Below are 91,402 nucleotides of genomic sequence, written 5' to 3'. Positions count from 1 at the left end.
TAAATGCGCTGCGTGTGGTTATGAGGCGAACGCCGATGTGAACGGCGCTCGCAATATTTTAGCGGCGGGACACGCCGTTTTAGCCTGTGGAGGCGTGGTGCAATCAGGCCGCCCGATGAAGCAGGAACCCGGTACTGCGCGAGCAGCTATCACCCAGTAATGGGAATCCCCCTCCTGTGACGCGAAGCGCTAAGGTGGGGGAGGATGTCAATCTCAACAACGTGCCCACCTGGCAGTGCCGCGAGCCGGCTGCCCTCTCCCACGTGCTGGCCAATCTGGAGGAGCTGGTGGTCAAGGAGGTCCATGGCGCCGGCGGCTACGGCATGCTTATCGGCCCCTGCGCCAGTCGCGAGGAGCTGGCCCGTTTTCGCGAGCTGCTCAAGGCGCGGCCGGACAACTACATCGCCCAGCCGACCCTCTCCCTCTCCACCTGCCCGACCTTCGTCGACGCCGGTATCGCCCCCCGCCACATCGATCTGCGCCCCTTCGTTCTCACGGGGCAGGAGCTGCGCCTGGTACCGGGCGGCCTGACCCGGGTCGCCCTCACCGAAGGCTCTCTGGTGGTCAACTCCTCCCAGGGCGGTGGCACCAAGGACACCTGGGTCATGGAGGGCAGCCCATGCTGAGCCGCACCGCAAGCGAACTTTACTGGATGTCCCGCCACCTGGAGCGGGCGGAGAACACGGCACGCATGCTGGACGTCACCCAGACCATGTCGCTGATGCCCTCCATCGACGCCGATCACAGCGAGCTGGTGGCGCCCCTCACCATCAGCGGCACTCACGAGCCCTTCCTGGCCCGCTACGGCCAGGTGAACATGGAGAACCTGCTGCAATTTTTCTGCTTCGACGAGGAGAACCCGAGCAGCATCTTCAGCTGTCTGCGCATGGCCAGGGATAACGCCCACGCCGTGCGGGGCAAGATCCCCGGTGAGGTGTGGGAGAGCATCAACGCCGCCTGGATAGAGATCCGCCGGCGCCGCCAGGCGGGGCTGTCCAGCGGCCAGGCCCAGGAGTTCTTCGACTGGATCAAGGAGCGCTCCCACCAGTTTCGCGGCGCCACCTATGGCACCATCATGCGCGGTGACGTGCTCTGGTTCCTGCGCCTTGGTACCTTCATCGAGCGGGCCGACAACACGGCACGCATCCTGACCGTGAAGTATCAGGTGATCCGGGAGGACGAGGACAGCGTACGCGAGTTCTACCGCTGGAACGCCCTGTTGCGGTCAGTGGGCGCTTACGAGGCCCACCAGACCCTCTACAAGACGCTCTCCCATGCCTCCATCGCCGAGCTGCTGATCCTGCGCAATGAAGTGCCGCGCTCCCTGCGGGCCTGCCTCGACGAGATGGAGCTGATCCTGGCCCAGATCGAGGGCAACGCCGGTCAGACGCCCCGGCGCCTGACCACCATACTCAACGCCCATCTGACCTATGGCGCCATCGACGATGTCTTTGCCCTCGGCATGCAGGCGTACCTGAGTGATTTCCTCAGCGACATCGGCGCCATCGGCCAGAGCATCCACGCCGCCTACCTGGAGGTATTATGAGACTCATCATCGATCACCAGACCCGCTACCACTATGCCGACGTGGTGCGCCGCAGTACCCAGTACCTGCGCCTGACCCCCCACAGCACGGCCCGCCAGCAGATCCTCTCCTGGGAGCTGGAGCTGCCGGGGGAGGCCACCTGCACCACGGACGGTTACGGCAACATACTGCACGTGCTGAGCCTGGAGTCCCCCCACGAGGGGATCCTGATCCGCGCCCACGGGGAGGTGGAGATCTGCGACGACGCCCCGGAAGATGAGGAGTCCTCCCTCATCTCTCCCTTGAGCTACCTGAGGCCCACCCCCCTCACCCGCCCGACCCCGGCCCTGCAGGATCTCGCGAAGGCCTGCCTGCCAGAGGCTCCGACCCTGGCCGACTTGCAGAGCCTGATGGCACGCATCATGGTGCTGATGCCCTATCAGCCCGGCAGCACGGATGCCACCTTCAGCGCCGACGAGGCACTTGCTTCGGGCAGCGGCGTCTCTCAGGACCACACCCATGTCTTCCTGACCTGCTGCCGCCACGCCGGCCTGCCGGCCCGGTACGTGAGCGGTTACCTCTACAGCCAGGACAACAGCCACGTGGCGATGCACGCCTGGGCCGAGGTGTGGATCGAGGAGCGCTGGCACACGTTCGACGTCACCAACCTCACCAGCTCCACCAGCGAGCACCTCAAGCTCGCAGTCGGCATGGATTATCTGGATGCCTGTCCGGTGCGCGGCGTGCGCTATGGCGGCGGGTGCGAACAGTTGCAGAGCCAGGCGCAGGTGACCCGCCTGGATGGACAGCAGCAATGAAGACCGGGAGAGTCCTGGCGGGAGCGCGGTCATGACCTATTGCGTCGCCATGTGCCTGCAAGACGGCATGGTGTTTGCGTCCGACTCGCGCACCAATGCGGGGGTGGATCACATCGCCACCTTCCGCAAATTGCACCTCTTCACCCGGGAGGACAGGGTGATCGTGCTGCAAAGCGCGGGCAATCTGGCCACCACCCAGAGCGTCATCAGCCTGCTGACGGAGGGGCAGGAGCTCCTTGCCCTCCCCAGCCTCTACGAGGCTGCCGCCCTCATCGGCCAGACCATACGCACCGTCATCAGCCGGGATGGGGGTCAGCAGCAGGGCCATATCAACTTCGGCTGCAACATCCTGCTGGGGGGACAGATCCGGGGGGAGCGCCACCGCCTGTTCCACATCTATCCGGAGGGCAACTTCATCGAGGCGAGCGCCGACACCCCCTACTTCCAGATTGGTGAGAGCAAGTACGGCAAACCCATCATCGATCGCATCATCCACCATGAGACGCCGCTTCAGACCGCCTTGCAATGCGCCCTCATCTCCATCGACTCGACCCTGCGCAGCAATCTGTCGGTGGGCTTGCCCCTGGATGCCCTGGTCTATCACGAGGGCAGCTTCTCGGCGACGAACCAGCACCGCATCACCGAACAGAACCCCCATTTCGTGGCGCTGCGAAAGGCCTGGGGCGAGGGGTTGCAACAGTTGTTCCAGGGCCTTCCCACCTTCCCCCTCTAGGCCGGGCGGGAGGCGCCAAGGCGCTTTCCCGCTCCTTTCTTTCCGGATATTCTGGCTGCCTTCCTTTTCGATGGAGTTTCCCATGCGCCGCTTCAACGTCATGCTCAACGGCAGCCGGTTGATGATGTTCCCCTTCTATGTCTGCATCCTTATCTGTGTCGCCCTCCTGATGGTGAAGTTCGCCATGCAGCTCTATGTGCTGTGCCGCGACATCATCGACATCCACTATCTGGATCTCATCACGGGGGTACTCACCCTGGTGGACTTCGTGCTGGTGGCCCAGATGCTGATCCTGGTGGCCATCTGCGGCTACGTGCAGTTCATCAAGACCCCGGAGCAGCGAGCGGCCCTCGGCGACAACTGGCTCAGCAAGATCAACTTCGCGTCCCTCAAGCTCATCGTCATCAACTCTCTGGTGACCATCGCCGGCATCGAGGTGCTCAAAGCCTTCCTCGACGACGGCACCGGCAACGAGATCGAGATGAAGTGGTCGGTCATCGTCTTCCTCGCCTTCTCCACCGCGGCACTTATCTATGCGGTGACCGAGCGGCTGGCGGAGCACAAATAGGGCCCGGCGCCATTCAGGGTCTATTCATCAAGAGCCGAATTGATAACTCTTTTCATTACCCTTACTGCATTGTAAACTTGCTCGCCCCGGGCTGAACCGCCCGGGAGCTGGAGCACCCATGACGAGTCTTTCCCTCTCACCACGACACTGCTGGCAGTGGCTGGCCTATCACCATCAGGCGGCCGAGGGTGCCCTTTATCTGATGTTTTTCTCCGGTCTGCTGCTGTGGGAACCCCTGACACCGACCTGGTCCCTGGCGCGCTGGAACCTGTTTTTGCACGTCGCCCTCTCGCTCACCCTGTTCCCCTTGCTGTTTGGCGCCTTCTGGCTCTCCCATCGCAGCCTGCTGCGCAAGAGCCGCAAGCCTTTTCTGCGCACCACGGGGCGCATCATCGAAGCCTTGCTGCTGGTCTGTCTGGCAAGCGGAGTGGTGCTGGTGCTGCACGGCACCCCGGGGGACAGCCTCGGCAACCTTGCCAGCTGGGCCCACTGGCTGAGCGCCCTCGCGTTGACGCCCCTGGTGCTGCGCCACGCTTGGCGCTGGACCATCTTGAAATGGCGCACCTGATCTTATGTTGAAGCTGTTGTTATCCCTGATGTTGGCCACCCTGTTGCTGGGGACCGCCTCGGCCCGGGAGATGGGCGCCGCCATGATTGCCTATGACGAGGGGAGCGCCCCGCGCCTCGTCACCGCCAACCAGAGTGCCGGCTCGATCACCCTGCTTGAGCGCGATAGCGGCAAGCGACTCAAGGAGGCACAACTAGGTGGCGATCTGCGCCAGCTGGCCCGCGCCGATGACGGCACCCTGCTGGTCACCGATTACAGCGGCGATCGCCTGCTGCTCTTGGATGATGAGCTCGAGCTGGAAAAGGCGATCTCCACCGGCCATAGGCCCTATGGCGTCATCTTCGATCCCAAGCGGCGCTGGTTCTGGGTCACGCTGTTCGAGGGAGGGCGCCTTCAGGCTTATGACAGGGCGGGCAACCTCCAGCTGGATGCAAAAACCGCCGAGACTCCCCGCGGGCTGGCATTGACCAACGACGATCGCCTGCTGCTCACCCACGCCATGACAGGCCAGCTCGCCATCTATGATCTCGCCAAACTTGAGAAGGGCGCTACCCTCCCCAAGCCCAAGCTCATCACCCTGGCGGAAACCCACAGCGATACCCCGAGCGACTCCCAGGGCTTGCCGCGCCTGCTGGACGGTATCGCCCTCTCCCCCGATGGCAGCGAAGCCTGGCTGCCCCACGTGCTCTGGAGTTTCGATCACCCCTTCCAGTTTCAGAGCACCGTCTTCCCGGCCGTCTCCATCATCGATCTCGATGAAGAGAAGGAGCGGGTCGATGAAAGAAAACAGCTCTTCTTGCAGATCAACCTGCCCAGCGTCGGCAACCGCAGCCAGATCGTCTCCAACCCGTTCGCGGCGCGCTTCGCCGCCGATGGCAAGCGGGTCTACCTGACCCTGGCGGGTTCAGAAGACTTGCTGGTGTTCGACCTGTCGCGCAGCGGCAAGCAGAACAGCAACCGCCACCGCCGCAAGAAGTTTCAGGGGGGCGCCAAGGCGACCCAGCTCTTGCGTCACCTGCCGGGCCAGAATCCGCGCGATCTGCTGATCGATGGCGACCACATCCTGGTCCACAACGTCATGGGGCAGGATCTCACCCGTCTCAATAGCGGCGGCAGCGGCCCGTTTGCCCGGGTCACCGTGGATGTGCCCCACTTCGCCAAACTGGTAGAGACCGATCCCCGCCCCGAAGCGCTTCAGCGCGGCGAGCGGTTGTTCAACCTGGGTAATACCGCCGCCAACAGCCGCTTCCCCATGGCGGGGGACAACTGGATGAGCTGCAACTCCTGCCATCTGGACGGGTTCAACTTCACCAACCGCTATCTGATGGCGGCCCATCGCCAGAAGAGCGGCGACAACGCCATCAACGGCCACGCCAACCTCGCCAACATGGTGGCGGGGGACTTTATCGGCGAATACCTGCGCATGACCCAGCAGACCCAGGGCGGCATGGGCCATGACACCCGTGATGGGGCCGAGCCGGTCGACCCCGCGAGGCCCCAGCCCGAGGTGCAGGCGATGATGGAGGATCTGCACGCTTTCGTGACCAGTGACGGCAACCTCCCCTATCTGGCCAACTGGCTGCGGCTCGATGCCCCGCGCAGGGATCCTGCCAAGGCGCCGACCACCCACCCGAAAGAGTGGCTCAACTCCGCCTCCTGCCAGAACTGCCACCAACAGGCGTTCCAGGACTGGAGCGAGAGCAACCACCGGCTGATGGGCAACTCTCACCCCTACTACAAGGTGGTGCAGGCGCTGGCCCGCGAAACCGAAGGGGAAGCCTTCGGCCAGTGGTGCCAGGGCTGCCACATGCCCCAGCAGGTGATGAACGGCCAGACTGATCTGCCCAAGGGCTCCCACATGTTCGAGCAGGGCGGCGCTTCGCTCATTGCCGCACACAAAGCAGGCGAGCCCGTGGTAGAGGAAGGCACCAGCTGCGTGCTCTGCCATCGCATCACCAAGCTCGAGGATGCAGGCGGCAACAGCGCCTTTACGGTCAATTTGAAAGACCGCGAGAGCTATGTGTTCGAGGATGCCGCCGGTGGCAGCCTCCAGCACTGGCTGGCAGAGCGGCAGATCAACGCCCGCCCCGCCATGCACAAGGCCTCCTACCAGAAGGATTTCTACCGGGACGCGGCCCTGTGCAAGTCGTGCCACAACGAGTTTGCCCCGGGCACCGGCGCCAATATCGTCAACACATGGGACGAGTGGGAAAGCTCCAGCTTCGCCAAAGCCGAAGATCCCGCCAAACGGCGCACCTGCATCGACTGCCATATGAACCCCGAGCCGGGCAATGGCGGCGCGCCGGTGGCGGGCCAGTCCACCGAAAACGGCACCGTGAAAGAGCGGCTCTATCGCCACAACTTTACCGGTGCCCAGCACCAGCTGGTGGGGCTGCGCAATCCCGCGCTCGAGCAGGAGAGCCTGGCGCTGCTGCGTTCAAGCGCCACCCTCTCTGCCCGCATTGAAAACCAGAGCGGCCAGCCTGCGCTGGTGGTGCGGGTCGCCAATACCGGCGCCGGCCACGCCCTGCCCACCGGGGTCGCCGATTTCCGCGAACTCTGGCTGGAGCTGACCGTCACCGACGCCAGCGGCAAGCTGCTGCTTGCCAGCGGCCAGCCGGTGGATGGCGCCGTCCCTGAAGATGCGCGGCTATTTAGAAAAGTGTTCGGCGATGCCGAGGGCAAGCCGGTGGGGCTCAAGTTCTGGCGCTACGCCAAGCTCTTGGAAGATACCCGCATTCCGGCCGATGGCTGGCGCGATGAAGCCTGGCCGCTGCCAGCGGATGCCCAGGGCCCCTTCAAGGCCGATATCAAACTCAATTTCCGCACTTACCCCAAGTGGGTCAATGATGCGGTGCGCGCCGCCGAGCCGAGCTTGCCGGAGCCACCCATAGTGCTACTCAATCGGCTGCAACTCACCCTGCAGCCCCTCCCCCTCACGCCCGCTACGGAGCCTCAAACCTGATGTTTGCAAGTTTTCTCATTACCCTGCGCGAGGGGCTGGAAGCCTTCCTGCTGGTCGGCATCTGCCTCTCCTACCTCGCCAAGCTGGGGGCGAGCCGCTACAACAAGTTCATCTATCTGGGGGTGGGCCTCGGTCTTGTCGCCTCCCTTGTCATCGCCTTCCTGTTCCAGGTGGTGGTGAGCCAGTTCGAGAGCGAGCGCTACAACCATTTGCTGATGGCGGGGATCCTGATCTTCGCCACCTTGGTGCTCACCTACATGGCGGTCTGGATGCAGAAGCAGGCCAAATCCCAGGTGGGGGCCATGACGGCGCGCATTGATGCCGCCATCGACGGCGGCAACCTGTTCGGTCTGGTGCTGCTCGCCTTCCTGGCGGTGATGCGCGAGGGCTTTGAAACCGTGCTGTTCTTCTCGGCCCTGGTTTACTCCGGGCAAGGGGTGGATCTGCACGAGGGGCTGATGGGGGCGCTGGGCGGCCTGCTGCTGTCGGTGGTGCTGGTGTGGGGGCTGCTGCGCTCCACCCGCAAGGTGGCGCTGGCCCCCTTCTTCCGCTGGACCGGTCTGCTCATCATCATCATCGCTGCCGGGCTGCTGTCGTCCGCCGTCAACATGCTGCAGGCGGCCGGGCTCATCACCTTCTGGACGACGCCTGTCTTCAACATCAGTCACATTCTCGACGATCAGGGGGTATTTGGTACCTTCCTGCGCGCCCTGTTTGGCTACAATGCCTCACCGGCTGGCCTGCAATTGCTGACCTGGGCCGGCTACCTCATCATCTTTGTCACCCTCTGGCATCGCAGCTATCGCCCCCAGGGGAGCGCCGCTCCGACCAGGGGCTGAGCCCGGGATAACACTCTGTTCGGGAGCCGCGCACAGGCGCGCTCCCCCAGCTATCACGCCGTTTCGGAACACTCATGAACGACAACAACAAGAAGCACATTGCGGTGCTGGGCGCCGGCCCTGCCGGTCTGATGGCCGCCTGGCGCCTGCGCCAGGCCGGTTTTGCGGTCACCCTGTTCGAACAGGAGCCGGTCGTGGGCGGCATGTGCGCCACCCAGACCTTCAAGGGGCGCGACGGGGAGTATCGCTTCGACTACGGCGGCCACCGCTTCATCACCAAGAACCCCGAGCTGCTCGCCTTTATCGACGAGCTGATGGGGGACGACCTGCTCCACGCCGAGCGCAAGAGCGTCATCCGCTTTGGCGGGCGCACCTACGACTACCCCCTGAACCTGCCCAATTTGCTCAAGACGGCGCCGCTGGCCCTGATGGCCGGTGCGGTGAAGGATCTGTTGCTGTTGCCCTTTGCCAAGAAACCCACCGATTTTGCCAAGGCGAGCTTTGCCGAGTGGATCCAGAGCCACTTCGGCCGTACCCTCTACCGCCAGTTCTTCGAGGGCTACACCGGCAAGTTGTGGGGCATCAACCCGGACCAGCTCTCCGCCGACTGGGCCGGCCAGCGCATCAGCCTGATCGATCTCAAAGACGTGGCACGCCGCCTGCTGCCAAGGCGCAACGGCAGCATGTCGGTGCGCACCTATGCCCGCAAATACCGCTATCCCAAGTACGGCTTCGGCCAGATCTTCACCACCTTGGGCGAGCGGTTGGTGGCCGAAGGGGTTGAGCTGAAAACCGGCGCCACCATCACCCGCCTCGAGCAGACCGATGGCCGCATCGAACGGGTGTATTGGTCACAAGATAATGTGGAGCAGAGCGAGCGATTTGATCAGGTGATCTCCACCCTGCCGCTGCCGCTCACCTGCCAGCACCTGGGCTTGCCGTGCGATCTCCACTACCGGTCGCTTCGCTTCGTCAATATGCCCCTCAAACAGGAGAACCTGTCGGACAACACCTGGCAGTACCTCTCCGACCCCCATATTCTGGCCACCCGTCTGCAGGAGCCCCGCCGCCGCAGCCCCTTTATGGCGCCCCAAGGCCAGACCTCGGTGATGCTGGAGATCCCCTGCAATCCGGGGGATGCCACCTGGCAGGCACCGCTCTCTGATCTGCGCGGCCGGGTCACCGCCGATCTCGACAGCCTCGGCGTCGATACCCAGAAGCTTGGCGATGAGACGTTCGAAGCGCGCAGTGAATACGCCTATCCGCTGATGGATCTGGGTTATCAGGCGCGCCGCAACGAAGCCATCAAAGCGCTGATGCCGATCACCAACCTCATCATGACCGGCCGTCAGGGGACATTCCGCTACATCTTCACCGACACCGCCATGGAGATGGGGATGATGGCCGCAGACATGGTGATCGACGGGGTGGACAGACGTCACGCCATCTTCAATCATCGCAACGAAAATACCGTGATCGAAACCCAGAGCGTGGCCTGAGTGCCGCGCCATGGGCATAACCTCTTGGCATAAGTAAGGAGAACAGGATGACCATCCGCCCGGGTTTACTTTCCCTCACCCTGCTGCTGACCCTGAGCGGTCAGGCGCAGGCTTACTCCTACGCCGCCGCCGGCAAGGAGCCGCTGATCGATGCCCGCGAGGCACTGCTGGGCGCCGCCACTGACGGCAAGGATGCCAGTGCCACCTTGAGCGAGATTGCCGAGGAGCTGACCTATCTGGAACAGCACCACCAGGTGGAGCTGCAAACACCGCTGGCCGCCGCCATCAAGGCCAAAGACGCTGCAACCACCGCCGCCCTGCTCAACCGGGCCTACAAGGCGGAGATCGAGCGCCGCCTCGAGGGGGCCAGCCAGAATCTTGGCGACTACCAGACCGCCAAGGTGCTGGTGGTCAAGAGCAAGCGCTTCTTGGATTTGATCCTCCCCTCCCTGAATGAAGGAGATCGCAAGGCCGCCGAACAGGCGCTGGCCAAGGTGCTGGATGCCATCGGCAACCCTGGGGTGTTCGGGGTGGGAGCCAAGCCCGCCGACGCCGCCGCTTTCACCGAGGCCGAAAAAGCGCTGATGGCCGTGCTGGCACCGCTTTGATGGCCACCAGCCCATCATTGCGCCAATTCGTTGTGACAAACGGTGGGTTTCGCTGCACTCTCCCCACCCTACGCACGGCCTGCCGATAGATGCACCCGGACGCCGGTTTGCCCCCTTCTCCCCTTGCGGGAGAAGGGCTGGGGATGAGGGGGAAGGCAACGTATCGGCGTTGGGCTTCCACCAGCTCAATCACCATGTGGCTGCTTGCCCTGCTGCAACTGGCCTGGCTTGGCTGGCTGCTGACCTTCCCGGTAGCACTCGATTCCGACGATGCCCTCAACTTTGCCCACGGGGTGGTGCGCTTCAGCGTGCTGGAGTTCTCCCCCCACTTTCCGGGCTACCCCGCCTTTATCGGGCTGGCACGGCTGATCAATCTGGCGGTGGACGATCCCGCCCGTGCCGTGCAGTGGGCAAGCCTCTTGGGTAGCAGTTTGCTGGCGCCGCTTGCCGCCTCCCTCGCGGTCAGATTGTGGCAGCGGCCCAGCCTGCTGGCGCCTGTCTGGCTGCTGGTATTGGCCCTGCCGCTCACCCCGACCCTGGCGCTCTCCGGCCTGTCCGACGGGCCTGCGCTCGCCGCCTGGCTGGCCGCGCTGCTGGCCTTGCTGCATCGCAAAGCGGCCCTGGCAGGTCTGCTGCTCGGCCTTATGCTGGCCCTGCGTCCCTCCTACTTCGTGCTGGCCCTGCTGCCCCTTTGGCTGGGGATGGCACAGAAGGGCGCGCGCGTCAGATTTGTGCTCCCCATCGCGCTGGTGGGGCTAGCCTGCCTGCTGTTTGTTTGGCAGGCCGATGGCTGGGCCTATTTTGCCGAGGGGCGCCGCTTTACCGACGGCCACTTTACCCTCTGGGGCAACACGGCGGCGGCCCACGGGGATCGACTGCTGAGCTGGGCGAATACCTTCAACGATCAGCTCACCCCGCTCTGGCCCCTGTTGATGGGGGCCTTGCTGATACTGCCACTCTGGCAACGGTCAAAGGATCACAATGCGACCCCCTCCGTGCTCTGGACGCTCTACTGGCTCGTTCTGCTGCTCTGGACCCTGTTTGGCCAGAATCCGGACAATCCCCGCCATCTGGCGCCCATCACCCTGCTCGGTATCGTGCTACTGGCAAGCTGGCTGCCACGCCGGGGCGAGCTGACAGCCATGCTGGGAGCCCTGTTGCTGCTGCTCTGCACCCTCACCCCACCGGTGGCACCAGCCATGACCCGGGCCGCCAGACTGGCAGAACAAACGTGCCCGACGCTGGTGACCCAGTGGGGAGTGAGGCTGCTTAGGGAAACCACAACCCTGCCCGTCACCGACGGCTGGTACCGGGGGGATGCCGCCCTTGCGCTCACCCAGGGGGCCTGCCGCCTCAGCCGCCGCCCCCTGGGGGCAGAGGCGCTACCAGGCCCTTATGACACCCTCTGGTTTGCCCCCCGCTTTCACGCCGAACCCGGCCTCTGGCTCGCCCTCCCCCGCTAAACCGGGCGCTTGCGAGGGCATCGCTCGACTCGTCTACACTCACAGCCGGGTCTGTCAGGAACCAGTGCAATGGAAAGAAACACGAGCGGAACCGGGGAGGGGATCCGGGTCGCGCTGGCCCTGTTGCTGGCCTGCGCCCTGCTGATGCTGCCGCTCTGGTGGCAGGGGGGCAGCCAGGGGCACGATCTGTTCCACCACCTGCTATCCGGCCACTACTTTGCCCGCCAGCTCTGGCAGGGGGAGCTCTATCCCCGCTGGCTGATGGCCATGAACGGCGGCTTCGGCAGCCCCACCTTCTTCTTCTATCCCCCGCTCCCCTACTACGTCAGCGCCCTCTTTGCCGGGCCCGGTGCCCACTCCCAGCAGGCCATCTACCCTTTGCTTGGCAGCGCCACCCTGGCCCTGCTGCTCTCCGGGGTGTTTGCCTATCTGTGGCTGCGTGCCACCACGCCCCCTGGCCGGGCCCTGGCCGGGCCCTGGCCGCCAGCCTGCTCTATCTGGCGCTGCCCTATCATGTCGCCATGGATCTCTATGCCCGCTTCGCCCTGGCGGAGTTCTGGGCCTTCGCCTGGGCTCCCCTTATCCTGCTGGGGCAGGATCTCGCCCACCGCGGACGACCTCAGGGGTTGCCCCTGCTGATCCTGGGGCTGGCGCTGCTGGCCTTCTCCCACCTCCCCAGCCTCTTGCTCATGATGGGGCTGGTCACCTTGCGCGCCTTCTGGTTCGCCAGACGCACCCGCACTCTGACGCCCTGCTGGCAAGCCCTCGGCGCCCAGGGTGTGGGGCTTTGCATGGCAGCCGCCCTGCTGCTGCCCGCCCTGGCGGATCAGGGGGCCATCTCCATGGAGCTGATGCGCGGCGGCATGTTCGACTACAGGCGCAACTTTCTCGACCGCCTGCCCAGCGCCTGGGAGGACTGGCGTTTTCGCGGTCACCTGGCGTGGCAGAGCATGCTGACCCTGGCCCTGCTGCTCATCGCCTGGGCCGCCGCCCGGGAGCCGCGCCACCCCGAGCTGCTGTGCTGGGGGGCGATCGGCGTCGTCGCCTTCCTGATGATGCTGCCCCCGAGCCAGCCTCTCTGGAGCCTGCTTCCCCCCTTGCAGCGGGTGCAGTTTCCCTGGCGGCTCAACCTGGTGCTCGCCCTTGCCACGGTCGCCGTGGTGGCGCTCGGCACCCAGCCCCATCGTCTCTGGCAGGGGCTCTGGTGGGGAGTATTTCTGCTGACCCTCCTCTCCACCCTGGCCTATGTGCGTCACGCCCCCCTCACCCAGGCCCCCGAACGGGAGGCCATGGCATTCGAGTTCGACAGCAAGCGCAGTGCCCGGGAATACAGGCCAAGGCAGGTGCCGGGGGGCATGTTCGCCCCGACCCTGCTCGCCTGGAAGGAGGAGTTCCAGCCGCCTGTCAGCGCCGAACCGCCAGGCGCGAGCTGGAGCCTGACCCGCTGGCAACCCCGCGCCCTGGCGCTGGAGGTCAAGGCCCGGGTGCCGACCCGGCTGGTCCTGCACCAATACCATTACCCCGGCTGGGAGGCCCGCCTCGACGGGCACCTGACGCTGACGGTGAGCGCCAATCGCCAGGGGTTGATGCAACTCTGGGTTCCGGCAGGCCACCACAGCCTCACCCTGACCCTGGCGGCACGCTGGCCGGAGCGCACCGGCAATGCCCTCTCCCTGCTCGGATGGCTTGCCTGGCTCTGGCTGCTCTGGCGCCACACCAGACAAAAGGGCATCGGGCAGGATGCACCTGATCGCGCCCGCCAAAACTGATAGACTCAACACCTGCCTCTTAACCCGGCCCAGCCCACGACTCGGATACCCTATGCCCCAAGCCAGCTCCCTCTCCCCCCGTTTCCTCTTCATCCTGCTCGGAGCCCTGGCGGGCCTGACTCCGCTCGCGGTGGACATGTATCTGCCCGCCATTCCCGCCATCGCCAGGGATCTGGCTACCAGCATCGACGGCGCCCAGCTCACCATCAGCGCCTTCCTGGGGGGCTTTGCCATCGGCCAGCTCTTTTACGGGCCGCTCGCCGACAGCTTCGGCAGAAAGCCGGTGATCCTGGCGGGCCTGACGATGTTTGCCGTGGCCTCCGTGGGCTGCGCCATGGCGGACTCCCTGCCTGAGCTCCTCGCCTGGCGCATGTTGCAGGCCGCAGGGGGCGCCGCGGGTTCCGTGGTGGTCAACGCCCTGCTGCGCGACCTGTTCGAGAAGGATGCGTTTTCCCGCGCCATGTCCTTCGTCATCCTGGTGATGACCCTCGCCCCCCTGGTGGCCCCCGTGGTGGGGGGGTACATCAGTGCTCACAGCGACTGGCGGGTCATCTTCTGGCTGCTGGTGGTCATCAGCCTGCTCATCTGCCTGGTGATGCAGTGGAAGATTGAGGAAACCCTCAAACCCGAGCACAAGCAGCCCCTGCGACTCGGGCAGGTGCTTCGCAACTACTGGGGAGTGCTCTCCCACCGTGGTGCCATGGGCTATGTGCTGTGCGGCGCCCTGTCGAGCTCCGGCATGTTCGCCTTCCTGAGCGCCTCCCCCTATGTCTACATCGAGTATTTCAAGGTGCCGACCGAGCACTATGGCTGGCTCTTTGGTCTCAACATCCTGCTGATGATGGTGGTCACCTTCGCCAACAGCCGGCTGGTGAAAGGGGTGGGTGCCGAACGCATGCTGCGATACGGCCTGACCGTGCTGCCGCTCGCCGGGGCCCTGCTCATCTACAACGCCTGGAGCCAGACTGGCGGCCTGTGGGGCATCGTCATCCCTGTCGTGCTCTTCGTCGGCCACATCAGCCTGGTGGGGGCCAACGCCATGACCGGCCTGATGGGCCACTTCCCCCAGTCCGCAGGCACCGCCTCGGCGCTGGCGGGCACCCTGCGCTTTGGCCTTGGGGCCCTGGTGGGGGTGCTGGTCAACCTCAATCCCCCCGAATCGCCGCTCCCCATGGCCATCGCCATCGCCGGTTGCGGCCTGGGGTCGGCCCTCAGTTACTGGCTGCTGAGCGGCAAGCGCGTCCCCTGATGCCCTGCAATGAAAAAGCCCTGTCCATGGACAGGGCTTTTTGCATAGGGGCGCAGGCCTCAGTCATCGGCCTGCAACCCGCTGCGCGCCAGGATCTCGCTCTCCAGCCCATCCAGGCTTAGCTGGTTCTTCTTGCGCCAGTAGGCCTCAATCCCCTCCCGGCCCTGCCGCTCGGACCAGTTGGCAAGATCCTCCCTGTCCCCCTGGTACTCATACAGAGGCACCGACATGCCGCACGACGTCTGGACCCGTTCAATGTCCAGCAGGAAGATCTGACGAGCCGCCACGCTTGGGGGGAACAGCGCCAGCAACGACGGCCACTGCGGATCAGTGCGGTGCAGCACCCGTGCCTGGCCATAGGCTCGCAGGATAAGCGGCGCCCCCTCGAAGGCGCAAAACATCACCGTCATGCGCGGCTGTTGCAGCACCTGGGCCGCGGACTCGTTGCCGCTGCCGGTCAGGTTGAGCCAGACCAGGGTGTGGGCATCGAGGACGCGCAGCGAATCCCCGCCCTTGGGGGAGAGATTGACCGATCCCTTCGCGGCCGCCGTGCCGACGAAGAAGATCTTCTGCCCCTCGATAAAGGTGACATGGCGCGGCAAAAGCGCCTCGAACAGTTGTCCCATCCTGCCTCTCCCTGGTGCCTGGAACCGGGTTGCCTAAAACAGGGCGCTGTTGAGCCACAGGTGCGCCCCTATGCCGACCATATAGCCAAGCAAAATGGCAGGCAACCACTTGAGGTGCCCGACGAAGGTATACATGCCCCTGGCCTGCCCCATCAGGGCCACCCCGGCGGCGGAGCCGACGGAGAGCAGACTGCCCCCCACCCCGGTGGTCAATGTCACCAGCAGCCACTGCCCCGTGCTCATCTGCGGCTCCATGGAGAGCACGGCGAACATCACCGGAATGTTGTCGATCAGGGCGGAGAGCAGGCCGATGGCGACGTTGGCCAGGGTCGGATCGCCACCGTCATAGAGGAAATGGGAGGCAAGCGCCAGATACCCCATAAACCCGAGGCCGCCGACGCACATCACCACCCCGTAGAAGAAGAGCAGGGTGTCCCACTCCGCCTTGGCAATCTTGTTGAACACATCGAACGGCACCACCGAGCCCAGACGCAGCAGCCTGGCCTCATCCCCGGTGCGCTCATACAGCGCCCGTGCCCGGGCCAGGGTGACGGGCTGGGTCTTTCGCAGATAGAAACTGAAAAATTGCAGGTAGCCCAGCCCCATCATCATGCCGAGCACGGGGGGCAGCCCCAGGAAGTGATGGCAGGCGACGGCGGTCACTATGGTGAGCACAAAGAGCAGCACGATGACAACAGCGCCGCGCCTTGGCACCACCATCTCGCCCGGCATGGCGGGCACCAGACGGGGCACCATCAGGCTCATCAGGGTGGCCGGCACCAGGAAGTTGAGCAGGGCGGGGATGAAGAGCAGCAAGAACTGCTGGAACGGCACCTTGCCCGCCTGCCACACCATCAGGGTGGTGATGTCGCCAAAGGGGCTGAAGGCGCCGCCCGCATTGGCTGCCACGACGATGTTGATGCAGGCCAGGTTGATGAAGCGGCGCTCCCCGTTGGCCACGTTGAGCACCACTGAGCACATCAGCAGCGCCGTGGTGAGGTTGTCCACCACGGGGGAGATGAAAAAGGCGAGAAAACCGGTGAGCCAGAAGAGCGTACGCAGGCTGAATCCCGCCTGCACCAGGCGTACCCGCAGCACGGCGAACAGCAGCCTGTCCTCCATGGCGTTCACATAGGTCATGGCCACCAGCAAGAAGAGCATCAGCTCGGCATACTCCAGCAGGTTGTGGCGAAAACCGGCCTGAACCAGCTCGCTGTGCCCCTGCCCCGTATAGACCAGGCCGATGGCTATCCAGATGATGCCGGCGGCCACCAGCACCGGCTTGGACTTTCGCAGCTTCAGGTACTCCTCGGCCATCACCAGGGCATAAGCCAGGGCGAAGGTGGCGAGGGCGAAGAGCCCGACCCCGCTGTGGGTCAGATCGAGGGGGACGTTGCCCGCAGCGGCGGGGACACTGAGCAGGGCCGCCCCGGGCACGAGGCGAAGGAGTCCAGACATGGCGGCATCTCCTGGCAGGCGTCTGGCATTGAGGCTAGCAGCGCAAAGGGAAGCCGCCCTCTTTGTCATCCTGATGAGCGGCCCGCCGCGGGCACTCAGGCAAACATGAGCGAGGCCCGTTGCCGGGCCCCGTCATCAGGAGGTCTTCTTGCCAAAACCCGATTGCTTGAGGGTGTAGCCTGCGCTGTTTTGCCAGGCATCCAGCCCGCTGCGGTTGTTGCCCGCCACCAGGCTCGCGGCCAGGCTCGGGCTGTTGAAGAGCTGATCGGCGGTAAAGATGAAGCCCCCTTCGGGGTGGGGAACGAGCACCCCCTTGCCCAGCAGCTCCTGGCGCAGCTCGATCACCGCCTCGCGCAGGGAGGCCGCATCCTCGCCGTTGGCGGTGGAGCCCGCCTGGACCATGAAGCCAGGGTTTTGCCGCTTGCCCACCGGATAACCATGGGCCTCTGCCCCCTTGCCGTTGAAGTGGTAGAGCTCGCGCTCCCCCGGCTTGTTGTCGGAGAGGGCCTTTTGCAGGGTCATCAGCTCGTTGTAGATATCGATGGGGACCACGGCAGCCTGCTTGACGCCCTTGCTGTCGACGATAAAACTGACTTGCTTGTGTAACATCCTTGCTCATCCTGTGACCCATGGAAGGCCCTATTCTAACCACCTCAGGCAAGCGGGATCCAGCGAGGATCCCCATCCCTTTTGCAGGCGCGATCACTAACTGGCATAGTGACGGACATTGTGAAAGCCATTGACCATCAAACGGTTATCCCATGCTTAGCCTGCGCAACCTCAGTAAACGCTTCGCCAACGGCGGCGAGACGCTCCCCCTGTTTGAGGGGCTGGATCTCGCCCTCACCCCGGGGGAAACCTGCCTGCTGCTGGGGCAAAGCGGCTGTGGCAAGTCCACCCTGCTCAACCTCATCGCCGGTCTCGTCGCCCCGGACGAGGGGGAGATCTGGCTGGAAGAGACCCGCCTCGACACCCTGCCGACAGACGAGCGGGCCCGCCTGCGTGGCCGCCATTTCGGCATCGTCTATCAGGATTTCAACCTGCTGCCGACCCTGACCGTGGCCGAGAACCTCGCCCTGCCCCTTCAGATAAACAACCTGCCCCAGGACGATGGGCGCCTCGATGCCCTGCTCGCGCGCCTTGGCATGAGCCACAAACGCCACGCCTGGCCGGAACAGCTCTCCGGCGGCCAGCGCCAGCGGGTGGCGCTGGCCCGCGCCCTCATTCATCAGCCCCGTTGGCTGCTCGCCGACGAACCCACCGGGAGCCTTGATGAACACAACGCCGAGCAGGTGATGGCCCTGATGATGGCGGCGGTGCGCGATACCGGCGCCGGTCTCTTGCTGGTGAGCCACAACCCGGGCTATGGCGACCTGGCGGATCGGGTGCTGCGCCTTGAAGGGGGGCAGCTGGTCGAGCTCAAGGGGCGCCGCCATGGCTGACGTTTGCCGGGGGGCCTGCTGATGTTGCCGCTCAAGGCGCTGCTGCGCCTCTATCGCGCTCACCCCTGGTTGCTCTTGATGAGCCTGGCCGGGCTCACCCTCGGGGTCACCCTGGTGGTGGCCATCGAGCTCTTGAACCACAGCGCCCGCACCAACTTCGTCGCCGCCCGCAGCCAGCTCGCCGGGGAGGCCAACTACCGCCTGGCCCCCCAGGGTGGCCTGGATGAGCAAGTCTACGTGAGGCTGGTGCGAAGCCAGCCGAACCTTGACGCCATGCCAGAGCTTCACGCCTGGCTCAAGGACGCCCAAGGGCGCAGCTTCCAGTTGCTGGGGATGGATCTCTTCAACCCCGGCCCCCTGCGCCGCCTCTTTGGCGATGCGCCAGACAGCCAACCCGATGTCTCGTTGAATCGCGCCGACAGTGTCTGGCTGGCGGCCCCCGAGGCAAGGCGCCTTGGCTGGCAACCGGGTCAGTCGCGAACCTTTGTGTTGGGGGGCGGTGAAGGGGCGCCGCCCCGCCCGCTGACCCTCACGTTGGCCGGCACCTTCGAGCCCGGCGCCGTGCCCATGGAGCGGCTGCTGGTGACCGACATCGGCCTCGCCCAGCCCCTGCTTGGCAAGGAAGACAGACTGGATCGCATCGTCTTCAAGCTCAGCGACGCAGAGGCCAATACCTTGCAAAGAGCCTTGCAGGCGGCCCTGCAATCCTATGCCCCCCATCAACCCCTCTGGCTTGAGCCCATCAGCCCGGCGCTCGATGCCAGCCAGCTCGGGGATGCGCTGGCCCTGAACCTCACCGCCCTCTCCCTGCTCGCCATGGCGGTGGGATTGTTTTTGGTGTTCAACGCCCAGCGCTTCGTGCAGAGCGTGCGCCGCCCCCAACTGGCCCAGCTCATCATCCTCGGGATGCCGCCGCGCCGGGTGCTGCGCTGGCTGACCCTGGAGATCCTGATCCTCGCCAGCATCGGCACCCTGCTCGGGCTGCTGCTGGGGAGCCTGCTGGCCCTCGCCCTGATGGGGCAGCTCACCCAGGCGCTGGCCGATCTTTATGGCCCCAACCCCATCGATCTGCTGCGCCTCTCACCCGCGAGCCTTGGCAAGGCGCTGGTGATTGGCCTTCTGGGGATGCTTGCCGCCAACCTGCCCGGCTGGTGGCAACTGCTGCGCCAATCCCCCCTTGCGCTGCGAGAGGGCAACAGCCGCCCACCGGCTCACCCCTGGCAACGTCGGGGGCTTGCCATCGCCATTCTGCTGCTGTGCGCCCTGTGTCTGTGGCAGCCCGCCACTGGCCTTGGCGGCGCCCTCTTCGTGGCCGGGGGCTGGCTGCTCGCCATGGCCCTCCTGCTGCCCGATGCCCTTCGCTCCTTGCTGGGGCGGCTGCGTGCACGCGGCCCCCTCACCGCCCGGCTCGGGGTGGCCGAAACCCTCTATCACCTGGATCGCACCGCCATCGCGGTGATGGCGCTGCAACTGGCCATCGCCGCGGCCATCGGCATCGGGGTCATGGTGTCGAGCTTTCGCTCGAGCGTGGAGATCTGGCTCGGCCAGCGCCTGGCCGCCGATCTCTACGTCACCGCCCCCAAGGGGGTGGCAGGCAGCAGGGGCGCCCTGGGCGAGCAGACCCTCAACACCATCCTCGCCGCGCCGGAGGTGAGCGCCGCCTCCCGCCGCGCCGTGCTCCCCGCCCGCTGGCAGGGGCAGCCCATCGAGTGGGCGCAGATGGACTTTATCCCCGAGCTCAAAGCCGCCTACCCCCTGCTGGCCGGGCGCTGGCCCGCCGCTCCCGACGAGGTGCTGGCGAGCGAACCGCTGACGGTACGCCTCGGGGTCAGGGTGGGCCAGCGCCTCGAGGTAACCAGCGAAGGGGGGCCGAGGGCTTTCACCGTCACCGGCGTCTATCAGGATTACGGCAGCGACAAGGGGCAGATACTGCACGCCTTCGAAGGGAGCAAGGTGCAATCCCTTGCCCTCTTCAGCCCGGATCCCGAGCACCTCGGCGACAGGCTCAGGAGCCAGTTTGGCGAGCAGGTGAACCTGTTGCCCGCCCCCGCCATCCACGCCGCCGCCCTCAGGGTGTTCGATCAGACCTTCGTGGTGACCGAGCTATTGAAGTTGCTGATCCTGGGGATCGCCTTCGTTGGCATAGGCTCGGCCTTTATGGTGCTGGGGCTGGCTCGGCGCGGCGAGTTGCAGACCCTGCAAAGCCTTGGCCTGAGCCCGCGCCACTGCCGCCGGCTGCTGATGTGGCAGGGGGCGGGCCTCGGGCTGCTCACGGCATTGTTGGCACTGCCGGTGGGCTATGGCCTTGCCTGGGTGCTGATTGAGATGGTCAACCCCCGCGCCTTTGGCTGGCGGCTGGCCTTCGAGGCCGCCCCCCTGCACGCCGTCACGGCGCTCCTGCTCGCCCCCGTCTGTGGCGCGCTCGCCTCCTGGTATGCCGCAAGGAGAGTGGTATGAAAGATTGGTTGGCGCACTGGCTCAGCCATGCCTTGACGTTCCCATTGACCAGATCTCTGTCACCGCCCCTGATTCAGCGCAGAGAAGCGCACAGAGCTGCCGCGAACCATCCCCTCTCCCTTCGGGAGAGGGCCAGGGTGAGGGGAATCTTGTCCTCTTGGCTTGCAGCCCTCTTGATCCCGCTTGTTGCCATAAGCGGCCATGCGCAGGCCAGCGATCTGGGGAGCATCCTGGGTGGCGGCAACGATCACTTCAAAAAGACCCTGCCGGGTCAGTCCATCAACCTGCCCGCAGATCACGCTGCCCACCCCGACTACCGCTCCGAGTGGTGGTATCTCACCGGCAACCTCAAAGACGAGCAGGGTCGCGGCTACGGCATGCAGTGGACCCTGTTTCGCCAAGGCATTGAGCTGGAGATCACATCGGACAACCCCTGGCTCACCCCTCAACTCTGGCTGGCCCAGTTCGCCATCACGGATGTGAGCAAAGGCAGCCACCAGCAGGACGAGCGCACCAGCCGCCAGGGGCCGGGGCTCGCCGGTGCCAGCGGCGGTGAGTATTGGCTGAAAGAGTGGGTGCTTACCTCTCAAGGAGAATCGCTCTTTCCCGCCACCCTCAAGGTGCAGAGCAAGGCGGGGGAGCTTGATGTGAAGGTGAGCGCCGCCAAGCCCGCGGTGCTGCAGGGCAAAGCGGGTTACAGCGAGAAGAGCCCGGGCAACGCCTCCTTCTACTACTCCTACCCCCGCCTGACCATCAGCGGCACCCTGACCCTGGATGGGGAGACCCGCAACGTCAGCGGTGAGGGGTGGTTTGATCACGAGTGGAGCAGCTCGGTATTGGCCGAGTGGCAATCGGGCTGGGACTGGTTTTCGCTCCAGTTTGACGATGGGCGCGAGCTGATGCTGTTTCGCCTACGCACCAAAGCGGGCCACACTGAGCCTGAGAACCGCTACGGCATCCTGATTGAGCGGGACGGCAGCAGCCGGGTGCTGGATCCTGAGCAGATCCGCCTCACCCCCGGCAAAACCTGGCGCGGCCCCAAGGGGCAAGCCTACCCTATCGAGTGGCAGCTGGAGGCCGCCGAGTTGAACCTGACGATCCGTGCCCGCCAAGCCAATCAGGCCATGACGGGACGCTTTGACTACTGGGAGGGGGCGGTGACGGTAGAGGGAGATGCCAAGGGCGTTGGCTATCTGGAGATGACGGGGTATTGAGCCTTGCCTTCTGTTTGTCCCTGGAGACAAACCACCCGCCATCAAACACCCCGGCCAGGCCGGGGTCACAACGCAGTGCTGGGGCGGGATATCAAGACGAGATCAGGGCTGCTTGTCGCCCACCATCATCAGGCCATGCTGTTCAGGGAAGCCCACCACCAGGGTCGTCTTGCGGGTGTCCGGCATCTCGAATGCTGCGACGTAGGCCGTTGCCCCCTCTTTGGCCTTGGCCAGACCCAGCATCCACTTGTTCTCAAGCGGGCTGAGATCGCTTGATGCCTTGAAGCTGCACTTGCCAAACCCGCTCAGGTTAAGCTTGCTGAGCCCCTTGCCAGACTCTGCACTGCCCTTGCCGGTCAGGGTACAACCCGCCTTGGGAAATTCGATCTCCAGGGTCAGGGAGCCGCCGTTGTTGGTGCTGCGGATCAGCCCCACCATGGCATCGCCAAAACCGGCGTCCTCTGCCACCCGCCAGCTGTCGCTGGTGATCGTCCGGGTGGCGAGCTTGCTCACGGCAAGGTGGCCGCTCCAGTCGCGATAAAGGGCGGTGCTCTGATCCGGATCCCGGAACTGGGTGCCGGTACGGCTGAAGTCAAAGGTCCAGCGCTTGACCTCCTTGCCAGCCAGATCGGTTACCGCTTTGTCTTGAAAACTGATGAGGTTGTGGTCGTTGCTCTGGGCATCGAGCCGCTTGCCCCGCACCGAAGTGCGCTCCAGCAGCACCGGATAGATACCATCCTTGTTCTCCTTCTGGGCCGCCAGCCCCATCCATTGCGAAGAGGTAATCGACTTGCCGTCGTTCTCGACCCAGACGCCCCAGCGCTGCTCGCCATCCCCCTTGGGATAGACCAGCGCCAATCCCTCCACTCCCTTGATCATCTTCAGCGGCCCCTGATCGCCATCGCGGCTGAGCAGGTTCGCCTCATAGACGCCGGCATCGGGCAACGGCAGCGGCGCGCGCTTGGCGATGCTGTTGGCCGCCTTCTCGCTGTCACAGGCGGACAGGGCGGCGGTGCAGGCGATGGCCAGCATGGCCTTGTGGTGCATTCTCATGACTCTTGTTCCTTGCAATTGCTTTGTTATGTGAGGTGCATTCAATCGCCGCTGAATTTACTGGAGGAAGGGTTCGCCGGTCGACGCAGGATCTGTAACCAGCTGTTACAAGGCATTGATGAGCAAGAGATAACACATGACTTGGTTGGCCGGGCGGAGCAGCAACAAGAAGAGAGGCCATCTCCCCTCCCCCCCGTTTCTCTCGACCTTTCCACGTCAAAATCTGACCGCCATCAAGATTTCATTCAAATCCCACGGATCGGCTGTGTTTTTACTCAACAGGTACGGTCGGCCTTTGATAGGCTACTACTCATCCGGCCCTCAGAGCCCAAAGGCAGTCAGGGAGTTACGATGGTTTCCCCCTATTCAACTTGGTTAAAAAGAGCACTCTGGGAGCTGAAACCCCGTGCGGTAGCCATGTTGTTTACGCAGAATGATCGTAATATTTTGAAATTATTGAAACCCATTGCTGTGTGATAAAGAAATGCTACACATATAGCGTGAATCAAAGCGCGTTGCATGGGGTCATAAAATACCTGTAATATGTTAAACACTTAAATAAATTACTATATTAAAATAAATATAGGAACTCGTAATGATGTAACAAGCACCTACATTTAAATTGTTGGTAATCTGGAGGGTTATGTAATGGAAAATAACATAGAAAAAGTAGAGGTTACTATTCGGTCTGATGGAAAACCTGTTCCATTACGCCAGTTCAGTGAATATTTTATTTTACTAAGAGCATGCTATGTACTTGCTTTGGATGAGGTTCAATTTGAGTTAGATCAAGATGATGGGGATGTGGCTGTCGCTGAAATGACCGTTGAATCTGTAACAGCAGCAATTACATATAGAGCCTCAACCATAACGCCTAGAGAACTCGAAATTTTGGCATCAGCTGAACTCCCTCCTCATGAGGAATTATACCTACAAAATATTGTTAGGAGAAATCCTTTTGATGTCGTTTTTTTAGGCATTGGTATTGCGTTAGCTGCGGCACTTATTGTATCTGGTGGCAAATTTGAGTTTGGCTTAACAAAACTAAAAATTGAAATCCCGCCTCTTGGTGAAGGTATCGAAAAGTTAAGAAAGGCATTTCGCAGAAAATAGAATATCAACATACAACTATGACTGACATACTCGATAAAGCATTTAACTATTCTCTCATTAAGTCTATTTGGTTGTGATATAAACAACAACTAAAAATAAATATAGGGTTCTCGATTTTCTTAGTAAGCTATTAAGAGCTTTTTATTTTAAATTAATTAAAGAGGATGTGGGATGGACTGCGCGGATAAGCTAGAGCTTCATTATTATTTTGCCGATGACAGCCACAATATAGATGCGGTCGTGCGTAATCGTTGTGAAGCAGAAATATTAGCTATTCTCATTGAAGCTGCAGACATATTGAATATTGACGTATCAGTTAACAGTGAGGCTTTTTCAGAGGGCGGGTTTCGAGAGTTTTGGCGACTACTTGGGACTCACGGAAACCAAATAACAATATTACTAGCAATAGTTTCAATAATATTATCTCGAGTACCTGTTAGCGATCCGGAGATCGAAGCATTAGAGAAAGAGATTAAGCAGCTTACAATAGAAGAGAAAAAACTAAATATTCAAAAATTAAAACTTGAGCTACAAGAAAAACCTGTAGAGAAAATTGATAAAACACTTGTTAGAAAGGCTGCGAGCTATGTAGACAAAAGCCTTAAGTTTGTTAAGCGCCGTTCAAATCTCTATTCCCACCTGAATGGATATCACAAAGTAAAAAAAGTAGGATTTAATGTTCTCAGTGAGGGTTTTGAACCTATTGATAACGAGCGCATAATTGAAAGGGTTGATTTCAAGAAATTTATTTTATCCTCAAATAAACTTAACTCTGAAATTGATGATTCAGCTATGATAGAAATTGTGTCGCCAGTCTTAAAAGAAGGGCGCTACAGATGGAAAGGTATATATGAAGAAAAAACTATTACTTTTGATATGTTAGATGCTCAATTTAAAGAGGATGTTCTCTTAGAAAAGGTAGCATTCAAGCATGGCTCGACTATTACTTGTGTTCTCCGTATAGGCAGGGAACTTGATGAAGTAGGTGATGTTAAAGTTACTGGGTATGCTGTATCCACCGTTCTGGAAATTTCTGATGGTGTAGATGTCAGTAAAACCCCCCAAGGGAATCGGTATCTACACACGAAAAAACTCCGAGATTCACAAGGAGACCTATTTGCTTGAACCTACTGTAGGCTAACTTTTCATAAAATATCGAACACCCCCATCTGACATTAAGGTCAAGGGGGGGGACCTATTAATATCAGCCCCCCAAAAAACACCCTCCGGCCTTATGCATGTGATTACGCTAATCCAATAGAGACTACACCACATAGTCCAACAGCATCATCATTTACTTATATCGAGCGGGTCATAATCTGGTCCCTTTCATGTTATTAAAAACATTGATATGGGCACTTTCCTTACCAGTATTGAAAACGGCAGGATATTTATCCTGCCGTTTTTGTTTCCCTATCTCGCCGCCTGATCAACCAGATAGAGGATGCTGTGATAGGGAATGCCGGCGTGCTGGCTGAGCCCCATTTCACAGGTGCGGCTGTTGCTGAATCCCTGACGGCAATCCCTGGGCACTTGAGCTGGCAGGCTGGCAAGCGCCGCGGCGTTGAGCTCCGGGGTCATCAACCCCTTGTCACCGGCAAAGCCGCAGCACTGGATATGCTCTGGGATTATCACCTCGCGAGCACAGGCGCGGGCCAGCGCCAGCATGGTCTCCCCCAGCCCCATGCGCCGGCTGCTGCAGGTGATATGGAGCATCACTGTCTCATCAATCGGTACAAGGTCGAGATGGGGCAGCAGGTGTTCCAGCACAAAGGCAGAGGGCTCGAACACCCGAAGGCCCTTGCCGAGCGCCCCCGAGAGCAGCCGCTGCACGCAGGGGCTGGTGTCGAGCAGCACGGGCCAGCGCCCCTGCTCGCTTGCCTGCCACAGGGCCTCGGCCAGCTCAGTACGCTTGGCTTCCGCTACCTCGCTCATCCCCTTGCTGTCATAGGGCATGCCGCAGCAGAGCCCCTCAACTCTCGCCGGCACGATGACTCGGCAGCCCGCTTTATTGAGAAGTGATTGCACCACGTCCGGCAGTGACGGGGCCTCCTCCTGCTGGCCGAACACCCGGCTGGCGCAGGACGACAGATAGACCGCGGCGCGATCCTCTCCAATGCCCTCATTGGATCCGCCATGGCTCCCCTCCCCTTGCGGCCACAGGTAGCGGCTCGGCCCCGGCAGGGTCGGCAGCCAGGCGGGTGTGCGCTGGCCGCTCAGATGGCGAACCCCGTTCACCAATCCTGCCAGCGCTTTCTCTCCCAACACCTTCCCGGCAATGGCTTTTAGGCCGAGGGCTCCGCGTGCCGTGCGGGTAACGCCGGCGAAGTGATCGGCGCTCCAGCGGGCGATGGGCACGAAGCGCTGATATTTGTCTGTGCGCAGCTTCTTGATGAGCGCTCCGGTGTTGATGCCGACCGGGCAGCGATCGGCGCAGAGCCCGGTGGCGGCGCAGGTATCGATGCCCTGATAGTCAAACAGCCGGGCCAGCTGGTTGGAGGGCTCATCGGCACGAGTGCGGCGGGCCAGTTCGCGATAGAGCACGATGCGCTGGCGCGGCGAGAGCGACAGGGTGCGCGAGGGGCAGACCGCCTCGCAAAAGCCGCACTCGATGCACGGATCGACGATGGCATCGCTCGCCGGCATGGGTTTGAGATGGGCCAGGTGGGCCTTGGGGTCGTCGTTGATGATGACGCCGGGATTGAGCAGGTTATCGGGGTCCAGCAGCGCCTTGATGCGGCGCATCAGCGCCATCCCCTCCGGCCCCCATTCCAGCTCTACATAGGGGGCCATGTTGCGGCCGGTGCCGTGCTCGGCCTTGAGGGACCCGCCAAAGCGCACCGCGACCAGCTCGGCCACCGCATCCATAAAGGCGCCGTAGCGGGCCACCTGGGCCGGATCATCAAAGCCCTGGGTAAAGACGAAGTGCAGATTCCCCTCCAGCGCGTGGCCGAAGATGATGGCTTCACCGTACTCGAAGCGATCAAACAGTTGCTGCAACCCCGCCACCCCTTCGGCCAGACGCTCGATGGGAAAGGCAACATCCTCGATGATGACGGTGGTGCCGGTGGTGCGCACCGCCCCCACCGCCGGGAAGAGCCCCTTGCGAATGGCCCAGAGCCCGGCGCTGTCGCTGGTAAAAGGCACAGAGGCGACCTGAACGAACTCGGCGGCCATGGCCGTCACCTGCTCGCAGCGATCCACCAGCTCTTCCTTCGATTCCCCATGCACCTCGACAAGCAGGGCGCAGGCAGCCAGATCCAGGGTCTTGATAAAGTCCGGCAGGCCGGGCTTGCCCGCCACCGAGCGAAGGGAGCGCCCATCCATCAGCTCCACCGCCGCCACCGGCGCAGTTTTCAGGCGCGAGGTGGCCAGACAGGCCTGCTCGGCGTCCCGAAACACCAGCAGGGCCGAGGCCTTGTGGGGGTATTCGGGCACGGTGTCGAGCACCACCTCGGCGATAAAGCCGAGGGTCCCCTCCGAGCCGATCATCAGGTGGGTGAGGATATCGACGGGGTCCTCATGGTCGAGCAGGGCATTGATGGCGTAGCCGGTGGTGTTCTTGAGCCGGTACTTGTGGCGAATTTTCGCGGCAAGCTCGGCGTTCGCCAGCACCTCGGCGCGCAGGGCGGCGAGCCCCGTGAGCAGATCCGGGCGCCTGGCCGCCAAGGCGGCGCGGCTCTGGGGATCGCCACTCTCCAGCACGGTGCCATCGGCCAGCAGCAACGTCATGGCGTGCAGGGTGTGGTAGCTGTTGTGGGCGGTGCCGCAGCACATGCCGCTCGCGTTGTTGGCGGCGATGCCACCCAGCTTGCAGGCGTTGATGGAGGCGGGGTCCGGCCCAATCTTGCGCCCCAGAGGCGCCAGATAGCGGTTGGCATCGGCGCCGATCACCCCGGGTTGCAGGGCAATGCGCGCCCCCTCGTCCAGAATGCGGTGGCCGCGCCAGCTGTCGGTCAGGGTGATGAGCACCGAATCGCTCAGGGCCTGGCCCGAGAGGCTGGTGCCGGCGGCGCGAAAGGTGCACGGCAGACCCAATTCGCGGCACACCGACAGCACGAAGCGCACTTCATCCAAAGAGTCGAGGCGCACGATGCGCTCTGGCACCAGGCGGTAGAAGCTGGCGTCCGTGCCGTGGGCCAATCGCAAGTCCGGGTCGCTCACCAGCCGCTCGGGCGGGATGCGCGAGAGCACGGCGGCGTCAAATTCATTCCAGCGCATCAGCAATCCTCCACCAGCACCACCAAGAGGCGGCTCGGGCCGTGGGCGCCGTAGGCCAGGGTCTGCTGGATGTCGGCGGTCTTGGAGGGGCCGGAGACCAGCAGCAGATTGGTGGGCATGGCCTGCTGCCAGCGCCCGGCCGCCACCAGCCCCGCCAGGTTGTCGGCGATGGTGGAAGCCGCCAGCAGGGCGATATGGCAGGGGGGCACCAGGGACAAGGTACGCGGCTCGCCGCCATCGGGCAGCAACACCAGGGTGCCGGTATCGGCGATGGCGCCCGCGCAGTGGGTGATGCCCGCCTGACAGACATCGAACAGATCGTCCTTCCAGCTCGCGAACTCGCCAGAGGGGGTCAACACAGATCGCCCGGCGCAGGCGGCCAGGGCGGCCGCCTGCCAGCGGCCACCCTGGCCACAGGCCAGATGCGTCACGCCCTCTTCATCCAGCCAGGCGCTCAGATCCCGGGCAAGGGTTGCTTCCTTGACGGTCAGGATCTCGGCGTGGCTGGCGCTGATCCCGGCAACAAAGCGCTCGCGCCGTGCCTGTTCATCCTCCCCGCGCCAGGGCTGCCAGCCATGGGGGGCGTGGGCCATGGGGGTGGCGGCGCCGCGCAGGCGGCTTAATATGGCCTCTTTGCTCGACATCTCAGGACTCCTTCTTCTTCTGGCGCAACAGGGCGTGCAGGCTCTGGGGGGCGGGTTTGGGAGCTTCGCGGCACTGGGTCCAGGGGCCCAGGTGTTTGGGCATCAAGCCCCGCAAGCGACCGGCCACACCGGTTGCGGCGTGGTAGAGGCGCGGGTGGGTGGCGGCGAAGGCAAAGCCCTGCATGGCGAGGGTCTCGAGCCGGCTCCTGGCCGCCCCCTGCCCCGCCAGCGGTTCGTGGCCGGGCTGTGCGTCGTGCTTGGCCTCCCGGCGCAGGCGCTGCAACATGTCGGGAATGGGGATGCGCACCGGGCACACCTCGCCGCAGGCACCGCACAGGCTCGAGGCCGTCACCAGATCCTGCGTGCTCTCCAACCCCAGCAGATGGGGGGAGATGATTTTGCCGATGGGGCCCGGGTAGATGGTGCCGTAGGCGTGGCCGCCGATGCGGGTGTAGACAGGGCAGTGGTTCATGCAGGCGCCGCAGCGGATGCACTGCAATGTCTTGCGCAGCTCCTCATCCCGGTAAGCCTGGCTGCGGCCGTTGTCGAGCAGCACCAGGTGCACCTCGTCCGGGCCGTCCAGCTCCCCTGCCCGGCGCGGGCCGCTGATGACGTTGAAGTAGGTGGTGATGGCCTGACCGGTGGCCGAGCGGGTCAGGGCACTGTAGAGGGGCGGCACGTCGGATAGGCACTCCACCACCTTCTCGATGCCGGTGATGGCCACGTGCACTTTCGGCACAGTAGTGCACATGCGCCCGTTGCCCTCGTTCTCCACCAGACACAGGCTGCCGGTCTCGGCCACCGCAAAGTTGACGCCGGAGAGCCCCATGCCGGCGCGGCGAAACTCTTCGCGCAGGGCCCGCCGCCCGGTCTGGATCAGGGCGTCCACGTCCGTGGTGGGGGTGAAGCCTTCCAGGTTGCTTGCGAAGGTGTCGCTCACCTCCTGCTTGTTCTTGTGGATGGCGGGCATGATGATGTGGGACGGGGTGTCGCCGTCGAGCTGGACGATAAACTCCCCCATGTCGCTCTCAAGGCAGCGGATGCCGTGGCGCGCCATCTCGTGGTTGAAGCCTACCTCCTCGCTCACCATGGACTTGCCCTTGACGATGGAGCTCACCCCGTGTTGCTGGGCGATGCGAAGGATGATGGCATTGGCCTCGGCCGGCGTCTGGGCCCAGTGCACCCGGATGCCGTTGCGCTCGCAGTTGGTTTCGAGCTGCACCAAAAGATCGGGCAGGCGCGAGAGGCAGCGCTGGCGAATCTGCTCCGCCGCATCGCGCACCGCCGCTTCTTCGGCAGGGTCGGCGAAGGCATCGCGGCGCTTGGCGCGCAGATAATCCATGGCGCCGCGAAAGTTCTGGCGCAGCACGGGGTCGGCCAGGGCCGCCTCGGCCTGGGGATGGAAGCGGCGTGGCGAATACTTGGCGTGATCACTCATGATTAGCCCCCTGTTTTTGCGCTTGTAAGCCCTGAGCCACCGGCTCGCTGTGGGCTAGCAGGAAGCTGGCCAGGTGCATGGCGGGCAGTGTCTTGCCCTGATAGGCCAGGGATCCCTTGATGTTCAAGAGACACCCCCAGTCCGCGCTCACCAGGGTGTCGGCGCCGCTGGCCAGCAGGTGGCGGGTCTTGTCCTCCACCATGGCCTGGCTGATGTGGGGATGGCGCACCGAGAAGGTGCCGCCAAAGCCGCAGCACTCGCTCTCGTAGGCCTGCTCGTGCAAGGTGACGCCCTCGAGCTGCCCCAGCAGGCTGCGGGCCGTGGTGTGCACCTGCATCTCGCGCCGGGCCGAGCAGGAGGTGTGCATGACGATACTCGCCCTCCCCACCCCCTGCCAGCGCACCCGGCAGATCCGGACCAGAAACTCGGTGAGCTCGAACACCCGCTCGCAAAACGCCGCCACCTCGGAGCTCTCGGGGAAGAGTCGGCGGTAGTGGTGATGCATCATGCCGCCGCAGGAGCCAGACAGCACCACCACAGGCCAGGGCTCGGGGAAGAGCGCCATCTGGCTTTGCGCCACCTGGCGCGCCTCCTCTTCATGGCCCGAGGTGTAGGCCGGCTGCCCGCAGCAGGTCTGTTTCTCGACAAAGTGCACCCTTATCCCCTCCCGCTCGAGCAGGGCGATGGCATCGAGCCCCGCCACCGGGTCGAACAGGTCCACCAGACAGGTGGCGTAGAGATAAACATCGGCCGGCTTGGCCGGATAGACCCGCATTACCTTCATCACTTGCTCTCCTTTACTTCAACTGCAGCAGTGCGTCCGAGACGTGGAAGCTGTACATGAGCGCCAACCCTATAAGGCCGGTGGCCAGCAGGTAGTAGAGGGTCGGCAGCGCCGTCTTGCGCAGCGTCGCCCCCTCGCGGCCCAAGAGGCCCACGGTGGCCGAGGCCGCCACCACGTTGTGGATGGCGATCATGTTGCCAGCCGCTGCGCCCACGGCTTGCAGCGCCAGCATGGCGGCGGTGGAGACCCCCAGGGTCTGGGCCACTTCAAACTGGAACTGGCTGAACATCATGTTCGATACCGTGTTGGAGCCGGCGATAAAGGCCCCCAGCGCGCCGATGGTGGCGCTGAGGGCCGGGAAGAACTCCCCCACCAGCCCGGCGGCAAAGTTGGCGGTGGTCACCGGCATGCTGGCGAGATCCGCCCCGTTGACGCCGGAGTTGATGAAGATGCGCACCATGGGCACGGTGAAGATCAGCACGAAGCCGGCGCCGATCAGGGTGCGGCTGGACTCCCCCAGTGCCCGCCCGAAGGGCGCCAGGGCACGGGCCTGAATGAGAGTGGCGAGCAGGGCGCAGAGCACCAGCAGGCCCCCCGGCAGGTAGAGCGGCTCAATCGACGCGCTCACGCCCTTCTCCCCCAAGAGGTCTGTGAAGGCGAGGCTCACCGACAAGAGGCTGGCCTTGAATGCCGGGCTCACCCGGCTCGCCACCAGCAGGAGCGCCAGCGCCACATAGGGGAGCCAGGCCAGCATGAGCGACATGGGGCGGCCGGCGGCCTCTTTGAGATCGAGCTTGAGGGAGCCCAGCCACTCGGCAGGCCACTCGTTCTCGGGGGCGAAATCCCAGGAGTTCTTGGGCACCAGAAAACCGGCTCGCGCCGCCGTCACCACCAGGGCCAGCCCCACCAGACCGCCGATGAGGGACGGGAACTCGGGGCCGAGCAGCATGCCGGTGAGGGCATAGGGGACGGTGAAGGCGAGCCCGGCGAAAATCGCGAAGGGCAGGATGGAGAGCCCCTCGGTCCAGCTGCGGTTGCGACCGAAGAAGCGGGTCAGCATCATCACCATCAGCACCGGCATCAGGGTGCCGACGGTGGCGTGAATGAGGGCCACGTTGGTGGTCACCTGTTGCAGGTAGATGTCCCAGCTGCTGCCACCGGCGCTCAGGGTCTGGCCGATGGCCTGGTTATCCAGCCCCTTGTTGATGCCCACCAGGATGGGGGTGCCCACCGCGCCGAACGACACCGGGGTGGACTGGATCATCATGCCGAGCAGCACGGCGGCGAGCGCCGGAAAGCCAATGGCCACCAGCAGGGGCGCGGCGATGGCGGCCGGGGTGCCAAAACCCGAGGCCCCTTCGATAAAGGCGCCGAAGCACCAGGCGATGATGATGGCCTGGATGCGCCTGTCCGGCGAGATGTTGGTAAAACCGCCGCGAATGGCGCTGATGGCACCGGTGTGTTTCAGGGTGTTGAGCATCAGGATGGCGCCGAACACGATCCAGAGCACGGTCACCGTGATCACCAGCCCCTGCAGGGTAGAGGCAAAGACCCGGGTCGGGCTCATCTGCCAGCCCCAGAGGGCGATGAACACGGTCAACAGGAAGGCGACGGGCATGGCGCGCTTGGCGGGCCAGTTGAGGCCGACCAGCAGCACGGCGGCCACCAGGATCGGCGAGAAGGCCACCAGGGCCAGCAGGGTGTCTGTCATCATTGCGTCCTTGTCCAGAGGGGTGCAGAGGCGCACCTTGTTGTTGTTTTGTTAAGCGGACGTGACCTTACCCTGTTCCTTTTTCGCGATATATGGAAATAATGAACAACATTCGTTCCAAAAGTTGATCAATATGGCCAGTACCGACGACCTCATCCTCTTCGCCCAGGTGGTGGAGGCCGGATCCTTCAGCAAGGTAGCTGAACAAAATTCCCTGACAAATTCAGTGGTTAGCAAGCGGATCGGGCGTCTTGAGGAGGAGCTCGGGGTCCAGCTCCTCTATCGCACCACCCGCCGGCTCACCCTGAGCGAGGCGGGCAAGGCGCTCTATCAAGGTGCCAAAAATGTGAAGGCCGCCGCACTGGACGCCTTCGACGCGGTGGCGGGATTTGGTGAAAAGGTGAGCGGTCATGTGCGGATGTCGGTGCCCACCATCTCGGGGGAGCTCTTGCTCGCCGATGCGGTGGCCGATTTTTGCCAGCAGCACCCGGGGCTCACGGTGGAGATGTCGCTCGACAACCGCTTCGTCAACCTGGTGGAAGAGGGGTTCGATCTGGTCATTCGCACCGGCTATCTGGATGACTCGAGCCTGATTGCCCGCCACATTCTCGACTCCCAGTGGGTGATCTGCGCCGCCCCCGCCTATGTGCGCCGCTTCGGGGCGCCGCGGGAGCCGTCGGATTTGCTCACCCACAACTGCCTGCGCTACGCCTACCAGAGCACGGGGGCCTCGGAGTGGGCTTTCAAGGGAGAAGAGGGAAACTATCTGGTGTCGGTGTCGGGGAGCTTTTCAACCGACAACGCCGGGGCCCTGCGCAAGGCGGCGCTGGGAGGACGCGGTATCGTCTATGTGCCGCGCTGTCTGGTCTATCACGACCTGATGCAGGGGGATCTGGTGGACTTGTTTCCCGACCGGGTGGGCAAGAAGCTCGGCATCTACGCCGTCTACCCCTTCACCCGCCAGCCGCCGCGCAAGATAAGGCTGCTCATCGAGCACATCCGCCAGCGCTATCTGGAAATTGGCCACTACTTCATCTGAGACCCTTGCCGGGCCTCAAAGGGCGGATGACGCCGCCTGACGGGAGAGAAACGCCAGGGACTGGCGGTTGAAGTGATCCGGCTGCTCCACGTTGCAGACGTGGCCGCACTTTTCGATGATTTCGAGGCAACTGTAAGGGTCGCGGGCTACCTGCTCGCGCACCGGTGCGAGGAACATGTGATCCTCCTCCCCCATCACGTAGAGGGTGGGAATGGGCAGGGCCCGCTCGCGAAAGTAGCGCATCAGGGGGTTCACCTCGGTGGCGAGACGGAACCAGCGCTTGAACTCCTTCTGGCACAGCTTTCTGGCCTCGCGCACGAAGAGGTTGCGGGACTCCTGATGGTGCTGGCGCGGCATGATGATGAAGGCGAACAGGCGGTAGAGCCACATGTAGGGCAGGAAGTGCTGGCCGAGGCGACCAAGCTGCACCAGCACCCGGGAGCGGATGTCGAGACGCAGGATGGCACCGCCGAGCACCATGCTCTTGACCCGCTCGGGGCGAAGCTCCGCCAAATGGCGAATGAGGATGGTGCCAAGGGAGATGCCGACAAAATGGGCGTGGGGGATGCGCAGGTGATCCAGCAGGCGCAGGATATCCTCGGTCACGGCCCGAAAGCTGTAGTGCCCCTTTACCACCTGCTGCAGCTGGTTGGACTGGCCGTGACCGCGAAGGTCCAGCAGCAGCACGTTGAAGTGCTCCCGGTAGGCCCGCAACTGCTTGAACCAGATGGAGGAGCTGCCGCCCGCACCGTGCACGAACACCACCCAATCCCGATCGGGACCCAGTTCAAAGGTCTTGTGGTACAACATCTCATGGGCTCCCGGGGTGATGGGGGGTATACTCGGCGCGCATATTAACAGAAGGCTCACCCCGGTGAACATGCTTCCACCATGATCGGACCAGCCTGGAGTCCCCATGACCCTCGTTCAATTGCGTGAATTTTTGCTCAGCCAGCCCGGCGCCACCGAGGACACCCCCTTCGGCCCGGAGATCCTGGTCTACCGCATCGCCGGCAAGATGTTTGCCCTGGTGGACTGGCAGGCGGAGCCCCTCTCCATCAACCTGAAGTGCGAACCCGAGCTCGCCCTGCTGCTGCGGGAGATCCACCCCGAGGTGAAACCGGGCTGGCACATGAACAAGCAGCACTGGAACACGGTGACCCTGAGTGAAGGCCTGTCTGACGATCTCTGGCAGGGCTGGATAGTCCACTCCTATGAGCGGGTGGTGGCGGGTCTGCCCAGGGCGAAGCGGCCCCAGGGCCCCCGCGCGACCATCAGGGAGGGTTGACCCATGCCGTCTCTTTCTTCTTCTCGCATCGTCCCCCTCGAGGAGGCGCACATACCAAGGCTGCTGGATCTGTTCGAGCAGTCGGTACGCCGCCTGGGGCCTGCACACTACAGCCCGGAGCAGGTGGAGCAGTGGGCCAGGGGGGCCCATCACCCGGGGCTTGCCAGCCAGTTGCGCGAGCACCATGGCTGGGTCATCGAGCAAGACGATGTGCCCCTTGGCTTTGCCACCCTGAGCGATGACGGTCATCTCAGCCTGCTCTACGTGAGCGCGGATCATCCGCGCCAGGGGCTCGGCACCCTGCTGCTGGAGCGGGTGCTGGCAGCCGCCAGCCAGATGGGGCTTGGCAGCCTCACCACGGAGGCGAGCGCCTTCAGCCTCGCCCTCTTCCTGCGTCACGGCTTCCTGCTGACCGGATTGGAGACGGTGGAGCGCGGCGGTGTCCAATTTATCCGCCATCGGCTCCACTTCCGCTTGCCATGACGGGTTCAGCCACTAAAATACGCACCATTTCCCCAAGGCAATGAAGAAAGGGCAGCCATCATGGTGGTAGAGAGCGACGGTTACATTGCGCTGATCGAGTATCTGGTAGAGAGTCTGGGTCTGTTCGAGAGCCAGCAACAAGGCGGCGGTGCCCAGACCATCGAGGATTTGGTGAGCAGCCGGGTGGCCGACAACCTGATGACCATCTGCGAGCAGAACCCCCAGCTCGACCCCAAGGTGCGCTTCCTGATCATGCAGGAGGCCGATGCCGTGGTCGCCGACCTGGAAGAGGTGCTCTCCGCCGTTTGGTTGTCCGCCCCCAGCGAAGCCCAGCAAGCCTTCCTCATCGAGTTCATCGACCTCATCAAGAACCTGTTCGACAGCACCATCGGCTGATCCCATCCCTGCCGTGACGGCAAGGGGACGAGATGCAATGAGGCGAGGAGTGAGGCGGGACGCCCAATGAAAAGGGCCGCCTCATCGGGCAGCCCTGCTTGCTAGCATTGTCAATTCATCGCGCTTGTCAGAGTAATGAATTTCGGGGCAAAAAATGTGTCTGGTCTTGGCAACCATCCGTGGTCGCTACCCTGTTGGTCAGCCAGGGTTCAGTTTAGTTCCCCACCTGACGCATTTTTTTCAATTATTTTTCATCACAATGACACGGGGGCCTGATGGCCCCCGTGGTATGCATTGATGCCTCAGCGATTCAGGCTGGGAGGCAGGCAGACACCGATGCCCCCCAGGCCGCAATACCCCTCGGGATTTTTCTCCAGATATTGCTGGTGATAATCCTCGGCATAGTAGAAGGGGGCCAGCGGCAGGATGCGGGTGGTGATGGTGCGCCCGTCACCGCTCGCCGTCATGGCCTGCTGGTAGGCGGCCAGGCTCTGCTGGGCAATCGCCTCCTGGGTGTCGTCCCCGACGAAGATGACGGAGCGATACTGGGTGCCGATGTCGCCACCCTGGCGCATCCCCTGGGCCGGATCATGGTGTTCCCAGAACAGCTTGACGAGATCCCCATAGCTGATGACCTTGGGATCGAACACCACCTGCACCGTCTCGGCGTGGCCGGTCAGGCCGCTGCACACCTCCTTGTAGGTGGGATTGGGGGTCAGCCCCCCCTGATACCCGGCGGCGGTGGAATAGACCCCGGGCTGCTGCCAGAACAGACGCTCCACACCCCAGAAACAGCCCATGCCGAACCAGGCAAGCTCCATCCCCTCGGGCCAGGGCCCCTGGGTCGGGTGGCCGTTTACTGCGTGCACCTGGCCAATCTCCAGCGCTTCCCGCCGTCCCGGCAGCGCCTCTGCCGGTGAAATAATCTGCTCCATATGCCCTGTCCTTGTATAAAACCCCGCGCAATGCGGCTGACGAAAAGGAACACCGAAGATATCAGGTTATTAGCCCGGATCAACCAGGGAGCGGCCCCCGGGGCTACCCTCCCGCCCTCGCCTGCGTCTCCCCCTCCCCGCCCGCACTGGTCAAAATGGCGACAAAAAAACATCAAGTCGATATTTAGTCTTGATTTGTGAATTTATTTTCATATATTGGGCAAATTGCTGCTTTTTTATGGAATGAAACACGTGCGTGAACGCGAACCCAGCCTGGTCCATGCCTTTCGGCAATCCACCCCCTATGTCAATGTGCACCGGGGTGCCACCTTCGTCCTGATGATCGGCGGGGAAGCCATTTGTCACCCCAATTTCGCCAACATCGTCAGCGACATCGCCCTGCTGCAGACCTTGGGGATCCGCCTGGTGCTGGTGTTTGGTTCGCGTCCGCAAAATGACGAGGCCCTGGCCCGCGCCGGCATTCAGGCCCAGTATCACAAGCGGATCCGGGTCACCGACGATGCCAGTTTCGCCATCATCAAGCAGGTGTGCGGCGGTCTGCAATACGACATCACCGCCCAGCTCTCCATGGGCCTCGCCAACACCCCCATGCAGGGGGCCCGCATCAGCGTGGTGAGCGGCAACTTCGTCACCGCCCAGCCGCTGGGTGTGGATGACGGCATCGACTTCTGCCACAGCGGCCGGGTGCGTCGCATCGATGTGGAGGGGATCACCCGCCAGCTGGATCAGCACGGCCTGGTGCTCATCTCCCCCATCGGCTGCTCGGTCACCGGCGAGAGCTTCAACCTGAGCTCGGAAGAGGTAGCCCGCCGGGTGGCGGTGGATCTCAAAGCCGACAAGCTCATCTGCTTCAGCAGCACCCAGGGGGTAATGGACAGGCACGGGGAGGCCATCTCCGAGCTCTTCCCCGAGCAGGCCGAAGAGCTGCTGGTGGCGCTGGAGCAGGCGGGGGAAGAGATGTCAGGCACCGCCCGCTACCTGCGCGCGGCCATCGCCTCCTGCCGGGGTGGCGTGCCCCGCTCCCACCTGGTGAGCTATCAGGACGACGGCGCCATGCTGCAGGAGCTGTTCAGCCGCGAGGGGCTGGGTACCCAGATCGTGCGCGAAAGCGCCGAGCGGGCCCGGGCCGCCACCATTGAAGACATCGGCGGCATCCTGGATCTCATCCGTCCGCTGGAGGAGGAAGGGATCCTGGTGCGCCGCTCCCGGGAGCAGCTGGAGATGGAGATAGACAAGTTCACCATCATCGAGCGGGACGGCCTCATCATCGGCTGCGCCGCCCTCTATTGCTTCATGGAAGAAGCCATGGCCGAGATGGCCTGCGTCGCCATCCACCCGGAGTATCGCAACTCCAACCGGGGAGACACCCTGATCGCCAAGGTGGCCGAGCGGGCCAAGCGGCTCGGCATCCGTCGCCTGTTCGTACTCACCACCCGCTCCATCCACTGGTTCCGGGAGCGGGGCTTCGATCCCCTGGAAGTCGAAGATCTGCCGGTGGAGCGCCAGCGCTTCTACAACTGGCAGCGTCGCTCCAAGGTTTTGTCCAAGACCATTTCGTAACTGATTGATCTTGTGCCTGGTTACCGTCAATTTTGTTCTTTTTTACGAACTCGATTGACAGTGCAATCCAGACCAAGGTATTTGTACATGCACGCCACCTGTCACAGGTGGCACCAGAAGAGGAGCGCTGCCCAGGCAGCCCAGGGGAGGACACCAGTGTCCGGTGAACTTGGGTCAGGGGGAGCAGCGCCGAGACGAGGCGAGTGACTGGACACCGCCACGTCGGCTGCGGGGGCTGAATCCCCCGGGTTGTCATCGGTAGTGGTCATCCCACACCGCGCCCCACTTGGGGCGGGTACGGGATGGGCTCTGCAGGTGGAGTGCTTCTGGCCGGGATCCTCGCGTTTTCCTGCCATTTTTTGCCTCCTCCTCTCTATTTGCCCGATGAAACCGGATTTTCACCTTGAGACAGGAGTATGCAATGAACCCGATCAATGTCGCCAAGTTTGGCGGAACCAGCGTCGCCAATGCCGCGGCCATGAACCACTGCGCCGACGTGGTGCTGGCCAATCCGGCGACCCGGGTGGTGGTGCTGAGCGCCAGCGCCGGCGTCACCAACCTGCTGGTGAGCCTGGCTCAGGGTGAACTGGACGAAGCCGGACAGGATGCCCAGCTTGCCAGGCTTGCCGACATCCAGCTGGCCATTCTGGCCGCCCTTGGCAACCCGAGCGACGTGAGCGCCCTCATCCATGCCCAGCTCGGCGACATTCGCACCATGGCCCGTCAGGCCAGTCAGCAAACCGACGCCGAACTCGCCGATCGCCTCATCGCCTGCGGCGAGCTGATGTCCACCCGTCTCTTTACCGAACTCCTGCACCAGCGCGGGGTCAAGGCCCAGTGGCAGGATGCGCGCCAACTGCTGCGCACCGACAGCCGCTTTGGCAAGGCCACCGTGGATCTCGCGGCGACCCGCGCCCTCTGCCAGCAGGCGGTGGGCCCGTTGCTGGGTGACAGCCTGGTCATCACCCAGGGCTTCATCGGTGCCGACGGCGATGGTCGCACCACCACCCTCGGCCGTGGCGGCTCCGACTACAGCGCGGCCCTCCTGGCCGAGGCACTGGACGCAGGCAGCATCGAGATCTGGACCGACGTGCCCGGCATCTACACCACGGATCCCCGCCTGGTTACCCGCGCCCGCCCCATCCCCGAAATCAGCTTCGTGGAGGCGGCGGAGATGGCCACCTTCGGAGCCAAGGTGCTGCACCCGGCCACCCTGCAACCCGCGCTGCGCCAGGACATCCCGGTGTTCGTGGGCTCCGCCAAGGATCCCGCCGCCGGTGGCACCTGGATCCGCGCCACCACCCGCAGCAACCCGCTGTTCCGGGCCGTGGCCCTGCGCCGCCAGCAGGTGCTGGTGACCCTGCACAGCCTCAACATGTTCCACGCCTACGGCTTCCTGGCCGAGGTGTTCGGCATCCTGGCCCGTCACCGCATCTCGGTGGATCTCATCACCACCTCCGAGGTGAGCGTCTCCCTGACCCTGGATCACACCGGCAGCCAGAGCAACGGCGAACCCATCCTGAACGACAAGGTGCTGGCGGAGCTCGGCCAGCTGTGCAAGGTGGAAGTGGAGACCGGCTTCGCCCTGGTGGCGCTCATCGGCAACCGCATGAGCGAAGCGGCCGGGGTGGGCAGCCAGGTGTTCGACGCCATCCGCGAGCACAACATCCGGATGATCTGCTACGGCGCCAGCGCCCACAACCTCTGCTTCCTGGTCAAAGAGGACGAGGCGGGCCACATCGTCAACTGCCTGCACCGGGAACTGCTCGACTGAGTCGCCCCAGCGCTGGCACACAACGAGCCTCCTCCGCCCCATCACACCCGGGGCGGCCTTCCCCACTCAGCAAAGAGGGGCGCCGCGGCGCCCCTCTTGTCACTCTTCTTTCACCATCAGCTGGTGACCAGGGTGGCCCGGGTGGGCAGCAGATTGGCCCGGATCTGCTCGCGCAGCCCTCCCAGCCGTTGCAGCAACCCGGCCTGACCGAGCCCCGCTTCGTCAGGGGCCAGATTGTCCACCAGGGCCGGGAAGTGGTCCCGTACCGCCTGCTCCAGCCAGTCGAGGCGGCGCAGGGTGAGCGGGCCGCAGCTCTTGCCGCTGAGGTCGTCCAGGATGTCGAGCCGATGGCTGCGGTACATGTCGCGCCACCAGTTGGCCGCCAGCGCCTCGTCGCTTGCCAGCGCCGCACTCCACTCCCCCACCAGTCCCTGCATCCGCGCCAGCACGGGGGCGCTCGCCCCCTCCCGCGACAGGTATTGCAGCTCTCCCCTGGCCCAGGCGAGGCAGAGCTCGCGCCAGCGGCGAAACAGCGGCAAGGGATCCGCCTCGTCCAGCCAGAGCCCGGAGAGGGTGCGGGTTTCCAGCCGCTCAGGCACGTGGAAGTCGGGATCGGTGAGGCCGTTGGAATTGAACTCGTGCAGGGGATCGAAGGGCCACATGTAGCCAAAATCGAACACCGAGATATGCTGGCCGTCATCCAGCAGGTTGCCCGGGCTCGGATCCCAGTCAAACCAGCCCCAGCGGGCCAGCTCCGCCTCCACCGCCAGCATCTGCGCCAGGTTGCGCTCGCAGAGCGTGCGCACCGGCTCCCCCCGCAGCCAGGGGGAGACCAGCACCCCGGCCCGGGCGGAGCCGAAACTGGTACAGACCACGTTGGAGAGGATGGTGGGGTGCAGTTCCCGCAGGCTCTCTATCTCCCGACGCCGCTCCAGCTCGGTGAGAAAGGCGGTCTTGCCGTCCACATTGGCCACCAGAGAGTCCTGGCGGCAGCGTTTCAGGCACCAGTGGTGCCCCTCCACCTTGAGATGGAACACCTCGGCGGTGAGCCCGTGACCGTAGACCTTGACGACGTCCGGGTGATCCTCGGTCAGCCGGACGAGCTGGGGCAGCGGCAGGGGGCAGTCCCGCTCCCGCCCGATCCGGATCTCTTCTTTGCTCTCCAGCATCTGGAGCAATCTGGCCTGACGCGCCGCAACTTTGGGATTCATACATGTACCTCCAACCGTTACTGAGAGACTAAACAGCGCCCCCCTCCCAGACCAGCAGCAAAGGCTCATGATGACGCTTTCATCACAGAATGAGTGCCCCTGGCGGATCGGGATCACAAATTGCTTCACAGTGCTCATCACGGAATATTCATCTTGTTGTCATTAAATTGACATCAAGGAACAAGCCACGCACCATCGGGTCAAAATAGAGGCAGTCGTCGCTGCCATGACCGCTCCAAGGATGAGCCCTTATGAATGCCCCCGTCACCGGCCACCGCCCCGCCTCCCAGCCCCTGGCCGGGCTGTTGCTGGCTCTGCTGACCGCCCTGCTGCTGCTGACCCTCGCCCTGCCGCTGCTCAACCCCGTCAGCTGGCTCGGGCGTGCCGCCCCCCTCATTCTGGGCCCGGCGGATCAGCCCATCGCTACCCTCAATCGCTACAGCCTGCTCTACAAAAGTGACAACCGGGGCTTCTATCTGGTGGTGCGCAGCCAGTGGCAACTGCTCAAACCCCTGCAGGAGGGGGACAAGGTGCGGGTGGAGCTGCTCAACGACAAAGGGGTGCGCATCGATCAGCTGAGCCAGGCGGTGGACAAGCGCCAGAAGTGCCGCAAGGAGCGCTGCACCCTGAGCCTCAACAGCGCCCTGCGCGCTCCCGACGACGCCCTGGACAGCCGCTACCAGCTGCGCATCGGGCTGCTGCTGGCAGACAGGCCGGAGAGCGCCGAATACAGCCAGATCCTCCAGACCCTGCCGGAGCGCGGTTTCAACCTCCTCTACCTGATGACCAGCCTGCTGCTGGTGCTGCTGGTGAGTGCCGCCGTGCTCAAGGCACTGCTGCCGCGGCTGCGCCGAAGCTACCGCGCCCGGGTGGCAGGCAGCCTGCTGCTCGGCAACCTCACCTTCGTGCTGCTCCACGGCTTCGTGGTGTTCAAGCTGGGGGAATTCCTGTTCTGGTCGGGCTTTCGGCCCGAGCACTACTACCTCGCCTGGGGCAGCATGGTGCTGGGCTGGAGCCTCTGCGCCCTCGCGGGCTTCAGCCTCTATATGGGGCTGCTCTTCACCGCCCTCTCGGGCATCGGGCTGCTCGCCAACTTCATGAAGATCGCCATCTACGGGGTGCCGCTGGGGGGGGACGATCTGGGCAACCTGCTGGCCCTGCTGCACATCCTGCTCGATCAGCACCCTGTGGTGCCGGTGCTCGTCGTGCTGGGGCTCCTTTTTCTGGTGTGGCGTTTTGCCCTCTCCCGCTGGATCCTGCGGGGCTTGCTGCGCACCGCCGCCGCCACCGCCGCCTTCTTCGCCCTCTGCGTGTTCGCCACCCAGACCGGCAACAAGCTGCTCGGGGCCAACATCCGCTACGTGGACAGGGCGGTGAACTACCACAGGGACATCATCCGCGCCGGCCCCGGCCTCTACCTGTTCAACCTGGTGGACGAGATGCTGCAAAGCGGCAACGTGTTTCGCTACCCCTTGCAGATCAACGAGCGCACCCCGGAGCTGAGCCTGCCCGCCCAGCCCAGGGCACCCCGCTTCGATCTGGTGATCGTGCTGCAATACGAGTCACTCTGGCTTGACTGGCAGGGCCGTCTCTGCGCCCCCGCCCCCACCTTGAGCCTGCCCGCCAGCGTGGCCCAATGGCGCAAGACCATCCACTCCCCCACCACGGGCGGCATGACGGTACTGGCGGAGTTCGAGATGAACACCGGCCTGCCGGTGGGCCTGCTCAAACAGGGGGTGGTGCCCTACTACTACCTCTCGGACAAGGTGCCCGGCCTTGCGCGCAGCGCAGCCCAAAGCGGCTACCAGACCCTGTTCGCCCACCCCTATGTGGAGAAGTTCTGGGGCCGCGCCAAGGCGATCCCGGCCCTCGGCTACCAGGAGCGCTGGTTCGATACCCGCTTCACCGCCCTCGAGCACAAGGGGCTCTACATCTCCGACGATGCCCTCATCGATCACCTGCTCAAACGCAGCAACCAGGACGATCAGCCCCTGTTCGCCTACGCGGTCACCATGCAGGGGCACGGCCCCTTCGACGGGGATCGCTACCGGGCCCAGCAGCACAGCGGCGCCTGCCCGGATCAGAGCCCGGCGGATACCCAGTTGCTCAACACCTACTACACCGGGGTGGTGGACGCCATGGCCTCCCTGGAGCGGCTGCTCAAGACCCTGGACAACTCCGGCAAGCGCTACCTGGTGGTGGCCTTCGGGGACCACCAGCCCTTCCTGATGTCGGCCGGCAAGGGCATCCACGGCGCCAAACCGCCACGGGATGCCAGCTACCAGATCCCCATGATGGCCTTCACCCGGGCCGGGGACGGGCTGGATCTCGCCCGCCAGTTCGACCCGGTGCGCCAGCTCTACCAGATGGGCCAGGCCACAAGGCAACTGCTGGCGGGGGACCTCACCCCCATCCGGGACCAACCCCTGCTCCACCCGGTGCTCGGGGAGGAGAAAGGCTTCGACCCCTCCCCCCTGGTGCCGCAGATCCGCGCCAGCTTCCGGCCCGATGCATTGCCCTGATCGATTGAGACACGAGGGACACAGATCCTTGCAACACCTTCCGGGCCGATGCCCTGCCCTGATCCGCAGCGAACTAGCAGACGACAAAGAGGTCGCCCGGGCGACCTCTTTTTATGGGCGGGATGCGAGTACAGTGCCGCCTGCACCTCGCCATGTCCGTCCCGACCTGGGCTCTGCGACCCCTGACAGGTCATTTTTTGTTTAGATATATCAAACGATAACTCATTATCGAATAGCAAAATTGAACAACTTTGCCGACCTTCAGGCCCTGTGCCTCCCCATGTTCCCGCACCTTCTCCGGGCCGGGCCATTTTCTCCCTCATTCCCGGCCAGCCCAGAGCCATCGGAGCGTTCGATACGTTCAGGCCTTGAGCCCCACTCACTTGCGCCCACCTTTGCGCGTCACACCCAGCAAAAAGCCGACCTCGGGGTCGGCTTGTGACGGGGCGTTTGGCCATGCAGGGCCGGGCACTGGCGGGCTAGATCACCACGGCGGTGCCGCTGATACTGACCATCAGCATGCTGCCGTTCTGGCCCACCACCTCGTAGTCGATGTCGATGCCCACCACGGCGTTGGCCCCCAGCGCCTGGGCACGCTCCTTGAGCTCCTCGAAGGCGATCTCCCGGGCCCGGGCCAGCTCTTTTTCGTAGGCGCCGGAGCGACCGCCGATGATGTCGCGGATGCCGGCGAACAGATCCTTGAAGATGTTGGCGCCGAGGATGGCTTCGCCCACGACGATGCCGCGGTACTCGCGAATGGTCTTGCCTTCCAGGGTGGGGGTGGTTGAGAGGATCATGAGGTCTCCTGTGAGTTGGGCTGGGTGCGCGAAGCACCGTTGCCGTCATGGTAGCAAGGTGTTGGCCAAAGCATAAGCCCGGCGTGGTCAGGGGCTTCAAGCACAGCGCCCGCCAGTTTCATCAAGGTGCCATCCATACGGCCTGTGTCGTGCCACTTTCCCCCGCACAGCGACCTTGGGCTCCGGTGCTGGGGAGAGGGCTTCCGGCCACGATGAAAGCGGGGCCTTGATGATGCAGACACGACGGCAGCTGCACCGGCCCTCTGCGTCTTCGCCCTGAACGGCGGCAGGCGCTGCCAGGAGCGCCCCGCGTCGGCCATAAAAAAAGGAGAGGCAAGCCTCTCCTTTCTGATGTTCGCAGCGGCAGCCGCCATGCACTCAGTGCAGCTTCATGCTCGGGCGCAGCACCCGGTTGATGCGGCCCACCAGCATGATGAGGCCGGTCTTGATGTAGCCGTGCAGGGCCACCTGGTGCATCCGGTAGAGGGAGATGTAGACGATGCGCGCGATGTAGCCCTCCACCATCATGGAGCCCCGCATCAGGTTGCCCATCAGGCTGCCCACGGTGGAGAAGCGGCTCAAGGAGACCAGGGAGCCGTGATCGTGATAGCGGTAGGGCTTCATCTCGCCGCCATTCATCTTGGCCAGGATGTTCTTGAACGCCTGGGTCGCCATCTGGTGGGCGGACTGGGCGCGGGGCGGCACGAACTTGCCGTCCGGCTGCGGGCAGGCGGCGCAGTCGCCGATGACGAAGATGTTCTCGTCCCGGGTGGTCTGCAGGGTCTCGTGGACCACCAGCTGGTTGATGCGGTTGGTTTCCAGGCCCGCGATCTCCTTCATGAAGTCCGGCGCCTTGATGCCCGCGGCCCACACCATGAGGTCTGCTTCAATCAGCTCCCCATCCTTGGTGTGCAGGCCCTCGGCGGTCGCCTCGGTGATCATGGTGGCGGTGCGCACGTCCACGCCCAGCTTCACCAGCTCCTGATGGGCGGAGCCGCTGATGCGCTCCGGCAGGGCCGGCAGGATGCGAGGGCCCGCTTCCACCAGGGTCACCTTCAGGCTGTCTGTGGTGAGGTTCTTGAAGCCGTAGGCGTAGAGCTGCTCCACCGCGTTGTAGAGCTCGGCGGAGAGCTCGACGCCGGTGGCGCCGCCGCCGACGATGGCGATCTTCACCTTGTCACCGGGCTGGTATTCGGTGGCGAACTGCAGGAAGCGGTTCATCATGCTGTTGTAGAAGCGGTGCGCCTGGGAGGGGCTGTCCAGGAAGATGCAGTGATCCTTGATGCCCTTGGTGTTGAAGTCGTTGGAGACGGAGCCGATGGCCATCACCAGGATGTCGTAAGCCACTTCCCGCTCGTTGACCACCAGGGCGCCGCTCTCGTCGTGGATCGGCGCCAGCACGATGCGTTTCTCGTCGCGCTTGATGTCGGTCAGGCTGCCGAGCTGGAATTCAAAGCCGTGGTTCTTGGCGTGGGACTGGTAGCTCAGGGCATCGATGCCCGCATCCATGGAGCCGGTGGCCACTTCGTGCAGCAGGGGTTTCCACAGGTGGGTGCGATTGCGATCCACCAGGGTGATCCTGGCCTTGTTCTTCTTGCCCAGCTTGCGGCCCAGGCTGGTCGCAAGCTCGAGACCACCGGCGCCACCGCCTACAACGACAATATTCATCATGATGATTTTCCTTGGTTCCTCAAAACGAAAGGGAGCCATTGGCTCCCTAAAACGAAATCGGTTGACGTGATGGCTCAGGCTTCTTTGAAGGCCTTCATCCGTTGCAGATGGTGCGAGATGTTCTTGAACTTATGGGTCTCGCGCTCATCCCATACGATGTCGTAATAGTTCTTCAATTCACGTTCAGTGTCCCGATTATCGCGGATTTCATCCTGAACGGAAAGGATGCACAGGCAGTTTCCTGAATTTTTATTACGAAATTCGGTTACACACTTGGTGCCGATGTCCTCGTACTCCTCCGGCCTGTCGATCTTGCCCTGCATGTTCTCTTCCGGGTGCAGATTGGGGTTGAAGACCACCTGCTTGATGCCGCACAGAAACCCGATCCGCTCGCTCCAGTAGCCACCCAGGCCCACGCCGCAGATGAGGGGTTTGGGATCGGTGCTCATGTCGAGCTGCTTCTTCACTTCCTTGAGCAGGTGGCTCATGTCGTGGCGGGGGTGAACCGTGCTGTAGTGCACGAAACGCACATCATCATCGATAAACTGCAACTGCAGCACTTTTTCATGATTGCCGGGGCTGGTGGCATCAAAGCCATGCAGATAGATGATCATGGACAAGACCTCAAAAACTGTGTCGGTTCTATCGAAACTACCCCAGCGACAGGGCCTTGCGCCACCAAAACATCCCACTTTCTTGCTTTGGATCACGCCCCTTCGGGCCACCAAACCGCGCGTCGGGGCCGCTGTGGCAGCGCCATGCCCCGGCGGGACATGGCGCAAACCGGGTCTGGCGAGGTTAACTGCCGCACTGGGCGAAGCGCGCCACCGCCGCTTCCACCAGGGCCAGGCTCCCCTGCCAGAAGGCGGGTTTTCGAATGTCCTGCCCCAAATGCCGTTCGACCAGTTCTTCGGCGCTCATGCGACCGGTGTCTCGCAGCAGGGCGCGGTAGGCCTTCGCCACCCCCGCCTCCCCTGCGGCCTGGCGGCTCATCAGTTGCTGATAGACCCCGAGGCTGAACAGATAGCCAAAGAGGTAGGGGTAGTTGTAAAAACCGAAGCCCGCGATGGAGAAGTGCGCCTTGGCGGCCCAGAACAGGGGGTGATAGCGATCGAGGCTCTGCTCGTACCAGCGCCCCCAGGCCTCGTCGGTGAGCCCCTTGAGCCGGGCCGACGACACATAGCCCTGCTCGCGCTCGGCCACCAGGGCCCGCTCGAAGTCGAAGCGGGCCGGGATGTTGACCAGGAAGGTGGCGGCGCCGTCGGCATCCGCCCAGGCGATGGCCAGACGCTCCTCGGCGCTTCGGGCCTGCTCGTAGAGGGCGCTGCGCACCAGGGTCTCCGCGAAGATGGAGGCGGTCTCCGCGAGCGTCATGGGGTAGCTGCGCTGGCTCATGGGCAAGTCGCGGATGAGCCAGTTGTGCCAGGCGTGACCGAGCTCGTGGGCCAGCGTGATGACGTTGTCCATGGTGCCCGCATAGGTGATGAAGACCCGCGGCTCCACCGGCTCGGCAAACTTGGTGCAATAGGCCCCGGTGCGCCGGTTGGGGGTGGGGGCGGCATCAATCCAGCCGCGCTCGGCCATCATGCGGGCAAAGTCCCCCATCTCGGGGTCAAAGCGCGCGAAGGCCTGGGCGATGATGTCGACCGCCTCCTCGAAGGGGATCTCCCGGCGGCTGGCGGCAGGGGGCGGCGCAAAGAGATCCTCCGGCCCCAGCACCTCGAGGCCGAGGTGACCGGCCATCAGCCCCAGAGCCCGCTGGCCCAGATGACGGGCCTGCCAGGTCTCCGCCATCAGGGTATCTAGGGTCGCCCGCTCGATGTGGCTCTGGTGGCAGGAAACGTCCAGGGCATCGAGGCGCCGGTGTTTGCCGCGCTGGCGCGAGAGCTCCAGGCGCCAGCCGTTGAGGGCGTTGAGGATGGCCGCCACCGTCTCCTGCTCCCCTTCCCAGCCGGCGCTGATGGCATCGAAGGCCTCTTTGCGCAGGGCCCGATCCGGGCTGGAGAGCAGGTTGCTCGCCTCCGCCAGCCCCATCTCGCGACCCGCGATCACCAGCCTTATCTTGCCCACCAGATCGTTGTAGAGGTTGCCCCAGGCGTGCAGGCCATCGGTGCCAAGGCCGATGACCAGTTGCTCCGCCTCCACCGGCAGCCGCTGATCCTGCAGGCGGCGCTCGTGGCGCAGCCGGTACCCCTCCTCCCCGAGCAGGGGGTCGGCCATCAGTTGCTCAAACTCGGGCGCAGGCAGCCCCAGCATCAGATCTTCGATGGGGGCAAGCGTCTTGAACAGATCCGCATTGAGGGCTCGGGCCCGGGAGGCAACCTGCTTGGCGAGGGGATCCCGGGCGTCCTGGCTCCCCTTGCAGGCGGCCAGCACGGCGATATTCCAGCCGATGTCGCGAATGCGCCGGGCCCGCAGGCGTACCTCCCTGAGGAAGTCCTGCAAGGCGCCTGGGGTGCGAGGCACCTGGGCCAGTCCCTCGATAAAACCGCTCAGCTCGGCTAGGCTGGCGCGGGCCAGGCTCATGTCCGCCTCGAGGACACAGCTGTCGAGGGAGGGGTAGATGTGATCATTTTGCCACTGCTGTGGATAGACTCGTTGTTGCATCGAACGCTCATCGTCAGGGACGGGCCTGGCCCGTCGTGAAATCCAGGTGGCCAGAGCCACCACCTTCGCGGGCAGGCATCACACCAGCCGCTCGAGGCGCACCACCGCCTCTTCCACATAGCGCAGACTCTCCTGCCAGAACCCGGGTTCGCGGATGTCGACCCCCAGGTGCTTCTCCACCAGCGCCTCGGCGCTCATGCGGCCGGTATCTCGCAGCAGGGCGCGATAGGCGGGCACAAACTCGCCCCCGGCCCGCGCATGCTGGGCATAGAGCCCCAGGCTGAAGAGATAGCCAAACAGATAGGGGTAGTTGTAGAACCCGGACTCGGCGATGGAGAAGTGGCCCTTGCTGGCCCAGAACAGCTCGTCATACTGGCTGAGGGCGTCACCATAGCACTGCTGCTGCGCCGATTTCATCATCTCCCGCATCTGGCTCGCCCCCACGTAACCCGCCTCCCGCGCCGTCACCAGGGCGCGCTCGAAGGCAAAGCGGGCGGGGATGTCGAGCAGCAGGCTCGCGGCCCGCTCCCCGTCCAGCCAGGCGATGGCCCGGCGCTGCTCCACCTTGTCGGTGGCGGCCAGCAGGGCATCGCGCACCAGGATCTCGGCAAAGAGGGAGGCTGTCTCCGCCAGCGTCTTGGGGTAGCCCCGCTGCTCGAAGGGAAGATCCCGCAGCAACCAGCTGTGCCAGGCATGACCGAGCTCATGGGCCAGGGTGATGACGTTGTCCATGGTCCCCTCGAAGGTGAGGAAGACCCTTGGCTCGGGCGGATCGGCATACTCGGTGCAATAGGCGCCGCTTCGCCTGTGCTCGCTCGGGGCGGCATCGATCCACCCCTTGTCGGCCATCATGCGGACAAACGCCCCCATCTCGGGATCGAAGGCGGCAAAAGCCTCCATCACCAGATTCAGCGCCTGCTCGAAGCCGAACTTGCCGTGCATGGCCTGGGGCGCCGGGGCAAAGAGATCCCAGGGGGCGAAGTCGGTGATCTGCTGGGCGCAGGCCATGGCCCGCAAGGCTCGGCGCCCGAGCTCCCTGTGCTCCCCGGCCGCCGCCATCAGAGTCTCCAGGGTCGCGCCCGTGATGTGCTCCTGATGGCAGGTGACCTCGAGGGCATCCAGCCTGCGCCCCTTGCCACGCTGGCGGCCGAGCTCGTTGCGCCAGCCGTTGATGGCGTTGAGAATGGCGGCCACCGTCTCCTGCTCCGCCTCCCAGGCGCCCTGGATGGCGTGCCAGGCACTGGCGCGCCGTGCCCTGTCCGGGTGGGCGAGCAGGTTGTCCGCCTGGGCAAGCCCCATGGGCACCCCCTCCACCACCGGCAGCAGCCGCCCCACCAGGTTGTCGTAGAGATCCCCCCACCCCTGCAGGCCGTCCACCGCCAACCCCTCGATGATCTGCTCGCTCTCGAGCGAAAGCCACTGATCCTGCAGCGCTCTGTCGTGATGGATCTGGTAGGCCAGCTCGAAGAGTTCGGGATCTTGCAGCAGGGTGCGCACCAGTGACTCGGGGGCGCGAACCCAAAACAGGTCCACCGGCTTGCTGCGCTGGGCCAGGGTCGCCTCCAGCTGCTGGCCCCGGGAGAGCAGTACCCGGGCCTCCTCGTCGCGCCCGTTCTGGCTCAGCCGGTTGTAACCATAGACCTGGCTGTTCCAGGCCAGGGTCTTCACCCCGTTGGCCTCGCGGCGGATGGCCCGCAGCAGGTGGCGCAGGGCATTGGCATCCGCAACGGGATGGGCGGGATCCGGCAGGTCCGCCAGGAGGGCGTCAAGCCGGGTGAGGGCGCGGGCAGCCTCCTGGAAGGCGGCCTCGATGGCAGGATCGTCGGGGGCGGCATAGATGTGATCATCTCGCCAAACGGGTGGTTTCATGGTTGTCCTTGTCTGTTTGCGTCCATATCGGGTCACCCCGCCTCTGCGGGCGGGTGAAACCGGATAGTACGAAGGGGGCCAGGCACTTGCCTAGCCCCCATTCGAGGCAACCAGCAGAAGAGCGCCCCCGGGTGCGACGGCCCCTGTCGGCCCTCCCCCGACAAGCGGCCTATTTGGCGGGCTGAAGCTTGCTCACCAGGGTCATGGCCACCACCAGCACCAGCCCTGCCACCACGCCGGCCAGGGCGCTCAGCAGGGTGGGCGTCACCACGGCCAGTACCCCGCCGACCCCGGGCAGGGCGGCCACCATGTCCGCCGTCCCTTCGATGAGGTGATGGAGGAAGGGCCAGCCATGGACCAGAATGCCGCCGCCGACCATGAACATGGCGATGGTGCCCACCAGGGCAAGCAGGTGCATCAGACGGGGCGCCGTCACCAGCAGCCCCTGCCCCACCGCCCGGCGCACGGCGCCGCCATCGGGCTTTTGCAACAGGTGCAGACCGATGTCGTCGAGCTTGACGATGAGCCCCACCAGGCCATAGACCCCGACGGTCATCAGCAGGGCGATGCCCGCCACCACGGCGATCTGCAGGCCCAGGCTCGCCCCCTGCACGGTACCGAGGGCGATGACGATGATCTCCGCCGAGAGGATGAAATCGGTGCGAATGGCCCCCTTCACCTTCTGGCGCTCATAGGCCGCCAGATCCTCGGGCACCGGCGCCGCCTGATGCGCCTCTTCCTCGTGGGGCAGGAACTTGTGGACCAGCTTCTCCGCCCCCTCGAAACAGAGGTAGGCCCCCCCCAGCATCAGGAGCGGGGTGATGAGCCAGGGGATAAGAGCACTGATGGCGATGGCGGCAGGCACCAGAATGAGCTTGTTGCGAAACGACCCCTTGGCCACCGCCCACACCACCGGCAGCTCACGCTCGGCCCGCACCCCGGAGACCTGCTCTGCATTGAGGGCGAGATCGTCCCCCAGCACCCCGGCCGTCTTCTTCGCCGCCACCTTGGTCATCAGGGCGACATCATCGAGCACGCTGGCAATATCATCGAGCAGGGTCAACAAACTGGCTCCGGCCATATCTGGCATTCCTTCTATTGAGTGGGACACATCCGGGCTGCCCCGGTCAGGGTGATGAGGGGGTCAGGGGATCACGGGCCCATCCGGGGATCACCCTTTGGGGCAAAAGATGGCACAGTGTAACGGGAAGCCGCCACGGCTGCAGCCCCCCATGGCAGATCCCCTGCTCCGTTTTCACCTCACGGCCACCGGCCCAAGGAGTTCCCATGCAACCCTGGCAACCTCTGCTCGATTTCTGGTTTGGCGATGACGCAGACGACGCCCCCCGTGCCGCCCGTCAGGCCCCCCTCTGGTGGGGCAAGAGCAGCGAGACCGATGCCCTGCTGGCCTCACGCTTCGGCGAACTGGCGGCCCGTGCCGCAGCGGGCGAGCTCGCCCGTTGGGAGGACGATCCCGCAGGGCGCCTGGCCCTCATCCTGCTGCTGGACCAGCTGCCGCGAAACCTTCACCGCAACACCCCCGCCGCCTTCGCCCAGGACGACAAGGCCAGGGCGCTGTGCCTCAAGGGGCTCACCCTCGGGGTCGACAAGGGGCTCTCGCCGCTGGCCCGGGTCTTCTTCTATCTGCCCCTCGAGCACGCGGAGTCCAGAGAGCAGCAGTCCAGAAGCGTCGCCCTGTTCGAGGCGCTGGCCGACGAGCAGGCCACAGGCCCGGCCCGGGCCACCTTCGAAGGCTTTGCCGACTTTGCCCGGCGCCACCAGGTGATCGTCGATCGCTTTGGCCGCTTCCCCCACCGCAAAGCCATCCTGAGCAGGGCGAGCACGTAGGAAGAGGCCGCCTTCCTGCAACAGCCCGGTTCGGGGTTCTGACATAAAAAAATCCCCGCCATGGGCATGGCGGGGAGAGAACAACCGATCCGCACCTCACTGGATGCGATAGCGGGAGATCTGCTGGTGGATATTCTCCGTGGTCACGTTCAGCTCCTCTGCGGCGGCGGAGGTCTCCTCCGCCGTGCTGCTGGTCTGCTGCACCACCTGGGCTATCTGCTCGACCTGGAGGGCGATGGATTCCGCCGCCGAGGTCTGCTCGCGGATGGCCAGGGTGATCTCGCCGACCTGATCCATGACGCGATGGGAGGCCTGGCGGATCTGGGTGATGATGGCCCCGCTTTCCGTCGCCATGGCCACCCCTTGCGCCACCTTCTCCTCCACCAGGACCATTCTGGCCACCGTGGCCTCGGACCCTTGCTGGATAGCCTCCACCGTCCTTGAGATCTCCTGGGTCGACTGGGCCGTCCGCTCCGCCAGCTTGCGCACCTCGTCTGCGACCACCGCAAAGCCGCGTCCCTGCTCACCGGCCCGCGCCGCCTCGATGGCGGCGTTGAGCGCCAGCAGGTTGGTCTGCCCCGCCACATCGTTGATGACGTTCACCACCCCACCGATGCGGGAGATCCCCTCCCCCAGCGCCGTCACATCGCGGGAGGCCTGACGAATGGCGTCGGCGATGTCGTTGATGGCGAGCACAGTGCGCTCTATGGTGGCCCCGCCGTCACTGGCGAGCTTGCCGGATTCATTGGTGATGCGGCTGGTCTCCTGGGTGCGCTGGGAGATGTCCGTGATGCTCACGCTCATCTCCTCCACCCCGGCGGCGATAAGGCTGGTGGCGTCATTGGCCTGACTCGCCGACTCCGCCATGTGCTGGGCCGCCTGGGAGAGGGACTCTGCCGTGCTCTTGATCTGCAGGCTGCCCACTGAGAACTCGGTGAAGGTCTGCTGCAAGGTGTCCAGCAGGCGGTTGACCGCCGTCAGCGTCTGGCCGATCTCGTCCTGCTGGCTCACATTGGCCCGCAGGGTGAAGTTCAGGTCGCGCTGGATCTCGGACAGGGTCGCCATGGCCAGACGGAGGGGATTGGCGACCTGCCTGAACAGCCAGAGAAAGAGCACCAGCGTGAGGGCACCCGCGCCCACCGAGATGAACAACAGGGCCTGCATGCTGCTATCGGCATTCTGCTCGCCTCGCAGCTTGACGGCGTCACCTTGCTGGATGTTGAAGTGGACGTGCTTGTCGATGGCCTGGGAAAGCTGCTCAAACAAGGGGGCAAGCTCCTTGTCGATCGCCTCTCTGGCCTCCACATTCTTGTTCTCGCGGGACAGGCGCAGGACGTCTTCAGAGGCCTTGCCGTACTGGGCAACCAGGCGCCGATCATCGGCGACGAGCTGCCTGTCCTCCTCATTGGAGATCATCCCGCTTTCATACTGGCTCAGCAGGGCGTCCATCTTGGTGTGAAGGGATGCAATGCTCTGCTCTATCTGACTCATCTTGCCGTCGTCGGTGTTGAGCACGTGCGCCTGGATCAATGAATGCAGGGCGTAGAAGTCTGTTTGTATCTCCTTGATCGTGGAAATGCTGGGGACTGTGTTGTCTGTTACATAGCTGAGATCCGCATTGGCGGAGGAGAGTCTGCTGATACTGAACCAGCTGAGACACCCCAGGGCCAGCATGACCAGCAGGGCAATGAGTTGAAGCCGACGAGCGATATTCATGAGTGCTTACTCCATCCATAGACTCCCTGCCAGGGTAGCCGATGCGGGCCCCGAAAATAGCGCCTAAAACATGCATTTCATTACACTTTTCAACTTCTGCTCGGCCGCGTCACACCCGCCGCCCCAACCCGGCCTTCGGGACCGCCGCCCCCCTCTGGCAGAATGGAAAAAGGAAGGCATTCGCCTTCCTTTTTTGCCCGGGGCGGCCGCACTGGCCGCCCATGAGCCCCGTGACAGGGCGCTCGCCGGTCACGCCGCCTCGGCCAGCTCCTCCTCTTTTTTCTGGTAGGCCTGGGGGGAGAGCCCCAGCAGCTCCTGCACGGTGGAGGCCACCGTGATGGAGGAGAGCGTCCCCACCAGGATGCCTGCGAACAGGGTGAAGGAGAAGCCGTAGAGGGCGTCGCCGCCGAACAGGAGCAGGGCCCCCACGGTGAAGAGGGTGGTGCCCGAGGTGATCATGGTGCGGCTGAAGGTGGCCTTGATGGCCACGTCCGAGCACTCGTGGATCCCCATGCGGGTACGAGACCCCAGCAAGTCCCGCAACCGGTCCGAGATGACGATGCTGTCGTTGAGGGAGTAGCCTATCACCGCCATCAGGCCCGCGATGACGTTGAGGTCGAACTCGATGTCAAAGAGCGCGAGCAGCCCGATGGCCACCAGACCGTCGTGCAGTACCGACACCAGGATGCCGATGGCTTGGCGCCACTCGAAGCGCACCGCCAGGTAGGCGGAGATGGCGAGCGAGGCCACCAGCACCGCCAGCATCCCCTGCTGGAACAGCTCTGCGCCCACCTGGGGCCCGACGATGGTGGTGCGCAAGAGCTCCACCGGCAAGGCGAGTTGCTGCCCCAGCATGGTCGCCAGATCCTCCGCCGCCCAGGGCAGCGCGTGGGGGGGCAGCTTGATGAGCCACTCGCCGGGCACACCGGCGCCGTGCAGCTCCACCACCCCCGCCAGGGGCGCCGTCAGCAGAGCATTGAGCTCATGGGCCTCTTTCAGGGTCTGGATGCGAAACTCCAGCAGGATCCCGCCGGTGAAATCGAGCCCGAGGGCGAGCCCTTTTGTCGCAAGGATGGCCACGCAGGCCAGGGTCAGCAGCACGGAGGCCCACAGCCCGATATAGCGCCAGCGGGTCAGCCCCATGGCCAGGATCATTCTCAGCATTGTTCTTCCCTCGACGTCAGGTGGTTCAGGCTTCCCGGCAGGAAGCGGTCGGTGCGCAGGTCATGCAGACTCACGGGCGCGGCGTCATGGTGATGAAGTCGGTTCATGGTCATACCCTCAGCAGCTTGGCGCGGCTGTTGCCCCACAGGGGGTTGATGATGGCGCGGGTGCCCCAGATGCCGGTCACCATGCTGGAGATGAGCCCCAGGATCAGGGTGATGGAGAAGCCCTGCAGCGGCCCGGAACCGATGGCATAGAGCACCACGGCGCAGATGAGGGTGGTGATGTTGGCATCGAAGATGGTGCGAAACGCCGAGCGATAACCAAAGTCGATGGCGTTGGCCAACGAACCCCCTTCCCGCAGCCGGTCCTTGATCCGCTCAAAAATCAGCACATGGGTATCCACCGCCATGCCGACGGTGAGCACCAGACCGGCGATCCCCGGCAGGGTCAGCACGGCCCCCGGCAATACCGCCAGCATGCCCACCTGCATCAGCAGGTTGGCAACCAGCGCCGTGATGGCGACCCAGCCGAACTTGCGATACCAGGCCATCATGAACAGCATCATGCCCGCCATGCCGAATGCCAGGGCGGTGAAGCCCGCCTCGATGTTCTGCAGACCCAGGGTCGGGCCAATGCTGCGCTCCTCCAGGATCTTCAGCGGCGCGGTGAGGGCCCCGGCCCGCAGCAGCATGGCAAGCTCCTGGGCCTCCGGCAGGCTGCCGATCCCGGTGATGCGGAACTGGTTGCCAAGGGCGGTCTGGATGGTGGCGACGTTGATCACCTCGCTTCGGGCGCGCAGCTTGCCTTCGGCGTTGGTCTTGTACTCGGTGAAGACGGTGGCCATGGGCTTGCCCACGTGCTGGCGGCTGAACTGGTTCATCTTGCTCCCCCCCAGGGTGTCGAGCACGATGTTGACCTGGGGCTGCCCCATCTCCCCCATGTTGGCGCGGGCATCGACGATATGCTCGCCGCTCAGCACCGGCTGGCGGGCCAGCCCCACTGCCTGGCCGCTGCGATCCGCCATGAAGAAGCGGCTGTCGGCCTTGGCTTCATAGAAGGCCAGGGACGCGGTGGCGCCGATCACCTCTTTCGCCTGCTTGGGGTTGTGCACCCCCGGCAGCTCGATGCGGATGCCGTCCTGCCCCTGACGCACCACCGAGGCCTCGACGATGCCGAGCTCGTTGATCCGCTTTTTCAGGATCGACAGGTTCTGGGTCACGGCGTTGTTCACCAGCAGGGTGCGCTCGGCGTCGCTCAGCACCAGGGTCAGTGCATTGCCGGAACGGCTCAGTGTCCACTGATCCTGGCGGGTACCGGCACTCTCCTTGATGATGGAGAGCCAGGCCTCCTGCCCCGCCACGTCGGGCAGGGTGACGGCCACGCTCCCCTGGGCGGTGCGCATCACGCTGGCCCCCCGCAGGTTGGCCTCGCGAAAACGGGTGCGCAGGGTATCCACCAGGTTCTTGGTCTGGTTGTCGATGACGAAATCCACGTCCACCCCGATCAGCAGCTGGGAGCCGCCGCGCAGGTCCAGCCCGAGCTTGATGGGGTCGGCGCCGAGCCGGCTGATCCAGGCCGGGGCGTTGGAGTAGAACTCCAGGGTCAGGGCGGCGCTGTCCAGCCCCTGCTGCTCCAGCAACTGCTTGGCCAGTTGCTGCTCCCCCTGGCTGGCGAACACCAGCGCCATCCGGCCACCCTGGGCGATCTGCTTGAGGGGGTCGATGTGGTTCTCGGCCAGCAGGGTGCGCTGCGCGTCGCTCAGGCGCGACTGGCCGTGCAGACCGAGGGAGGGCTGCTCACCGAAGAAGGTGGGCAGGGAATAGAACGCGAACGTGACCAGCATCAGCAGCAACAGGGCGTACTGCCACAGGCTCATGCGGTTCAACACGGTATGACTCTTTTTTCTCATGAAGTCGGCCTCTGTCAGGCGATGGCAAGGGGCGACACCGGGGTCGCGCCGTGCAAAAAAATGAAACAAGACAGCCTAGCCGTTCACTAAAAGTGAACAGCAACAGAGAGAAGATGAGGCAACAGGTGGCAAGCTGACCCCATCGGGATCAGGCGAGGAAGCTCTGGGCGAAGCGGTACTGCAGATGCCGGCGCTGCAGGCGGCGCCTGTGAATGCCGGCGAAGTGATCGCGAAAGCTCGTCCCCGGGTAGAAGAGGGCGGCATAGAACAGCAGGCCGCACAGCAGCAGCAGGATCGCCTGCTGGGACCAGCTCATCACCAGCTCGTAGATCACGCTGCCGGGCTGATGATCGCGGCTCAGGGAGTGCTCGAGGCGCAGCAGGTGATTCTGGTGGGAGCCGACGAACTTGACGATGCCATCGTCACTGCCGCTGACGCCGTGGGCCGCCGGGCTTGCGTCGGCAGGTGCCGCCCCCTCCGCCAGCGAGTGGGCCTGCTGGGCCGAGGGCTGGAACGCGGGTACCTTGACCCCCTCCACCGAGAGGGTAGAGAACAACAGTGCGAGGGTGATGAGCAGGGTCATCGCCGCCAGTTTCACGTTGTCGGTCAGGTTCAAAAGTTAATTCCCACACAATAGAAAGGGCAAGCTACCACAGCCTGCCCCACAAGAACAAGGGCGGCAGGCCCGGGGCCCGCCGCCCTTGTGTTGTCTCACCGCGTCCTCAGCGGCTGCGGGTCATGGCCTCGAAGTCCTCGGCATAGTCCTTGAGCAGGGTGTAGAGGTGGGCCCGCTGGGAGAGATCCATGGAGTGGCTGAGATCGCTCAGCCACTGGATGGTGCGCTGGCGGGACTGGTCCGTGTAGCCGGTGAAGCGGCCATCCATCAGGCCGTCCCCCTGCTGGAGCAAGCGAGTCAGCTCCTGGCCGAAATCCGGGCTCTGGCGCTGTTTCATCAGCCGATCCAGCTCCTTGGTCCAGGCCTCCTGAAAGTCGAGCCAGGGGGCCATCATCTCGTATTGCCACTCGGCCCACTGCGTGATGAGGGGCTCCTGGGCCGGCTTCACCTTGCCAATCCAGAACACCAGGCGCTCGTTCATCTTCTCCCGAAAGCCCTTGATCATCTCGGCCTTCGACTGGGTGGCAAAATCGTGCTGGCGCTCCTGCTGGCGCTTCACCCGATCGGCCATGAAGCGAGCCACCTGATCGTCGGTCAGGGTCTTGGCGAGGCGCACCGTGCGGGGAATGGCGTTCTCCAGGGTACGGGTCAGGCTCGCCTGGGTTCTGTCCAGATGCAGGGTCACCTGGGCCGGGCTCATGGGGCTGGCCACCGCCTTGGCCAGGGCGTCGAGATCCCGGGCATAGATGGGCAGCTCATGCTGCCGGTGCCAGGCCATCAGCCCCTTCACCTCCTGGTCCAGCAGCTTCTTCTGGCTGCGGTCCAGGGAGAAGTAGTCGTCCAGTTGCCAGACGATGGCCGAGTCGAGCCAGTAGTAGATCACCCGGGTGGCGCAACCCGTCAGCAGCAGGCAGAGCAGCAGCAGGCTCCAGCTACGCGGTTGACGCCATGAGAATGTGGTCACCATGCATGCCTCCCATTCATTGAATACACGCGTCGCGCGGGCCGTTGCCTGGCATCACTCCAGGCGCTGGCGGTTGATGTCGATCAGGGCCTGATACTCGGGCCCGGGTTGCTGTTCGGCCATCAGCAGCGCCCACAGCAGGCCGATGTAATCGACCCAGGGCAGGAAGGCATCGGCCTGGAATCCCCGGGGCCCCAGCCCCGTCGCTGCCCCGTCCATGGCTTCAAGATAGCAGCTCTCCAACTGGCACCGCTGCTCTTCGCTCCAGCCGTGGGTGCGCTGGATGCTGGCGACCTCGAACCCAGGATGGCCGGCGGCGCCGTACTCCCAGTCGATGACCCAGGGCCGCGACCCCAACAAGTTAGCCGGATTGAGATCGTGATGGCAAGGGAGCCAGCAGTCGTCCGGCTCCCGGCTCGAGAGCAGGGCCCGCTCCAGGGCGGGCAGCCAGGGAGGGATATGGGCCAGACGCTGCCGATACCCGCCGCTGTGGGCCCGCACCGCCATCACCACGGTCGGCACCGGCAGGCGGTGCAGCCGCACCAGCACATCCGCCATCAGGCGGGGTTGCGCGGCGAGAGACGGCGCCTGCTCGGCCCAGTTGGGTTCGTCGCACCACGCCAGCAGCATCAGACCGGTGGCGGGATCGCCGTGATGACAGGGCAACGCCAGCCCCTGCCCCACCGCCCCCTGGTAGAGCTGCCACTCGGTGGCCCGGTCGATGCCAAGGCGCACCGGATCCGGATGACCGCGGCGCAGGAAGGCCTGCTCGCCAGTGGGGAGGCAGAGCCGGTAGTTGCCGTTGGTCAGGCCCTGACCCAGCGGCTCAAGGCGCCCCTGATCCCAGGGCGCCGGCAGGCTGGCGAGGAGCGCCAGCTCCGCCAGATCCCCCTGCCCCCGCGGGTCCTCACCAGCCAAAGGTGGACTTCTTGGCCTGTTTGCGGATCTCTTTCTGATCGGCCCACAGCAGTTCGCCGTTCTCCACATCCATCAGGTTCATGGTCATCTGGTAGTAGACGTCCTTCACCTTGCCGTTGTCCTTGACGATGCTGGCGAGGTTGCCATAGACCATGTAGCGGGCACCGGTCTGCTTGCCGAGCCGCACCATGGTGGCGGGATCCACCATGCCGCTGCCCTGCTGGTATTCGAGCTGCTGCTTGACCGCCGCCACCTTGCTCATGTCCACGAAGCGGAACTTGCCCGAGCGCAGTAGCTTGGTGCGGATAGTGTCGGTGATGGCCTCGGTGTCGATGTGCTCCGAGGTCTTGTTGCGGATGGAGTCCATGAACATCACCGGGCGGCCCCCGGCGGTGATCTCGCTGGTGGCCGGGGACGCCAGCATGGAATCCGCCATCTTGTCGGCGATGGCCTGCAAGTCGGAGGAGCCGTAATCGACGGTCACCGTCTCGGTCTCGGTGGGATCGCCATAGCTGACGGTGGTGCTGGAACAGCCGCCCAGCAGCAGGGCGCCGGTCAGGATCAGCAGGGCATGATTCATTTTCATCAGTAGGATTCCTCCATCACTTCGCGAACGTAAATCCGGTAACCCCGTGCAGCCGGGCTCGGCGCCAGGGCGGACAGGGTGCGGGTCTGGTAGCCATGCAGCTTGAGGGGGGTCCAGCCGCGGCCATCGCTGGCCACCTCCTGCCCCGCGTCGTCATACCAGTAGAAGAGATATTGCAGCCTGTTGTCACCACGCTGGGTGCTGGCCGCCGCCACGTTGACCTGCAACAGGCCGTTCTGCTGGCGCCGGCTGAGTTCGGTCAGGGTGACGTTGACGTTTTGATGCTGCTCGGCCACCGCCGCCGCACCGGCCGCGCCATAGAGCGCCACGCCGGAAGTATTGGTGGCACAGCCCGTCAGCAGCAGAACCAGGCCCAGGGCCAACCCTTGTGCTTTCATCTTGTTCTCCTTGCCGGTGGCCGTCGGCCTGACCGGTCATTCATCTGAGTTGCCATATCCGGTTCCCCCTAGAGGGGCATCACCCGGGTCGTGAGCCCGCTCCCCAGGCGCTGTACCCACACCAGGGTGGTGCGCCCGGCGTGGACGCTGAGTGGCAGGGTGCGCATGGCGCTGCCCGCCCCCAGGGTCAGGGTGACGTTCCCGGCCGGGACCATCCCCTGCCAGCTCGAGGCCTTGGCGGGCAGCGTCAGCCAGCTGCGGGTATCCGCCCGCTCCGAGAGGGTGTTGAAGATCCCCACCAGGATGTTGCCCACATCCCCCCCCTCCTTGGCGGCGGTGCGCCGTACCTGCTCCTTGGCCACCAGCCGCAGGGCCTGCCGGGTCAGCATGCCGGGCAGCCGCTCCTGCAGATCCTTGGCCGCCAGCGCCTCCAGCCTCACCAGCTCGCTGGTCTGTGCCACCCCCTTGCCCACCGACAGGGTAAGCGGGGCGCCGTCGCTGGCCCGATTGTCGTAATAGGGCACCGCCACGGTAAAGGTACGAAAATCGCCGCTGGAGGTGGAGATGGGCAGCGGCAGGAAGAGCTCCCGGCGCGCCGGGATCAGGCCATCTTCAAACAGCACCACCAGCTGGCCCTGATCCTTGGCCAAGGGCGGCGCCTTGCGGCCCATCCGTTGCTCGGTCTCCTTGAGCTCCTCGGGAGAGCCGCGAAGCCGGGCCAGGCGCAGCAGGGCATCCTGCAGGCTCTGGTTGTCCGGCGCTATCTGGTAGCCGCGCTGGTAATCGACCCAGGCGTCGTTGAGATCCCCGGCCGCCTCGTAAAGCACGCCGGAGAAATAGAAGGTGTAGGCGTTCTGGAAACCGTTTTTCACCTGGCCTATCAGGCGATCGAGCTCGGGGGCGCCGCGCGACATCAGCTGGCGCATCTCCCCGGCTTCGTCCTCCTGCTCCCCCTCCTGCGCGACCTTGCGCACCTCGTCGGCCCGCCGTTTAAGGGCCTGCTCCTGCACCTGATTGGCACGGCGCACCTCTACCAGGGCGCCGTCGGCATCTCCGCGCTGCAAGTAGTTGAGCGCCAGATAGTGGTGCAGCATGGTGCGCTCGTAATCGGGCGCCTGGTAAGCCAGGGTCTGATCGTTGGTGAGCAGGCTGCCCGCCTGGGCCAGTCCCTGGCTCAGGCGGTACTCGGCCTGATTGTCTTCCCACGCAAGCCGGCTGTCGGCGGCGGCAAAGGCCTGCTTGCTGGGGCCGTCCTGACCCGCCAGCCAGGCGATGCGCCCCTTCTCCAGCTGGTCGAGCACGAAGGTGTCGTCCCCCGGGGTCGATTCGCGCACCTCGGGCAGGGCCTCGGCGGCATGGCCCAGCAGCAGCTGGTTGCGCAAGGGCACCATCTGATCCGAGTAGGAGACGAACATGTCTTTCCACTGGGAGGCACAGCCCCCCAGCAGCAGACCGGCCAACAGCAGGCCGGTCGACGTGACGAGGCGCATCACAGGCTCAGCAGGGGTCCCAGGGGCTCGCCACCGACCAGGTGCAGGTGGATGTGATAGACCTCCTGCCCGCCGTGGCGGTTGCAGTTCATGATGAGGCGGTAGCCGTCCTCGGCGATGCCCGCGTCGCTGGCGAGCTTGCGGGCCACGGTGAACATCCGGCCCAGCGCCAGCTCGTGATCCGGCTCCACGTCGTTGACGGTGGGGATGAGCACGTTGGGAATGATCAGAATATGGGTCTTGGCCTTGGGCTGGATGTCGCGAAACGCGGTCACCAGATCGTCTTGATAAAGGATGTCGGCGGGGATCTCCTTGCGGATGATTTTGCTGAAAATGGTTTCTTGCGCCATGGGTAACTCCTTTATAGGAAAAAGAAAATTCAATATAAAGCTCAAGCGGCTCCCAAACAGGCCGCCGCAACGCGCCAAGTGTGACACAAGCCGACATTTGGCACAGCCGTTGTCCCAATCGCTTCAGTTATTGTGAAGAATACCGATAGCGAGGAGACGTCCCGCGAACCACAACGGCATCCCCTTCGGGGCATGCAGGGTATCAAAGGGACGGGGTACTCAGGCAAGGGACTTTTGCACAGACAGCGGGACAATAATGAAACAAACAATGTCAGACCTCTCGATCCTACAGAGAGTCTATCTGGGCTTTGCCATCCTGGTCGCCGTCATGGTCGCCAGTGCGGTACTGACCTTTCGCGGCCAGAGCGAACTCAGCGGCGCCCTGGATCAGGTGACCCAGGAGTCCATGCCGCTGGTACTCGCCAGCAGCCAGACCCAGATAAGCCTGCTCAGCGCCAACAAATGGCTCACCAACGTGCTGACCGAGCAGGATCTCAAGCAACTGCCGGCGGAAGTGGCCGAGTTGCAACAGGCCAAGGGCCAGGTCGACAAGATGGTCGCCAGCCTCAAACAGCAGGTGGCGGTTCATCCCCAGTTGCAGGCGGACATGACTGCCCTCGTCAAGCTGGTGGATGACTACCTGCAACTGACCCAGACCCTGCCCGGCGAACACGAGGCCCTGCTCACCCGGCTGCACAAGGTCAATCAGGCCAAGGGCCAGTTCCAGGTCAGCCTGCCCCAGTTCAAGAAGAACCTGGGGGACATGATGGTCACCATCGACGACAGCTTCATCAAAATGCTCTCCGAGACCCTGACCACCAAGCTCTCCGCCATCGAGCTCTCCACCATGGATGCCCTCAACCAGAGCATCCCCGCCCCCATCGAGGCGGCTCTCAAGCGCAACAAGATGCAGATCGAGGGCTTCAACAGCACCATCAAGGATCTCCAGGGGGAGCTCAAGGACTTCGACAACAACATGGGCCACTACGTCCATGGCTTCGTGCGCGACACCACGGGCAATGACGGCGTGCTCTCCCAATACCTGGCTCTGATGAAGCAGCAGCAGGCCATGCGCGAGCAGAGCAAGCAGGCGAGCCAGCTCATCCTCAGCATCCAGAACAAGCTGGAGGGGATCACCGCCCAGAGCCAGCAGCTGATGAACGCCAGCATCCAGGCCTCCGATCGGGTGCAGACCCAGAGTACCCTGACCCAGGGGATCAGCATCGCCATCGCCATCTTCGTCGCCATCCTGGTGGCCTTCACCCTGGGCAAGGCCATCCGCCGCCCCCTGAAAGAGCTGCTGCGGGTGCTGACCGAGGTGACCCAGGGTGACATGACCCAGCGCGTCGGCTTCAAGAGCCAGAACGAATTCGGCCAGCTCGCCAGCCAGATCAACCTGCTGATCCACCAGATGGGGGATGTGCTAAAGCAGCTCTCCCAGGCTTCGACCCAGCTCAACAGCGCCGCCCACGACAACCGCCACACCACCGAATCGGTGCGGGCGGATCTGGAGAAACAGCGTCAGGAGACCGCCTCGGTCGCCGCCGCCATGACCCAGATGGAGGCCTCGGTGCGGGAGGTGGCCCAGGCCGCCAACCAGACCCTGGAGCGGGTGCAGGATGTGGAGAAGGCCTCCGAGATGGGGCGCAAGGTGATGGCAGGCAACATCACCACCACCCATCAGCTCGCGGGCAAGCTGCAGCAGACCGGCAAGGTGATTGGCGACGTGAGCGCCATGAGCGGCCAGATTGGCAACATCCTCGACGTCATCCGCGGCATCGCCGAGCAGACCAACCTGCTGGCCCTCAACGCCGCCATCGAGGCGGCCCGCGCCGGCGAACAGGGACGCGGGTTTGCGGTGGTGGCCGACGAGGTGCGCAACCTGGCTGGCCGCACCGCCCAGTCCACCAGCGAAATCCAGACCATGATCGAGAACCTGCAGCAAGGCGTCGCCCGGGCGGTCAACGTGATGCAGGAGTGCTCCCGCGAGATGGACAGTTGCGTGGATCAGAGCTCCCAGGCCAACAACGCCATGGAAGAGGTGCAGGGCATCGTGGTGCTCATCAGCGACATGTCGAGCCAGATAGCCTCCGCCGCCGAGCAGCAGCAGGCCACCAGCGCCGACATCGCCACCAACCTCAACCGCATCTCCGACATCTCGGATCTCAACTATCAGGGCATAGAGCGGGTCGCCGAGACCAGCCAGCAGCTCGACTCCCTTGCCGAGCAGCAGGAGGGGCTGGTCCAGCGCTTCCGCCTCAGTGCCTGATGGCCACGACCCGATACGACAAGGCCCCGCATTGGCGGGGCCTTTTCATGGCAGCGAAGAACCTGGATCAGGCGTAGGCGATGGCGCCCTTGCCGACCCCTTCATAGGCGACAATCTTGACGAACTTGTCCCCTACCTGCTTCTTCACCTCGCGGGCGATGTAGTGGGCCAGCAGCTCGATGGTGGTGTCGGTGTCGATCATCTCCACCTCCGCCGCCGGCATGGCGAGCTGGAACAGCCCCTGGGGCGCCACATACTTGAAGCCGATGTAGTGAGCGTCCCCTTCTTTCAGTGACGCCTCGGCCCGCTCGCTCAGGGCGAGTTCGCCAAGGGCCACCCTGTCCTCTTCGGTGCCCAGGTAGATGTCGGCCCAGCGCTCGGCCCAGTTGAACTCCAGCTCCTCGTCACGCTCCCCGTCCACCAGGATCTCGACGGGAGAACGGTGGCCGTGGGCGATGCGCTGGCAGTTGCCGTCGTGCTTCTTGAGGCCGTGGCTGTAGTGGTAGAAGGCGCCCTCGATGCGCTCCTGGCGCAACGTCAGGGAGAGATCCTTGATGTTGCCGGGCAGGCGCTTGGCCAGTACCCCCAGCAGATAGCGGGTCACCGACTCTTTATCCACCTGGGGGGCCGGAATGAAGGCAAAGCCCTGGGTCGGGCAACGCAGGTGGATGGCGCGACCCGGACGCAGCAGATCCACGGTGCTCTCGTCGTTCTCCAGCGCGTGGACATGGACCAGGGGACATTCCGTCGGCACCAGCAGCTTGTGATCCACCTCTTCATCGATGATCGACTTGATGAGCTTCTTCACCCGACCGAAGTCCAGCAGCATGCTCATCTCGTTGAGCTCGCCACTCATCTCGATGTCCACCAGCCAGCTCTCGCCCACCATGCCGCGGCGCTCGCATAAATAGCTGGAATCGATCACAGTCAAATCTCTAACAAATAACTTCATTACTCAGGCCTTGCTACAGAGAAAGTGCAGTTTGCGATATTATGACCCCGGATTATCGGCAAAGGAACTGGAACCCCCCATGAACAAATTGCTTATCAAGAATGCCACCCTGGTCAACGAAGGCCGCATCTATGCCTCCGACGTCCTGATCGAGGGTGAGCGGATCGCCCGCGTCGCCCCGGACATCAGTGCCCCCGATGCCGTGGTGATCGATGCAACGGGCCGTCATCTCATCCCCGGGATGATCGATGATCAGGTCCACTTCCGGGAGCCCGGCCTGACCCACAAGGGAACCATCGCCAGTGAATCCCGGGCCGCCGTGGCCGGTGGCACCACCAGCTTCATGGAAATGCCCAACGTCAATCCCCAGACCACCACCATCGACGCCCTCGAAGCCAAATACCAGATCGCCGCCAACTCCGCCGCCGCCAACTACAGCTTCTACCTGGGTGCCACCAACGACAACCTGGAAGAGATCAAGAAGCTCGATCCCAAGCAGTCCTGCGGCATCAAGATCTTCATGGGGGCCTCCACCGGCAACATGCTGGTGGACAACCAGGAGACCCTGGCAGCCATCTTCCGCGAGAGCCCGGTGATGATCGTCACCCACTGCGAGGACACCCCGTCCATCAAGGTGCTGGAAGACGAAGCTCGCGCCAAGTGGGGCGAAGACGTGCCCATGCGCGAGCACGGCCGCATCCGCAGCGCGGACGCCTGCTACAAATCCTCCAGCATGGCGGTCTCCCTGGCCAAGCAGTACGGCGCCAAGCTGCACGTGCTGCACCTGACCACGGCGAAAGAGCTCTCGCTCTTTACCGCCACCCCGGATCTGAAGGATCTCAAGGACAAGAACATCACCGCCGAAGTGTGCGTCCACCACCTCTTCTTCAACGAGGCGGACTACGACACCCTGGGCAGCCAGATCAAGTGCAACCCGGCGGTGAAGAGCGCTGCCGACCAGCACGCCCTGCTGGATGCGGTACGCAACGACGTGCTCGACATCATCGCCACCGACCACGCTCCCCACACCTGGGAAGAGAAGCAGAACAGCTACTTCAAGGCGCCGTCCGGCGTGCCCCTGGTGCAGCACTCCCTGCAGGCGCTGCTGGAGCTCTACCACAACGGGGTCTTCAGCCTGGAAACCATCGTCAAGAAGACCTCCCACGCGGTGGCCGAGCGCTTCCAGGTGCAGGATCGCGGCTACATCCGGGAAGGCTACTTCGCCGACCTGGTGCTGCTGGATCTCGGCAAGCCCTACGTGGTCACCGACAGCAACCTGCTCTACCTGTGCGGCTGGTCCCCGTTCAACGGCTACCGCTTCCAGAGCACCATCGAGATGACCCTGGTGAACGGACAAATAGCCTGGCAGAACGGCCAAGTCACCGACAAGGTATTGGGCAAGCGACTCACCTTCAACCGCTGATCTGGATGATGACCGCTTCCAGCGCGCCCTGCTTGAGATGACCCTGGTGAACGGCCAGATTGCCTGGCAGAACGGTCAGGTCACCGACAAGGTATTGGGCATGCGCTTGATCTTCAACCGCTGATCTCGGCTTGAGAACATCACGCCAAACGGCCACCTCCGGGTGGCCGTTTTTCCTGCAAGACAGCGGTGAGGTGCCGACAAAATGCACCACTGGTCGCACTTTGATCCGAAGTTGCTCGCAAAGCAGGCAAACGATCTCGAACCTGAATTTCCCCTGTTGACAGGGGCGGGGCATCTCCATAAACTCCCTCCCCGTCAGCCGAGCTGACTCCGTCGGTGTGTAGCGCAGCCAGGTAGCGCATCTGCATGGGGTGTAGAGGGTCGGAGGTTCGAATCCTCTCACACCGACCAAATTCCCCGAGAAAGGCCTTGTCAGACGACAAGGCCTTTTCTTTTATGGTCTTCCACCGCGATTGTCTCTCCGATCCCTTTGTGCTGTAGTAAACCCCCCTTTGCCAAGCGGCCCGCATCATGTTGCCTTCCCTTCGTACTTTCTGCACCCTTGCCCTCAGCGCCCTGCTGGTCGGCCAGCTCGCGGGCTGTGCCACCGCCTATGACAGTGAAAAATCGTTCTGGAATGGCCAGACCGGTTTTTCACAGACCCAGCTTGGCCCGGCCCGCTGGCAACTGGAGTTTGTGGGCAACGATCTGGTGGACAGGGAAACGGCGCGCAAATACGTGCTCAAGCGGGCCGGTGAGGTGGCACTGGCAAAGGGATACCCCTGGATTCGGGTCGAGACGCTGACCCTGTCGCGGGATGCCGTCAGGGTCACCCCGACCCGCCCCCAATTCGGGTTCGACGAGTACGAGCCAGACACCTTCATGGACGACATGCAGGTGGAACATCGCACCTCGGCCCTGCTCGTCTTCACCCTGGAGGCCAGCCCCCGGGACGCACAGAGCATGGAAGCCGTTTATCTCGCAAAAATTAAAATAAACAGCGATTAATACAAATAAATCACAAGATGCATATCAAATGCAGCTAACAACGGCGCAAAACTCCGAAACAAGTCACTGGATTTCCCCTTCGCGATTAGGCATGCTCCAGCACACCGGCTGTCTGGATTCCACCGCCCGGATCACAAAAAAAAGGACTGAGGCGGCCCCTCGCCGCCTGCACAGGCATTGCACCTATCGAAACCGGAACTCCCCCATGAAAATGAACAAGTTGACCGTTGCCATCCTCATTGCGATGTTGCTTGGCATCGTGACCGGGCAGGGTTATCGCCTGCTCGCGCCCGCACAGGCCGCAGGCTTTGCCGATGACATCACCCTGCTGACCGACATCTTCCTGCGCCTCATCAAGATGATCATCGCCCCCCTGGTGTTCACCACGCTCGTGGTCGGTATCGCCAAGATGGGCGACACCCGCACCGTGGGCCGCATCGGCGTCAAGACCCTGGGCTGGTTCATGCTCGCCTCCCTGCTGTCCCTGACCCTGGGGCTGGTCATGGTCCACCTGATGCAACCCGGGGTGGGGCTCTCCCTCTCCCTGCCCGATGACGGCGCCAGCTCCGGCGTGGTTGCCACCGCCATCTCCCTCAAGGATTTCGTGACCCACGCCATCCCGAAAAGCGTGGTCGAGGCGATGGCCACCAACGAGATCCTGCAGATCGTGGTCTTCTCCCTCTTCTTCGGGCTGGCCGCCGCCGCCCTGGGGGACGACGCCAAGCCCGTGGTCAAGCTGATGGCAAGCGGCGCCGAGATCATGCTCAAGGTGACCGGCTACGTGATGAACTTCGCCCCGTTCGCGGTGTTTGGCGCCATCGCCGCCATGGTCGCCAAGGAGGGGCTCGGCATCCTCGCCACCTATGGCACCTTCATGGCCCAGTTCTATCTGGCGCTCGGCTGCCTCTGGCTGCTGCTCATCGCCATGGGCAGCCTCTTCATCCGTCGCCGCATGCTGACTCTGCTCGCCCTCATCCGCGAGCCCATCCTGCTGGCCTTCTCCACCGCCAGCTCCGAGGCCGCCTATCCCAAAACCCTGGACAGGCTGGAGAAATTTGGCTGTGACAAGCGCATCGCCAGCTTCGTGCTCCCCATGGGCTACTCCTTCAACCTGGACGGCTCCATGATGTACTGCACCTTCGCGGTGATGTTCATCGCCCAGGCCTATGGCATCGAGCTCTCCACGGCCCAGCAGATCACGATGCTGCTGCTGCTGATGGTTACTTCCAAGGGAATGGCCGGGGTGCCCCGCGCCTCCCTGGTGGTGATTGCCGCCACCCTCAACCAGTTCCACATCCCGGAAGCGGGCATCCTGCTGCTGCTCGGCATCGACCACTTCCTCGACATGGGGCGCTCCGCCACCAACGTGCTGGGCAACGCCATCGCCGCGAGCGTGGTGGCCAAGAGCGAAGACAGCCTGGGGGAGACCGCCCCCCTCGGCGAGGTAGACACCGCCAAGGCGTGATCCCCTGACCCCCATGACAACGGCCCGCCTCTGCGGGCCGTTGTCATATGCCTGATGGGACACACCGCGCCTCAACACCAGCGCCTGACCTGACGGCAGTAGTCGTCATAGGCATCGCCGAATTGCCGCCGCAGCGCCTGCTCCTCCGCCAGGCTCTGGAAGCGGGTAAGCCAGACCCAGAGCAGCAGCGGCCCGAGCCACACTGCCATGCCTCCCAGATAGCACGCCAGCGCCAGGGTCCAGCAGAGCAGCCCCAGATACATGGGATTGCGGCTGATGCGATAGACGCCCCGGGTCACCAGCACCCGGCTGCTCTCCAGCCGCTGGGGGTGCACGGTGGTGCGCTGCTGCCAGAAATGCAGAAGCGCACCGCCTCCCAGCAGGGCTCCCGCCAGCCACAGCGTGGCGACCAGCAACAGCCACAGTGGCGCCGCCCTCCCCTCGCCCCGCCCCAGCCACATGGCGAGCACGATGACGACGAACAGCAGCAACGGTGGAATCCGCAACGTCAGCTTCATATTTTCTTCCTGCAACACGTGCCACGATTGACGCCGTTGAGATACACTCCCAGAGCCGGCATCTGGATAAAAAGTGAAATATATCATTAGCATAGCAACATGCTATGACCAGCCCTGCCGCAGCTCGCCTCAGCGATGAGCCCAGCCTCAACTCAAGACAATAAGAAAGGACTTGCCCCATGCACAAGAAAACACTGCTCGCGACCCTGATCTTTGGCCTGCTGGCCGGCCAGGCAGTCGCCGCCCCCTATCTGCCGCTCGCCGACGACCACCGCAACGGTCAGGAACAGACCGCCGCTAACGCCTGGCTGGAAGTGGATCTCGGTGCCTTCGAGCACAACATCCAGACCCTGAAAAATCGCCTCGGTGACAAGGGCCCGCAGATCTGCGCCATCATGAAGGCGGACGCCTACGGTCACGGCATCGACCTGCTGGTCCCTTCCGTGGTCAAAGCAGGCATCCCCTGCATCGGCATCGCCAGCAACGAAGAAGCACGTGTTGCCCGCGAGAAGGGCTTCGAAGGTCGCCTGATGCGGGTGCGTGCCGCCACCCCGGATGAAGTGGAGCAGGCCCTGCCCTACAAGCTGGAAGAGCTCATCGGCAGCCTGGAGAGCGCCAAGGGGATCGCCGACATCGCCCAGCGTCATCACACCAACATCCCGGTGCACATCGGCCTGAACTCCGCCGGCATGAGCCGCAACGGCATCGATCTGCGCCAGGACGATGCCAAGGCCGATGCCCTGGCCATGCTCAAGCTCAAGGGGATCACCCCGGTCGGCATCATGACCCACTTCCCGGTGGAGGAGAAAGAGGACGTCAAGCTGGGGCTGGCCCAGTTCAAGCTGGACTACCAGTGGCTCATCGACGCCGGCAAGCTGGATCGCAGCAAGCTCACCATCCACGCCGCCAACTCCTTCGCTACCCTGGAAGTGCCGGAAGCCTACTTTGACATGGTGCGCCCGGGCGGCATCATCTATGGCGACACCATTCCCTCCTACACCGAGTACAAGAAGGTGATGGCGTTCAAGACCCAGGTCGCCTCCGTCAACCACTACCCGGCGGGCAACACCGTCGGCTATGACCGCACCTTCACCCTCAAGCGCGACTCCCTGCTGGCCAACCTGCCGATGGGCTACTCCGACGGCTACCGCCGCGCCATGAGCAACAAGGCCTATGTGCTGATCCATGGCCAGAAGGCTCCCGTCGTGGGCAAGACCTCCATGAACACCACCATGGTGGACGTCACCGACATCAAGGGGATCAAACCCGGTGACGAGGTGGTCCTGTTCGGACGCCAGGGTGATGCTGAAGTGAAACAATCCGATCTGGAGGAGTACAACGGTGCCCTCTTGGCGGACATGTACACCGTCTGGGGCTACACCAACCCCAAGAAGATCAAGCGCTAAGCAAATTGCTGACATGAAAAAGGGCTCCCGAGGGAGCCCTTTTTATTGCACCGTTCACGCCGCCTTTTTGCGGGTCATCAGCAGACTCAGCCCCATGGAGGCCAGCAGGATCAGCGCCACCACGCCAAGGGCGATGCCGGTCGGTATCTTGAAGATATCGAGCAGCAACATCTTGACCCCGATGAACATCAGGATCAGCGCCAGGCCGTATTTGAGCAGGGCGAAGCGATCGGCCACCCCGGCCAGCAGGAAGTACATGGCGCGCAGCCCCATGATGGCGAAGATGTTGGAGGTGAGCACGATGAAGGGATCCGTGGTCACCGCGAAGATGGCCGGGATACTGTCCACCGCGAAGATGAGGTCGCTCACCTCCACCAGCACCAGGATGAGCAGCAGCGGGGTCGCGTAGCGCACACCGTCACGCCAGACGAAGAACTTCTCCCCCTCCAGCGTCTCGGTCACCTTGAAGCGACGACGCATCCAGCCGAGCAGGGCATTGTTCTCGAGATCCGGCTCCTTGTCGGCCGCCCACAGCATCTTGGCACCGGTCAGCAGCAGGAAGGCCCCGAACAGGTAGAGGATCCAGTGGAACTGCTCGATGAGCCAGCTGCCCGCGAACACCATGCCGGCGCGCATCACGATGGCCCCCAGCACCCCGTAGAGCAGGACCCGGCGCTGCAGCTCCGCCGGGATGGCGAAGTAGCCGAACAGCATCAGCCAGACGAAGACGTTGTCCACCGCCAGTGCCTTTTCGATGAGGTAGCCGGTGAGAAACTCCAGCCCCTTCTGGTTCGCGATTTCGCGCCCGGCACTGTGATCCAGCCAGAGCCAGATGGCCAGGTTGAACAGGAGCGCCACGCTGACCCAGATGAGAGACCAGATGCCCGCCTCTTTCAGGGACACCTTGTGCGCCTTGCCGCCACCGACAAAGCGGATATCAATCCACAACAGGACCAGCACTATGCTGAAGAAACCGGTCCACATCCACCATTCACCCATTTTCACTTCTCCCAAAACGACAAAACCCACGGCCGGGAGGCAGTGGGTTCGCGTTTGGAGCAGATACACCTTGCCTCTCGGCAAGGTCTCACTTACAGCCGATTGACATCGACTGCCCGGCTGCCGGGTGCACTGCAGGATATGGGTGCACCGTAATGACGACAAACCGGCGAGAAGTTACTCCCCTTGTGCGGCGGATAGTAACAGTCCGGGAAGATGGCGCCAAGAGGCATCTTATCCCCCATGCAATAAAAAGAGCGCCAGCACGCGCCCTTCTCGATACGGTTCTCCTTAGAACCTGTTTACGAGCTGTCGCGAGAGGTCGTCAACAAGGTAAAGAGCAGCGCAGGAACCGGAATGTATATGAATACATGAGGATTCCGAGCAGCGCATGAGGCCTTGATCACGGCCTCGCAGCAAGATCGTTAACAGGTTCTCAGAGCGGGTCCACCTTGAGGCAGGAGACCGCGTGGTCGAAGTTGCCCTCGAGCTGGGGCCGGGTCTTGGCGCACTCCGGGCCTGCCACCGGGCAGCGGGTACGGAACACGCAACCGGAGGGCGGATTCATGGGGGATGGCAAATCCCCTTCCAGGATCTGGATGACCTTGCTGCGCTCCAGATCCGGATCCGGGATGGGGACCGCCGACATCAGCGCCTTGGTATAGGGGTGCAGGGGATTGGCGAAGATCTCCTTGCCGGTCCCGAGCTCCACCGCGTTGCCTAGGTACATCACCAGCACCCGATCCGAGATGTGCTTCACCACGGAGAGGTCGTGGGCGATGAAGATGAGGGAGAGCCCCATCTCCTTTTGCAGGGATTTCAGCAGGTTCACCACCTGAGCCTGGATGGAGACATCCAGCGCCGAGACCGGCTCGTCACAGATGATCATCTTGGGCTCGAGAATGAGCGCCCGGGCGATGCCGATGCGCTGGCACTGGCCGCCGGAGAACTCATGGGGGTAACGGTTCACCAGGTTCGGCAACAGACCCACCTTGGTCATCATGGCGCGCACCTTCTCCTTCACCTCTTCCCTTGGCAGGGTCGGGTAGAAGGTGATGAGGGGCTCGGCGATGATGTCCCCTATGGTCATGCGGGGGTTCAGGGAGGCCAGCGGGTCCTGGAAGATCATCTGGATCTCCTTGCGCTTCTCCCGCAGGGCGTTCTGCTCGAGTTTGGTCAAGTCCTGCCCAAGCCACACCACCTTGCCGTCGGTGGCCGGTACCAGGCCGATGAGGGCACGGGCGAAGGTGGATTTGCCGCAACCGGACTCCCCCACTACGCCCAGGGTCTCTCCTTCGTAGAGGCGCAGGGTCACCCCGTCCACCGCCTTCAGGGCGGAGGGCTTGGCCCAGGGCCAGGCCTTGTCACTCTTGATATGGAAGTGAACCTTGAGGTCGGACACTTCCAGCAGCAGTTTCTTGTCAGTACCCATTTAGTTCACTCCCTTGATCATGGCATCCGATACCCAGTGGCACGCCCGCTCCCGGCCGTCGTTGAACGGCGTCAGGATCGGCGATTGCTGGCCACAAATCTCGCTCACCCGGTGGCAACGCTCCTGGAAGGGACAGCCGGTGGGCAAACGCAGCAGGTTGGGCGGATTGCCCGGAATGGTGGGCAGCTCTTCCCCTTCGGTATCGAGGCGGGGAATGGCGCGCAGCAAGCCTTCGGTATAGGGGTGGCTCGGGCGATAGAAGATATCGTTGACCCGGCCGTACTCCATGGTCCGGCCTGCGTACATCACCAGCACCTTGTCGCAGATGCCGGCCACGACACCAAGATCGTGGGTGATCATGATGATGGCGGTGTTGAACTCGCGCTTGAGCTCGTTCATCAGGGTCATGATCTGGGCCTGTACCGTCACGTCCAGCGCCGTGGTCGGCTCGTCGGCGATGAGCAGCTGCGGCCGGCACAGGAGCGCCATGGCGATCATCACCCGCTGGCGCATGCCGCCGGAGAACTCGTGGGGATACATGTTCATCCGCTTGCGCGACTCGGGGATCTTCACCGCGTCAAGCATGCGCACCGACTCCTCGAAGGCGGCAGCCTTGGTCATCCCCTTGTGCAGCATCAGCACTTCCATCAGCTGATCCTTGACCTTCATGTAGGGGTTGAGCGACGTCATGGGGTCCTGGAAGATCATGGCGATCTTCTCGGAGCGGATCTTGTTGAGCTTGTGCTCCGGCAGATTCAGGATCTCGTCCCCCTGAAATTTGGCCGAGCCGGTGATGACACCGTTCTTGGCCAGCAGCCCCATGATGGCAAAGGCAGTCTGGGACTTGCCTGAGCCTGACTCCCCGACGATCCCCAAAGTTTCGCCAGCAGAAAGAGAAAAGTTGAGGTCGTTGACGGCCACCACATTGCCGTCCGGGGTCTTGAACTCGACCCGCAGATCTTTCACATCCAGTAATTTCATCTCAGTACTCCTTATCGCGCTGTCGTGATGGGGGCCTGCCCGTGGTGAACGCGGTGCGTTCCCTGAACGGGTCTGATGGCCCCTTGGCGTCTTGCCGGTCCCTGGGTATCAGCGATCCTTGGGATCCAGGGCATCACGCAGACCATCCCCGAGGAAGTTGAAGCAGAACAGGGTCACCACCATGAAACCGGCGGGGAACAGGAGTTGCCAGATGGCCACTTCCATCGACTTGGAGCCTTCATCCAGCAGGGCGCCCCAGCTGGTCATGGGCTCTTGCACGCCCAGACCCAGGAAGCTCAGGAAGGATTCGAACATGATCATCCCCGGCACCAGCAGGGTGGCGTAAACCGCCACTATCCCGAGCACGTTGGGCACGATATGACGGGTGATGATCTTCCACTTGGAGACGCCGCAGACGTGGGCCGCCTCGATGAACTCCTTGCTCTTGAGACTCAGGGTCTGGCCGCGCACGATACGCGCCATGTCGAGCCAGCTCACCGCCCCGATGGCGAGGAAAATGAGGGCCAGGTTGCGACCGAAGAAGGTCACCAGCATGATCACGAAAAACATGAAGGGGAAGGCGTTGAGGATCTCAAGCACCCGCATCATCAGGCTATCGACGCGACCACCGATAAAGCCGGACGCGGCGCCGTAGAGGGTGCCGATGATGACGGCCACCAGGGCCCCCATGATGCCGACCATCAGGGAGATGCGTCCGCCGAGCAGGGTACGCACGAACAGGTCGCGCCCCAGGCTGTCGGTGCCAAACCAGTGGCCGGTCTCCATGTCCGGGGCACTCTGCATGGCCCCCCAGTCCGGGTCATCGAACGTGTACTGGGACAGGTGGGGCCCCACGATCACCGCCAGACCGATGATGGTAAGGATGATGAGGCTGGTCAGGGCCGCCTTGTTGCGCAGGAAACGGCGACGGGCATCCTTCCACAGGGAGCGTCCTTCCACCACTTCCACTTTCTGGGCGAACGCCTCGACGGCTTCGCGCTTTTCAGTTGTGACTACCATGATGTACTCCCGGCTTAGTAACGGATCTTGGGATCGATGACGGCATAGAGAATATCGACCACGGCGTTAAAGGTGATAGTGAGGGCGCCGACCAGAATGGTCAGACCGAGCACCATGGAGTAATCACGGTTGAGGGCACCGTTGACGAACAGCTGGCCGATCCCCGGCAGGCCGAAGATGGTCTCGATGACCACGGAGCCGGTGATGATGCCCACGAAGGCCGGTCCCAGGTAGGAGACCACCGGCAGCATGGCCGGGCGCAGCGCGTGCTTGAGGATGATGTGGCGCAGGGGCAGCCCCTTGGCGCGGGCGGTACGGATGAAGTTGGAGTTCATGGTCTCGATCATGCTGCCGCGCATGATGCGGGAGATGGCCGAGATGTAGTACATCATCATGCCGAACACCGGCAGTACCATGAACTGGGCGCCGCCCCCCTGCCAGCCCCCCGCCGGGAACCAGCCCAGATAGATACTGAAGAAGAGCACCAGCAGCGGTGCCAGCACAAAGCCCGGGATCACCACCCCGGCCATGGCCGACGACATCAACAGGTAGTCGATGAGGGTGTTCTGTTTCAGGGCCGCAATGGTGCCGAAGGTGACCCCCAGGGTCACTGCCAGCAGGAAGGCGACCGAGCCTATCTTGGCGGAGACAGGCAGGGCCTGGCTCACCAGATCATTGACGGTGAAGTCCTTGTATTTGAAGGAGGGCCCCAGATCCCCCTGGACCAGGTTGCCGAGGTAAGTGAGGTATTGCATGCCGATGGGCTTGTCCAGGCCATATTTGGCTTCGATGTTGGCCAGGACTTCCGGCGGCAGGGCGCGTTCGCTGGTGAAGGGGTTACCCGGGGCGAAGCGCATCATGAAGAAGGAGACGGTGATCAAGACCAGCAGAGTCGGGATCGCTTCCAGTAGACGTTTAAGGATGAATTTCAACATAGACATTTCCTGTCCTGTACTGCTTCCAAAGGGTCGCGGTTGTAATAAAGGCCCGCCGTCTGGCGGGCCCTGCTTGTTATGCGACTTGTGTCTTTACTCAGTGAGCAACGATGTACATGTCTTTGCTGTAGATGTTGTCCAGCGGGTTGGCCGGGTAGCCGCCCACGTAGGGCTTGACCATGCGGGAGGTCACGTACTGATAGATGGGGGCGATCGGCATGTCCTTGGCCAGGATCTCTTCGGCCTGGACATAGAGCTTGTTGCGCGCCTCGGCATCCACCTGGTTGCGGGACTCGCTCATCAGCTTGTCGAACGTCGGGTTGGAGTATTTGCCGTCGTTGTTGCCGTGAGTGGTCTGCATCAGATCCAGCATGGAGGAGGCTTCGTTGTAGTCGGCAATCCAACCACGACGGGCCACATCAAACTGGCCTTGCTTGAGCGTCTCCAGATAGGTCTTCCACTCCTGGTTCACCAGGCTCACCTGCACGCCGAGCTTCTTCCACATGGAGGCGACGGCCACGGCCACCTTCTTGTGGTTGTCGTCGGTGTTATAGAGCAGCTCGAACTTGAGCGGGTTGCCCGGGCCGTAACCGGCTTCGGTCAGCAGTTCTTTCGCCTTGGTATCGCGCTCTGCCTGGGTCAGCTTGGACCAGGATGGTGCCACCGGCTTGAAGCCGTCCACGAAGTCGGGCACCAAGGCATAACCCGGGGTCTCACCCTTGCCCATCACCTTGTCGGCGATCACGTCGCGATCGATAGCGTAGGTGAGTGCAGTACGCACCCGCACGTCGTCATAAGGTTTGCGCTTGGTGTTGAAGGTGTAGTAGTAGGTGCCCACATAGCCGCTGACCTTCACTTCGTCCGGCAGCTCTTTCTTCATCTGCTTGAAGCGTTCGATGGGCATGTTGTAGGTCAGATCCACTTCGCCAGCCAGATAGCGGTTCAGCTCGGCGTTGGTGGACTGGATGGGCAGGTAGGTCACCTTGTTGATGACGGTCTTGCCGTTGTTCCAGTAGTTGGGGTTGCGCTCGACGTCGACACGCTCGTTGACCACCCAGTCCTTCAGCACGTAGGCGCCGTTGGATACCATGTTGCCGGGCTGGGTCCACTTGTCACCGAACTTCTCGATCACCTTCTTCGGGACCGGATAGGTGGTGGTGTGGGAGAGCATGCTGACGAAGTAAGGCACCGCCTTCTCCAGCTGCACCTCGAAGGTATGATCGTCCACCGCCTTCACACCCAGAGTGTCGGCCGGCTTCTTGCCCGCGATGATGTCGGAGGCATTGATGATGGTCGGGATCTCCATGTACCAGGAGTAGGGAGAGGCCGTCTTGGGATCCACCGCGCGCTGGAAGGCAAAGACGAAGTCATGAGCGGTGACGGGATCCCCGTTGGACCACTTGGCATCCTTGCGCAGGTGGAACACGTAATGTTTGTTGTCCTTGGTTTCCCAGGACTCGGCGACGCCGGGCAGGGTCTCACCCTTGGGGCCGGAGGAGACGAGACCTTCGAACAGGTCACGCAATACGTTGGATTCGGGGGTACCTTCCACTTTCTGGGGATCCAGGGTGGCGGGTTCGGAACCATTGCCTTTCACCAGGGTTTGCTCGGGAGCAAGCTTGGTACCGGCGGGGACATCGGCGGCGTGAGCCAGGGTGGCGCCACCGAAAAGTGCAGTCAATAAAAGGGTATTAATAATTGTTTTTCTATGAGTCATTTCCATACTCCAACAAGAACATTCCATGCATTTGTTATCCACGAGACAAACACCTCGCTGCCCGCATAATTCCCTGACAATTCTGATAATGCAATAGATATCATCAGGAACAGGCCGCTTTCATGGTCAAAAAAACAACTTAAAACCATTTATTCAGCATTTAAATATCCCGAGGCGGTCGTTTTTCGTACAAGGCCGCTCGATTCTAGGAAATGACCAACAAAAAAGAAACAATAAAAAGCCGGTCACAAGGACCGGCTCCGACAAAAACGGACCTGGCTCACACCAGACCGGGGAAGACTCCCTTGATGCCCGCCACGATGATCTCGATGCCAAGGGACATCATGATGAGACCCATGATACGGGTCACCACGTTGATGCCGGTGTTGCCCATCAGCTTGAACAGCAGGGGAGCGGCGCGGAAGATGAGCCAGGAGCAGCAGGCAAACGCCACCACCACCACGAACATGCCGGCCATCTGGGGCAGGGTCTTCTGGCTGGCATAGACGATGGAAGAGGAGATGGCACCGGGTCCGGCCATCAGCGGCAGAGCCAGGGGCACCACGGCAATAGATTCACGCGCAGCCAGTTCACCCTTCTCCTGCTTGTTGTGCTTCACCTCCCCCAGCTTGCCCTGCAGCATGGACCAGGCGATCAGGGTGATGAGAGAGCCACCGGCAATGCGAAACGACGCCAGGGAGATGCCGAAACTGTCGAGGATGAGCTGTCCCATGCACATGGAGACCATCAAGATGATCATCACGGCAATGTGGGCGGTGGTGTTGGTCTTGCGTCGCTCCTCCGGCGACATGTGGCCCGTCAGGCTCACAAAGACCGGCAACAGACCCAGCGGGTTGATGATCGCAAACAGGCCGACGAAAAATTTCAGGTATAAAGAGAAGTCTATTGCTGCCATAGGCGCCATCCAGAACCAATACGAGCCACAAGGGGCCAGCCCCCAAACTGCGCGTAAATTTACACCATGGCTTTTCCCTTCTCCAATCAAATAATCTCACCCTTACCGGGGCTTTTTAGTTAGTTCCGCTAATGTATCGACAAAATTCAACATATCGGGTTGTTAAGGGAGAGAGGTCGCCATTAACATCGCCTGGTGCCATGGCAGCGCGTTATATCAACCCTCAGCCAAGAAACGATATTTTCGGTAAATGGCACCCTTGCTTCTCACCACGCCTGCTTGCCGCCCCCACCCGCTCCTGTGACCCCGATTTTGGCCTTTCTCACCCTGGTGCGGCGCCAGTGGGGTCAGCTGTGAAGAGGTGACGCGCTCCCTGCCACCGCCAGATGTGCTGTTTCTCCAGGGCGACTGGATGAAAACAACAACCCCTTTCTCAACATAAATGAAACGTCCGGGGGCTGGGCGTTCTGCCGCCATCACGGCGATACCGCCTCCCCCCATTCCGGTCAAGGCGAGAATTCATCGGATCCCCTTCCCTGAGCAGATATTCCAAGGGCGCGTGACAGCCGCTCGTGATGCCAAGAAAGGATGACACACTCCCGTAACATAGTGGTGCGACAAGGGGTGAAACAAAATTTCTTTTGTTCTTTTGTTACATATGATCCAGATCAATCTTTTCTGACACATCCCGACCCTATAATCGAGCCAGAAAACAGTTTACTAAGGCATGTAAATACCCCGTTATGGTGATTCTTGCCTTGACAAGGTGGCTATAATTGCCGGGCATTGCCAAGGTCTTACTAAACAGTTTTCAAATCATCAGGAGATAAACATGGCAGTAACCAATTTGGCTGAACTGGATGCACTGGTTGCCCGCGTCAAAGAAGCACAGCGTCAATTCGCCAGCTTCTCGCAAGAGCAGGTAGACAAGGTCTTCCGTGCCGCCGCCCTGGCCGCCAGCAACGCCCGTATCCCCCTGGCCCAGATGGCCGTGGCTGAATCCGGTATGGGTATCATCGAAGACAAGGTTATCAAGAACCACTTCGCCTCCGAATACATCTACAACGCCTATAAAGATGAAAAGACCTGCGGCATCCTGAGCCAGGACGACGAGATGGGCACCATCACCATCGCCGAGCCGGTAGGCATCATCTGCGGTATCGTACCGACCACCAACCCGACTTCCACCGCGATCTTCAAGGCCCTCATCTCCCTGAAGACCCGCAACGCCATCATCTTCTCCCCGCACCCCCGCGCCAAGAACTCCACCAATACCGCTGCCAAGCTGGTACTGGATGCAGCCGTGGCTGCCGGTGCGCCGAAAGACATCATCGGCTGGATTGATCAACCCTCCGTCGAACTCTCCAACGCCCTGATGCGTCACGACGACATCAACCTGATCCTGGCCACCGGTGGCCCGGGCATGGTGAAGGCCGCCTACTCCTCCGGCAAACCCGCCATCGGCGTGGGTGCGGGCAACGTGCCCATCGTCATCGACGAAACCGCCGACGTGAAGCGTGCCGTCGCCTCCATCCTGATGTCCAAGACCTTCGACAACGGCGTGGTCTGTGCCTCCGAGCAGGCTGTCATCGTGGTCGACTCCATCTACAACCAGGTCAAGGAGCGTTTCGCGACCCACGCCGGCTACATCCTCTCCAAGGACGAAGCGGACAAGGTGCGTAAAGTGCTGCTGATCAACGGCGCCCTGAACGCCGACATCGTGGGCCAGCCTGCTACCAAGATCGCCGCCATGGCCGGTGTGACCGTGCCTGCCACCACCAAGATCCTCATCGGTGAAGGTCTGGAACTCTGCGCAGAAGACGAGTTCGCTCACGAGAAACTCTCCCCGACCCTGGGTATGTTCCGTGCCAAGAACTTCGAAGAAGCCGTCGAAATGGCCTGCGACATGGTCAACATCGGTGGTATCGGCCACACCTCCGGTCTCTATACCGACCAGGATCGCAATGCCGACCGCATCAAGTACTTCGGCGACAAGATGAAGACCGCCCGTATCCTCATCAACACCCCCTCCACCCAGGGTGGTATCGGTGACCTGTACAACTTCGCGCTGGCCCCGTCCCTGACCCTGGGTTGCGGCTCCTGGAGTGGTAACTCCATCTCCGAGAACGTCGGTCCCAAGCACTTGATCAACAAGAAGACAGTCGCAAAACGGGCAGAAAATATGCTGTGGCACAAACTTCCGAAATCCATCTACTTCCGTCGTGGTTCCCTGCCGATCGCCCTGGGCGACCTGGAAGGCAAGAAGCGCGCCATGGTGGTGACCGACCGCTTCCTGTTCAACAACGGCTATGCCGATGAAGTGGTTCGCCTGCTCAAGAAGCTGAACATGGAAGTGGAGATCTTCTACGAAGTGGAAGCCGACCCCACCCTGTCCGTGGTCCGCAAGGGCGCCGAGATGGCCAACTCCTTCAAGCCGGACGTGATCGTCGCCCTGGGTGGTGGTTCACCCATGGATGCCGCCAAGATCATGTGGGTCATGTACGAGCACCCGGATACCGCGTTCGAAGACCTGGCCATGCGCTTCATGGACATCCGCAAGCGTATCTACAAGTTCCCGAAAATGGGCGTGAAGGCCGAACTGGTCTGTATCACCACCACGTCCGGTACCGGTTCTGAAGTGACCCCGTTTGCGGTCGTGACCGACGACGCCACCGGCATGAAGTACCCGCTGGCCGACTACGAGCTGACCCCGAACATGGCCATCGTGGATGCCAACCTGGTGATGGGCATGCCCAAGTCCCTGTGCGCCTTCGGTGGTATCGACGCCGTGACCCACGCCATGGAAGCCTATGTCTCCGTGCTGGCCAACGAATACTCCGACGGTCAGGCGCTGCAAGCCCTGAAACTGCTGAAGGACTACCTGCCCTCCAGCTACATCAACGGCGCCAACGACCCGGTTGCCCGCGAGAAGGTGCACAACGCCGCCACCATCGCCGGTATCGCGTTTGCCAACGCCTTCCTGGGTGTGTGCCACTCCATGGCCCACAAACTGGGTGCGGAGTTCCACATCCCCCACGGTCTGGCCAACGCCCTGCTGATCAGCAACGTCATCCGCTACAACGCGAACGACAACCCGACCAAGCAGACCGCGTTCTCCCAGTACGACCGTCCGCAGGCTCGCCGTCGCTACGCCGAAGTGGCTGACCACCTGGGCCTGACCGCTGCCGGTGACCGTACCGCCGCCAAGATCGAGAAGCTGCTGACCTGGCTGGACGAGCTGAAGGCCACCCTGGGGATCCCGGCCTCCATCCGCGAAGCCGGCGTGAACGAAGCGGACTTCCTGGCCAAGGTAGACCAGCTGGCGCTGGAAGCCTTCGATGACCAGTGCACCGGCGCCAACCCGCGCTACCCGCTGATCACCGAGCTGAAAGCCATCCTGATGGACACCTACTACGGCCGTCCCTTCATCGAGGAAGCCCCTGCTGCCGCCCCGGTTGCAGCCAAGGTCGACACCAAGGTGGACAACAAGAAAAAATCCAAGGCCTGATAAACGCCACGGATGACAAGAGCCCGCGCACATGCGCGCAATGCTGTTCACTTAAGAGAATTTGAGTTCCAGTCCACGTAGTATCAGGACAAAAAAGCGAGGGAGGCATGATGCCTCCCTCTTTCTATTGCAAGCCCCGCTGGATAAAGGCTGGAGGAAGATCGACTGGACACAGCCTTGCCCCCTCAACTCAAATCCAATTTATGAATAATCAGTCAAAAAAGTGCTTATCTGAACAGCATTGCGCACATGCGCGGGCTTTTTTGTTTGTCTATCTGTTTAATTTTGCTAGCTTGTTGATAGGCAAATTCGACAGAAGAGCTAGTCCATGGCGCTGATACAGGCCTCCATCGAGCAGTTGAGAGTCGGCCACTACATCCATCTTCCCACGGGATGGACGAGCCACCCTTTCATGTTCAACGCCTTCAAAATCAAGGACCAGCAACAGCTCGACATCATCCGCCACCTCGACCTGACCCTGCTGATGGTGGATCCCGACAAGAGCGATCTGCCGGTCGAGCCCCTGCTGCGGGCCGAACCCGTCCCCTCTCTTGAGATGAGCGACACGGGGGATACCACCTCCTCTTCTGAGGGCCCCACCTTCGACGAAAAGGCGTTCAGGCGCTCCCTTCGCATCGCGGACAAGGCGTTCGGTCAATCCCTGTCAGATCTTCGCGACGCCCTTGGCGCCCTCAACCTCAAACCGGACGAAGGCTTGGCCAATACCGTACAGATAGTGCGCAGCACCGCCGCCCGTCTGGCAGAACACCAGGGGCCGCTCGGTCTGCACCTTATCCGCAGCCAGAACACGGATATCCTGCTGCAACACAGCCTGAGCGTGGCCTTCATCGCCATGCTGATGGCACGGGAGCTTGGCATGAATCCCGTCGAGATCGAGGAGACCGGTCTGGCGGGCCTGCTCCACGACATCGGCGAGCTCAAGATCCCGAGCCAGATCATCCAGAAGCGGGGGGAGCTCAGCAAGGCGGAGCAGAATTTCCTCAACATGCACCCCCAGTACGGACTGGAGATGCTCAACCAGTTGCAGGCTTTCGAACCCAGGATCCGCGAGGTCGCCTACCTGCATCACGAACGCCTCGATGGCAGCGGCTTTCCCCTCGGGCTGAAGGGCGACAAGATCCCCCCCCTCGCCCGACTCATCGGGCTGGTGGATCACTATGACGAGCGGCTTCATCCGCGCAGCGGCCTCAACCCGCCGGGGCCCAGCCAGGTGATCGGCCAGCTCTACAAGCTCTCCCAGAAGAAGTTCGAGCAAACCCAGGTCAGGTTGCTGATAAAGGTGCTGGGGGTCTATCCGCCGGGTTCCCTGGTGCGCCTGGATGACGATGCCCTGGCCCTGGTGCTCTCCACCGAGCCCAGCATGCCCCTCAGACCCAAGGTGCTGCCCTACCTCAAGGGGCAGCGGCCGGAAGGGGTGGCCATGATCGATCTGCGGGAAGATGCGCGAAGCATCGTCGCCACCCTCAGACAGGAAGAGCTGGACGACGCGCAACGCGCCTTTTTCGGTCTGGGTCGGCGGGTCTGTTACTATTTCGCCTTCTGAGTTATCCCCAGAAGCTGGGGATAACTCATTGGACAAACCTGAATAATTGCTCAGGTCCCCTCGAAATCGTCCACCATTGGAGCTGGATAAAAAACGCCCAGCCGATGGCCGGGCGGAGCATGCCACCTCCGTGTGGCGTATCCGGTGGATACCTTCATGCTCGCATCAGCAATATCAAGCGGGCATCGATTACACAAATATCAATTTAACGTGCTGATTTTATATGGTTTTATTTTTCCATTCTGGCAAACTGCCGCAGCGTTCAGCCCGCAGCCCGCATCAAGACGGGCTCAGGCTCACCCTGCGTCATGACAACGCCCGGCTCCGGCGTGGTGTTTGAGGAAGCTTTTTTATGCAACTAGTCCTCTCTCTGCTCCAGCAGATGAGCGTCAGCCTGGTCATCGCCTACCTTTTTTCCAAAAGCCCCCTGTTGCGTCCCCTGGCCAACTACTCCGTCAGGCTGCCCCACAAGGTGCTCATCTATGTCATCTTCTCCTGCTTTTGCATCCTGGGAACCTATGTGGGCCTCGACATCGATGACGCCATCGCCAACACCCGGGCGGTCGGTGCCGTACTGGGGGGACTGCTGGGCGGCCCCCTGGTGGGATTCCTGGTGGGGCTGACCGGCGGCCTGCACCGCTATACTCTGGGGGGGTTCACCGATCTCGCCTGCGCCATCTCCACCACCTGCGAGGGGCTGTTGGGGGGGCTGGTGCACTGGCGGCTGATGCGGGCAGGCAGGGTCAATGACCTCTTTGCACCCAGGGTCGCCTTCTTTACCACCTTCGTGGCCGAGATCATGCAGATGGTGATCATCCTGCTGGTCGCCACCCCCTTCGACAAGTCCCTGCTGCTGGTGCGCACCATCGCCACCCCCATGATCCTCGCCAACTCCTGCGGGGCGGCGCTCTTCATCAGCATGATCCGCGACCAGCAGCGGATGTACGAAAAGTTCTCCCGGGTCTTCTCCGCCAAGGCGCTCACCATCGCCAACCGTACCGTCGGCATCATGAGCCAGGGGTTCACTCCGGAGGCCAGCGGCAAGATAGCACATATCGTTCAGGAAGAGACCGGCGTCGGCGCCGTCGCCATCACGGACACCGACAAGATCCTCGCCTTCATCGGCACCGGAGAAGATCACCACAAGCCGGGCACCCCCATCACCTCGGCGATCACCCTGCAAGCCATCGCCCAGAACAAGGTGCTGTTCGCCGATGGCAACAGCCAGCCCTATCGTTGCAGCATCTCCCCCCAGTGCCAGCTCGGCTCCGTGCTGGTGATCCCCCTGCAGGGTGACGAGGGGGTGATCGGCACCATCAAACTCTATGAGCCCAAGAAGCGGCTCTTCCTCAAGATCAATCACACCCTGGGAGAAGGGATCGCCAACCTGTTGTCCCAGCAACTGCTGGCAGGCCGCCTGGAGCAGCAGCAACGCCTGCTGGTGCAATCCGAGCTCAAGCTGGTGCAGGCACAGATAAACCCCCACTTCCTGTTCAACACCCTCAACACCATCAGCGCCATTACCCGCCGCGATCCGGGACGGGCACGGGAGCTGCTGCTGCACCTCTCCCGCTTCTTTCGCAACAACCTCAAGCGCCAGAGCGGCCTGACCACGCTGCGTGAGGAGCAGGAGCACTGCCTCTCCTACCTGGAGATAGAGCAGGCCCGCTTTGGCGAGCGGCTCACCGTCATCAACGAGATCCCGCCCCACCTTGCCGAGGTGCAACTGCCGAGCTTCACCCTGCAGCCCCTCATCGAGAATGCCATCAAGCACGGCATCTGCTCCCTGCTGGGAGAGGGGCGACTTCGCCTCTTCGCGAGGGAAACCCCCGAGGCGATCACCCTTTGCGTCGAAGACAACGCCGGGGCCTGGCAGCCATCCGGCCAGGGGGATGGTCTGGGGATGAGCCTGGTGGACAAGCGCCTCAAGAGCGCCTTTGGCGAGCGCTATGGCATTGACGTCCAGTGGGAGCCGGAGCAATGGACCCGGGTCTCCCTGACACTCCCACGACAACCCCGCACCACCGCCAAGGAGATGACATGATCCGCACCCTGATCGTCGATGACGAGCCCTATGCCCGCGAAGAACTGGCAGAGCTGCTGGCCAGCGATCCCGACATCGAGATCCTGGGCATGGCGGGCAACGCCATCGAGGCGCTCGGCCTCATCCAGCAACTCAAGCCGGATGTGGTGTTTCTCGATATCCAGATGCCCAAACTCAGCGGCATGGAGCTGGTGGCCATGCTCGATCCCCTGCCCCGCATCGTCTTTGTCACCGCCTTTGACGAGTACGCCATCCAGGCGTTCGAGGAGAACGCCTTCGATTACCTGCTCAAGCCGGTGGAGCCGGCGCGCCTCGCCAAGACCCTGGCGCGGCTCAGGCAGGACATCACCCCGCAACCGGTCGGGACCCTGGCCCCGACCATCCACCATATCCCCGGATACCTGCACAACCGGGTGCGGCTGCTCCCAACCTCCCAGGTGGAGTACGCCTTCTCCGATCTCGGCGGCGTCCATGTCGCCTGCCAGGGCGAGCTGTTTCACACCCAGCTCACCCTCAAGTCCCTCGAGGAGAAGACCCCGCTGCTGCGCTGTCACCGCCAGTATCTGGTGGCCCCGGCCGCCATCTTCGAAATCCGTTTGCTGGAGAATCAACTGGCGGAGATCGTGACCCCGAGCGGGGCCCGGGTACCGGTCAGCCGCCGCTACCTCAAGGAGCTAAAAGACGAGCTGGGACTGGAATAAAGCGGGGTGCGATGTGCGCCGGATCACAGCGGGCAACCACTCGGGTCGCCATGTCGCCGCTCACCCCCTTTCACCTGCCGTTAACAGAAGTCCCCACCTACACTGGCTGCGCACACCAAAAAATAACAAAGCAGGAGCGTAGCAATGATCTGGTTCTTCCTCTGTGTCGGCTTGTTGATAGCCGGCTACTTCATATACGGCAAATTCATCGAACGGATATTCGGGCCCAAACCCGAGTTGAAGACCCCCGCCATCACCATGGCGGACGGGGTGGACTATGTCCCCATGTCGGACAAGAAGGTCTACCTGGTTCAACTGCTCAACATCGCCGGCGTCGGCCCCATCTTCGGCCCCATCCTGGGTGCCCTCTATGGTCCGGTCGCCATGCTCTGGATCGTCTTTGGCTGCATCTTCGCCGGTGCGGTCCACGACTATTTCTCCGGCATGCTGTCGGTACGCGCCAGGGGCGCCTCGGTGCCGACCGTGGTCGGTGAGCACCTGGGCACCGCCGCCAAGCACTTCATGAACCTCTTTGCCGTGGTGCTCCTGATGCTGGTGGGCGTGGTCTTCGTCCTGAGCCCGGCGGGCCTGCTCGCCAACCTCACCTCCACCGATCTGGTCTACTGGATTGCGGCCATCTTCGCCTACTACATCCTCGCGACCATCGTCCCCATCGACAAGATCATCGGCCGCTTCTACCCCATCTTCGGTGCGCTGCTGGTCTTCATGTCGGTCGGCCTCATCATCGGCCTCATCGTCTCCGGCAAGGGCTTCTACAACACCGGGATGGACTTCTCCAACCTGCACCCGACGGATCTGCCGCTCTGGCCGCTGCTGTTCATCACCATCGCCTGTGGTGCGGTCTCCGGTTTCCACGCCACCCAGTCCCCGCTGATGGCGCGCTGCATGCAGAACGAGAGCTCCGGCCGCTTCATCTTCTACGGGGCCATGATTGGGGAAGGCATCATCGCCCTCATCTGGTGCACCCTGGGTCTCTCCTTCTACGACAGCACCGAGGCACTCAACGCCACCCTGGCCAGCGGCGGCCCCTCTGCCGTGGTGCACGAAGTCTCCACCAGCCTGCTCGGTACCGTGGGCGGCATCCTGGCGATCCTCGGCGTGGTGATCCTGCCCATCACCTCCGGTGACACCGCGTTTCGCAGCGCCCGCCTCATCGTGGCGGACTTCCTGAACCTGACCCAGAAGCCCATGGCCAAGCGTCTGCTCATCGCCATCCCCATGTTCATCCTTGGCTTCATCATCTCCAAGGCAGAGTTCGGGGTGATCTGGCGCTACTTCGGCTGGGCCAACCAGACCACCGCCGTCATCATGCTGTGGGCTGCGGCCGCCTACCTCATCAAGGAAGGCAAGCTGCACTGGGTATGCACCATTCCCGCCATCTTCATGACCGCAGTGGTCATCACCTACCTGGCCAACGCCCCCATCGGTTTCGGCCTCGAGATGAATGTTTCCACCATCATCGGTCTGGTGAGCACCGCCCTCATCACCCTCGCCTTCCTGGTAAAATTCAGGCCCTCCCAACTGAGAGAGGCCAAGGAGAGCTGAGGCATCAGCTTCTCTTCATGACAAGAGGCCCGGCATTGCTGCCGGGCCTCTGTTTTTTGTGGTCACTCTCTGGCGGGGGGCTCGGCGGAATCGGGCGCCCGGGCCGGCGCCTGATACCACTGCTCCCTGGCCACCAGCACAGCCTGTTCCGGCTGGGCAATGAAGTTGGGGGACATGATCTGCACCCCGAACTCGTTGAAGACATCCTGAATATGGCCATGAAGCTCCGTCTTGACCACCGCAGGGAGTTCGCTTGCCTTCATCCTCACCTGCAACTCGTACTCCACATACCAATCCTGCAGATGCAACTGCCGCACCAGGGGAGCTTCATCCTGATTGAGCCGGGTGCAGCGCCGCGCGGCCAGCTCCAGCATGGCATGTACCTGACGCCAGGGGGTGTCATAACCGATGGTCACCTTGGTCAACAGGGCCACCCCCTTCTCGCCCGCCAGCCGTGTCAGGTTCACCACCTTGCCCCCCACCACCACTGCATTGGGCAGCGTGACCTCGTGATCCTGGCGCGTCACCAGCTTGGTCGAGAGGGCATTGAGCTCGCTCACCATCCCCTCCACCTCGCCGATCTGCACCAGATCCCCTGGCCGCAGTGCGCGGGAGTAAATGAGCACCAGGCCGCTCATGGCATGGTTCATGATACCGGCCGATCCCAGTGTCACCATCAGACCGAAGAAGACGCTGATCCCCTTGAAGGCATCGGAATCCGCACCCGGCAGATAGGGGTAGGCCACGGTCAGGGCAAACAGCCAGATCACCACTGACAGCAGTCGCCGGGTGGCGCCTATGGTCTCGGCGTGCAAACCCTGCACCCGAAACTGGCCACGCTCGATGCGGTCGAAGAGGATGGCCAGCATCTTGATGAAGAAACGGGTGATGACCACGATAAGCAACACGGTTACCAGACCGGGCATGGCGGCAATCATGCCCTCCAGCATGTCGCCACACAGGGCAAACAGGGATTCCCCAAGCTGATAGCTCCAGGCCCGGGTCTGGGGGAACAGGCCGAGCACATAGGTCAGCCAGCCATAGGTGAGCATGAAGATGAGCAGCAGCGTGATGAGGCCGAGCAAGCGGACCTCGACATTCCCGGTGACCTGGCGCCAGGAGTGGGGGACCAGCCCCTTCTGCAGCAACAGGCGGTTGGCCAGCCACTTTCTGACTCGCCGATGCCCCCGCTGCAACAGCCAGATGAGGCCGAAGAAGATCAGGCTGACCACCACCGCCAAGCCGACGGCTCTGAGCAAATAGGGGGTCGAGTGCAGCTCGAGATACTTGATGCGCACGCCGTCGAGCCGATGCAGGACACGTTCGGCCGCCTGATCCAGGGTCAGCTCGTCGAATTCATCAAGGTCCCCTTCCAGCAGCACCAGAATGCGCTTGCCATTGACCAGAAACTCCCGGCTCTCCTGGCCGTGTCGACTGCCTTTCGTCACGGCCACAGGCGTCATGAGGTCGCTTGGCTCCATCCACTGAACTCGCTCATGGGCCAGCCGTACCCTGGCCGCCCCATCCAGGTTGCCATATTTAGCCGTCAGCATGACGATGGGTTCATGAAGCAGGACCAGGGTCTGTGCCAACTCCTGCTCATTGGGCTCCATTCTGGGTTCGGCGGTCCAGCCGAGGCGGGACCACAACAGGCAGATCAGCAACAGGCCAAGCCGCCATCCTTTGCCACTGCACCATTCGTTCATCAGGTTCACCTCTCACCTTGCCCGGGCATCCATTGCTGCTTGATTTTATCTAACCAAATCAATTTTGTGTGTTAAATGAGCAACCGATGAACCATGCCTGTACCGCCACACCAACTCTCCGATTGCAGACTTGCACCGACGGCATATGCTGTCATTATTGCCGAAGCCTCGACTCGACAATCGAAGCATTGTTAGCGACTCAGACGGGAGAAATCGATGGTACTTGACTACATTGCCCTGGGGATCCTGGTGTTTGTCGTCTTGGTCATGTTCTTTGACATCCTCCCCCACCTTAGCGCTTCGCGTCACAGGAGGGGGATTCCCATTACTGGGTGATAGCTGCTCGCGCAGTACCGGGTTCCTGCTTCA

75 protein-coding genes, 1 tRNA gene, 1 pseudogene and 1 riboswitch are annotated in these 91,402 nt (G+C 62.9%); of the genes and pseudogenes, 38 read left to right on the top strand and 39 right to left on the bottom strand.

The window, feature by feature from the left end; translation table 11 throughout:
- Positions 1 to 194 precede the first annotated feature (194 nt).
- From AB5Y54_RS13365 to AB5Y54_RS13300, 14 genes and pseudogenes are all read left to right on the top strand, one after another.
- Positions 195 to 626: pseudogene (locus AB5Y54_RS13365) on the top strand (circularly permuted type 2 ATP-grasp protein); the annotation flags it as partial.
- Complete coding sequence (locus AB5Y54_RS13360) at positions 620 to 1,546, top strand: alpha-E domain-containing protein (RefSeq protein ID WP_039038937.1); 927 nt, start codon at positions 620 to 622, stop codon at positions 1,544 to 1,546. The pseudogene AB5Y54_RS13365 and the gene AB5Y54_RS13360, both read left to right, overlap by 7 nt.
- Positions 1,543 to 2,343: a transglutaminase family protein gene (locus AB5Y54_RS13355; protein ID WP_141116480.1), complete on the top strand. Its 801-nt coding sequence runs from the start codon at positions 1,543 to 1,545 to the stop codon at positions 2,341 to 2,343. Before AB5Y54_RS13360 ends, AB5Y54_RS13355 begins: the two co-directional genes overlap by 4 nt.
- Before the next feature lie 31 nt (positions 2,344 to 2,374).
- Positions 2,375 to 3,076, top strand: a complete 702-nt coding sequence (locus AB5Y54_RS13350; RefSeq protein ID WP_010674394.1) for a peptidase — start codon at positions 2,375 to 2,377, stop codon at positions 3,074 to 3,076.
- 82 nt (positions 3,077 to 3,158) lie between these two features.
- Entirely contained in the window at positions 3,159 to 3,644 is a 486-nt protein-coding gene (locus AB5Y54_RS13345; RefSeq protein WP_010674393.1) for a YqhA family protein, read from the top strand.
- Between the two features lie 118 nt (positions 3,645 to 3,762).
- Positions 3,763 to 4,212: a hypothetical protein gene (locus tag AB5Y54_RS13340; RefSeq protein ID WP_069652630.1), complete on the top strand. Its 450-nt coding sequence runs from the start codon at positions 3,763 to 3,765 to the stop codon at positions 4,210 to 4,212.
- A gap of 4 nt (positions 4,213 to 4,216) precedes the next feature.
- The gene (locus tag AB5Y54_RS13335) at positions 4,217 to 7,177 is read left to right on the top strand and encodes a hypothetical protein (RefSeq protein ID WP_368153901.1); all 2,961 of its coding nucleotides are present in this window, start codon (positions 4,217 to 4,219) and stop codon (positions 7,175 to 7,177) included.
- Positions 7,177 to 8,016 carry an FTR1 family protein gene (locus AB5Y54_RS13330; protein WP_368153900.1) on the top strand — a complete coding sequence of 280 codons (840 nt, stop codon included), beginning with the start codon at positions 7,177 to 7,179 and terminating at the stop codon, positions 8,014 to 8,016. Before AB5Y54_RS13335 ends, AB5Y54_RS13330 begins: the two co-directional genes overlap by 1 nt.
- A 74-nt stretch (positions 8,017 to 8,090) precedes the next feature.
- On the top strand, positions 8,091 to 9,515 hold the full coding sequence (locus tag AB5Y54_RS13325) for an NAD(P)/FAD-dependent oxidoreductase (protein ID WP_119197736.1): 1,425 nt from the start codon (positions 8,091 to 8,093) through the stop codon (positions 9,513 to 9,515).
- Between the two features lie 47 nt (positions 9,516 to 9,562).
- Positions 9,563 to 10,123: a hypothetical protein gene (locus AB5Y54_RS13320; RefSeq protein ID WP_119197737.1), complete on the top strand. Its 561-nt coding sequence runs from the start codon at positions 9,563 to 9,565 to the stop codon at positions 10,121 to 10,123.
- Positions 10,124 to 10,323: 200 nt separating this feature from the next.
- Positions 10,324 to 11,586: a hypothetical protein gene (locus AB5Y54_RS13315; protein WP_119197838.1), complete on the top strand. Its 1,263-nt coding sequence runs from the start codon at positions 10,324 to 10,326 to the stop codon at positions 11,584 to 11,586.
- 69 nt (positions 11,587 to 11,655) lie between these two features.
- Positions 11,656 to 12,225, top strand: coding sequence for a hypothetical protein (locus AB5Y54_RS13310; protein WP_235663659.1), 570 nt, complete (start codon positions 11,656 to 11,658; stop codon positions 12,223 to 12,225).
- Positions 12,108 to 13,355: a hypothetical protein gene (locus AB5Y54_RS13305; RefSeq protein ID WP_235663658.1), complete on the top strand. Its 1,248-nt coding sequence runs from the start codon at positions 12,108 to 12,110 to the stop codon at positions 13,353 to 13,355. Before AB5Y54_RS13310 ends, AB5Y54_RS13305 begins: the two co-directional genes overlap by 118 nt.
- A gap of 52 nt (positions 13,356 to 13,407) precedes the next feature.
- Positions 13,408 to 14,604 (top strand): Bcr/CflA family multidrug efflux MFS transporter, encoded by a 1,197-nt coding sequence (locus AB5Y54_RS13300; protein WP_049637007.1) that lies wholly within the window; start codon positions 13,408 to 13,410, stop codon positions 14,602 to 14,604.
- Positions 14,605 to 14,663: 59 nt separating this feature from the next.
- On the opposite strand, the gene AB5Y54_RS13295 is transcribed toward AB5Y54_RS13300, so the two are convergent.
- The 3 genes from AB5Y54_RS13295 to AB5Y54_RS13285 form a co-directional block, all read right to left on the bottom strand.
- Positions 14,664 to 15,230, bottom strand: a complete 567-nt coding sequence (locus AB5Y54_RS13295; RefSeq protein WP_119197739.1) for a pyridoxamine 5'-phosphate oxidase family protein — start codon at positions 15,228 to 15,230, stop codon at positions 14,664 to 14,666.
- A 33-nt stretch (positions 15,231 to 15,263) separates the two neighbouring features.
- On the bottom strand, positions 15,264 to 16,688 hold the full coding sequence (gene nhaD, locus AB5Y54_RS13290) for a sodium:proton antiporter NhaD (RefSeq protein ID WP_119197740.1): 1,425 nt from the start codon (positions 16,686 to 16,688) through the stop codon (positions 15,264 to 15,266).
- Between the two features lie 135 nt (positions 16,689 to 16,823).
- Positions 16,824 to 17,297 carry a DUF4357 domain-containing protein gene (locus tag AB5Y54_RS13285; protein ID WP_010674381.1) on the bottom strand — a complete coding sequence of 158 codons (474 nt, stop codon included), beginning with the start codon at positions 17,295 to 17,297 and terminating at the stop codon, positions 16,824 to 16,826.
- A gap of 152 nt (positions 17,298 to 17,449) precedes the next feature.
- Here AB5Y54_RS13285 and AB5Y54_RS13280 point away from each other — a divergent pair, with 152 nt between their 5' ends.
- From AB5Y54_RS13280 to AB5Y54_RS13270, 3 genes are all read left to right on the top strand, one after another.
- Positions 17,450 to 18,130, top strand: a complete 681-nt coding sequence (locus AB5Y54_RS13280; protein WP_119197741.1) for an ABC transporter ATP-binding protein — start codon at positions 17,450 to 17,452, stop codon at positions 18,128 to 18,130.
- Positions 18,131 to 18,151: 21 nt separating this feature from the next.
- Positions 18,152 to 20,587: an FtsX-like permease family protein gene (locus AB5Y54_RS13275; protein ID WP_119197839.1), complete on the top strand. Its 2,436-nt coding sequence runs from the start codon at positions 18,152 to 18,154 to the stop codon at positions 20,585 to 20,587.
- Between the two features lie 173 nt (positions 20,588 to 20,760).
- Positions 20,761 to 21,801, top strand: coding sequence for a lipocalin-like domain-containing protein (locus AB5Y54_RS13270; RefSeq protein ID WP_148091128.1), 1,041 nt, complete (start codon positions 20,761 to 20,763; stop codon positions 21,799 to 21,801).
- Positions 21,802 to 21,903: 102 nt separating this feature from the next.
- On the opposite strand, the gene AB5Y54_RS13265 is transcribed toward AB5Y54_RS13270, so the two are convergent.
- Positions 21,904 to 22,848, bottom strand: a complete 945-nt coding sequence (locus tag AB5Y54_RS13265; RefSeq protein ID WP_124814469.1) for a hypothetical protein — start codon at positions 22,846 to 22,848, stop codon at positions 21,904 to 21,906.
- A 654-nt stretch (positions 22,849 to 23,502) separates the two neighbouring features.
- On the opposite strand from AB5Y54_RS13265, the gene AB5Y54_RS13260 reads away from it, so the two are divergent.
- Complete coding sequence (locus tag AB5Y54_RS13260) at positions 23,503 to 23,967, top strand: hypothetical protein (protein ID WP_124814465.1); 465 nt, start codon at positions 23,503 to 23,505, stop codon at positions 23,965 to 23,967.
- A gap of 171 nt (positions 23,968 to 24,138) precedes the next feature.
- Positions 24,139 to 25,092: a hypothetical protein gene (locus tag AB5Y54_RS13255; RefSeq protein WP_124813432.1), complete on the top strand. Its 954-nt coding sequence runs from the start codon at positions 24,139 to 24,141 to the stop codon at positions 25,090 to 25,092.
- A 288-nt stretch (positions 25,093 to 25,380) separates the two neighbouring features.
- On the opposite strand, the gene AB5Y54_RS13250 is transcribed toward AB5Y54_RS13255, so the two are convergent.
- Genes AB5Y54_RS13250 through AB5Y54_RS13230 form a run of 5 tightly spaced genes read right to left on the bottom strand, consistent with a single transcriptional unit; the run spans position 25,381 to position 32,765 of the window.
- Positions 25,381 to 28,188, bottom strand: a complete 2,808-nt coding sequence (locus AB5Y54_RS13250; RefSeq protein ID WP_124813431.1) for an FAD-binding and (Fe-S)-binding domain-containing protein — start codon at positions 28,186 to 28,188, stop codon at positions 25,381 to 25,383.
- Entirely contained in the window at positions 28,188 to 28,832 is a 645-nt protein-coding gene (locus AB5Y54_RS13245; protein ID WP_124813430.1) for an LUD domain-containing protein, read from the bottom strand. The genes AB5Y54_RS13250 and AB5Y54_RS13245 overlap by 1 nt, the downstream gene beginning before the upstream one ends.
- A gap of 1 nt (position 28,833) precedes the next feature.
- The gene (locus tag AB5Y54_RS13240) at positions 28,834 to 30,270 is read right to left on the bottom strand and encodes a LutB/LldF family L-lactate oxidation iron-sulfur protein (RefSeq protein ID WP_139700292.1); all 1,437 of its coding nucleotides are present in this window, start codon (positions 30,268 to 30,270) and stop codon (positions 28,834 to 28,836) included.
- Entirely contained in the window at positions 30,263 to 31,054 is a 792-nt protein-coding gene (locus tag AB5Y54_RS13235; RefSeq protein ID WP_082038520.1) for a (Fe-S)-binding protein, read from the bottom strand. Before AB5Y54_RS13235 ends, AB5Y54_RS13240 begins: the two co-directional genes overlap by 8 nt.
- A gap of 13 nt (positions 31,055 to 31,067) precedes the next feature.
- Positions 31,068 to 32,765, bottom strand: a complete 1,698-nt coding sequence (locus AB5Y54_RS13230; RefSeq protein ID WP_124813429.1) for an L-lactate permease — start codon at positions 32,763 to 32,765, stop codon at positions 31,068 to 31,070.
- Between the two features lie 61 nt (positions 32,766 to 32,826).
- On the opposite strand from AB5Y54_RS13230, the gene AB5Y54_RS13225 reads away from it, so the two are divergent.
- On the top strand, positions 32,827 to 33,804 hold the full coding sequence (locus tag AB5Y54_RS13225; protein WP_080988704.1) for a LysR family transcriptional regulator: 978 nt from the start codon (positions 32,827 to 32,829) through the stop codon (positions 33,802 to 33,804).
- 15 nt (positions 33,805 to 33,819) lie between these two features.
- On the opposite strand, the gene AB5Y54_RS13220 is transcribed toward AB5Y54_RS13225, so the two are convergent.
- A complete protein-coding gene (locus tag AB5Y54_RS13220) occupies positions 33,820 to 34,614 on the bottom strand; it encodes an alpha/beta fold hydrolase (RefSeq protein ID WP_104452773.1) in 795 nt (264 codons plus the stop codon).
- 106 nt (positions 34,615 to 34,720) lie between these two features.
- Between AB5Y54_RS13220 and AB5Y54_RS13215 the strand changes: the two genes are divergently transcribed.
- Genes AB5Y54_RS13215 through AB5Y54_RS13205 form a run of 3 tightly spaced genes read left to right on the top strand, consistent with a single transcriptional unit; the run spans position 34,721 to position 35,971 of the window.
- Positions 34,721 to 35,092: an MmcQ/YjbR family DNA-binding protein gene (locus AB5Y54_RS13215; RefSeq protein ID WP_124813428.1), complete on the top strand. Its 372-nt coding sequence runs from the start codon at positions 34,721 to 34,723 to the stop codon at positions 35,090 to 35,092.
- A 3-nt stretch (positions 35,093 to 35,095) separates the two neighbouring features.
- Positions 35,096 to 35,575 carry a GNAT family N-acetyltransferase gene (locus AB5Y54_RS13210; RefSeq protein WP_124813427.1) on the top strand — a complete coding sequence of 160 codons (480 nt, stop codon included), beginning with the start codon at positions 35,096 to 35,098 and terminating at the stop codon, positions 35,573 to 35,575.
- A 60-nt stretch (positions 35,576 to 35,635) separates the two neighbouring features.
- Positions 35,636 to 35,971 (top strand): DUF3802 family protein, encoded by a 336-nt coding sequence (locus AB5Y54_RS13205; RefSeq protein ID WP_124813426.1) that lies wholly within the window; start codon positions 35,636 to 35,638, stop codon positions 35,969 to 35,971.
- Between the two features lie 302 nt (positions 35,972 to 36,273).
- Here AB5Y54_RS13205 and msrA read toward each other — a convergent pair whose 3' ends face one another.
- On the bottom strand, positions 36,274 to 36,906 hold the full coding sequence (gene msrA, locus AB5Y54_RS13200; RefSeq protein WP_010674365.1) for a peptide-methionine (S)-S-oxide reductase MsrA: 633 nt from the start codon (positions 36,904 to 36,906) through the stop codon (positions 36,274 to 36,276).
- A gap of 252 nt (positions 36,907 to 37,158) precedes the next feature.
- Here msrA and argA point away from each other — a divergent pair, with 252 nt between their 5' ends.
- Both argA and lysC read left to right on the top strand, forming a co-directional pair.
- Entirely contained in the window at positions 37,159 to 38,487 is a 1,329-nt protein-coding gene (argA, locus tag AB5Y54_RS13195) for an amino-acid N-acetyltransferase (protein WP_041215931.1), read from the top strand.
- A 109-nt stretch (positions 38,488 to 38,596) separates the two neighbouring features.
- Positions 38,597 to 38,821, top strand: a riboswitch (Lysine riboswitch).
- Between the two features lie 87 nt (positions 38,822 to 38,908).
- The gene (gene lysC / locus AB5Y54_RS13190; RefSeq protein ID WP_201972232.1) at positions 38,909 to 40,261 is read left to right on the top strand and encodes a lysine-sensitive aspartokinase 3; all 1,353 of its coding nucleotides are present in this window, start codon (positions 38,909 to 38,911) and stop codon (positions 40,259 to 40,261) included.
- A gap of 116 nt (positions 40,262 to 40,377) precedes the next feature.
- Here the strand turns inward: lysC and AB5Y54_RS13185 are convergent, their stop codons facing one another.
- Positions 40,378 to 41,472 (bottom strand): hypothetical protein, encoded by a 1,095-nt coding sequence (locus AB5Y54_RS13185; protein WP_124814254.1) that lies wholly within the window; start codon positions 41,470 to 41,472, stop codon positions 40,378 to 40,380.
- A gap of 251 nt (positions 41,473 to 41,723) precedes the next feature.
- Between AB5Y54_RS13185 and AB5Y54_RS13180 the strand changes: the two genes are divergently transcribed.
- Positions 41,724 to 43,994, top strand: coding sequence for an LTA synthase family protein (locus tag AB5Y54_RS13180; RefSeq protein ID WP_201972230.1), 2,271 nt, complete (start codon positions 41,724 to 41,726; stop codon positions 43,992 to 43,994).
- Positions 43,995 to 44,473: 479 nt separating this feature from the next.
- On the opposite strand, the gene AB5Y54_RS13175 is transcribed toward AB5Y54_RS13180, so the two are convergent.
- The 6 genes from AB5Y54_RS13175 to AB5Y54_RS13150 all read right to left on the bottom strand — a co-directional run bounded on the left by AB5Y54_RS13175 (position 44,474) and on the right by AB5Y54_RS13150 (position 52,019).
- Positions 44,474 to 44,791 (bottom strand): heavy metal-binding domain-containing protein, encoded by a 318-nt coding sequence (locus tag AB5Y54_RS13175; protein WP_010674360.1) that lies wholly within the window; start codon positions 44,789 to 44,791, stop codon positions 44,474 to 44,476.
- A 378-nt stretch (positions 44,792 to 45,169) separates the two neighbouring features.
- Complete coding sequence (locus tag AB5Y54_RS13170; RefSeq protein WP_041212859.1) at positions 45,170 to 46,462, bottom strand: NAD(P)/FAD-dependent oxidoreductase; 1,293 nt, start codon at positions 46,460 to 46,462, stop codon at positions 45,170 to 45,172.
- Positions 46,463 to 46,536: 74 nt separating this feature from the next.
- Positions 46,537 to 47,076, bottom strand: coding sequence for an alpha/beta hydrolase YcfP (gene ycfP / locus AB5Y54_RS13165; RefSeq protein WP_005331594.1), 540 nt, complete (start codon positions 47,074 to 47,076; stop codon positions 46,537 to 46,539).
- 184 nt (positions 47,077 to 47,260) lie between these two features.
- Positions 47,261 to 49,069 (bottom strand): M3 family oligoendopeptidase, encoded by a 1,809-nt coding sequence (locus AB5Y54_RS13160; RefSeq protein ID WP_111896732.1) that lies wholly within the window; start codon positions 49,067 to 49,069, stop codon positions 47,261 to 47,263.
- A 78-nt stretch (positions 49,070 to 49,147) separates the two neighbouring features.
- Positions 49,148 to 50,938 carry a M3 family oligoendopeptidase gene (locus AB5Y54_RS13155; RefSeq protein WP_368153899.1) on the bottom strand — a complete coding sequence of 597 codons (1,791 nt, stop codon included), beginning with the start codon at positions 50,936 to 50,938 and terminating at the stop codon, positions 49,148 to 49,150.
- A gap of 169 nt (positions 50,939 to 51,107) precedes the next feature.
- On the bottom strand, positions 51,108 to 52,019 hold the full coding sequence (locus tag AB5Y54_RS13150) for a DUF808 domain-containing protein (protein ID WP_048207424.1): 912 nt from the start codon (positions 52,017 to 52,019) through the stop codon (positions 51,108 to 51,110).
- A gap of 206 nt (positions 52,020 to 52,225) precedes the next feature.
- Here AB5Y54_RS13150 and AB5Y54_RS13145 point away from each other — a divergent pair, with 206 nt between their 5' ends.
- Entirely contained in the window at positions 52,226 to 52,786 is a 561-nt protein-coding gene (locus tag AB5Y54_RS13145) for a DUF924 family protein (protein ID WP_109113243.1), read from the top strand.
- A 96-nt stretch (positions 52,787 to 52,882) separates the two neighbouring features.
- On the opposite strand, the gene AB5Y54_RS13140 is transcribed toward AB5Y54_RS13145, so the two are convergent.
- From AB5Y54_RS13140 to hinT, 10 genes are all read right to left on the bottom strand, one after another.
- Positions 52,883 to 54,502: a methyl-accepting chemotaxis protein gene (locus tag AB5Y54_RS13140; RefSeq protein ID WP_103858521.1), complete on the bottom strand. Its 1,620-nt coding sequence runs from the start codon at positions 54,500 to 54,502 to the stop codon at positions 52,883 to 52,885.
- Between the two features lie 249 nt (positions 54,503 to 54,751).
- Positions 54,752 to 55,666 (bottom strand): protein translocase subunit SecF, encoded by a 915-nt coding sequence (secF, locus tag AB5Y54_RS13135; RefSeq protein WP_174213908.1) that lies wholly within the window; start codon positions 55,664 to 55,666, stop codon positions 54,752 to 54,754.
- Positions 55,667 to 55,775: 109 nt separating this feature from the next.
- Entirely contained in the window at positions 55,776 to 57,578 is a 1,803-nt protein-coding gene (gene secD / locus AB5Y54_RS13130) for a protein translocase subunit SecD (protein WP_029314367.1), read from the bottom strand.
- 148 nt (positions 57,579 to 57,726) lie between these two features.
- Entirely contained in the window at positions 57,727 to 58,194 is a 468-nt protein-coding gene (locus AB5Y54_RS13125; RefSeq protein WP_109113058.1) for a hypothetical protein, read from the bottom strand.
- A 106-nt stretch (positions 58,195 to 58,300) separates the two neighbouring features.
- On the bottom strand, positions 58,301 to 59,161 hold the full coding sequence (locus tag AB5Y54_RS13120) for a DUF6279 family lipoprotein (protein ID WP_109113059.1): 861 nt from the start codon (positions 59,159 to 59,161) through the stop codon (positions 58,301 to 58,303).
- 51 nt (positions 59,162 to 59,212) lie between these two features.
- Complete coding sequence (locus tag AB5Y54_RS13115) at positions 59,213 to 60,076, bottom strand: phosphotransferase (protein ID WP_216986987.1); 864 nt, start codon at positions 60,074 to 60,076, stop codon at positions 59,213 to 59,215.
- Positions 60,066 to 60,662 (bottom strand): penicillin-binding protein activator LpoB, encoded by a 597-nt coding sequence (lpoB, locus tag AB5Y54_RS13110; RefSeq protein ID WP_010674346.1) that lies wholly within the window; start codon positions 60,660 to 60,662, stop codon positions 60,066 to 60,068. The genes AB5Y54_RS13115 and lpoB overlap by 11 nt, the downstream gene beginning before the upstream one ends.
- A complete protein-coding gene (locus tag AB5Y54_RS13105) occupies positions 60,662 to 61,060 on the bottom strand; it encodes a YcfL family protein (RefSeq protein ID WP_039038972.1) in 399 nt (132 codons plus the stop codon). The genes lpoB and AB5Y54_RS13105 overlap by 1 nt, the downstream gene beginning before the upstream one ends.
- Before the next feature lie 68 nt (positions 61,061 to 61,128).
- Positions 61,129 to 62,550 carry a COG3014 family protein gene (locus AB5Y54_RS13100; protein WP_216986988.1) on the bottom strand — a complete coding sequence of 474 codons (1,422 nt, stop codon included), beginning with the start codon at positions 62,548 to 62,550 and terminating at the stop codon, positions 61,129 to 61,131.
- The gene (gene hinT, locus AB5Y54_RS13095; RefSeq protein ID WP_010674343.1) at positions 62,550 to 62,900 is read right to left on the bottom strand and encodes a purine nucleoside phosphoramidase; all 351 of its coding nucleotides are present in this window, start codon (positions 62,898 to 62,900) and stop codon (positions 62,550 to 62,552) included. Before hinT ends, AB5Y54_RS13100 begins: the two co-directional genes overlap by 1 nt.
- A gap of 256 nt (positions 62,901 to 63,156) precedes the next feature.
- On the opposite strand from hinT, the gene AB5Y54_RS13090 reads away from it, so the two are divergent.
- Entirely contained in the window at positions 63,157 to 65,169 is a 2,013-nt protein-coding gene (locus AB5Y54_RS13090; RefSeq protein WP_109112359.1) for a methyl-accepting chemotaxis protein, read from the top strand.
- Between the two features lie 67 nt (positions 65,170 to 65,236).
- Here AB5Y54_RS13090 and AB5Y54_RS13085 read toward each other — a convergent pair whose 3' ends face one another.
- Positions 65,237 to 66,121 (bottom strand): 6-carboxytetrahydropterin synthase, encoded by an 885-nt coding sequence (locus AB5Y54_RS13085; protein ID WP_162540564.1) that lies wholly within the window; start codon positions 66,119 to 66,121, stop codon positions 65,237 to 65,239.
- 79 nt (positions 66,122 to 66,200) lie between these two features.
- Here AB5Y54_RS13085 and AB5Y54_RS13080 point away from each other — a divergent pair, with 79 nt between their 5' ends.
- Positions 66,201 to 67,544, top strand: coding sequence for a dihydroorotase (locus AB5Y54_RS13080; RefSeq protein WP_039038976.1), 1,344 nt, complete (start codon positions 66,201 to 66,203; stop codon positions 67,542 to 67,544).
- Here the strand turns inward: AB5Y54_RS13080 and AB5Y54_RS13075 are convergent.
- On the bottom strand, positions 67,534 to 67,848 hold the full coding sequence (locus tag AB5Y54_RS13075) for a hypothetical protein (RefSeq protein ID WP_162540563.1): 315 nt from the start codon (positions 67,846 to 67,848) through the stop codon (positions 67,534 to 67,536). The two genes, AB5Y54_RS13080 and AB5Y54_RS13075, sit on opposite strands and share 11 nt — an antisense overlap.
- A 33-nt stretch (positions 67,849 to 67,881) precedes the next feature.
- Here AB5Y54_RS13075 and AB5Y54_RS13070 point away from each other — a divergent pair.
- The 3 genes from AB5Y54_RS13070 (at position 67,882) to AB5Y54_RS13060 (ending at position 70,020) form a co-directional block, all read left to right on the top strand.
- Positions 67,882 to 67,958 (top strand) — tRNA-Pro (locus AB5Y54_RS13070).
- A gap of 120 nt (positions 67,959 to 68,078) precedes the next feature.
- Positions 68,079 to 68,555, top strand: coding sequence for a hypothetical protein (locus AB5Y54_RS13065; protein WP_041212844.1), 477 nt, complete (start codon positions 68,079 to 68,081; stop codon positions 68,553 to 68,555).
- Between the two features lie 205 nt (positions 68,556 to 68,760).
- Positions 68,761 to 70,020 carry a dicarboxylate/amino acid:cation symporter gene (locus tag AB5Y54_RS13060; protein WP_109112358.1) on the top strand — a complete coding sequence of 420 codons (1,260 nt, stop codon included), beginning with the start codon at positions 68,761 to 68,763 and terminating at the stop codon, positions 70,018 to 70,020.
- Positions 70,021 to 70,091: 71 nt separating this feature from the next.
- Here AB5Y54_RS13060 and AB5Y54_RS13055 read toward each other — a convergent pair whose 3' ends face one another.
- The gene (locus AB5Y54_RS13055; RefSeq protein ID WP_368153898.1) at positions 70,092 to 70,538 is read right to left on the bottom strand and encodes an isoprenylcysteine carboxylmethyltransferase family protein; all 447 of its coding nucleotides are present in this window, start codon (positions 70,536 to 70,538) and stop codon (positions 70,092 to 70,094) included.
- Between the two features lie 179 nt (positions 70,539 to 70,717).
- Between AB5Y54_RS13055 and alr the strand changes: the two genes are divergently transcribed.
- A complete protein-coding gene (alr, locus tag AB5Y54_RS13050) occupies positions 70,718 to 71,944 on the top strand; it encodes an alanine racemase (RefSeq protein ID WP_039038980.1) in 1,227 nt (408 codons plus the stop codon).
- A gap of 54 nt (positions 71,945 to 71,998) precedes the next feature.
- Here the strand turns inward: alr and AB5Y54_RS13045 are convergent, their stop codons facing one another.
- The 7 genes from AB5Y54_RS13045 to AB5Y54_RS13015 all read right to left on the bottom strand — a co-directional run bounded on the left by AB5Y54_RS13045 (position 71,999) and on the right by AB5Y54_RS13015 (position 79,944).
- Positions 71,999 to 72,943 carry a TerC family protein gene (locus AB5Y54_RS13045; protein ID WP_029314355.1) on the bottom strand — a complete coding sequence of 315 codons (945 nt, stop codon included), beginning with the start codon at positions 72,941 to 72,943 and terminating at the stop codon, positions 71,999 to 72,001.
- 436 nt (positions 72,944 to 73,379) lie between these two features.
- Positions 73,380 to 74,375, bottom strand: a complete 996-nt coding sequence (oppF, locus tag AB5Y54_RS13040) for a murein tripeptide/oligopeptide ABC transporter ATP binding protein OppF (RefSeq protein WP_010674333.1) — start codon at positions 74,373 to 74,375, stop codon at positions 73,380 to 73,382.
- The gene (locus AB5Y54_RS13035; protein WP_039038983.1) at positions 74,376 to 75,356 is read right to left on the bottom strand and encodes an ABC transporter ATP-binding protein; all 981 of its coding nucleotides are present in this window, start codon (positions 75,354 to 75,356) and stop codon (positions 74,376 to 74,378) included.
- 108 nt (positions 75,357 to 75,464) lie between these two features.
- Positions 75,465 to 76,376, bottom strand: coding sequence for an oligopeptide ABC transporter permease OppC (gene oppC / locus AB5Y54_RS13030; protein WP_010674331.1), 912 nt, complete (start codon positions 76,374 to 76,376; stop codon positions 75,465 to 75,467).
- Between the two features lie 14 nt (positions 76,377 to 76,390).
- On the bottom strand, positions 76,391 to 77,311 hold the full coding sequence (oppB, locus tag AB5Y54_RS13025; protein WP_010674330.1) for an oligopeptide ABC transporter permease OppB: 921 nt from the start codon (positions 77,309 to 77,311) through the stop codon (positions 76,391 to 76,393).
- A 97-nt stretch (positions 77,312 to 77,408) separates the two neighbouring features.
- Positions 77,409 to 79,028, bottom strand: coding sequence for an ABC transporter substrate-binding protein (locus tag AB5Y54_RS13020; RefSeq protein ID WP_042883151.1), 1,620 nt, complete (start codon positions 79,026 to 79,028; stop codon positions 77,409 to 77,411).
- A 280-nt stretch (positions 79,029 to 79,308) separates the two neighbouring features.
- Positions 79,309 to 79,944, bottom strand: a complete 636-nt coding sequence (locus AB5Y54_RS13015; protein ID WP_010674328.1) for a YchE family NAAT transporter — start codon at positions 79,942 to 79,944, stop codon at positions 79,309 to 79,311.
- 832 nt (positions 79,945 to 80,776) lie between these two features.
- Between AB5Y54_RS13015 and adhE the strand changes: the two genes are divergently transcribed.
- The 5 genes from adhE (at position 80,777) to AB5Y54_RS12990 (ending at position 89,327) form a co-directional block, all read left to right on the top strand.
- Positions 80,777 to 83,452: a bifunctional acetaldehyde-CoA/alcohol dehydrogenase gene (gene adhE, locus AB5Y54_RS13010; protein ID WP_041215422.1), complete on the top strand. Its 2,676-nt coding sequence runs from the start codon at positions 80,777 to 80,779 to the stop codon at positions 83,450 to 83,452.
- 328 nt (positions 83,453 to 83,780) lie between these two features.
- On the top strand, positions 83,781 to 85,016 hold the full coding sequence (locus AB5Y54_RS13005; protein ID WP_109113273.1) for an HD-GYP domain-containing protein: 1,236 nt from the start codon (positions 83,781 to 83,783) through the stop codon (positions 85,014 to 85,016).
- A 352-nt stretch (positions 85,017 to 85,368) separates the two neighbouring features.
- A complete protein-coding gene (locus AB5Y54_RS13000) occupies positions 85,369 to 87,060 on the top strand; it encodes a sensor histidine kinase (protein ID WP_041212838.1) in 1,692 nt (563 codons plus the stop codon).
- Positions 87,057 to 87,761, top strand: coding sequence for a two-component system response regulator BtsR (btsR, locus tag AB5Y54_RS12995; protein ID WP_041215425.1), 705 nt, complete (start codon positions 87,057 to 87,059; stop codon positions 87,759 to 87,761). The genes AB5Y54_RS13000 and btsR overlap by 4 nt, the downstream gene beginning before the upstream one ends.
- Positions 87,762 to 87,905: 144 nt before the next feature.
- Complete coding sequence (locus tag AB5Y54_RS12990) at positions 87,906 to 89,327, top strand: carbon starvation protein A (protein ID WP_010674323.1); 1,422 nt, start codon at positions 87,906 to 87,908, stop codon at positions 89,325 to 89,327.
- A gap of 62 nt (positions 89,328 to 89,389) precedes the next feature.
- Here the strand turns inward: AB5Y54_RS12990 and AB5Y54_RS12985 are convergent, their stop codons facing one another.
- A complete protein-coding gene (locus AB5Y54_RS12985; RefSeq protein WP_053288523.1) occupies positions 89,390 to 91,033 on the bottom strand; it encodes a mechanosensitive ion channel family protein in 1,644 nt (547 codons plus the stop codon).
- Positions 91,034 to 91,402: the final 369 nt, after the last annotated feature.

Source organism: Aeromonas sp. s9, assembly GCF_040907765.1.
In the GTDB taxonomy this organism is placed as follows: Bacteria; Pseudomonadota; Gammaproteobacteria; order Enterobacterales; family Aeromonadaceae; genus Aeromonas; species Aeromonas caviae.
This window is presented reverse-complemented; position numbering and strand designations above follow the sequence as displayed.

Excerpts from the sequence above, each read along its gene's own strand:
- AB5Y54_RS13360 (WP_039038937.1), top strand. The coding sequence starts at position 620 with ATGCTGAGCCGCACCGCAAGCGAACTTTACTGGATGTCCCGCCACCTG.
- AB5Y54_RS13355 (WP_141116480.1), top strand. The coding sequence starts at position 1,543 with ATGAGACTCATCATCGATCACCAGACCCGCTACCACTATGCCGACGTG.
- AB5Y54_RS13350 (WP_010674394.1), top strand. The coding sequence starts at position 2,375 with ATGACCTATTGCGTCGCCATGTGCCTGCAAGACGGCATGGTGTTTGCG.
- AB5Y54_RS13345 (WP_010674393.1), top strand. The coding sequence starts at position 3,159 with ATGCGCCGCTTCAACGTCATGCTCAACGGCAGCCGGTTGATGATGTTC.
- AB5Y54_RS13340 (WP_069652630.1), top strand. The coding sequence starts at position 3,763 with ATGACGAGTCTTTCCCTCTCACCACGACACTGCTGGCAGTGGCTGGCC.
- AB5Y54_RS13335 (WP_368153901.1), top strand. The coding sequence starts at position 4,217 with ATGTTGAAGCTGTTGTTATCCCTGATGTTGGCCACCCTGTTGCTGGGG.
- AB5Y54_RS13330 (WP_368153900.1), top strand. The coding sequence starts at position 7,177 with ATGTTTGCAAGTTTTCTCATTACCCTGCGCGAGGGGCTGGAAGCCTTC.
- AB5Y54_RS13325 (WP_119197736.1), top strand. The coding sequence starts at position 8,091 with ATGAACGACAACAACAAGAAGCACATTGCGGTGCTGGGCGCCGGCCCT.
- AB5Y54_RS13320 (WP_119197737.1), top strand. The coding sequence starts at position 9,563 with ATGACCATCCGCCCGGGTTTACTTTCCCTCACCCTGCTGCTGACCCTG.
- AB5Y54_RS13310 (WP_235663659.1), top strand. The coding sequence starts at position 11,656 with ATGGAAAGAAACACGAGCGGAACCGGGGAGGGGATCCGGGTCGCGCTG.
- AB5Y54_RS13305 (WP_235663658.1), top strand. The coding sequence starts at position 12,108 with ATGGATCTCTATGCCCGCTTCGCCCTGGCGGAGTTCTGGGCCTTCGCC.
- AB5Y54_RS13300 (WP_049637007.1), top strand. The coding sequence starts at position 13,408 with ATGCCCCAAGCCAGCTCCCTCTCCCCCCGTTTCCTCTTCATCCTGCTC.
- AB5Y54_RS13295 (WP_119197739.1), bottom strand. The coding sequence starts at position 15,230 with ATGGGACAACTGTTCGAGGCGCTTTTGCCGCGCCATGTCACCTTTATC.
- nhaD (WP_119197740.1), bottom strand. The coding sequence starts at position 16,688 with ATGTCTGGACTCCTTCGCCTCGTGCCCGGGGCGGCCCTGCTCAGTGTC.
- AB5Y54_RS13285 (WP_010674381.1), bottom strand. The coding sequence starts at position 17,297 with ATGTTACACAAGCAAGTCAGTTTTATCGTCGACAGCAAGGGCGTCAAG.
- AB5Y54_RS13280 (WP_119197741.1), top strand. The coding sequence starts at position 17,450 with ATGCTTAGCCTGCGCAACCTCAGTAAACGCTTCGCCAACGGCGGCGAG.
- AB5Y54_RS13275 (WP_119197839.1), top strand. The coding sequence starts at position 18,152 with ATGTTGCCGCTCAAGGCGCTGCTGCGCCTCTATCGCGCTCACCCCTGG.
- AB5Y54_RS13265 (WP_124814469.1), bottom strand. The coding sequence starts at position 22,848 with ATGCACCACAAGGCCATGCTGGCCATCGCCTGCACCGCCGCCCTGTCC.
- AB5Y54_RS13260 (WP_124814465.1), top strand. The coding sequence starts at position 23,503 with ATGGAAAATAACATAGAAAAAGTAGAGGTTACTATTCGGTCTGATGGA.
- AB5Y54_RS13255 (WP_124813432.1), top strand. The coding sequence starts at position 24,139 with ATGGACTGCGCGGATAAGCTAGAGCTTCATTATTATTTTGCCGATGAC.
- AB5Y54_RS13250 (WP_124813431.1), bottom strand. The coding sequence starts at position 28,188 with ATGCGCTGGAATGAATTTGACGCCGCCGTGCTCTCGCGCATCCCGCCC.
- AB5Y54_RS13245 (WP_124813430.1), bottom strand. The coding sequence starts at position 28,832 with ATGTCGAGCAAAGAGGCCATATTAAGCCGCCTGCGCGGCGCCGCCACC.
- AB5Y54_RS13240 (WP_139700292.1), bottom strand. The coding sequence starts at position 30,270 with ATGAGTGATCACGCCAAGTATTCGCCACGCCGCTTCCATCCCCAGGCC.
- AB5Y54_RS13235 (WP_082038520.1), bottom strand. The coding sequence starts at position 31,054 with ATGAAGGTAATGCGGGTCTATCCGGCCAAGCCGGCCGATGTTTATCTC.
- AB5Y54_RS13230 (WP_124813429.1), bottom strand. The coding sequence starts at position 32,765 with ATGACAGACACCCTGCTGGCCCTGGTGGCCTTCTCGCCGATCCTGGTG.
- AB5Y54_RS13220 (WP_104452773.1), bottom strand. The coding sequence starts at position 34,614 with ATGTTGTACCACAAGACCTTTGAACTGGGTCCCGATCGGGATTGGGTG.
- AB5Y54_RS13215 (WP_124813428.1), top strand. The coding sequence starts at position 34,721 with ATGACCCTCGTTCAATTGCGTGAATTTTTGCTCAGCCAGCCCGGCGCC.
- AB5Y54_RS13210 (WP_124813427.1), top strand. The coding sequence starts at position 35,096 with ATGCCGTCTCTTTCTTCTTCTCGCATCGTCCCCCTCGAGGAGGCGCAC.
- AB5Y54_RS13205 (WP_124813426.1), top strand. The coding sequence starts at position 35,636 with ATGGTGGTAGAGAGCGACGGTTACATTGCGCTGATCGAGTATCTGGTA.
- msrA (WP_010674365.1), bottom strand. The coding sequence starts at position 36,906 with ATGGAGCAGATTATTTCACCGGCAGAGGCGCTGCCGGGACGGCGGGAA.
- lysC (WP_201972232.1), top strand. The coding sequence starts at position 38,909 with ATGAACCCGATCAATGTCGCCAAGTTTGGCGGAACCAGCGTCGCCAAT.
- AB5Y54_RS13185 (WP_124814254.1), bottom strand. The coding sequence starts at position 41,472 with ATGAATCCCAAAGTTGCGGCGCGTCAGGCCAGATTGCTCCAGATGCTG.
- AB5Y54_RS13180 (WP_201972230.1), top strand. The coding sequence starts at position 41,724 with ATGAATGCCCCCGTCACCGGCCACCGCCCCGCCTCCCAGCCCCTGGCC.
- AB5Y54_RS13175 (WP_010674360.1), bottom strand. The coding sequence starts at position 44,791 with ATGATCCTCTCAACCACCCCCACCCTGGAAGGCAAGACCATTCGCGAG.
- AB5Y54_RS13170 (WP_041212859.1), bottom strand. The coding sequence starts at position 46,462 with ATGATGAATATTGTCGTTGTAGGCGGTGGCGCCGGTGGTCTCGAGCTT.
- ycfP (WP_005331594.1), bottom strand. The coding sequence starts at position 47,076 with ATGATCATCTATCTGCATGGCTTTGATGCCACCAGCCCCGGCAATCAT.
- AB5Y54_RS13160 (WP_111896732.1), bottom strand. The coding sequence starts at position 49,069 with ATGCAACAACGAGTCTATCCACAGCAGTGGCAAAATGATCACATCTAC.
- AB5Y54_RS13155 (WP_368153899.1), bottom strand. The coding sequence starts at position 50,938 with ATGAAACCACCCGTTTGGCGAGATGATCACATCTATGCCGCCCCCGAC.
- AB5Y54_RS13150 (WP_048207424.1), bottom strand. The coding sequence starts at position 52,019 with ATGGCCGGAGCCAGTTTGTTGACCCTGCTCGATGATATTGCCAGCGTG.
- AB5Y54_RS13145 (WP_109113243.1), top strand. The coding sequence starts at position 52,226 with ATGCAACCCTGGCAACCTCTGCTCGATTTCTGGTTTGGCGATGACGCA.
- AB5Y54_RS13140 (WP_103858521.1), bottom strand. The coding sequence starts at position 54,502 with ATGAATATCGCTCGTCGGCTTCAACTCATTGCCCTGCTGGTCATGCTG.
- secF (WP_174213908.1), bottom strand. The coding sequence starts at position 55,666 with ATGCTGAGAATGATCCTGGCCATGGGGCTGACCCGCTGGCGCTATATC.
- secD (WP_029314367.1), bottom strand. The coding sequence starts at position 57,578 with ATGAGAAAAAAGAGTCATACCGTGTTGAACCGCATGAGCCTGTGGCAG.
- AB5Y54_RS13120 (WP_109113059.1), bottom strand. The coding sequence starts at position 59,161 with ATGGTGACCACATTCTCATGGCGTCAACCGCGTAGCTGGAGCCTGCTG.
- lpoB (WP_010674346.1), bottom strand. The coding sequence starts at position 60,662 with ATGAAAATGAATCATGCCCTGCTGATCCTGACCGGCGCCCTGCTGCTG.
- AB5Y54_RS13105 (WP_039038972.1), bottom strand. The coding sequence starts at position 61,060 with ATGAAAGCACAAGGGTTGGCCCTGGGCCTGGTTCTGCTGCTGACGGGC.
- AB5Y54_RS13100 (WP_216986988.1), bottom strand. The coding sequence starts at position 62,550 with ATGCGCCTCGTCACGTCGACCGGCCTGCTGTTGGCCGGTCTGCTGCTG.
- hinT (WP_010674343.1), bottom strand. The coding sequence starts at position 62,900 with ATGGCGCAAGAAACCATTTTCAGCAAAATCATCCGCAAGGAGATCCCC.
- AB5Y54_RS13090 (WP_109112359.1), top strand. The coding sequence starts at position 63,157 with ATGAAACAAACAATGTCAGACCTCTCGATCCTACAGAGAGTCTATCTG.
- AB5Y54_RS13085 (WP_162540564.1), bottom strand. The coding sequence starts at position 66,121 with ATGAAGTTATTTGTTAGAGATTTGACTGTGATCGATTCCAGCTATTTA.
- AB5Y54_RS13080 (WP_039038976.1), top strand. The coding sequence starts at position 66,201 with ATGAACAAATTGCTTATCAAGAATGCCACCCTGGTCAACGAAGGCCGC.
- AB5Y54_RS13075 (WP_162540563.1), bottom strand. The coding sequence starts at position 67,848 with ATGGAGATGCCCCGCCCCTGTCAACAGGGGAAATTCAGGTTCGAGATC.
- AB5Y54_RS13065 (WP_041212844.1), top strand. The coding sequence starts at position 68,079 with ATGTTGCCTTCCCTTCGTACTTTCTGCACCCTTGCCCTCAGCGCCCTG.
- AB5Y54_RS13060 (WP_109112358.1), top strand. The coding sequence starts at position 68,761 with ATGAAAATGAACAAGTTGACCGTTGCCATCCTCATTGCGATGTTGCTT.
- AB5Y54_RS13055 (WP_368153898.1), bottom strand. The coding sequence starts at position 70,538 with ATGAAGCTGACGTTGCGGATTCCACCGTTGCTGCTGTTCGTCGTCATC.
- alr (WP_039038980.1), top strand. The coding sequence starts at position 70,718 with ATGCACAAGAAAACACTGCTCGCGACCCTGATCTTTGGCCTGCTGGCC.
- AB5Y54_RS13045 (WP_029314355.1), bottom strand. The coding sequence starts at position 72,943 with ATGGGTGAATGGTGGATGTGGACCGGTTTCTTCAGCATAGTGCTGGTC.
- oppF (WP_010674333.1), bottom strand. The coding sequence starts at position 74,375 with ATGGGTACTGACAAGAAACTGCTGCTGGAAGTGTCCGACCTCAAGGTT.
- AB5Y54_RS13035 (WP_039038983.1), bottom strand. The coding sequence starts at position 75,356 with ATGAAATTACTGGATGTGAAAGATCTGCGGGTCGAGTTCAAGACCCCG.
- oppC (WP_010674331.1), bottom strand. The coding sequence starts at position 76,376 with ATGGTAGTCACAACTGAAAAGCGCGAAGCCGTCGAGGCGTTCGCCCAG.
- oppB (WP_010674330.1), bottom strand. The coding sequence starts at position 77,311 with ATGTTGAAATTCATCCTTAAACGTCTACTGGAAGCGATCCCGACTCTG.
- AB5Y54_RS13020 (WP_042883151.1), bottom strand. The coding sequence starts at position 79,028 with ATGACTCATAGAAAAACAATTATTAATACCCTTTTATTGACTGCACTT.
- AB5Y54_RS13015 (WP_010674328.1), bottom strand. The coding sequence starts at position 79,944 with ATGGCAGCAATAGACTTCTCTTTATACCTGAAATTTTTCGTCGGCCTG.
- adhE (WP_041215422.1), top strand. The coding sequence starts at position 80,777 with ATGGCAGTAACCAATTTGGCTGAACTGGATGCACTGGTTGCCCGCGTC.
- AB5Y54_RS13005 (WP_109113273.1), top strand. The coding sequence starts at position 83,781 with ATGGCGCTGATACAGGCCTCCATCGAGCAGTTGAGAGTCGGCCACTAC.
- AB5Y54_RS13000 (WP_041212838.1), top strand. The coding sequence starts at position 85,369 with ATGCAACTAGTCCTCTCTCTGCTCCAGCAGATGAGCGTCAGCCTGGTC.
- btsR (WP_041215425.1), top strand. The coding sequence starts at position 87,057 with ATGATCCGCACCCTGATCGTCGATGACGAGCCCTATGCCCGCGAAGAA.
- AB5Y54_RS12990 (WP_010674323.1), top strand. The coding sequence starts at position 87,906 with ATGATCTGGTTCTTCCTCTGTGTCGGCTTGTTGATAGCCGGCTACTTC.
- AB5Y54_RS12985 (WP_053288523.1), bottom strand. The coding sequence starts at position 91,033 with ATGAACGAATGGTGCAGTGGCAAAGGATGGCGGCTTGGCCTGTTGCTG.